Origin of the sequence: Calidifontibacillus erzurumensis (genome assembly GCF_013303125.1) — a bacterium.
Lineage (GTDB): Bacteria > Bacillota > Bacilli > Bacillales > Bacillaceae_J > Calidifontibacillus > Calidifontibacillus erzurumensis.
Window position 1 is genome coordinate 1 of the sequence record NZ_JABTTE010000003.1, and the last position, 115,343, is coordinate 115,343.

At 34.4% G+C, this 115,343-nt stretch carries 111 protein-coding genes, 1 other RNA gene and 2 riboswitches; of the genes, 37 read left to right on the forward strand and 75 right to left on the reverse strand.

What is annotated here, in order from left to right; translation table 11 throughout:
- The first annotated feature begins 200 nt into the window (after positions 1-200).
- A complete protein-coding gene (locus HR057_RS03310; protein WP_173730001.1) occupies positions 201-542 on the forward strand; it encodes a zinc ribbon domain-containing protein YjdM in 342 nt (113 codons plus the stop codon).
- A 118-nt stretch (positions 543-660) separates the two neighbouring features.
- On the opposite strand, the gene HR057_RS03315 is transcribed toward HR057_RS03310, so the two are convergent.
- Positions 661-846: a YbdD/YjiX family protein gene (locus HR057_RS03315; protein ID WP_173730002.1), complete on the reverse strand. Its 186-nt coding sequence runs from the start codon at positions 844-846 to the stop codon at positions 661-663.
- A gap of 10 nt (positions 847-856) precedes the next feature.
- Positions 857-2,929 (reverse strand): carbon starvation CstA family protein, encoded by a 2,073-nt coding sequence (locus HR057_RS03320; RefSeq protein ID WP_173730003.1) that lies wholly within the window; start codon positions 2,927-2,929, stop codon positions 857-859.
- A gap of 347 nt (positions 2,930-3,276) precedes the next feature.
- Here HR057_RS03320 and parE point away from each other — a divergent pair, with 347 nt between their 5' ends.
- From parE to HR057_RS03390, 14 genes are all read left to right on the forward strand, one after another.
- The gene (gene parE, locus HR057_RS03325; RefSeq protein WP_173730004.1) at positions 3,277-5,238 is read left to right on the forward strand and encodes a DNA topoisomerase IV subunit B; all 1,962 of its coding nucleotides are present in this window, start codon (positions 3,277-3,279) and stop codon (positions 5,236-5,238) included.
- A gap of 27 nt (positions 5,239-5,265) precedes the next feature.
- On the forward strand, positions 5,266-7,680 hold the full coding sequence (parC, locus tag HR057_RS03330; RefSeq protein WP_173730228.1) for a DNA topoisomerase IV subunit A: 2,415 nt from the start codon (positions 5,266-5,268) through the stop codon (positions 7,678-7,680).
- A gap of 191 nt (positions 7,681-7,871) precedes the next feature.
- Positions 7,872-8,492 (forward strand): TetR/AcrR family transcriptional regulator, encoded by a 621-nt coding sequence (locus HR057_RS03335; protein WP_173730005.1) that lies wholly within the window; start codon positions 7,872-7,874, stop codon positions 8,490-8,492.
- 158 nt (positions 8,493-8,650) lie between these two features.
- Positions 8,651-9,793, forward strand: coding sequence for an acyl-CoA dehydrogenase (locus HR057_RS03340; protein ID WP_173730006.1), 1,143 nt, complete (start codon positions 8,651-8,653; stop codon positions 9,791-9,793).
- A 44-nt stretch (positions 9,794-9,837) separates the two neighbouring features.
- Positions 9,838-11,805 carry an acetate--CoA ligase gene (locus HR057_RS03345; protein WP_173730007.1) on the forward strand — a complete coding sequence of 656 codons (1,968 nt, stop codon included), beginning with the start codon at positions 9,838-9,840 and terminating at the stop codon, positions 11,803-11,805.
- A gap of 44 nt (positions 11,806-11,849) precedes the next feature.
- Positions 11,850-13,211, forward strand: a complete 1,362-nt coding sequence (gene accC / locus HR057_RS03350) for an acetyl-CoA carboxylase biotin carboxylase subunit (RefSeq protein ID WP_173730008.1) — start codon at positions 11,850-11,852, stop codon at positions 13,209-13,211.
- Between the two features lie 95 nt (positions 13,212-13,306).
- On the forward strand, positions 13,307-13,519 hold the full coding sequence (locus HR057_RS03355; protein WP_173730009.1) for an acetyl-CoA carboxylase biotin carboxyl carrier protein subunit: 213 nt from the start codon (positions 13,307-13,309) through the stop codon (positions 13,517-13,519).
- Positions 13,520-13,590: 71 nt separating this feature from the next.
- The gene (locus HR057_RS03360) at positions 13,591-14,499 is read left to right on the forward strand and encodes a hydroxymethylglutaryl-CoA lyase (protein WP_173730010.1); all 909 of its coding nucleotides are present in this window, start codon (positions 13,591-13,593) and stop codon (positions 14,497-14,499) included.
- A gap of 166 nt (positions 14,500-14,665) precedes the next feature.
- The gene (locus HR057_RS03365; protein ID WP_173730011.1) at positions 14,666-15,445 is read left to right on the forward strand and encodes an enoyl-CoA hydratase; all 780 of its coding nucleotides are present in this window, start codon (positions 14,666-14,668) and stop codon (positions 15,443-15,445) included.
- Positions 15,446-15,484: 39 nt separating this feature from the next.
- Positions 15,485-17,014, forward strand: coding sequence for an acyl-CoA carboxylase subunit beta (locus HR057_RS03370; protein WP_374724346.1), 1,530 nt, complete (start codon positions 15,485-15,487; stop codon positions 17,012-17,014).
- A 194-nt stretch (positions 17,015-17,208) separates the two neighbouring features.
- Entirely contained in the window at positions 17,209-18,801 is a 1,593-nt protein-coding gene (locus HR057_RS03375; RefSeq protein WP_173730013.1) for a spore germination protein, read from the forward strand.
- Between the two features lie 11 nt (positions 18,802-18,812).
- Complete coding sequence (locus HR057_RS03380; protein ID WP_173730014.1) at positions 18,813-19,955, forward strand: GerAB/ArcD/ProY family transporter; 1,143 nt, start codon at positions 18,813-18,815, stop codon at positions 19,953-19,955.
- Complete coding sequence (locus tag HR057_RS03385) at positions 19,918-21,114, forward strand: Ger(x)C family spore germination protein (protein WP_407926110.1); 1,197 nt, start codon at positions 19,918-19,920, stop codon at positions 21,112-21,114. The genes HR057_RS03380 and HR057_RS03385 overlap by 38 nt, the downstream gene beginning before the upstream one ends.
- Positions 21,114-21,341 (forward strand): hypothetical protein, encoded by a 228-nt coding sequence (locus tag HR057_RS03390; protein ID WP_173730016.1) that lies wholly within the window; start codon positions 21,114-21,116, stop codon positions 21,339-21,341. Before HR057_RS03385 ends, HR057_RS03390 begins: the two co-directional genes overlap by 1 nt.
- 78 nt (positions 21,342-21,419) lie before the next feature.
- On the opposite strand, the gene HR057_RS03395 is transcribed toward HR057_RS03390, so the two are convergent.
- The 11 genes from HR057_RS03395 to HR057_RS17205 all read right to left on the reverse strand — a co-directional run bounded on the left by HR057_RS03395 (position 21,420) and on the right by HR057_RS17205 (position 32,867).
- The gene (locus HR057_RS03395; protein ID WP_173730017.1) at positions 21,420-23,399 is read right to left on the reverse strand and encodes an AMP-binding protein; all 1,980 of its coding nucleotides are present in this window, start codon (positions 23,397-23,399) and stop codon (positions 21,420-21,422) included.
- Between the two features lie 265 nt (positions 23,400-23,664).
- Positions 23,665-24,762 carry a tyrosine recombinase XerS gene (xerS, locus tag HR057_RS03400; protein WP_173730018.1) on the reverse strand — a complete coding sequence of 366 codons (1,098 nt, stop codon included), beginning with the start codon at positions 24,760-24,762 and terminating at the stop codon, positions 23,665-23,667.
- Positions 24,763-25,271: 509 nt separating this feature from the next.
- Positions 25,272-25,706 (reverse strand): GNAT family N-acetyltransferase, encoded by a 435-nt coding sequence (locus tag HR057_RS03405; protein WP_173730019.1) that lies wholly within the window; start codon positions 25,704-25,706, stop codon positions 25,272-25,274.
- A 327-nt stretch (positions 25,707-26,033) separates the two neighbouring features.
- Positions 26,034-26,834 (reverse strand): LysM peptidoglycan-binding domain-containing protein, encoded by an 801-nt coding sequence (locus HR057_RS03410; RefSeq protein WP_329955829.1) that lies wholly within the window; start codon positions 26,832-26,834, stop codon positions 26,034-26,036.
- 208 nt (positions 26,835-27,042) lie between these two features.
- Positions 27,043-27,690: an ABC-2 transporter permease gene (locus HR057_RS03415; protein ID WP_173730021.1), complete on the reverse strand. Its 648-nt coding sequence runs from the start codon at positions 27,688-27,690 to the stop codon at positions 27,043-27,045.
- Positions 27,674-28,552 carry a phenol-soluble modulin export ABC transporter ATP-binding protein PmtA gene (gene pmtA / locus HR057_RS03420; RefSeq protein WP_173730022.1) on the reverse strand — a complete coding sequence of 293 codons (879 nt, stop codon included), beginning with the start codon at positions 28,550-28,552 and terminating at the stop codon, positions 27,674-27,676. The genes HR057_RS03415 and pmtA overlap by 17 nt, the downstream gene beginning before the upstream one ends.
- A gap of 2 nt (positions 28,553-28,554) precedes the next feature.
- Entirely contained in the window at positions 28,555-28,929 is a 375-nt protein-coding gene (locus HR057_RS03425; RefSeq protein WP_173730023.1) for a GntR family transcriptional regulator, read from the reverse strand.
- A 322-nt stretch (positions 28,930-29,251) separates the two neighbouring features.
- Positions 29,252-30,244 (reverse strand): NADPH:quinone oxidoreductase family protein, encoded by a 993-nt coding sequence (locus HR057_RS03430; RefSeq protein WP_173730024.1) that lies wholly within the window; start codon positions 30,242-30,244, stop codon positions 29,252-29,254.
- A 413-nt stretch (positions 30,245-30,657) separates the two neighbouring features.
- The gene (cobT, locus tag HR057_RS03435; protein WP_173730025.1) at positions 30,658-31,704 is read right to left on the reverse strand and encodes a nicotinate-nucleotide--dimethylbenzimidazole phosphoribosyltransferase; all 1,047 of its coding nucleotides are present in this window, start codon (positions 31,702-31,704) and stop codon (positions 30,658-30,660) included.
- Between the two features lie 194 nt (positions 31,705-31,898).
- Positions 31,899-32,101: riboswitch (cobalamin riboswitch) on the reverse strand.
- Positions 32,102-32,236: 135 nt separating this feature from the next.
- Positions 32,237-32,506: a DUF1292 domain-containing protein gene (locus HR057_RS03440; RefSeq protein ID WP_173730026.1), complete on the reverse strand. Its 270-nt coding sequence runs from the start codon at positions 32,504-32,506 to the stop codon at positions 32,237-32,239.
- Positions 32,507-32,732: 226 nt separating this feature from the next.
- Positions 32,733-32,867, reverse strand: a complete 135-nt coding sequence (locus HR057_RS17205; RefSeq protein WP_268990190.1) for a hypothetical protein — start codon at positions 32,865-32,867, stop codon at positions 32,733-32,735.
- 225 nt (positions 32,868-33,092) lie between these two features.
- Here HR057_RS17205 and HR057_RS03445 point away from each other — a divergent pair, with 225 nt between their 5' ends.
- Positions 33,093-33,608 (forward strand): DUF3231 family protein, encoded by a 516-nt coding sequence (locus HR057_RS03445; protein ID WP_173730027.1) that lies wholly within the window; start codon positions 33,093-33,095, stop codon positions 33,606-33,608.
- A 63-nt stretch (positions 33,609-33,671) separates the two neighbouring features.
- On the opposite strand, the gene HR057_RS03450 is transcribed toward HR057_RS03445, so the two are convergent.
- Positions 33,672-34,901: a DUF438 domain-containing protein gene (locus tag HR057_RS03450; protein WP_173730028.1), complete on the reverse strand. Its 1,230-nt coding sequence runs from the start codon at positions 34,899-34,901 to the stop codon at positions 33,672-33,674.
- 129 nt (positions 34,902-35,030) lie between these two features.
- Positions 35,031-35,933, reverse strand: a complete 903-nt coding sequence (locus HR057_RS03455) for a DUF4392 domain-containing protein (protein ID WP_173730029.1) — start codon at positions 35,931-35,933, stop codon at positions 35,031-35,033.
- Positions 35,934-36,008: 75 nt separating this feature from the next.
- Between HR057_RS03455 and HR057_RS03460 the strand changes: the two genes are divergently transcribed.
- Positions 36,009-36,887 (forward strand): LysR family transcriptional regulator, encoded by an 879-nt coding sequence (locus HR057_RS03460; protein ID WP_173730030.1) that lies wholly within the window; start codon positions 36,009-36,011, stop codon positions 36,885-36,887.
- 310 nt (positions 36,888-37,197) lie between these two features.
- Here HR057_RS03460 and HR057_RS03465 read toward each other — a convergent pair whose 3' ends face one another.
- Complete coding sequence (locus HR057_RS03465; protein WP_173730031.1) at positions 37,198-37,617, reverse strand: DoxX family protein; 420 nt, start codon at positions 37,615-37,617, stop codon at positions 37,198-37,200.
- Positions 37,618-37,677: 60 nt separating this feature from the next.
- Positions 37,678-38,463 (reverse strand): dioxygenase family protein, encoded by a 786-nt coding sequence (locus tag HR057_RS03470; RefSeq protein ID WP_173730032.1) that lies wholly within the window; start codon positions 38,461-38,463, stop codon positions 37,678-37,680.
- 185 nt (positions 38,464-38,648) lie between these two features.
- Here HR057_RS03470 and HR057_RS03475 point away from each other — a divergent pair, with 185 nt between their 5' ends.
- A complete protein-coding gene (locus tag HR057_RS03475; protein WP_173730033.1) occupies positions 38,649-39,188 on the forward strand; it encodes a helix-turn-helix domain-containing protein in 540 nt (179 codons plus the stop codon).
- A gap of 113 nt (positions 39,189-39,301) precedes the next feature.
- On the opposite strand, the gene thiW is transcribed toward HR057_RS03475, so the two are convergent.
- The 3 genes from thiW to htpG form a co-directional block, all read right to left on the reverse strand.
- Complete coding sequence (gene thiW / locus HR057_RS03480; RefSeq protein ID WP_173730034.1) at positions 39,302-39,808, reverse strand: energy coupling factor transporter S component ThiW; 507 nt, start codon at positions 39,806-39,808, stop codon at positions 39,302-39,304.
- Complete coding sequence (gene thiM / locus HR057_RS03485; RefSeq protein WP_173730035.1) at positions 39,793-40,626, reverse strand: hydroxyethylthiazole kinase; 834 nt, start codon at positions 40,624-40,626, stop codon at positions 39,793-39,795. Before thiM ends, thiW begins: the two co-directional genes overlap by 16 nt.
- Before the next feature lie 349 nt (positions 40,627-40,975).
- Entirely contained in the window at positions 40,976-42,853 is a 1,878-nt protein-coding gene (gene htpG, locus HR057_RS03490; protein ID WP_173730036.1) for a molecular chaperone HtpG, read from the reverse strand.
- A 293-nt stretch (positions 42,854-43,146) separates the two neighbouring features.
- Here htpG and HR057_RS03495 point away from each other — a divergent pair, with 293 nt between their 5' ends.
- Together HR057_RS03495 and HR057_RS03500 are read left to right on the forward strand one after the other, a co-directional pair.
- Entirely contained in the window at positions 43,147-44,496 is a 1,350-nt protein-coding gene (locus tag HR057_RS03495; RefSeq protein ID WP_173730037.1) for a D-serine ammonia-lyase, read from the forward strand.
- A 114-nt stretch (positions 44,497-44,610) separates the two neighbouring features.
- Entirely contained in the window at positions 44,611-44,859 is a 249-nt protein-coding gene (locus HR057_RS03500; RefSeq protein WP_230474343.1) for a hypothetical protein, read from the forward strand.
- Positions 44,860-45,027: 168 nt separating this feature from the next.
- On the opposite strand, the gene HR057_RS03505 is transcribed toward HR057_RS03500, so the two are convergent.
- The 7 genes from HR057_RS03505 to HR057_RS03535 form a co-directional block, all read right to left on the reverse strand.
- Positions 45,028-45,819: a putative hydro-lyase gene (locus HR057_RS03505; protein ID WP_173730038.1), complete on the reverse strand. Its 792-nt coding sequence runs from the start codon at positions 45,817-45,819 to the stop codon at positions 45,028-45,030.
- 201 nt (positions 45,820-46,020) lie between these two features.
- Positions 46,021-46,788, reverse strand: a complete 768-nt coding sequence (locus HR057_RS03510) for a LamB/YcsF family protein (protein ID WP_173730039.1) — start codon at positions 46,786-46,788, stop codon at positions 46,021-46,023.
- A 1-nt stretch (position 46,789) separates the two neighbouring features.
- Positions 46,790-47,800: a 5-oxoprolinase subunit C family protein gene (locus HR057_RS03515; RefSeq protein ID WP_173730040.1), complete on the reverse strand. Its 1,011-nt coding sequence runs from the start codon at positions 47,798-47,800 to the stop codon at positions 46,790-46,792.
- Positions 47,797-48,507: a 5-oxoprolinase subunit PxpB gene (gene pxpB, locus HR057_RS03520; RefSeq protein WP_173730041.1), complete on the reverse strand. Its 711-nt coding sequence runs from the start codon at positions 48,505-48,507 to the stop codon at positions 47,797-47,799. The genes HR057_RS03515 and pxpB overlap by 4 nt, the downstream gene beginning before the upstream one ends.
- A 253-nt stretch (positions 48,508-48,760) precedes the next feature.
- Positions 48,761-50,344, reverse strand: a complete 1,584-nt coding sequence (locus HR057_RS03525) for a response regulator (RefSeq protein WP_173730042.1) — start codon at positions 50,342-50,344, stop codon at positions 48,761-48,763.
- Between the two features lie 39 nt (positions 50,345-50,383).
- Positions 50,384-51,253: a CheR family methyltransferase gene (locus HR057_RS03530; RefSeq protein WP_329955830.1), complete on the reverse strand. Its 870-nt coding sequence runs from the start codon at positions 51,251-51,253 to the stop codon at positions 50,384-50,386.
- A 2-nt stretch (positions 51,254-51,255) separates the two neighbouring features.
- Positions 51,256-54,021 (reverse strand): response regulator, encoded by a 2,766-nt coding sequence (locus HR057_RS03535; protein WP_173730044.1) that lies wholly within the window; start codon positions 54,019-54,021, stop codon positions 51,256-51,258.
- 343 nt (positions 54,022-54,364) lie between these two features.
- Here HR057_RS03535 and HR057_RS03540 point away from each other — a divergent pair, with 343 nt between their 5' ends.
- Positions 54,365-54,508, forward strand: coding sequence for a hypothetical protein (locus HR057_RS03540; RefSeq protein ID WP_173730045.1), 144 nt, complete (start codon positions 54,365-54,367; stop codon positions 54,506-54,508).
- An 875-nt stretch (positions 54,509-55,383) separates the two neighbouring features.
- Here HR057_RS03540 and HR057_RS03545 read toward each other — a convergent pair.
- The 9 genes from HR057_RS03545 to HR057_RS03585 all read right to left on the reverse strand — a co-directional run bounded on the left by HR057_RS03545 (position 55,384) and on the right by HR057_RS03585 (position 65,978).
- Complete coding sequence (locus HR057_RS03545) at positions 55,384-56,229, reverse strand: methyl-accepting chemotaxis protein (RefSeq protein ID WP_173730046.1); 846 nt, start codon at positions 56,227-56,229, stop codon at positions 55,384-55,386.
- 1,185 nt (positions 56,230-57,414) lie between these two features.
- The gene (locus tag HR057_RS03550; RefSeq protein WP_173730047.1) at positions 57,415-57,705 is read right to left on the reverse strand and encodes a DUF6509 family protein; all 291 of its coding nucleotides are present in this window, start codon (positions 57,703-57,705) and stop codon (positions 57,415-57,417) included.
- A gap of 262 nt (positions 57,706-57,967) precedes the next feature.
- Complete coding sequence (locus tag HR057_RS03555) at positions 57,968-58,894, reverse strand: ketopantoate reductase family protein (protein ID WP_173730048.1); 927 nt, start codon at positions 58,892-58,894, stop codon at positions 57,968-57,970.
- A 140-nt stretch (positions 58,895-59,034) separates the two neighbouring features.
- Positions 59,035-60,621 (reverse strand): copper amine oxidase N-terminal domain-containing protein, encoded by a 1,587-nt coding sequence (locus HR057_RS03560; RefSeq protein ID WP_173730049.1) that lies wholly within the window; start codon positions 60,619-60,621, stop codon positions 59,035-59,037.
- 590 nt (positions 60,622-61,211) lie between these two features.
- Positions 61,212-62,735, reverse strand: coding sequence for an acetyl-CoA hydrolase/transferase family protein (locus HR057_RS03565; RefSeq protein WP_173730050.1), 1,524 nt, complete (start codon positions 62,733-62,735; stop codon positions 61,212-61,214).
- A gap of 128 nt (positions 62,736-62,863) precedes the next feature.
- Positions 62,864-63,505, reverse strand: a complete 642-nt coding sequence (locus HR057_RS03570) for a LytTR family DNA-binding domain-containing protein (protein ID WP_173730051.1) — start codon at positions 63,503-63,505, stop codon at positions 62,864-62,866.
- A gap of 148 nt (positions 63,506-63,653) precedes the next feature.
- The gene (locus HR057_RS03575) at positions 63,654-64,352 is read right to left on the reverse strand and encodes a formate dehydrogenase subunit gamma (protein WP_173730052.1); all 699 of its coding nucleotides are present in this window, start codon (positions 64,350-64,352) and stop codon (positions 63,654-63,656) included.
- Entirely contained in the window at positions 64,345-65,361 is a 1,017-nt protein-coding gene (locus HR057_RS03580; protein ID WP_173730053.1) for a 4Fe-4S dicluster domain-containing protein, read from the reverse strand. Before HR057_RS03580 ends, HR057_RS03575 begins: the two co-directional genes overlap by 8 nt.
- 89 nt (positions 65,362-65,450) lie before the next feature.
- Entirely contained in the window at positions 65,451-65,978 is a 528-nt protein-coding gene (locus HR057_RS03585) for a hypothetical protein (protein WP_173730054.1), read from the reverse strand.
- A gap of 187 nt (positions 65,979-66,165) precedes the next feature.
- Here HR057_RS03585 and HR057_RS03590 point away from each other — a divergent pair, with 187 nt between their 5' ends.
- Positions 66,166-66,525, forward strand: coding sequence for a Lin0512 family protein (locus tag HR057_RS03590; protein ID WP_173730055.1), 360 nt, complete (start codon positions 66,166-66,168; stop codon positions 66,523-66,525).
- 102 nt (positions 66,526-66,627) lie between these two features.
- Here HR057_RS03590 and HR057_RS03595 read toward each other — a convergent pair whose 3' ends face one another.
- The 14 genes from HR057_RS03595 to ilvD form a co-directional block, all read right to left on the reverse strand.
- Positions 66,628-67,701: a branched-chain amino acid aminotransferase gene (locus HR057_RS03595; RefSeq protein WP_173730056.1), complete on the reverse strand. Its 1,074-nt coding sequence runs from the start codon at positions 67,699-67,701 to the stop codon at positions 66,628-66,630.
- Between the two features lie 120 nt (positions 67,702-67,821).
- Positions 67,822-68,628, reverse strand: coding sequence for an HAD family hydrolase (locus HR057_RS03600; RefSeq protein ID WP_173730057.1), 807 nt, complete (start codon positions 68,626-68,628; stop codon positions 67,822-67,824).
- Between the two features lie 96 nt (positions 68,629-68,724).
- Positions 68,725-69,798: a CaiB/BaiF CoA transferase family protein gene (locus tag HR057_RS03605; RefSeq protein WP_173730058.1), complete on the reverse strand. Its 1,074-nt coding sequence runs from the start codon at positions 69,796-69,798 to the stop codon at positions 68,725-68,727.
- A 49-nt stretch (positions 69,799-69,847) separates the two neighbouring features.
- The gene (locus tag HR057_RS03610; protein ID WP_173730059.1) at positions 69,848-71,065 is read right to left on the reverse strand and encodes an MFS transporter; all 1,218 of its coding nucleotides are present in this window, start codon (positions 71,063-71,065) and stop codon (positions 69,848-69,850) included.
- Between the two features lie 319 nt (positions 71,066-71,384).
- On the reverse strand, positions 71,385-71,579 hold the full coding sequence (locus HR057_RS03615) for a hypothetical protein (RefSeq protein WP_173730060.1): 195 nt from the start codon (positions 71,577-71,579) through the stop codon (positions 71,385-71,387).
- Positions 71,580-71,863: 284 nt separating this feature from the next.
- Positions 71,864-72,331, reverse strand: a complete 468-nt coding sequence (locus HR057_RS03620; RefSeq protein WP_173730061.1) for a hypothetical protein — start codon at positions 72,329-72,331, stop codon at positions 71,864-71,866.
- Positions 72,332-73,669: a sensor histidine kinase gene (locus HR057_RS03625; protein WP_173730062.1), complete on the reverse strand. Its 1,338-nt coding sequence runs from the start codon at positions 73,667-73,669 to the stop codon at positions 72,332-72,334.
- Positions 73,650-74,333 (reverse strand): response regulator transcription factor, encoded by a 684-nt coding sequence (locus HR057_RS03630; RefSeq protein ID WP_173730063.1) that lies wholly within the window; start codon positions 74,331-74,333, stop codon positions 73,650-73,652. Before HR057_RS03630 ends, HR057_RS03625 begins: the two co-directional genes overlap by 20 nt.
- A 31-nt stretch (positions 74,334-74,364) precedes the next feature.
- Positions 74,365-74,907 carry a ferric reductase-like transmembrane domain-containing protein gene (locus HR057_RS03635; protein WP_173730064.1) on the reverse strand — a complete coding sequence of 181 codons (543 nt, stop codon included), beginning with the start codon at positions 74,905-74,907 and terminating at the stop codon, positions 74,365-74,367.
- 1 nt (position 74,908) lies between these two features.
- The gene (locus HR057_RS03640; RefSeq protein ID WP_173730065.1) at positions 74,909-75,835 is read right to left on the reverse strand and encodes an FAD:protein FMN transferase; all 927 of its coding nucleotides are present in this window, start codon (positions 75,833-75,835) and stop codon (positions 74,909-74,911) included.
- A complete protein-coding gene (locus tag HR057_RS03645) occupies positions 75,835-76,113 on the reverse strand; it encodes a hypothetical protein (protein WP_230474344.1) in 279 nt (92 codons plus the stop codon). The genes HR057_RS03640 and HR057_RS03645 overlap by 1 nt, the downstream gene beginning before the upstream one ends.
- A 30-nt stretch (positions 76,114-76,143) precedes the next feature.
- Positions 76,144-76,776: a stalk domain-containing protein gene (locus HR057_RS03650; protein ID WP_173730067.1), complete on the reverse strand. Its 633-nt coding sequence runs from the start codon at positions 76,774-76,776 to the stop codon at positions 76,144-76,146.
- Between the two features lie 143 nt (positions 76,777-76,919).
- Positions 76,920-77,570 (reverse strand): VC0807 family protein, encoded by a 651-nt coding sequence (locus tag HR057_RS03655; protein WP_173730068.1) that lies wholly within the window; start codon positions 77,568-77,570, stop codon positions 76,920-76,922.
- A 327-nt stretch (positions 77,571-77,897) separates the two neighbouring features.
- Positions 77,898-79,574 carry a dihydroxy-acid dehydratase gene (gene ilvD / locus HR057_RS03660; RefSeq protein WP_173730069.1) on the reverse strand — a complete coding sequence of 559 codons (1,677 nt, stop codon included), beginning with the start codon at positions 79,572-79,574 and terminating at the stop codon, positions 77,898-77,900.
- A gap of 358 nt (positions 79,575-79,932) precedes the next feature.
- On the opposite strand from ilvD, the gene HR057_RS03665 reads away from it, so the two are divergent.
- On the forward strand, positions 79,933-81,552 hold the full coding sequence (locus HR057_RS03665; protein ID WP_173730070.1) for an ABC-F family ATP-binding cassette domain-containing protein: 1,620 nt from the start codon (positions 79,933-79,935) through the stop codon (positions 81,550-81,552).
- 70 nt (positions 81,553-81,622) lie between these two features.
- On the opposite strand, the gene HR057_RS03670 is transcribed toward HR057_RS03665, so the two are convergent.
- From HR057_RS03670 to HR057_RS03690, 5 genes are all read right to left on the reverse strand, one after another.
- Positions 81,623-81,829 (reverse strand): hypothetical protein, encoded by a 207-nt coding sequence (locus tag HR057_RS03670; RefSeq protein ID WP_173730071.1) that lies wholly within the window; start codon positions 81,827-81,829, stop codon positions 81,623-81,625.
- Positions 81,830-81,959: 130 nt separating this feature from the next.
- Positions 81,960-84,449, reverse strand: coding sequence for a DUF3656 domain-containing U32 family peptidase (locus HR057_RS03675; protein ID WP_173730072.1), 2,490 nt, complete (start codon positions 84,447-84,449; stop codon positions 81,960-81,962).
- Positions 84,450-84,832: 383 nt separating this feature from the next.
- Positions 84,833-85,036: a DUF6501 family protein gene (locus HR057_RS03680; protein WP_173730073.1), complete on the reverse strand. Its 204-nt coding sequence runs from the start codon at positions 85,034-85,036 to the stop codon at positions 84,833-84,835.
- Between the two features lie 78 nt (positions 85,037-85,114).
- Positions 85,115-86,299 (reverse strand): MFS transporter, encoded by a 1,185-nt coding sequence (locus HR057_RS03685; protein WP_173730230.1) that lies wholly within the window; start codon positions 86,297-86,299, stop codon positions 85,115-85,117.
- Positions 86,300-86,436: 137 nt separating this feature from the next.
- Entirely contained in the window at positions 86,437-86,751 is a 315-nt protein-coding gene (locus HR057_RS03690) for a hypothetical protein (RefSeq protein ID WP_173730074.1), read from the reverse strand.
- A 355-nt stretch (positions 86,752-87,106) separates the two neighbouring features.
- Between HR057_RS03690 and HR057_RS03695 the strand changes: the two genes are divergently transcribed.
- Positions 87,107-88,477 (forward strand): MATE family efflux transporter, encoded by a 1,371-nt coding sequence (locus HR057_RS03695; protein ID WP_173730075.1) that lies wholly within the window; start codon positions 87,107-87,109, stop codon positions 88,475-88,477.
- 63 nt (positions 88,478-88,540) lie between these two features.
- On the opposite strand, the gene HR057_RS03700 is transcribed toward HR057_RS03695, so the two are convergent.
- Complete coding sequence (locus HR057_RS03700) at positions 88,541-89,779, reverse strand: MFS transporter (protein WP_173730076.1); 1,239 nt, start codon at positions 89,777-89,779, stop codon at positions 88,541-88,543.
- Between the two features lie 248 nt (positions 89,780-90,027).
- Positions 90,028-90,207, forward strand: a riboswitch (Lysine riboswitch).
- Between the two features lie 96 nt (positions 90,208-90,303).
- Between HR057_RS03700 and dapA the strand changes: the two genes are divergently transcribed.
- Positions 90,304-91,212 (forward strand): 4-hydroxy-tetrahydrodipicolinate synthase, encoded by a 909-nt coding sequence (gene dapA, locus HR057_RS03705; RefSeq protein ID WP_173730231.1) that lies wholly within the window; start codon positions 90,304-90,306, stop codon positions 91,210-91,212.
- Positions 91,213-91,331: 119 nt separating this feature from the next.
- Positions 91,332-91,697 carry a hypothetical protein gene (locus HR057_RS03710; RefSeq protein ID WP_173730077.1) on the forward strand — a complete coding sequence of 122 codons (366 nt, stop codon included), beginning with the start codon at positions 91,332-91,334 and terminating at the stop codon, positions 91,695-91,697.
- Between the two features lie 32 nt (positions 91,698-91,729).
- Here the strand turns inward: HR057_RS03710 and HR057_RS03715 are convergent, their stop codons facing one another.
- From HR057_RS03715 to HR057_RS03730, 5 genes are all read right to left on the reverse strand, one after another.
- Complete coding sequence (locus tag HR057_RS03715; protein ID WP_173730078.1) at positions 91,730-92,209, reverse strand: GNAT family N-acetyltransferase; 480 nt, start codon at positions 92,207-92,209, stop codon at positions 91,730-91,732.
- Positions 92,210-92,327: 118 nt separating this feature from the next.
- The gene (locus tag HR057_RS16955; protein WP_230474345.1) at positions 92,328-92,450 is read right to left on the reverse strand and encodes a hypothetical protein; all 123 of its coding nucleotides are present in this window, start codon (positions 92,448-92,450) and stop codon (positions 92,328-92,330) included.
- 129 nt (positions 92,451-92,579) lie between these two features.
- A complete protein-coding gene (locus tag HR057_RS03720) occupies positions 92,580-93,350 on the reverse strand; it encodes a sporulation protein (protein ID WP_173730079.1) in 771 nt (256 codons plus the stop codon).
- Positions 93,351-93,681: 331 nt separating this feature from the next.
- Entirely contained in the window at positions 93,682-93,996 is a 315-nt protein-coding gene (locus HR057_RS03725; protein ID WP_173730080.1) for a YbjQ family protein, read from the reverse strand.
- Positions 93,997-94,025: 29 nt separating this feature from the next.
- Positions 94,026-95,480 carry a D-alanyl-D-alanine carboxypeptidase family protein gene (locus tag HR057_RS03730; RefSeq protein WP_173730081.1) on the reverse strand — a complete coding sequence of 485 codons (1,455 nt, stop codon included), beginning with the start codon at positions 95,478-95,480 and terminating at the stop codon, positions 94,026-94,028.
- 191 nt (positions 95,481-95,671) lie between these two features.
- Between HR057_RS03730 and HR057_RS03735 the strand changes: the two genes are divergently transcribed.
- From HR057_RS03735 to HR057_RS03745, 3 genes are all read left to right on the forward strand, one after another.
- On the forward strand, positions 95,672-96,103 hold the full coding sequence (locus tag HR057_RS03735; RefSeq protein ID WP_173730082.1) for a disulfide oxidoreductase: 432 nt from the start codon (positions 95,672-95,674) through the stop codon (positions 96,101-96,103).
- Complete coding sequence (locus HR057_RS03740; RefSeq protein WP_173730083.1) at positions 96,103-96,567, forward strand: thioredoxin family protein; 465 nt, start codon at positions 96,103-96,105, stop codon at positions 96,565-96,567. The genes HR057_RS03735 and HR057_RS03740 overlap by 1 nt, the downstream gene beginning before the upstream one ends.
- Before the next feature lie 156 nt (positions 96,568-96,723).
- Positions 96,724-97,023 carry a DUF3055 domain-containing protein gene (locus tag HR057_RS03745; RefSeq protein ID WP_173730084.1) on the forward strand — a complete coding sequence of 100 codons (300 nt, stop codon included), beginning with the start codon at positions 96,724-96,726 and terminating at the stop codon, positions 97,021-97,023.
- Between the two features lie 98 nt (positions 97,024-97,121).
- Here HR057_RS03745 and HR057_RS03750 read toward each other — a convergent pair whose 3' ends face one another.
- A complete protein-coding gene (locus HR057_RS03750) occupies positions 97,122-97,313 on the reverse strand; it encodes a uracil-DNA glycosylase (RefSeq protein WP_173730085.1) in 192 nt (63 codons plus the stop codon).
- Positions 97,314-97,446: 133 nt separating this feature from the next.
- Here HR057_RS03750 and HR057_RS03755 point away from each other — a divergent pair, with 133 nt between their 5' ends.
- Complete coding sequence (locus HR057_RS03755; protein ID WP_173730086.1) at positions 97,447-98,064, forward strand: YitT family protein; 618 nt, start codon at positions 97,447-97,449, stop codon at positions 98,062-98,064.
- A 6-nt stretch (positions 98,065-98,070) separates the two neighbouring features.
- Here the strand turns inward: HR057_RS03755 and HR057_RS03760 are convergent, their stop codons facing one another.
- Genes HR057_RS03760 through HR057_RS03770 form a run of 3 tightly spaced genes read right to left on the reverse strand, consistent with a single transcriptional unit; the run spans position 98,071 to position 100,161 of the window.
- Positions 98,071-98,769, reverse strand: a complete 699-nt coding sequence (locus HR057_RS03760; RefSeq protein WP_173730087.1) for a phosphoadenylyl-sulfate reductase — start codon at positions 98,767-98,769, stop codon at positions 98,071-98,073.
- A gap of 30 nt (positions 98,770-98,799) precedes the next feature.
- Positions 98,800-99,372: a histidine phosphatase family protein gene (locus HR057_RS03765; protein WP_173730088.1), complete on the reverse strand. Its 573-nt coding sequence runs from the start codon at positions 99,370-99,372 to the stop codon at positions 98,800-98,802.
- A 24-nt stretch (positions 99,373-99,396) separates the two neighbouring features.
- Positions 99,397-100,161, reverse strand: coding sequence for a phosphosulfolactate synthase (locus HR057_RS03770; protein ID WP_173730089.1), 765 nt, complete (start codon positions 100,159-100,161; stop codon positions 99,397-99,399).
- 241 nt (positions 100,162-100,402) lie between these two features.
- On the opposite strand from HR057_RS03770, the gene HR057_RS03775 reads away from it, so the two are divergent.
- Both HR057_RS03775 and HR057_RS03780 read left to right on the forward strand, forming a co-directional pair.
- Complete coding sequence (locus tag HR057_RS03775; protein WP_173730090.1) at positions 100,403-101,656, forward strand: MFS transporter; 1,254 nt, start codon at positions 100,403-100,405, stop codon at positions 101,654-101,656.
- Positions 101,657-101,743: 87 nt separating this feature from the next.
- Positions 101,744-102,028, forward strand: coding sequence for a hypothetical protein (locus HR057_RS03780; RefSeq protein ID WP_173730091.1), 285 nt, complete (start codon positions 101,744-101,746; stop codon positions 102,026-102,028).
- Between the two features lie 131 nt (positions 102,029-102,159).
- Here HR057_RS03780 and HR057_RS03785 read toward each other — a convergent pair whose 3' ends face one another.
- The 6 genes from HR057_RS03785 to phaR all read right to left on the reverse strand — a co-directional run bounded on the left by HR057_RS03785 (position 102,160) and on the right by phaR (position 107,697).
- Positions 102,160-102,939: an alpha/beta fold hydrolase gene (locus HR057_RS03785; RefSeq protein ID WP_173730092.1), complete on the reverse strand. Its 780-nt coding sequence runs from the start codon at positions 102,937-102,939 to the stop codon at positions 102,160-102,162.
- Positions 102,940-103,701: 762 nt separating this feature from the next.
- Complete coding sequence (locus tag HR057_RS03790) at positions 103,702-104,541, reverse strand: undecaprenyl-diphosphate phosphatase (protein ID WP_329955832.1); 840 nt, start codon at positions 104,539-104,541, stop codon at positions 103,702-103,704.
- A gap of 265 nt (positions 104,542-104,806) precedes the next feature.
- Positions 104,807-105,203, reverse strand: an RNA gene (gene rnpB / locus HR057_RS03795) — RNase P RNA component class B.
- 73 nt (positions 105,204-105,276) lie between these two features.
- Positions 105,277-106,368: a class III poly(R)-hydroxyalkanoic acid synthase subunit PhaC gene (gene phaC / locus HR057_RS03800; protein WP_173730094.1), complete on the reverse strand. Its 1,092-nt coding sequence runs from the start codon at positions 106,366-106,368 to the stop codon at positions 105,277-105,279.
- Between the two features lie 143 nt (positions 106,369-106,511).
- Positions 106,512-107,252 (reverse strand): acetoacetyl-CoA reductase, encoded by a 741-nt coding sequence (phbB, locus tag HR057_RS03805; protein WP_173730095.1) that lies wholly within the window; start codon positions 107,250-107,252, stop codon positions 106,512-106,514.
- Between the two features lie 31 nt (positions 107,253-107,283).
- On the reverse strand, positions 107,284-107,697 hold the full coding sequence (gene phaR, locus HR057_RS03810) for a polyhydroxyalkanoic acid synthase subunit PhaR (protein ID WP_173730096.1): 414 nt from the start codon (positions 107,695-107,697) through the stop codon (positions 107,284-107,286).
- A 179-nt stretch (positions 107,698-107,876) separates the two neighbouring features.
- Here phaR and phaQ point away from each other — a divergent pair, with 179 nt between their 5' ends.
- The 3 genes from phaQ to HR057_RS03825 all read left to right on the forward strand — a co-directional run bounded on the left by phaQ (position 107,877) and on the right by HR057_RS03825 (position 109,411).
- Complete coding sequence (phaQ, locus tag HR057_RS03815) at positions 107,877-108,284, forward strand: poly-beta-hydroxybutyrate-responsive repressor (protein WP_173730097.1); 408 nt, start codon at positions 107,877-107,879, stop codon at positions 108,282-108,284.
- 55 nt (positions 108,285-108,339) lie between these two features.
- Positions 108,340-108,870, forward strand: coding sequence for a hypothetical protein (locus tag HR057_RS03820; RefSeq protein ID WP_173730098.1), 531 nt, complete (start codon positions 108,340-108,342; stop codon positions 108,868-108,870).
- 154 nt (positions 108,871-109,024) lie between these two features.
- Positions 109,025-109,411 carry a PilZ domain-containing protein gene (locus HR057_RS03825; RefSeq protein ID WP_173730099.1) on the forward strand — a complete coding sequence of 129 codons (387 nt, stop codon included), beginning with the start codon at positions 109,025-109,027 and terminating at the stop codon, positions 109,409-109,411.
- A gap of 119 nt (positions 109,412-109,530) precedes the next feature.
- On the opposite strand, the gene HR057_RS03830 is transcribed toward HR057_RS03825, so the two are convergent.
- Positions 109,531-110,358, reverse strand: a complete 828-nt coding sequence (locus tag HR057_RS03830; protein WP_329955836.1) for an aldo/keto reductase — start codon at positions 110,356-110,358, stop codon at positions 109,531-109,533.
- Positions 110,359-110,498: 140 nt separating this feature from the next.
- On the opposite strand from HR057_RS03830, the gene HR057_RS03835 reads away from it, so the two are divergent.
- Both HR057_RS03835 and HR057_RS03840 read left to right on the forward strand, forming a co-directional pair.
- Entirely contained in the window at positions 110,499-110,834 is a 336-nt protein-coding gene (locus HR057_RS03835; protein ID WP_173730101.1) for a DUF3846 domain-containing protein, read from the forward strand.
- A 119-nt stretch (positions 110,835-110,953) separates the two neighbouring features.
- Positions 110,954-111,811, forward strand: coding sequence for an HAD family hydrolase (locus HR057_RS03840; protein ID WP_173730102.1), 858 nt, complete (start codon positions 110,954-110,956; stop codon positions 111,809-111,811).
- A gap of 65 nt (positions 111,812-111,876) precedes the next feature.
- Here HR057_RS03840 and HR057_RS03845 read toward each other — a convergent pair whose 3' ends face one another.
- The 3 genes from HR057_RS03845 to HR057_RS03855 form a co-directional block, all read right to left on the reverse strand.
- Entirely contained in the window at positions 111,877-112,056 is a 180-nt protein-coding gene (locus tag HR057_RS03845) for an H-type small acid-soluble spore protein (protein WP_173730103.1), read from the reverse strand.
- A gap of 56 nt (positions 112,057-112,112) precedes the next feature.
- Positions 112,113-114,278, reverse strand: coding sequence for a GDYXXLXY domain-containing protein (locus HR057_RS03850; RefSeq protein ID WP_173730104.1), 2,166 nt, complete (start codon positions 114,276-114,278; stop codon positions 112,113-112,115).
- Positions 114,279-114,371: 93 nt separating this feature from the next.
- Positions 114,372-115,283 (reverse strand): RluA family pseudouridine synthase, encoded by a 912-nt coding sequence (locus HR057_RS03855; RefSeq protein WP_173730105.1) that lies wholly within the window; start codon positions 115,281-115,283, stop codon positions 114,372-114,374.
- Positions 115,284-115,343 lie beyond the last annotated feature (60 nt).

A 115,343-nucleotide genomic window follows, 5' to 3' on the forward strand; every position in this document is an offset into this window, starting at 1 on the left:
CTATGGAAAAAGAATATTATTCAGGCTATAGTCTACTTGGCGTAGGGAAATCAAGTCATTTTCTTAATAGTATGGAAGTATTTTTAGTTTTGAATAATCAAATTAAAATTTGGAAACTGCTTTAATAATAATGAATATTGCCAAGTATGAAAAATTATGACAGTATAGAATGGATAATAGAAATGGAGGAATTAAGAATAATGGAAAAATTGCCAAACTGTCCTAAATGTAATTCAGAATATACTTATGAGGATGGGGCACTTTTTATTTGCCCAGAGTGTGCCCATGAATGGGCGATTGAAGGGGATTCCGAAAATAATGAAGACCAAAAAGTGATTAAAGATGCTAACGGTAATGTTTTACAAGATGGTGATACAGTTACAGTAATCAAAGACCTTAAAGTAAAAGGAACTTCTTTAGTTATCAAAATGGGCACTAAGGTAAAAAATATTCGCTTAGTCGAAGGTGACCATGATATTGATTGCAAAATTGAAGGCATCGGAGCAATGAAATTAAAATCAGAATTTGTTAAAAAAATATAAAATGGAAGTCGGTCTGTATTAAAATTTAACTCTTTTTTGTTCCCTACTTCTTTTAGAACGAAAAAATGGTAGCACAAACCTTGGCCTAAGTTTGTGCTACCAATGTTTGGATGCTTTTTTAGCAGCAACGATTTATTTTTCCACTTTCATAACGTTCTTTTAAAGCATGGAGATAAAATTCTTTTTCGGACATGACAGGTTCATTAGGATGTTTGCGTCGATGATGGTCCAAGTACCTTTCGTAATTTGGCAAACCGAAAATAGTTTTTATATTGCTTCGTAATTGTTTTAGCCATTTTTCCATTTTAAACACCTTATCCTTTGTTGATTGGCGCAAACTTTGATTGAATATATGGGGTTTCATGCAAAGCCATCTTTTTCTTTCTCACAATAATGTTATACCAAATCCTAAATGATTCGATAGCAATTAAAATTACGATTGCAGCAAATATAAAAGTTAATACAGCATCGAGCCAATCATTAAAAACAATTTGTTTCATAACTTCCATACTAGTGGCAGGAGCTAAAATTTCCCCTTTTTCAATTCCAGCTTGGAATACTTTTGCATGCGCAATAAATCCAATCGATGGAACACTTGAGAACAACTTCATGAAAGCTGCAGTTAAAGTCGTAAATGTTAAAAATAGAAAAGGAACGAACGTAACCCAAGCATAGCGGGCTCTGCCCATTTTTATTATTACAGTTGTGCCGACAGCAAGGGCGATTGCAGCTAACATTTGGTTTGAAATACCAAATAACGCCCATAAGGAGTTAATTCCACCAAATGGATCGATTGCACCTTGATAGGTGATGTAAGCCCACGCTAATGTAATGAGTGCAGATGCAACAACGTTAGCGGAAAAATTCTCTGTTTTTCCAAAAGGTTTGTAAAAATTACCTAAAAGATCTTGCAACATAAACCGTCCAATTCTTGTACCTGCATCGATTGTGGTTAATATAAATACAGCCTCAAACAATATTGCAAAATGATACCAAAATGCTTTTGCGCCGCTTAAGAAATTGCTAAAAATTTCTGCCATACCAACAGCAAGTGTAGGTGCTCCACCTGTCCTTGACATGACGGTTTCTTCCCCGATGCTTTTAGCTGCATTTGTAATATCTTCCTCAGTTACTTGGAATCCCCAAGAGGAGATCGTTGCAGCTGCAGTTTCTGGATCCGTTCCAATAACAGCAGCTGGTGAATTCATTGTAAAATAAATGCCTGGCTGTAGGGAGGCTGCTGCAATTAATGCCATAATAGCCACAGCAGATTCCATCAACATCGCACCATAACCGATTGAACGGGCATGTGATTCTTTTTCAATCATTTTTGGAGTAGTCCCAGATGCAACGAGGGAATGGAAACCTGATACCGCGCCACATGCAATTGTAATAAATAAAAATGGGTAGAGTGTTCCAGAAAAGACAGGTCCACTTCCGTCTAAAAATTTCGTAAATTTTGGAATTTGAAGGTCAGGTAAGACAATTAAAATACCGATAGCTAATAAGAATATTACACCAATTTTTAAAAATGAACTTAAATAATCACGTGGTGCTAATAATAACCAAACTGGCAGAATAGAAGCAATAAACCCATATATCCCAATCATAATGGCAATTTTATCTCCTGAATACGTAAACCATTTTGCTAATTCTGGATCTGCTGCCACATATTGTCCATACCAAAGGGCAACCATTAATAATACAAAACCGATTAATGATCCTTCGAGAACACGGCCAGGTCGAATAAACCGCATATAAATACCCATGAATAGAGCGATTGGAATTGTTGCTGCAATTGTAAATAATCCCCAAGGTGAATTTGCAAGCGCCTTCACGACAACAAGCGCCAAGACCGCAATTAAAATGATCATTATTCCAAGTATTCCAATTGATACTACGATTCCTCCAAAAGGCCCAATCTCTTCTTTTGCAATTTGACCAAGAGATTTTCCATTGCGGCGCATTGAACAAATTAAAATTACTAAATCTTGTACAGCACCTGCTAAAACGACACCAATTACAATCCATAAAGTTCCTGGAAGATAACCCATCTGTGCAGCTAACACCGGTCCGACAAGAGGACCTGCACCAGCGATTGCCGCAAAATGATGTCCAAATAATACCCAACGGTTTGTAGGCACATAATCTTTTCCATCATCATTTACTTCTGCTGGAGTTGCTCGGTTGTCATTTAATTTAAAAATCTTATAAGCTATAAATTTACTATAAAAACGATAGGCGATCATATAGGAACAAACCGCAGCAATTAACAACCAAGCAGCGGAAATCGGTTCTCCATTTGCGAGCGCCAAAAATGCGAATGAAGCAGCACCTAAGATGGAAATAGCAGTCCAAATAACAATTGATAAAAGTTTCTTACTCATTTTCCCAACTCCTTTCAAGTCCATTAATTTTTTATCATTACTAATTTATTAAACTCTTATCATAAAAAGTAGGAAAAATTTTATTTAAATGAAAAATAAAGGGTAAATAACTGTGAGAATTTAGAAGAATTAAAGTTAAATTGGCAGGGATTTTTCTTTTTGTCTCGAAACATTAGTTGCATAACGAATTTCAATCGTTACAATAAGTGTCAGAACAAAATTTATTCATTTTAAAATGTTTCCATCTTTTTTATGAGAAAATATGTTCCTTATGGTATGATAAATTGTGCCAAATAAAATGCACTACTGCGAAAGTTTTCTGAAAGGATTGAAAGGGGAATTTACGATTGGCAAATCTATTCGACTATAATGAAGATGCGATTCAAGTGCTGGAAGGACTTGAAGCAGTTCGTAAACGGCCAGGTATGTATATCGGTAGCACGGATGCACGCGGGCTTCATCACCTCGTTTATGAAATTGTAGATAATGCGGTTGATGAAGCGCTGGCCGGATTTGGAAATCATATAAAAGTAACGATACATAAAGATGAAAGCATCTCCGTTGAAGATGAAGGGCGCGGGATGCCAACAGGTATGCATAAAATGGGTAAACCTACACCTGAAGTAATCTTAACAGTTCTTCATGCTGGAGGTAAATTTGGCCAAGGTGGTTATAAAACTAGCGGCGGGTTGCATGGTGTAGGTGCCTCCGTTGTAAATGCATTATCCGAGTGGCTTGTTGTGACGATTAAACGTGATGGCTATATATATCGACAGCGTTTTGAAAATGGAGGAAAACCAGTAACAAGTTTAGAAAAAATTGGAACAACAAAACAAACGGGAACAACGATCCATTTTAAACCGGACTCAGAAATTTTTAGTACAACAGTATTTAATTATGAAATCTTAAGCGAGCGCTTGCGGGAATCGGCTTTTCTTTTAAAAGGAATGAAGATTACATTAATTGACAAACGAAATGGCGTTCAGGATGAATTCCATTTTGAAGCGGGAATTAAAGCATTTGTTGAATTTTTAAATGAAGAAAAAGATACACTTCATCCGGTAGTGTTTATTGAAGGTGAAGAGCAAGGGATTGAAGTGGAATTTGCTTTTCAATTTAATGATGGTTATTCAGAAAATATTTTCTCATTCGTCAACAATGTTCGTACAAAAGACGGTGGAACCCACGAAATTGGGGCCAAGGCTGCAATGACTCGAATTTTTAATGATTTTGCACGCAAAGTAAATCTATTAAAAGAAAAGGATAAAAATCTTGATGGTAGTGATATTCGCGAAGGATTGACCGCGATTATCTCAGTAAGGATTCCCGAAGAAAAATTACAATTTGAAGGACAAACGAAAAGCAAACTAGGAACGAGTGAAGCACGCTCAGCCGTCGACTCAGTTGTGTCAGAGCATTTGGCATATTTCCTTGAGGAAAATCCTGATATTAGTAACTTATTAATTAAAAAAGCAATTAAAGCGGCTGAAGCGCGTGAAGCGGCAAGAAAAGCGCGAGAAGAAGCGCGCAGTGACAAAAAGAAAAAGCGTAAAGATGCGATACTTAGCGGGAAATTAACTCCAGCCCAGTCACGCAACCCAGAAAGAAATGAATTGTACCTCGTAGAAGGTGATTCTGCAGGAGGATCTGCAAAGCAAGGGAGAGACCGCCGCTTTCAAGCAATTTTGCCTCTGCGAGGAAAAGTGATCAATACAGAAAAAGCGAAGCTTGCTGATATCTTTAAAAATGAAGAAATCAATACCATTATCCATGCAATAGGTGCTGGTGTTGGGGCTGATTTTGATATTAAAGATATCAATTATGATAAAATCATCATTATGACTGATGCCGATACAGATGGTGCACATATTCAAGTACTGTTATTAACTTTTTTTTACCGTTATATGAGACCTTTAATAGAAGAAGGAAAAATCTACATTGCATTGCCACCCCTTTACAAAGTAAGTAAAGGTTCAGGAAAAAAAGAAGTTGTCGAATATGCCTGGGATGAAAATGAATTAAAAGCAGCCATAAAAAAAGTAGGAAAAGGCTATACGATTCAGCGCTATAAAGGTTTAGGTGAAATGAATGCCGATCAACTTTGGGAAACAACCATGAATCCTGAAACAAGGACTCTGATTCGAGTGACAATTGAAGATTTCGCTCGTGCTGAACGTCGTGTAACCACATTAATGGGAGATAAAGTGGAACCACGCAGGCGCTGGATCGAGGCAAACGTTGCCTTTGGTCTCGAAGATGAAGTAAATCTTCTTGATAATGAAAATTTGACAAATGATCGGGAGGAATAATAGTTGTCATCATTGTTTGATAAAATTATGGAATTGCCATTGGAAGACGTGATCGGCGACCGCTTCGGCCGCTATAGTAAATATATTATTCAAGATCGAGCCCTTCCAGATGCAAGGGATGGGTTAAAACCTGTGCAAAGGCGAATTTTGTATGCAATGTACCAAGAAGGAAATACACATGACAAACCTTTTCGTAAATCCGCTAAAACGGTCGGGAATGTCATTGGCAACTACCATCCACATGGTGATTCTTCGGTTTATGAAGCAATGGTTCGAATGAGCCAGGATTGGAAGTTGCGCAATGTTTTAATTGAAATGCATGGGAATAACGGAAGCATTGATGGGGACCCGCCTGCGGCGATGCGTTATACTGAAGCCCGCTTGTCTGCTCTAAGTGCTGAATTATTGCGGGATATTGACAAGAAAACGGTTGACTTTACGCCAAACTTTGATGATACGATTTTGGAACCAACCGTGCTTCCAGCAAAGTACCCAAATTTATTGGTAAACGGTGCAACTGGAATTTCTGCGGGTTATGCGACTGAAATCCCGCCCCATCATCTTGGAGAAGTCATTGATGGGGTGATCTTGCGCATAGATAATCCTTCCTGTACAATTGATGATCTTATGAAGGTAATCAAAGGTCCGGATTTTCCAACCGGAGGTATCATTCAAGGAGTCGAAGGCATTCGTAAAGCATATGAGACCGGAAAAGGCCGCATTGTTTTGCGCGGTCGGGCCTTGATTGAAAATATTAAAGGCGGTAGGCAGCAAATTGTAATTGATGAAATTCCTTTTGAAGTTAATAAAGCAAATCTTGTAAAAAAAATTGATGAGTTCCGCATTGATCGAAAAATTGAAGGTATTTCTGAAGTTCGCGATGAAACCGACCGCACCGGTTTACGTATTGTAATTGAATTGAAAAAAGATGCCGATGCTGAAGGTATTTTAAACTATTTATACAAAAATACTGATTTGCAAATTTCCTATAATTTTAACATGGTTGCAATTCATAACCGGACGCCTAAGCAAATGGGTTTGCCGCAACTCTTAGATGCTTATATCGAACACCAAAAAGAAGTTGTCACCCGTCGATCTAAATATGAACTGCAAAAAGCAAAAGAACGGCAGCATATCGTTGATGGATTAATTAAAGCGATTTCCATCCTTGATGAAATAATTGCAGTGATCCGTTCTTCAAAAGATAAACGGGATGCGAAGCAAAATTTAATGGATAAATTTGCTTTTACTGAGCCTCAAGCAGAAGCAATTGTAACATTGCAGCTTTATCGTTTGACAAATACGGATATAACGGCACTCGAAAAAGAAGCTAATGAACTTTCGAAAAAAATTCAAGAACTTACAAGTATTTTGAACAGTGAGAAAAAGCTGTTTTCTGTGATCAAAAAAGAACTTTTGCAAGTTAAAAAAGCATTTGCGGATGAGCGCCGAACAAAAATTGAAGAAGAAATCGAAGAAATTGTCATAAATCTTGAGGTGATGGTTCCTTCCGAAGATGTGATCGTTACAGTTACGAAGGATGGATATATTAAAAGAACTTCGATCCGTTCATACACTGCATCTAATGGTAAAGAGTTGGCAATAAAAGAAAATGATTATTTGCTTGGACAATTTGAAATAAATACAACAGACAAGCTTTTACTATTTACTGATAAAGGGAATTATTTATACATGCCTGTACATGAATTGCCAGATATTCGTTGGAAAGACTTAGGTCAGCATGTTGCCAATATAATTCCAATCGATAAAGACGAAGAACTGATTCGGGCGATTCCTGTTCAGGACTTTACAGACGATCAATTTCTTTTGTTCTTTACGAAAAACGGCTTAGTTAAACGAACACAATTATCCTTATATCAAGCACAGCGATATTCAAAACCATTAATTGCCCTTAATCTTAAAGATGATGATGCGCTTGTTGATGTTTCTCTTACAAATGGTCAGAAAGATGTATTCATTGCTACCCATAATGGCTATGGACTGTGGTTTGCCGAAGATGAAATTAGCATTGTCGGCCAACGGGCTGCAGGGGTGAAAGGAATCAATTTAAAAGATGGGGATTTTGTCGTCAGCGGTTTTGCATTTGACGCAGATGACAAACCAGATCTTTTTCTTATAACCCAACGTGGTGCTGCTAAAAAGATGAAGTTAAGTGAATTTGAAAAGACCAGTAGGGCAAATCGTGGCGTTGTCATGCTAAGAGAATTAAAAACGAATCCGCATAAAGCTATTGCATTAATGCCTGTCCAAGAAGATACAATTATTTATTTCAAAACAGAAAAAGGTTCTATTGAAAGTATTAACTCAAATAGTATGCCAGAAAGTGACCGATATAAAAATGGATCGTATGTTATTGATATAGATGAAAAAGGCCAAGTGAAAGAAGTTTGGATGGAAAGCAAAGAAAAAGACAAGACATAATTTAAATAAAAGGTTTAAATAAGCTTCGTTTCTAGTCTTAATAAGACTATAGACGAAGCTTTTATAGTGTATTAGAATTAAAATTACTGAAGCAGTCGACAAAATTTTATAAAAAATCTATAAAAAATACACAGTTCTTGGTTGAATTTTCAGAATTGTCTTGTTAAACTTGAATCAAGGTGGTCATAAACATGTCACAACTAAAAGATAAAATCATTGCAACAGCAATTGAAATGTTTGAAACATATGGATACCATGGCGTCACAGTCAACCAAATTGTTGAAAAAAGTGGTACATCGAAAGGGGGATTTTATCACCATTTTAAATCAAAAGATGAACTACTTTACATGATTCATGACTATTTCATTACCTATGTTTTGGAAAAAGCCGATGAGGCAATTCAAACTTATACGACACCTACAGAGCGACTGCAAGCTATTATTCAATCTTGGGTTAAAGTATTTGATCTTTACAAACCGCACCTTTCTGTTTTTTACCAAGAAAGCAAATATTTGAAGCCTGAATATGATGAAATAATTCAAAAGAAAAGGGATGAATACAGGGACATTATTTTTAATATACTTGAAGAGGGGGTAAAAGCCGGTGAATTCCGCCCCAACATTTCCGTAAAAATTACAGGAATGGCCATTATTGGAATGGTCAACTGGATGTATAAATGGTATAAGAAGGACGGAGAAAAAACGATTGAAGAAATTGGCGAAATCTTCACAGATCTTATTCTTCACTCATTGTTAACGAAAGAAGCAAAAGAAAATCCAGCCTATATGTCATTTTTTATAGATGAATCATAGAATAGTAATGGATAAATATAATCACCGAAGTAAGTAAAGCGCTTACATTAGGAGATTATGCCTAAAACAGACCAACTAGTCGGTCTCTAAAGAATACTAAATATATAACAATAACAAAAATACAATTTTATTTTTTGAAAATAAGGAGGCTTCTCTTAATGAATTTTGAACTAACGAAAGAACAACAAATGATACGCGATATGGTTCGTGACTTTGCTGAAAAAGAAATTGCCCCAAATGCAGATCATGTTGACCGAACTGGAGAATTTCCAATCGAAACATTTAAGAAGATGGGAGAGTTAGGGATATTAGGGATACCGTTTCCGGAAGAATATGGTGGATCTGGAGGGGATACGATTTCTTATGCCATTGCTGTTGAAGAGATTGGAAAAGCATGCGGAGGTACTGGATTAAGTTATGCTGCCGCAGTTTCTTTAGGTGCAAGCCCGATTTATTATTTCGGAACAGAAGAGCAAAAACAAAAATTTCTTGTTCCTTTAGCAAGTGGTGATGCATTAGGTGCTTTCGGTTTAACAGAACCAAATGCTGGGTCTGATGCTGGCGGTACTAGGACGAAGGCAGTTCTCGATGGGGATGAATTTGTGATTAACGGTGAAAAATGTTTTATTACTAATGCTGGATATGCAAGAACGATAACGGTTACAGCAGTTACAGGCAAGGATGATCGTGGAAAAAATATCATTTCTGCAATTATTGTACCAACAGAAACACCAGGATTAACAATTAATAACAATTATGATAAATTGGGGGTTCGCGGATCTAATACATCTGAAGTAATTTTAGAAAATGTACGGGTACCAAAAGAAAATTTACTTGGAGATCCTAAAGCAGGCTTTAAGCAGTTTTTATATACATTAGACGGTGGACGAATTTCCATTGCAGCTTTATCTGTAGGTATTGCACAAGCAGCTTTTGAAAAAGCTCTGAACTATGCTAAAGAAAGAACACAATTTGGTCAATCCATTTCTAAGTTTCAAGCCATTCAATTTAAACTTGCAGATATGGCGATGGAAATTGAGCTTGCCCGCAATATGGTATACAAAGCCGCTTGGTTAAAAGACCAAGGTAAACCATTTACAAAAGAAGCTGCTTATGCAAAGTTATTCGCATCTGAAGCAGGTTTTCGTGCTTGTAATCAAGCAATCCAAATTCATGGCGGCTATGGTTACATGCGTGAATATGGAGTTGAACGTCATTTACGTGATATTAAGCTAATGGAAATTGGTGAAGGTACATCGGAAATTCAGCGGCTTGTCATTGCCCGTCAATTAGGTTGTTAATTTATTTAAAAATTTCCAATTTTCTTTTAAAAAGGAGGATCTCTATGGATGTAAGTGGAATTTTAAAAGTAATTGCTGAAAGCAAACTTGTATACCCAAGTGTTGAAAAACAAAAGAAAACAACCATTGGTTCTAGTACTGCATTCCAAGAACTTTTACAAAAGTCCCAACAAGATCCGGCTGCATTTTGGGATCAAGTCGCTAAAGAACTTGTTTGGTATGAACCATGGGAAAAAACAATGAGTGGTGGACTTCCGAATTTCAAGTTTTTTGAAGGTGGCATTAGTAATCCTTCTATTAATCTACTAGATCGTCATATTGAAAAAGGTGCTGGAAATCGAACAGCCTTGATCTGGGAAGGAGAAAATGGCGATACAAAATTTTATACGTACAACATGCTTTTAGCTGAAGTAAACCGTTTTGCAAATGTTCTTCGTTCCTTTGGTGTCAAAAAAGGTGACTGCGTAGCAATTTTTCTCCCAAATCTAGCTGAAGCAATTATTTCGGTACTTGCTTGCTTCCGAATTGGGGCCATTTATAATACTATTTTCTCCGGCTATTCTGAAAAATCTTTAAAAGATCGGTTAGTAAGCTTTGAACCTAAAATCATGATTACTACTGATGCAACAACAAGGCGCGGTAACATTATTCGATTAAAAGAAAAGGTAGATAAAGTTATCCCGGATATTCCATCAATTGAAGCAGTCATCGTTGTCAATCGGTTAAACACTGAAGTAGAAATGAAAGAAGGCCGAGATTATTGGTGGCATGAGCTCGTTCAGAAAGAATCAATTGTCTGCGAGCCAGAACGGTTAGAAGCAAATGAATATGGAATTGTATTCTATACAAGTGGAACAACGGGAAAACCAAAAGGCGTTGTTCATTCAGGTATGGCTTTTGTAGTTCAAAACTACATATATGCTAAATATCATATGGATCATCATGAAGATGATGTTTTCTGGTGCACAGCAGATATCGGTTGGCTCACAATGCATATTTGGGGAATAACAGGATCATTGGCCAATGGAGTAACAACGGTCATCTTTGAAGGCGCCATCGATCACCCAACAAAAGATCGTTTTTATCAGATCATTGAAAAATATCGTGTAAATAAATTGTTTACAGCTCCAACTGCATTAAGAATGTTGAAGAGCATGGGTGAAGAAGTATTAGAAAAATATGATTTATCGTGCCTCGATGTCATTTCTCTTGTAGGTGAACCTTTTGATCCTGAAACATGGCATTGGACATATGAAGTGCTTGGTAAAAAGAACATTTGTGTAAACAACACATGGGGACAAACGGAGACAGCAGGATGTCCAATCGCAGGTGCTGCTTGGCTAACACCTATGAAGCCAGGATCTGCAGGAATTCAATTTTTAGGTGCTGATATTGCTGTTGTTGATGAAGAAGGCAATCCAGTTCCGCCTAATACTTTAGGCAACTTGGTCATAAAGAAGCCTTTCCCGATGCTTTGCCGGACACTTTGGAAAGAACCTGAGCGATATTATGCTTCTTATTTTAGCCAAGTTGAAGGCTGCTATTTTGCAAGCGACCTTGCGCTTATAGATGAAGATGGATATGTTTGGGTAGTCGGACGCTCAGATGATGCATTCAATGTAGCTGGACACCGCTTAAGCACGATGGAAATCGAAAGCGCTGTATTGGAATGTGAAGGGGTTGCAGAAGCGGCTGTTATTGGCGTTCCAGATGAGATTAAAGGAGAAGTTCCATTAGTATTTGCGCGGTTAAATGATATTTCATTAGGAACAGATGAATTGAGAGAAAAAATCAATGAGCGCATTGTTCAGCAAATTGGTAAAATCGCACTTCCTAAAACGATAATTTTCACCGATACACTTCCTAAAACAGTGAGTGGAAAAATTATGCGTCGTTTGTTGAAGGAAATTATCGTGGCGGGAACCGTTTCTGGTGATATTACTGGTTTGGAAGATCCAGCCACAGTTGCGCAAATTAAAGAACTAACGGCAAAAGGAGTAGGCTTGAAATAATTGTTTTTAAAGATTGACAAGATGAGTATTAGGGGGGAGAACTTTTGTTTTCTAAAATTTTAATAGCAAATCGCGGGGAAATTGCAGCACGTGTTATACGTACTTGCAAAAAGTTAGGCATTTCAACAGTAGCGATTTATTCGGAGGCAGACCAAGATGCTCCCCATGTAAAAATGGCAGATGAAAGCTATTGCGTAGGAAAACCTCGCGTCCATGAAAGTTATTTGCAAATGGAAAAAATCATCGAAATTGCAAAACAAACAGGGGCGGAAGCCATTCATCCTGGCTATGGACTATTAAGTGAAAATCCAGAGTTTGCTAGAAAATGTATCGAAGCTGGTCTTATATTTATTGGTCCACCTCCAGAAGTAATTGAAAAAATGGGTAGTAAAGTTGCAGCTAGAAAATCAATGATTGAAGCTGGTGTCCCAGTTGTACCGGGAACCGAGCAAGCTGTAGCTGATGTGGAAGAAGCGATTTCTATCTCTGAAAACATCGGATTCCCTGTCATGTTAAAGGCAAGCGCAGGAGGCGGTGGCATCGGCATGCAGCTTGTCCATAACAAAGAGGAGTTAATAAAAGCATTCGAAGGAAACCAAAAACGTGCGCAAATGTTTTTTGGAAATGGTGACATGTATATTGAAAAATATATAGAAAATCCGCGCCACATTGAAATTCAACTTTTAGCAGATCAGTTTGGCAATTGCATTTATTTATGGGAAAGAGATTGTTCTGTACAACGGCGTCATCAAAAAGTAGTTGAAGAAGCCCCTTCACCATTTTTAGATGAAGAAACCCGCAGAAAAATGGGCGAAACAGCAGTAAGAGCAGGAAAGTCAATCGGTTATTCAAATGCAGGGACGATCGAATTTTTAGTGGATGACGACAAGAATTTCTATTTCTTAGAAATGAATACAAGATTGCAAGTTGAGCATCCAGTTACAGAGGAAATTACCGGACTTGATTTAGTAGAGGAACAGCTTCGAATTGCTGCTGGCGAAAAGCTCCGTTTTTCACAGGATGACATTAAGCGCCATGGACACGCGATCGAATTGAGAATTTATGCGGAAGATCCGAAAACATTTTATCCGTCACCGGGAACTATCACAAAATTGGAGTTGCCAACTGGCGAAGGACTGCGGCACGAATTGGCCATATCTGAATTATCCAAAGTAACACCTTTTTATGATCCAATGATCGCAAAATTAATTGTCTCTTCACCTACAAGGCAGGAGGCAATAGTAAATTTGATAGAAGCGTTAAATAAATACAAGATCGAAGGAATTAAGTCAAATATACCAATGTTGCTCGAAGTCATTTCCCATGAAGCTTTTCAAAATGGGGATGTTACAACCCAGTTTGTAGAAAAATATATTCTATCACAAACGGGAGCAGGATCCCGATAATAAAATCTTTTACCGGGTCTGACTGCCTTTCTTAAAGCGGATGTCAGACCCACTAAAATCAGACACAATTTATTAATTTAATAGGAGGAATTAACATGGCAATTATTCAATCAAATATGGCAGGAAACGTTTGGAAAATATTAGTTAACGTAGGGGATACTGTTTCAGAAGGACAAGATGTTGTCATTTTAGAGTCCATGAAAATGGAGATTCCAATTGCGGCAGAAATAAGCGGTACTGTTAAAGAAATAAAAATCAATGAAGGTGATTTTGTTAATGAAGATGACGCTTTAATCGTTTTAGAATAGAGTTTTTCTATTTTCTATTAAATATCCAATCAAATGATCGATCCAAATTGGAAATTGAAAGGATGGAAATGATGAACCTTCCAAATTCGGTGACGGTGAAGGAAGTAGGCCCAAGGGATGGATTGCAAAATGAAAAACAATTTATCCAAACAGAAGACAAAATTGATTGGATCAATATGTTGTCGGAAACAGGGTTATCTTATATAGAGATTACTTCATTTGTAAATCCTAAATGGATCCCTCAGTTAGCTGATGCAGTCCAAGTAGCAAAATCGATTAAACGAAAAAAAGACATTACTTATGCTGCCCTTGTACCAAATGAGCGAGGGCTTCAAGCTGCGTTAGAAGTAAATATTGATGAGGTTGCAGTGTTTATGTCTGCATCAGAAACACATAATCGAAAAAATATAAATAAATCTATTTCAGAAACCTATATTGTTTTGAAACCTGTTATAGAGCAAGCGCTTTCTGCTGGTAAATCGGTACGTGGCTATATTTCTACTGTTTTTGGGTGCCCTTATGAAGGTGAAATTTCAATAGATGCTGTTCTTTCAGTATCTGATCAATTATTTTCACTAGGTATTCAAGAACTTTCATTGGGAGATACAATTGGAGTTGCAAATCCGAAACAAGTTGAAGAAGTTTTAACAAAAGTACTGGACCGTTTCCCGAGAGAAAAAATAGCAATGCATTTTCATAACACAAGAGGAACAGCCTTAGCCAATGTGCTAGTTTCCTTGAATTTAGGTATCACGAAATTCGATAGTTCTTTAGGAGGCCTCGGAGGATGTCCATATGCGAAAGGTGCCTCCGGAAACCTTGCTACCGATGACCTTCATTACATGCTTGATCAAATGGGAATTCATACGGGTATTGATCAAGAAAAGCTCATCCAAGCAGCTATATTTATCGAAGAAAAGTTAGGAAAGCCGCTCCCAAGTCACACAATGCAAACGAAAAGAAGCTTGTGCAATAGCTAAAAATGCGAGACTTGGAACGAATATTTCATGAAAAGTAATTGGTGGGAATATAAGTAAAAGATGTTTGTTGCCACCTGCTCCTTCTCAATTTTTCTTCACGTAAATATTCTGCGACACAGAGATATTTGTTGCTGTCCCAATATTTTTTAGAAAGGAGAAACGGTCTTTGTCTCAAACGATATTACTTGAAGTACAAAATCATATTGCTACCATTACATTAAACCGACCAGAGGCAGCTAATGCTTTTTCTAAACAGATGCTGAATGAGTTTAAAACAGTTCTAACTGAAATTGCATGGAATCAAGACATTCGAACTGTAATTATTACTGGTGCCGGTAACAAAGTATTTTGTGCCGGTGCCGATTTAAAAGAAAGAGCTTCCATGACAAAGGAAGAGGTAAAGCAGACTGTTGCGCTGATCCGGCATGTGATTAATGAAGTGGAAGCGCTCCCGATGCCTGTTATTGCCGCGATCAATGGTGTTGCTTTTGGAGGGGGATTAGAGCTTGCACTTGCATGTGACATTCGAGTTGCTGTTGAAAGTGCTAAAGTCGGTCTTACTGAAACATCACTCGCCATCATACCAGGAGCGGGAGGCACACAACGCCTTCCACGGTTAATAGGAATCGGCCGTGCAAAGGAAATGATTTATACTGCACGTAGGGTGGAAGCAAAAGAAGCAAAAGAATTAGGAATCATTGAACATATTGTATCTGAAGAAGAACTATTGCATAAAGCAAATGAAATTGCAGCTGCCATAGTACAAAATGGTCCAATTGCTGTTAGACAAGCAAAGCTTGCTATCAATAAAGGAATTGAAGTTGATCTTAAAACAGGTCTTGATATAGAACAAATGGCATATGCGATTACAATACCAACAAAAGATCGGATCGAGGGTTTAACTGCTTTTAAAGAAAAAAGAAAACCGGTTTACAAAGGGGAATGATAAATGGAAAACAATGTAAATACAAAAGGGGAAGCATTAATGGAAAAGAAGCAGACATTAAAGGATCGAATTGATAAAATCAAAAAAGGTGGAGCACAAGTATACCATGAAAAAAATGCCGAAAAAGGCAAGCTTTTTGTAAGAAAACGTTTAGAACTATTATTTGATGAAGGTGTAATGGTTGAAGATGCATTATTTGCCAATTGTATGGACGATAGTCTTCCTGCTGACGGTGTAGTAACAGCTATTGGAAAAATTAATGGTAGAACGGTATGCGTGATGGCCAATGATTCAACTGTTAAAGCTGGTTCTTGGGGTGCGCGTACCGTTGAAAAAATCATTCGTATACAAGAAACGGCTGAAAAACTTCAAGTACCAATGCTATATTTAGTTGATTCTGCAGGGGCTAGAATTACAGACCAAATTGAGATGTTCCCAGGAAGAAGAGGAGCGGGTAGAATTTTTTATAACCAAGTAAAACTTTCCGGAAAAGTGCCTCAGATTTGTTTGCTTTTTGGCCCATCTGCAGCAGGAGGGGCTTATATTCCTGCATTTTGTGATATTGTTGTAATGGTGGAAGGAAATGCTTCAATGTATTTAGGTTCACCAAGAATGGCTGAAATGGTTATAGGTGAAAAAGTAACACTGGAAGAAATGGGCGGTGCTCGAATGCATTGTACTGTTTCAGGTTGTGGAGATGTATTAGTAAAGACAGAAGAAGAGGCACTCGCTTTTGCTCGTCGCTATTTAAGTTATTTTCCACAAAATTATAAGGAAAAACCTGCAGTTATTGATCCTGTATTGCCAAAACAATTTGAAAAATCACTTGCTGACATCATTCCTGAAAATCAAAACACACCATTCAATATGTATGATTTCATTGATCGGATCATCGATGAAAATTCATTTTGTGAAATTAAAAAACTGTTTGCGCCTGAAATTATTACCGGTCTAGCAAGATTAAATGGAAGGCCAATTGGAATTATCGCGAATCAGCCGAGGATAAAAGGTGGCGTTCTATTTCATGATTCTGCTGATAAAGCAGCAAAATTTATTACATTATGCGATGCTTTTCATATTCCGCTCCTTTTCTTAGCTGACGTTCCAGGGTTTATGATCGGTACAAAGGTTGAACGAGTAGGGATCATCCGTCACGGAGCAAAAATGATCTCTGCAATGAGTGAAGCTACAGTACCAAAAATTTCTGTGATTGTTAGGAAAGCTTATGGCGCTGGTCTTTACGCGATGGCGGGCCCTGCTTTTGAACCAGATTGTTGTTTGGCGTTGCCGTCTGCACAAATTGCTGTCATGGGACCGGAAGCAGCTGTCAATGCTGTTTATGCAAATAAAATTGCTTCACTTCCAGAAGAAGAGCGTCCAGCTTTCATCCAGCAAAAGCGCGAAGAATATCGCCAAGATATTGATATTTACCGTCTAGCATCAGAAATGATCATTGACGGAATAGTTGAACCTGATCATTTACGAGAAGAGTTAATCAACCGTTTTGAATTGTACTCATCCAAATACCAAGTTTTTACTGACCGCAAGCATGGTGTATATCCTGTATAAAATAAAAGGTTATCCAGACGAAACTAGGTTCTGGATAACCTTTTTTATTTATAAATCTCGATAATTTAAAGTATATGTCATAAAAAAACTGGCAAGGATAGTAAACAAGGTCGAATTAGAGGAATTTACATTTTTTTCTTAAATTACCCAAATTCTTCCTAAAATATTCGACCGATAAGAGAAAGGGATGGACCATGTTGGGCTTTATAAAAAATAAATTAAAAAAATTATTAATAGAAAAAAAGCAAACACAATTAGAAGATAAAAATAAAAAGAATTCAAACTCAATTTTAGAAAAAAATATTGTTCAAGATTTGCAAAAAAACTTACAGACGCTCAAATCAGTTTATGCTAATTGTACGGATGTTAATTTTCGTCTATTTTCTATTGGAGGAAAAATAAAAGCACTTCTCATATATATTGAAGGTCTTTCGAATATAGAGGAAATTGACAAAAGTGTTTTATATCCATTAATGCATGAAAAAAATGATATAAAGGAATCGCCTCATTTCCAAACCTTTATAGAACAAAAATTGCCTGTATCTAGTATAAAAGAGGTGCAAACAATAGCGGAAGTTGTTGAACAAATATCATCAGGAAACCCTGTTATTCTTATTCATGGACAATCAAGTGGAATTTCTGTTGGACTAGCAAAATGGGAAAAGAGAGCAATGGAAGAACCTACTGCAGAATCTGTAGTCCGCGGTCCACGGGATGGTTTCACTGAAACATTAATGACAAACACATCGTTATTGCGTAGAAAAATAAAAAGCACAGATTTAAAGATGATATCTTTAACCGTAGGTCGTCATAGTAAAACAAAAATCATGATCGCATATATGGAGGGGATTTGCGATCAAACATTAGTTGAAGAGGTAACAAATAGAATTGAACGGATTGATATCGATGCCATTTTGGAGAGCGGTTATATTGAAGATTTTATTGAGGACAATCCATACTCTCCTTTTCCACAAGTATTAAATACGGAAAGGCCGGATGTGGCAGTTGCAAGTTTACTTGAAGGCCGAGTAGTCATTTTAATTGACGGAACGCCTTTTGCCACTATCGTTCCAATTACATTATATTCATTGCTGCAATCCGCGGAAGATTATTACCAGCGTTTTTTAATTGGAACATTAATTCGTTGGTTGCGTTACGGTTTCTTTTTAATAGCTTTATTGCTTCCTTCCATTTACGTTGCAATTCTTACCTTTCATCAGGAAATGATTCCGAGCGCTTTGCTTTTAAGTATTGCTAAATCAAGGGAAGAACTACCATTCCCGGCCCTAGTAGAAGCAATCATGATGGAAATTACGTTTGAAGCGCTTCGAGAGGCTGGCATTCGGTTACCGAAACAAGTGGGTGCTGCTGTTAGCATTGTCGGTGCTCTTGTAATTGGACAAGCAGCCGTAGGTGCGGGGCTCGTATCTGCACCAATGGTAATGGTTGTCGCATTAACAGGAATCGCGTCATTTTCAATTCCACGCTATAGTGCAGCAATTGCAATCCGAATGTTGCGTTTTCCGATTATGCTCTTAGCAGGAACGCTTGGGCTACTTGGCATTATGCTCGGGCTCATTGCTATCATAGCTCATCTCTGTTCACTTCGTTCATTCGGAGTTCCATATCTAACACCGTTAGGACCTATGAAGATTCAAGATATCAAAGATGTATTATTAAGAGCTCCGTGGTGGAAGTTAAATACCCGTCCACATCTTACAGGTGAGTATAATAAATATCGACAGTCCAGCAATCAAAAACCAGGCCCTGAGAAAGGGAGGGATTAGGAGTTGAACTTATGATTGACAAAGGGAGAATATCTGCATTCCAATTAGCGATGATGATGATTCCGACGATTTTGGCAACAGGTATATTACTAGTGCCGGCAATTACGGTGAAGCATGCTAAACAAGATTTATGGATTTCACCTATTTGGGCATCGGTCATCGGTTATTTCTTAGTTTATATTTTGTACCGATTGCACGAAATGTATCCAAATAAAAGTTTAATTGAATATAGTGAAATTCTAGTTGGAAAAAAATTTAGCAAGCTTATCGGATTAATGTATGCTGTTTTCTATTTGCATGTCAATGGAATTATTATACGAGAATATGCAGAGTTTGTTGTTGGTACTTTTTTAGTTAAAACTCCAATTCTTGTAGTGATGGCAATGATGGTTCTTGTTTGTGCAATCTCGGTCTATGGTGGAATCGAAGTGCTTGGAAGGATGGCTGAAATCATTCTTCCAGTTGTTGCTTTTTTCTTTTTTTTCATTCTCATTACTCTTTTGAAAGATTTAGATTATCACCAAATTTTTCCTATATTAGGATATGGAATAAAACCTTCATTACTCGGATCATTTGTTCCACAAGGATGGTATTCTGAGTTTTTGCTCGTTTCTTTTTTATTTCCATTTGTTCACGACAGACAAAACGGATTAAAATTTGGGATGGTTTCTGTTGCAAGTGTTACCATTTTACTGGTAATAGCTAATGTTGTTACATATATGCTTTACGGAAAACTGACCGGTGCCTTTACTTATCCAATTATGGTTGCTGTTCGTTATGTTAGCATTGGTGACTTTCTTGAGCATCTAGAAGCAATTGTAATGGCTATTTGGGTTGCAGGAACTTTTATTAAAATATCTGTCTTTTTCTATATTAATGTTATTAGCATTTCTCAATTTCTGAAACTTTCAGATTACAAGCCGCTTGTTTTGCCGACTGCCTTTTTATTGGTGCTATTTGGATGGTGGTCTGGAACTAGTCTTGAAGAATTATCCGATTTCTTAGGGACAACTGGCACTTTTTATTTAATTTCATTTCAAACAATCATCCCTTTGTTCTTATTTTGTTTAGCAAAGTTCCGAAACAATCGCAAAAGAAAAAAGGGGGACAATGGTATTGAAAAAGAAAAAGTTTCAACTCAGTCTCCTTTATAGCATTTCTTTCATTTTGTTACTATTGTTGACAGGCTGTTGGGACCGTATAGAAGTGAATGATTTGGCGATTATTACAGCCATGGGAGTTGAAAAAAAAGAAGACGATTTGATTGAATTAACTGTCCTTGTATTTGTACCTAAGGAATCAACAGGGAAACAGGAAATGGAAGGTGGGACAAGTGGAAGTCCGTCTGTATTATTTCGGTCAGCTGAAGGAGTAACGATTGCTGATGCTATGTCTAAGCTTCAACAAAAGTTTCCACGCCGTTTATTTTGGGGACATGCAGAAGTCTTAATTATTGGAGAAAAATTTGCGCAAGAAGACATTCGCCCGCATTTAGATTTCATTTTACGACATCCACAGCTGCGTGAACGAGCGAATGTTTTTATTAGTAAGCAAAACATGGAAGAAATATTCCAACTGTCACCTCCAATCGAAAGAAATTTAGCAGATGTCCTTTATGAATTGTCAAAGATGAAGATCGGTATGGATGTAACCATAAAGACATTAGGACAAATGTTCGTTGGCGATTCTAAAGCAGCTGCAATTCCTTATATTGAAATATTACCACCGAAAAAAGGACAATCGAAAAAACAAACAATAACATATATTACAGGTACGGCTATTTTTAAAGAAGGAAAAATGATTGGTTTAATTGATGAAAAAATGACTAGAGGAGTTCTTTGGTTTCGAAATGAAATCGTGGATGCCGTTGTAACTGTAAAACCTGATAATGAAGAAGGATATGTATCAATGTCTTTGCTACGTGCTCGGTCAGTATTAATACCAAAAATTGAAGATAATAGATGGCATATTACTCTTAAAGCTGTGACTGAAGATGATATTATTCAAAATGGCACCCGTCTTAATTTGCAAAAAAGAGAAAATATTGAAATGTTAGAGAAGAAATTAGTGGAAGAAATAGAGGGACGTATACAGTCCGCTATTGAGACCGTTCAGAAAGAAATGAAAGCAGACATATTTGGTTTTGCAGAAGCTTTTGAACGGTCATATCCTGAAATTTGGGAGAAAAATAAAGACAATTGGGAAGAAATTTTTCCGAATGTAACAGTTACAATTGATGCCAAAGCTTATGTTCGTAGACCAGGAATGAATATAAAACCTGCACTGTTTCCAGAAGAAGAGGTGATAAATTAGTGAAATGGATTGGAATTTTAGGTGTAAGTTTCATAATTGTTTGTATTTTTTTTATACAGTGGCCAAAAATGAAAAAATATTCACTAAAAGAAAAAATAGTTTTTCTCTCAATGACTTTTCTTGGATGGATATTAGCTTTGTTGCTTATAATTTTTCCAGATCTTCCTGGACCAACTCAACTGATCGATACGATTTTTAAACCGTTAGGAAAAATATTAGAACTGTAAGTTATTAAAAATATTTCATCAGCTGCCCCTAAATTTAAAAAGCAGCTGATGAAGTTAATAAGGTTATGCTATATTTTATTATTTCAATTCAATTTGATTAAAATAATTTTTCCCTAATTCACGAATCATATCAACAGTATGAGGGTTCTCAAGGGAAGAAAGATCTCCTGTATCTTTGTTTAAAAAGGCAGCTTTAATGGCTCGGCGCATAACTTTTGCATTTCGTGTTTTTGGTAAATCTTGAACGAAGAAAATTTCTTTTGGTTTTAATGCTTTCCCTAATTTTTGCACTACAAGTTCCATTGCTTCCTTTTTAATAATGTCTGTATCAGGTTGTTTATCTTTTAATACAGCAAAGCAAACAGCCGCTTCACCTTTCACATCATCTGGAATCCCAATCGTCCCTGCTTCAACAATCGCTGGATGTTCCACTAAAATTGATTCGAGTTCAGCTGGACCAAGTCGTTTTCCAGCAACATTTAAAATATCATCAGAACGCCCTGTAATTGTATAAAAGCCATCTTCATCTTTAATAACCCAATCTCCGTGAACCCATGTATCCGGCCAACGGTTCCAATAAGAATTTTCATAACGGTCAGGTTCATTCCAAAAACCGTTCGTCATTCCAACCCATGGTTTTGTAATAACAAGCTCTCCAACTTCACCGACAACCGGTTTGCCATTCTCATCATAAACATGGACGTCCATACCTGGAACTGCAGAATTGAAAGTAATCGGACCGATAGGCCTAATTAAAACATTGCAGAGAATACCGCCGGATATTTCTGTACCTCCTGAATAGTTGATAATTGGAATGCTTTTTTGCCCAACTTTTTCAAACAACCATAACCATGGTTCTGGATTCCACGGTTCTCCTGTTGATCCAATCGCTTTTAATCTTGAAAGATCATGTTTCTGAACCCATGTTTCACCATGCTTCATGAGTGAACGAATTAAAGTTGGTGATATTCCTAAGTGTGTAACGCCATGTTTGCTTGCCACTTCCCAAATACGGTCAGGGTTTGGATAATCCGGGGTTCCCTCAAATAATAGAATACTAGCACCATTTAGCAAGCCACCGAAAATTAAGAAAGGTCCCATCATCCATCCCATGTCCGTATACCAAAAAAGCGTATCTCCTTGTTTGACATCCATGACCACTCCAGCATCAAACGCTGCTTTTATTGGAAACCCTGTATGTGTATGAACAGCTCCTTTAGGTTTTCCGGTCGTCCCGGATGTATACAAAAGCATGAGAGGTTCATTACTTTCCATTTCTACAGTTTTAGGGGAACATTGTAATTTTTGCCCGTTCTCTAGGAAAGAATCCCAAGAAATGTCGAGCTTGTCGTTCCACGGAATATCATGATTTAATCGACGGACAACAACAACTTTTTCAATTGTCGGCGACAGACCGACTGCTCGGTCTGCTTCGAGTTTCATCATAACTTGTTTTCCGCGGCGCAGGAAACCGTCTGCAGTTATTAACATTTTTGCTTTAGCAGCATTGATCCGTGTGGCAACTGCTTCTGCACCATAACCAGAAAAAGCAGGGGAGAAGATTGCACCTATTTTAGCTATTGCCAGCATTGCGATCACTGTTTCTGGAATCATTGGCATATAAATCGAAACAACATCACCTTTTTGAATCCCACTAGCAATCAACCCATTTGCTGCTCTTATTACTTCATCCTGAAGTTCTTGAAACGAATAACGGATTACTTGTCCATCGTCGCTTTCCCAAATCAAAGCAACTTTATCTTTCGTTTGCTCACATGAAGCCCATTTTTCAACAGCATTATGAACCACATTAGATTTGCTATCTACAAACCAATGAGGCCATTTCATTCCTTGATCTAAGTTTAAAGTTTTTTTATAAGGTTGATACCATTCAATTCCGAGTTCTTTTACAGCTTCATCCCAAAACCACTCAATATCTTGAATTGATTTTTTATAAAAAGAATCATAATTTTGAAATCCCAATTTTTTCATCCATCGATATAGTCTTGTAGATTCGATGTAAGCGTTATCAGGAAACCAAACAGCTTGATTTAACATATAAAACCTCCCACAGCGAAAATCGTTTCTATTATCAGAATATTCATTCATATACATTAATAATACTACAACTTTATATTTAATAGGAAGAAAAATTATATGAATTTTATTGTACGATGATGTAAATGATGATTACAAAAAGTAGGGAAGAGGAATAAAGAATTAGTGGATTTTACTGAAAAAAATAAAAAAGGTATTAGGAGAGAACCTTTTGTTCAATTTGCAATGGGTTCGATCTTCCAAATACCTTTCATATAATATTAAACTAGTTATCATTTTCTTTTAGCTTGTCTAACGTATTTAACCTGTTGATAGCTCTTTTTAAATCATCATTTTGTATATGCGTATAAATCATTGTTGTTTGAATGGAAGCATGACCAAGCTGCCGCCTTAATTTTGGCACATCGTTGATTTCCGCGTGATATCTTGTTGCAAAGGAATGGCGCAGTTTGTGAACTGACAGGGAAGGTTTACCAAATGCTATTGCATATTTTTCAACAAGTTTTTCAACCGCACGAGCCGTCAGCCGCCTAGATGTGCCTTTTGGACCCATTGGAGCAGATATAAAAAGCGCTTTATTTGTTTTGTCGACCTTATATCTGTCTGTTCGGATGTTAAGATATGCTTTTAAATCAGTCATCGCTTGTTCGCTGAAGTAAACATATTGTTCTTTATTTCCTTTACGAATTACCCTTGCGTTATATTTATTGAAATCAATATCTCCGATATCAAGCCAAACTAATTCGGAAAGGCGAAGGCCGGAACCTAAGAATAAAGAAATAATTGCTGTATCACGCTCGCGGTTAAAGTTATAAAAGTTTAATTTTTTCTTGTCGTCTTTTACTAATTCACCATATCCTTGAGCAACGAATGCTCGAAACTCTTCGTATTCATCACCTTTTAATATTTTTCCTTCCATTCGATTTGCAGTTGTCTCAGGATCTTCAGCCACTTTATTGAATTCAATTTTAGCCATAACATTTCTATTTATGTAAGGTTCAAGTTCATCAGTTTCAGCGATATTTTGCAAATAATGGAATAATGATTTTAGAGCAGACAATTTTCGATTGACTGTAATAGACTTATTGTTAAGTTGATAGTTAAGAAAGCCGAGAAAGGCTTCAATTTGTAACGTCGTAAGCTTTTCAAGAATAGATAAAGGAATTTCTTTAATTGGTCCTGGATGAAATCCTTCAGAAACAAGCCAATTAAAAAAGATTTTAAAATCATGGCAATAATTTAATAAAGATGCTGGTGATAAAGTCCGCCGTTTATGATCAATAAATTCTTCAACATACCAAGGCAATTCAGATAAAATTTGCTCAAGTTTTTTGTAAAAATGCTGCTGGCCAGATCTTGCCATAAAAATCACCTCAAATCCAATTATAATGGAGGGAGGCTTTTTTGTACATACATTATTACATCAAATTAATATTTTACGTAATAATATAAATTTTAAAGTCCAGCAGCAATGAACCTCTTCTATTATAAAAAATTAAATTTTTACCTTTAACTTTTCATGAGTAGCTTCTGAAATGAAATAATATGAATATTTATTTGCTAAAGAAAAAATTACATCAAATCCTGATTTTAATAAACAAAAACAATAGATTCTAAAATTTCAATCTACAAAGGTTAATGAATCAAATTATTAGTTAATATTGAGTTAACATAAAATGATTATGCTTTACTCTTATTGTTAAAAAAATAAGGACGAAAATTTTTTCGCCCACATTTATAAATTTGCAATCATCTAGGTTTATGTCTAATATCTTTATAATCCATTTCCTTAATTTTCGATATTAAAACTACTTTAACATACATTCATATAAATATTCAAAATTTCAGATATTTTCCATTAAATAAACAAATTTAAACAAATTCTTTGACCATTAGAACATGTGGGATTCCATCTTCCATAAATGTGTCAGATAAAGTTTGATAGCCAAGTTTTTTATAAAAGCCTTCTGCTTGCGTTTGTCCGTGAAGTTTTACTTTAGATAATCCCATTTCTTTTGCTATTTCTTCTAACGTATTGATTATCACTTTTCCAAGACCAAATTTACGGTATGGTTTTAAGACGCAAATCCTCTCTAACTTTCCAAATCCATCAAGGGATCTTATCCTTCCTGTACCGACTGGTCGTTGATCATAAAAAACGATGATGTGCTTGCATTGGCCATCCAGTGTATCAAATTCATCAAACTCATCTTCTAATGGTACCCCTTGTTCCTCTACAAAGACCTCTTTCCTAATTTGAAATGCTATTTGTAAATCCTCTTCAATTGAAATTCTTTTTGCTTTCACTTATTATCAATCCTTTCCGGACCAATTCTTTTAAGTTATATTTAGTTCAGCCATAAAATTAATATATATGTTTTTTGTTGTAAATACAAAATAATAGGGGCATTTGTACAGATTAGGTATATTGTTCATTATCTTTTTATTTTCATAATGAATCATTTTCAGTAAATATTTAATCCCCATTATACATTGTTGATGATTTCAATAACGAATACATGTCTTAAATATTTTTATTTAGTTTACATAATAATATTATAGTTTATTTATCATATTATTAATACAAAAATAAGGACGAAGTTTTTTCTTCGCCCCTCCGTTAATAATATTATATTACCAAAAAAAGATTGGAACACTTACTAAATCTTGAATACTGCCATCTTTTGCACTTCGCGAATATACCCAAAGTTCCCCTGTTCTTGTCGTTGGATTTCTATCAAAGGGCACAATACTACTAAAATTCCCATAGGCCGGAGCACCAATATCTGCCGTTGTAAATCGTTCATTCGATACAACAACACCGTTTGCATCCCTAACTTGGTGTAAAACATTAGCTTCAAATACCCTTGCCTGCCCTACTATTCTTTGTCTATTTACTAATCTTGTAGCGGGATAAGGACTCCAAACTACTATATTTCTGGACGTTGGCAATGGAACAATTAGATAATCACCTGGCCAAATAAAATCCGGTTGAAATGCAGGTCTGCCTTCATTTGCTCTAACGATGCTAGAAACTGTAGTCCCAAATCTTCTTGCAATGCGATTAAGAGTATCTCCCATTTGGATTTCATATATCATCACAGGAATTCTTAAGGTTTGGCCTGTAAAGATCATGTTTGGATTTTCAATGTTGTTTATCCCTGCCACTAAATCCATTGTTGTACTAAATCTATATGCGATGTCCCAGATTGTATCATTCATTTTTACAATATACGTTACTAAATTTATATTCCTTTGTCTTGGAACAATTAAAACATTTCCAGGGTAAATGAGACCTGGATCTGTTACTGGTGGGTATAAGTGGTTAACTCGTAAAATTGCATCCACGTTACTTTGTAATCTTTGTGCAATGGAATAAACTGTATCCCCTGGACGAACAGTATATATGGATGCTTCATTAAAAACGATCGGCACCCTAATCACTCCATTTTCCATATATATTATATAATGAACACATCCCTACAATTTAGATTATTGAACTCCTTTTAGTTTTGTTCCAGTATTTTTAAAAGGGTGTATCAATTACGAAAAATAGAGTAATTTTAGGGTGCTTATTTTTCTACATTAAAACAAATCATTTGTTTTCAATTATATTGACTGTTAATCCCAACAAATCCATCTTTTAATATTCTCTATTTTTATAAAATTCAAGGGAAATTAAATACGAAATGATGCTAATTACAATCGTTATGGCGACCAATATCCCAATAAGTTCAATCTTTGATTGTTGTATAAAAAATTCCATCAGCTTTGTTTTGGAATAATAATCCATGTTATTTACAACTGAAACAGAACCAATGATAAATATAAAAAAGATGATATAATTTGGAAATCTTGATTTGATATATCCCCATTTAAATATTAATGGTAAGGAAATCGAAGCAAATATTGTACTACCGATGATTGCTCCAATAATTCCTTCTGTTGTCAACCATTCGTATTTTAATGGGATTTGTAACAGTTTAACAAGAAAATAAACAAGGCAATTCATTACGATGGCAAAAAGAAGATATACGTAAACCGAAATATATTTTGACAAGACAATCGTTTGTTTTTTAATTGGTAAGCTAATCAAAACTATATCACTATTATTTTTCTCATCTATTTGACTGGCACAAAGGAGTAAGGAATAACTAATTGCTAATACACTTATTGTAAATCCTGCTGGACCGATATTAGAAAGTGTGGCAAGGAAAAAAATAATGAGCAAACAAACAATAAATAAATTTTTCTTCTGAATCAGTAAATCCTTTTTAATAAGATGATACAAATTGATCACCCCTTCTGATTGAAAATACTAAGATATCCTCAATTGTTGGTTTTTCTATTAGAACTGAATCTCCGAACATTTTTTTGATTTTATTTTTATTCATCGATAGTGCTTCAAAACCTAATTCATTAACCTTTAAACCGATTAATTGCTCTTCAAGATGTGCTGATAATTTGTCTTTTGTGCCCTTTACGATACAATACTCTTCGGTAAGTTCATCTTTTGTTTTGCTAAATACAATCTCTCCGTTGTTAATTAAAGTTATGAAATCAGCAATTTTGTCTAAATCAGAAGTGATATGGGTTGAGAAAAAGATCGATTTGTTTTCATCTAGCATTAAAGATTGAAGAATTTCTAACAGTTCTCTTCTTACAAGCGGATCTAAACCAGAAGTTGGTTCATCCATAATAAGCAGCTCTGCATGATGTGAAAGTGCAACCGCTAATGAAAATTTCATCTTCATTCCTTTTGATAAATTTTTTATTTTCTTTTTTAATGGCAGATCAAACTCCTTTGCAAATTTTTGAAATACTTCCTCATCCCAATGGAGATAAAAACGCTTAATAATATTTTTCATTTCCTGAATGGTAAGTTCTTCATAAAAATAATTTTCATCGTAAACAAATCCGATTTTTTCCTTTATTGCAATTTCATCTTTTACATGATCCAACCCAAAAACTTGAATCGTACCACTATCTTTTTTGATCAAATTCATAATAAGTTTTATTATTGAGGTTTTCCCCGCACCATTTGGTCCAATAAACCCCATAATGTAACCTCTCTCGAGTGAAAAATTAATATTTTTTAATTCAAAGTCTTTATATTTTTTTGAGACATTTCTTATTTCCAGTATGTTGCTCATTTTTATCCCCCTTCATAAATGATCTCCAAAATTTCTTTAAGATCCTCTAGCGATAAACCAATTAGCTTAGCAATTGTAACTGCTTCGGTCATTTTTTCCTCGACCATTTTGACCTTCGCTTCCTTTAACATTTCTTTGTTCATTTCAGCTACAAAGGAACCTTTTCCTCCAACGGTAACTATATATCCTTCCTTTTCAAGTTCGTCATAAGCCCTTTTTGTCGTTATGACACTAATATTTAATTCTTTTGCTAATTTTCTGATCGATGGAAGTGGTTGTGAAGCGGTCAACTCCCCTTTTACAATTTGTTCTTTAATTTGTTCTACAATCTGCATGTAAATTGGATCATTTGAAGAATTTGATATAACTATATTCACAGCTGACATCCCTTTTCTTATATTGTTATCACTGTATATAAACATTATATACAGTATATACAAAAGTGTCAAATAAATACGACCAAATCATAACGATTTGATCGATCTATTTTCAAACTGCCATATATTTAAAAACTTCATTAACATTTGCGAAATGTTTTAAAAATGATTGTTGATTATTTGTTTACGAAAAAAGGGGCTGTTCAAAAAATCGAATTTCCGACCTTGAACGCCCCTCCATTTTGTTTCAAAACAAATATATCGTTTTTAGGATCCTTTAATACATTGTTTTTTCAAATAATAAGAAGTTTTTTAGAGTATATTAAAGTTTTACAACATATCTACCTTTCGCTTTTCCAGCTAAAATAGACTGTAATGCATTTGGTAACTCATCTAAACTAATTTCATGTCCAATCGTTTCGAGTAATTGAGCAGGTTTTAAATCAGTAGCCATTTGTTGCCATAATTCTTTTCTAATTTCCATTGGGCAGTAGACCGAATCAACTCCTAGAATGCTTACACCTCGAAGAATGAAAGGAAAAACAGTTGTCGAAACATCGCTGCCACCAGTCAAACCACTGACAGCAACAGCCCCATTATATTTAAGTTGAGATACGATTGCTGCAAGCGTTTTTCCACCAACTGGGTCAACAGCAGCTGCCCAACGCTGTTTTCCAAGAGGCGGTATTTTCTCTCCAACGATTTCTTCTCTCGAAATAATTTCTTTTGCCCCGAGTTCTTGTAAATAACGATGTTCTGACTCTTTACCCGTACTAGCAACGACATTGTAACCTTTTTTAGCTAACATCGCCACGGCCATGCTCCCAACTCCACCTGTTGCACCAGTAACTAGAACTTCACCTGACTCAGGAGTGATTCCATGTTTTTCTAAGTGATAAATTGATAATGCAGCAGTAAATCCGGCAGTTCCGTAAACCATTGCTTCTTTCAGTGTCATCCCTTTAGGAAGTGGAACAATCCAATCACCCGGAACTCTTGCATATTCACTAAAACCCCCAAAATGGGAAACACCCAATTCATAGCTAGTGACTATAACTTCATCCCCTTCACGAAATCGTGCATCTTTTGAATCGACAACTATTCCTGCCAAATCTATCCCAGGAATGAATGGGTATGTTTTAACGATTTTTCCATTTGGAATGCTGGCTAATCCATCCTTATAATTTACGCTTGAATATTGAACACGGATTGTAACATCACTATCAGGCAAATCATTCAAATTTAATTGTTGAATACCTGATTGAAAATTATCTCCTACTTTGTTTACGACAAATGCCCGGAATTTTTTCTCCACAATTATACTCCCCTTATTATAAGATTCATATATTCTATTTTTTTGTAGTTTAAAAATATTCAGAGTATTCATGGGTATTATTGTAACATAATCATTCTATTAATTGTATATTTTATCCTGAAATCCAAGATGACTGTAAGATAAATGGAAAATCATTTAAATTTTAGAAAACAATAAAGTATTCAAGAATTTGAGGGATGTTAGCAAAATTTAATGAAGCGAAATTAACCCATTAAATAGTTTTAATGGAGAACTTGATACGTGTCATATCGATTTTTTTAATCTCCGCTTTTGATTTCCCTTTCCTATTTCATAATGCTTCACTAAAAAAATGCCCCTTTCTTTGGTATTATTAGTGACTTTGCCAAAGAAAGGAGCTTTATTTTTTTGTATTAATTTAGTTATTTCTAAATCTATTTTAATTCTTTAGAGATGTTTGCTGAAGAAAAGGTTGCCATTTCTTTTGTCATTAAAGTTGCAGATTGTAAAATTGGAAATGCAACAGCTGCCCCTGTTCCTTCACCTAATCTTAAACCGAGATCAAGGATTGGGGATTTACCTAGTAGTCGAATCGCTGTTTCATGACCAGGTTCAAGTGAACGATGTCCAACAAACATATAATCACTTGCAGTATTACAAATTTGTTTTGCAATTAAAGCAGCAGTGGTACAAATAAACCCGTCAACAAGAATAGGAATACGCTTAGATGCAGCTGCTAGCATTGCTCCAGCCATTGCAGAAATTTCCAAACCACCTACTTTAGCTAAAATATCAATCGGGTCTTGATGATTCGGTTTCCGCTCTAATAATGCCTTTTCAATGACACGTTGCTTATGCTTCAGTTTCTCATCAGTTATTCCAGTACCACGTCCAACAAGCCCATCAATGTTGCCTCCATTTAATACGGCTAATATAGCGCTGCTGGTTGTCGTATTGCCAATACCCATTTCCCCTAAAATTAAACATTTAATGCCTTTTTCAATCATTTTTTCTGCCTGTTCATAACCAACGGCTATTGCTTGTTCTGCCTCTTTTCTAGTCATTGCATCAGTCTCACAAAAATTAGCCGTTCCATAGCGAACTTTTCTGTTCACAAGTCCTTCAGCGTTAATATCTTCGGCTACTCCTACGTCAACAATTTCAAAGTGGGCTCCTATTTGCCTGCTAAAAACATTAATAGCAGCCCCACCATGAATAAAGTTCAAAACCATTTGTTTTGTGACCTCTTGAGGAAAAGCAGAAACCCCTTCTTTAACAACTCCATGATCGGCAGCAAAGACAATCACTCCCGGAGGTGTAACAACAGGAAAGGTTTCTCCGGTCATTTCCGCAAGTTCAACTGCTATTTCTTCGAGTCTTCCAAGGCTACCAATAGGTTTTGTTAACGTGTCAACATATGCCTTCACAGATTCTCCGACTTGTTTATTTTTCGGTTGAATTTTTATCATTGTATGAATCATAAAATTCTCCTTTACTATCTTTAAATTAGTAATATTGTAGAAATAAAAAATGAAAAAGCTATACTATGTATTCTCTAAAGATCTAAAAAATAAAAAAACCGCCCATTCTTTGGCGGAGGAAATGAACTTAAAGACAATTAACAATATCATCATTGTCAGCATTTCATTTCAATCCCTCACCTCCCGAAGAAACTGAAACTTTTGAATCTAAGACAGGTCTCCTGACTCGTGCATCTTCCTACTTTAAGTCCTTCCCATATAAAGATTTATAAAAAATGAACCTTTATACAGTGGTATCGTACTTATTTCGTTCGCACTCACAGTTGCGGGGACAGTTCTGGAATTTCACCAGATTCCCTATTAAGCCATTAATGGCATCTTAGTTCCTTATTGTATTCAATTGTTAACGGTATTATATTAAATGAAAATTCTTTATTTTTCAATAAAATTTTAAATTATTTTAAAATTACATTCAAATATATGTTAATTTTATTAGTTTTGTTTTAAAAAAAAGAGCCTAATCGAAATAGGCTCAATCTTCATCCTTAAAAAATTCATCGAAAACTTTTGAAACTTTATTAAATTCCTCTTGACTTCCAATGGGAGCTAATTCCCCGTTTTCTTCAACTTTTAAAAAATAAATATCTATATCATCTTCAGTTTCAGATTGAATATCATCGACTAATCCCACCGCAATATATTGTCTGTCATTAATTGTAGCTGTTGCTAGCACTTCAACTTCGTCTTCTTGATCTTTTTCATCTATTATTGTAAAAATTTCCCCAACTTCAAGTTTTTCCATTAGTCTATCTCCTTTTTTAAATGTATAATATCCTTCTATTTAATCACAAGTTTCTATAAATTGTCTATTCTTATTTTAACTCTCTAGGTGACCCTTAACTTCTGTTAGTAACACAATTTTGAGACCAATCCATATTTTTGCTTTTTCTGCTTAAGTTTTATTAAGGAGGAATTCTTTCTATTTCAAATATTACCTTTAAAAGCCCCCTTTACTTTTTATAACTTTTTTATTCCTTTTCATCATAAGCAATTAATACGATGTTTTCATTTTTTTCCTGGCTAAGTTCTTTTTCGAGCCTTTGAATTTTTTGGAGTTGACCCTCAGATAAATTTGCTATCGGATAATTTTTTTGTAGAGTCATCTTTACCCTACTCCTTTCATAACTTGTTTTTTAAAGTTTTTTCATTCCAATTTGTCTTTATGCGCTATTTATTTTTTTCGCATTTTCTGGATGCTATTACTGAAATTTGAATTGATAATCTCTATGTAAGATGAAAATACTATCTCATGTAATGCTTATGAATTTGTTTTATAAGCATATAGGAATTCCAAACAAAATTTAGCAAAAGAAGTAAGGAGTGTTTTTATGGGAATCTTAAGTGGAAATCCACATGAAGAACCAATGCATTATGGAGAAGTGTTCTCAACTTGGTCATTTTTGCTTACAACAAAACAAGCGAAGGCTGATTACCAAACAAAATTGAATCATGCTGGTGATGATGATTTAAGAAAATTATTAGAAGAATGTATTGAACAATGCGAAAATGAGGAAAAACAAATTGAAACCCTCTTAAAAGAAAACGGGATCGGTCTTCCACCAACACCGCCGGAAAGACCGAAAGCTTGTACTGAGGATATACCAGCTGGCGCAAGATATTCAGATCCTGAAATTGCGGCCTTTGTTTCCGCAACACTAGGAGCAGGTTTAGTTGCATGCAGTGGAATCATGGCCCAATGTATTCGTGAAGACATTGGGATGATGTTTGGGCAGTTCCATACACAAAAAGCAGCAATTGCACTGAAAGCCTTAAGGTTAAATAAAGAAAAAGGCTGGTTAATCCCACCCCCACTTCATAAAACTAAAGAGGCCGTTTGTGTATAGTAATATTAAGATGAAGAGCCCTTGAAATAAGGGCTCTGTTGTTTATTATAAGAAACACAACTATTATGACAAGATTCGCTTTTCACCTGTAATCGCTTGTATCGGTTCAATGTTTTGTGTGAATTCTAAGGTACCGACATATTCTCCGTTTTCATCACGTACTGCAAAATAACGGATATAGACATATTTATCACGGAATTTAATCCAAAAATCTTCTGAGTCTTTTTTGCCGGATTTGAAGTCTGCTAATAGTTCTTCTACAACATGCACACTTCTTGGAGGATGGCAATTTTGTACAGTGCGCCCAATAACAGCTTTTGTCCGCACAAAGATCCGTTCTTTTCCATGAGAGAAGTAGCGAACAACATCATCTTTATCAATAAAAGTAATATCAATAGGCAAGTGATTTAACATTAATTCAAGCTGTTTTAAAGATAAAATACCTGTTTCCATTTTAATATAACCATCAGAAATTGTTTTTTCATCAATCGTATTTCGTTCTGGCTTCCATTCAGCCGCTGGTTCTGTTAAACAAAAGCCTATTTCATCACTCTCATGGGCAATTTTCACCCACTCATCTTCTGTAAAATTCATTAAACACATTGGAAAGAGAATGTTTTCTTCCCGGTAAATCATATCATTGACTTCTTTAATACAATAATTGATTGCATGGATGACTGCACTTTTATCGCCATTGTATTCCATTAATTTTTTTCTAGTTTCTTTAATGGCGTCACGAATAAAATCATCAATGCGCCACATATTTGTACTCGGACCGTAAATACCGTACCTTTCTAAATATGGAAAAATTAAATTTTCTTTGCGACTGTAATGTTTATCAATATCCAACAATAGATTACAATCTTCCAATAGTTTATACACATTTTCTTCTGAGTCGTCTTCTGCAAAGTGAGCTAAATGTTTTGACATTTCTTCTAACAGCCTTTCAATTGCACGATTTTCAAGTTTGAATGTATGAACGGGATGTCCAGGTTCATCCTCAGGATTTTTCGGAAGTTCAATTTCTTCTACCGACCCTTTTAAAATTTCGGTATGGAGCGAATAAATACGTTTCACATCATCAAGAGACATTCCGTTTTTTTGTGAAAAGTCATGTTGAAGTTTTGACATTTCCTCCACAGTGACTTTACCAATTTCTTTCGAAAATTTTGCTTTTACATCTTCAATATTTTTTCCACTTTGCAAATCGTCAAAGATTTCTTTTAGTTTTTCCAAACGTTCATTATTATATTCAGTCGTCTTATGTTCACGGTTGTTGATCAATTCACTCATAGCCTGTCTCCTTTTCAGTTATTCACCTAATAACAGTGAGAACATTTCTCATAGTAGTAATGTAACATTTATATAAGTTTCTGGTTGTGATTGAGGTCACTATGGTGAATTGAATTAAGATATTTTTAATTAATTTATTGCACTGTCCTTGGCGTTAGTAGCATCATTGTAGTATTGACTCTTTATAACTTTATGAAGTTTTTCAACGATTTCAATATGCTTCTTAAGGGGCAGTCCATCGACAGACATTTCTCTTTTTTTAGTTTTCCCGTCAACAGCACCTGCCTTTAATATGACTTTTAAAAGCAGGTTTTCATCATTTGGATGATGAAGAACTAATTGTCCAGTAAGTAGTGACAAAGCAGCATTTAGCCCATATGCTCCCCAATTTGAAACACCTGCAGTAATAAGAAAGTCTACGGGAGTGATATTGGCAATCCATTTTTTTTCGATATTAGAAACTAGTTGAGCAAATAAGTTTCCCATGCCAAGTTCATTTCCACCATCCCCTATGCCAATCGTTTTGATTCCTTTCTCGCGGCCTTGAAGAAATAATGCATCAAAGCGGGCAATTGGATAAGATATTTTTTGGCCTGCCATGTTGTAATAGTTTCCATCAAGAGCCATACCCATTTGTTCAATGGCAATTAAATGAGTGAGTGCTTGGTTGGATAAAATTGCTGGGAAAATATTTATTTCGTCCCCGGCTTTTACAGTTAAAAGTTCTCCATTTAATTGTAAAGCATTGATTGCAGCTTTAAGAATCTTTTCATTAAAAGGACTAGTCATAAACGTAACTTTACATCCTAGGTTTTCGAGGGCTTTCCCTAAAAATGCAGCCCCTAATGGGCCATCCGTTTCTCCAGTTTTCATAGTTTCAATATAAAACCCGCTAACAATGACAACTTCTTTAGCTGTTAAAAGTGATTTTGCCGCATCTTGTAAGACATTTTGTTTTGCAAAAGGAAGAATGTTTCTATTTCCTGCATCTTCTTTTATTATTTTTTCTATATCACGAAAAATTTTCGTCAATTCAATCACCTTCTTTAATTTAGCACCTGTTTTTGAAATAATAGTGTTTGATATGTAATAAATTGGAGGTTTGGCATGAACATTAATAATATAGAAGCTTTTGTTTATGTTTTTCTCTTTGGCAGTGTTAATCGGGCAGCAGAAGCACTATATCTGACACAGCCGACGGTCACAGCTAGAATTCAAACATTAGAGCGAGAATTAGGCGCCCAATTATTTAACAGGGATGGTAAGCAACTGACTTTATCTGATAAAGGCAAGCAGTTTCTGCCCTATGCCCAAAAAATTTTACAAACATATCAGGAAGCAAAAATTCATTTACAAAAGACGCCAATTGTGAAAAGAGAACTTACTTTTGCATGCGTTCCATCTGTATCGACACATTTGCTTCCAAACATCCTTGTTCAGTTTCAAAAGCAGTTTTCAGATGTTTCTATGCGAATTTTTACTGGCCATTCTAGTGAAGTGCTTGAAAAAGTTCTTAATAAAGAAGTAGAATTCGGTATCGTTCGTACTGTTACCCATCCGAATATCGATTCATTTCTTTTTCATGCAGATCCTATTGAGCTTTTTGTTTATCCAGGACATCCATTAATAAAGCAAGAAAATGTGCGCCTTCATGATGTATATCGTGAACCGCTCATATTTTTCGAACACGGATCGCTCGACTATTTCATGATTTATAGTTTATTTGAAACAATGCATCTTAATCCAAATGTGATCTTGGAAGTTGATAGCATGGAGACCGCAAAAAAAATGGTCATGGCCGGCATCGGCATTAGCTTTCTTCCTAAATCTTGCGCTCAAAATGAAGTAAAGGAAAAACATCTGTTTCAGATTCCTATCAAAGATAAACCGCCACTCGCCCGTGATATCAGACTTATATATTTAAAAGGAGAAGATCGAAGTCCGTTCCTTTCCTTTTTTATGAATGGAGGTAATGCTTTTATTTAAAAAAAGAAGATGTATTAAATATAGCATCCTTATTTCAATCCAGCTAATTGGTATTTTTAATATACATATAAAAATTATTTATAATAAAAAGTCATGTGATTTAAACTAAATCAGATAGGAAAATAATAAATCTTATTTTCTGTTTAAAATTCGGTGAATCCTTGCAACAAGTAGATGCAGAAAAAATTTTTTCAAAGATAAAATGTTGATACAAATCAAAATAGATGAAAATTAAAAAGCAAGTGATGAATCAAAACCTTTTCCATCACTTGCTTTTTTTAGGGCTTTTATTTCATTATTCTATTTTCTGTTATGCAGCTTTACTATTTTGATTTTGGGATTTAAAGAAGATTTGATCAAGTGCATATAATTTACTTCCGTTTATTAAAATAAATATAGCCATTACCAAGAGAGCTAAATCTAATTCATAACCAGCTCCTTGACCATTACCTAAGAAACCGGCAGCAAGTTTCACTTTAAATGTTGCACCAATCATAATTAATGCAAGAAGTGCTGATACAATTCTCGTACCAAGTCCAAGAATTAAAGCAATTCCCCCTGCAAGTTCAATAAAACTAACAACATAAGCTAAAAAGCTTGGTAATCCAATACTAGTAAACCATCCAGCAATATTTTCAATTCCAACTTGAAATTTGGCTAGTCCATGCATAAAGAAAGTAAATCCTAAAAATACTCGTAACAACAATGTTCCAACTTCATATTTATTCATTTTTGCATACCTCCAAATCCATCTTTCTTCTAATAAGTATTTATTATTATCGTTTGGCAATTATGATCCAAATTGCCATACACTATGACTTAGGTTTCCATATTGATAGCTTCGATATAGTAGTGTTGCTTTTTTCTCTTGATCAGCTGCACCCATTGCATAAAAAATTGGGATAAAATGTTCGTTCCCGAATGGTGGGACTGCCATTTCAGCATAAGGTGCTAATGTTTCATATTGAAATAGAGAATCGAGATCCCAAATCTTTAAAGAGTCACCAATCCAATTGTCAAAATCAACAGCCCATTGGTCCTCTTTACCAAATGGATCATGCCATTTTAACTTTCTCAAATTGTGTACGGTACCGCCGCTTGCAATAATTAAAATATCTTTTTCTCTTAATGAGGATAAGGCTGCTCCGACTTTATATTGTTCTTCCGGTGTCAATTGAGGGTTTACAGACATTGATATAACTGGAATATCTGCCTTAGGGTAAAGTAGACGCAACACAACCCAAGCTCCATGGTCTAATCCGCGCGTTTCATCAGTTCGAAAAGCAATTCCATTCTCTTTAAGTAAGTCAACAATTTCGATAGTAAGTTTCCTATTACCAGTTGCAGGATAAACGATTTGGTACATTTCTTCAGGAAACCCGCCAAAATCATAAATGGTTTCAAACTTTTCGACATTGCTTACTTTTTGTATAGATGAAAGCCAATGTGCTGAAAATATTACAATTCCGTTTGGTTTTGGTAAGTTTTTACCAAGTTGATTCAAAAACTGTGTATACTCATTATTTTCAATTGCGAGTGTTGGTGATCCATGGGCAATAAATAATGATGGTATCATAATTGATCCCTCCTTTAATTAATAAAAAAATTCTGTACAAATTATATTGAATTTTATTTAGCTTGTATGTTTATAAATAAAAATATTTGTTTCCTATAAGATAACAAGATTGCAATAGATTGTCAACGAATTTTTTGTTAATATAGAATTAAGTTTTATATTAGAAAACATTTGGTGGTGTTTAGATGGATATTGGGTCAAAAATTCGTGCGATTAGAAACCGAAAAAAAATCACAATTGCAGAAATGTGTGAAGCCACTGGCCTTTCAAAAGGCTTTATAAGCAATGTTGAAAATAATAACACTTCCCCTTCTATCAGCACGTTAGAAACAATTGCTGAATTTTTAGGGGTTCCCTTACCTTATTTATTGTTAAAAAAAGAACAACACATGCGGGTAGTAAGGAAGGATGAGCGTACTTATTCCACCCATAACCAGTTAAAAATAGAACATATTGCCTCAAAAGATGGACTTCGATTGATGATAGCAGAATTACCTCCTGGGGCTTCAATCGGTGAGCCAAATGCACATGAAGGGATCGAATGCCATCTAGTGTTAGAAGGAAGAGTTCTGGCAGAACAAGGGGAAGACTCATATATTGTTGAAGAAGGTGACTCATTTAGCTGGAATGCATGTGTACCGCATTTTGTCAAAAACATAGGGGAAGAAAAAGCAGTTGTTTTGATTGCAGTTTATTCCGAGCAAGGTGAAAACAGTGGAATGTAAAAATACAAGAAAAAAAGGGACGGTTCATAGTTGTATTTCAACTATAAAACGTCCCTTTCTAAATTTAATTATTGCTTTGAAATAGGATAGGAAATTCCTAAACAGCTCCTCAACTATTTCGATGTATTATTTAGTACTGATTTAATCGCTGTATTTTTAAGAACAATACTTAAAATCATTAGTCCTGCTAAAGCGCCCCCTAAGGAACTTGCTAGGAAAGATGGGATAAAACCGAATAATGCAACTTGCTGTCCTAATAAAAGCGTTGCGATTGGATAACAAACAATTGCTCCTAAAATTCCTGTTCCAACAGTTTCACCTATAAAGGCAAACATTAGTTTTTTTGACTTTTTGTATAAATATGCTGCTAAAAAAGCGCCAATCATGCTCCCTGGAAAGGCAAACAATGACCCAGTACCCATCATATTTCTTATCAAAGAAACAGAAAATGCTTGCATAACGGCATAGGCAGGACCTAGTAATACTGCCGATAAGACATTTATAAAATGCTGCATTGGAAAAATTTTCGCAAAACCTAGTGGGATGTAAAATAAATGACTCGTCAATGTGCCGATGGCAATAAGCATAGCTGTAATCGTCATTTTCATTGTTTTACCCACGATAAATCCCCCTCTCGTCTTAAAACTAAACTATATTGGTCCATTTGTTCTCCCGTGAGATTTGCAAGTTGGTTAATTAATTCAATTTGAAAACTGCCCGGTCCTAGAGCAGCTGTTTTAACGGCAGCCATCTCTGCGGCAACCCCGTAAAAGACAAGAGCGGATACAGCAGCTTCAAGAGGTTCTTTCTCCACTGCTGCAAAAGCTCCTACAATGGCAGATAATAAACATCCTGCTCCAGTGACTTTTGTCAAAAGTGGATGGCCATTTTGAACTTGAAAAACAACGTTTCCATCAGTAATAATATCATTTTTACCTGTTATGATAACCGTCGTTTTAAGTTTCTGAGCTGCTAAAATAGCTAGGCTAACGATATCGCCATCAGTATTTCCTGTCTCTACTCCTTTGATTTCCCACTTATGTCCTATAAGATTTGCAACTTCAGCAGCATTTCCTCGAATAAATTGAATATGTAAATATTGTAAAAGCTCCTGGGCACTATTCGTGCGGAAGCAACTTGCTCCAACACCGACAGGATCTAGCACAATTGGAATCCCTTTGTTATTAGCAGCTTTACCTGCAATTTTCATCGATTCTAAATAAACTTTGTTAAATGTACCTAAATTTAAGACAAGTGCATCCGATATCTCAGTTATTTCATTTACTTCCTCTGGTGCTGATGCCATTACTGGTTTAGCGCCTAGTGCCAATAATCCATTTGCTGTAAAATTAGCGACAACGATGTTTGTTATATTATGAATTAATGGTTTAGTTTCTCTAATTTTATTAACTAATGAGATCATTTTCTTTTGATTCATATGTATCTCCCGTTAATAGTTTTTCAGTTTGCATCAAAAAATTAAACGCATCTAGTCTATATTAACGTATTTTTACTATTATGAACTTCATTGGAATAATTGCAACTATTAAAAACAAATGTTTTAAAGCAACTTTTAGTTCAAATACAGAAAGAATACTTTAAAATCAATTTGTTTAAAAATCTAAATTAAAAAGCTAGGCCTGACAAATTAGACCTAGCTAAACAGCCATAGAAAGTAAAAATTATTACTTTTCTACACCGGTATGTTCACCTTTTGTTTAGCAATCTTACTAGAAACATAAGCACTCTTTTTCATCATACTACAGAATCAAAATGGAATGCAACAGCTATACCATAAGCTTACAAATATCGTTTGTAAAGGCGACTGGATCTTGGATTGGCAAACCTTCGATTAAAAGGGCTTGATTATACAAAAGATTTGTAAATAAAGTTGCTTTATCTTTGTCTTGTTCAAATGCAGCTTTTAACGTCTTGAACACATCATGGTGGACGTTGATTTCTAAAATCTTATCAGCCTTAATCCCTTGATTGTTTGGCATCATGCTTAGTACTTTTTCCATTTCGATAGAAACTTGTCCTTCGCTAGACAAGCAAACCGGATGAGTTTTTAACCGTTTGGAAATTCTAACATCTTTTACTTTGTCCTTCAAAATATTTTTCATAAAATCAAACAACTCTTTATTTTCTTCTTCACTACGAATATCTTTTTCATTTTCATCAGCTTCAATTCCTAAATCTCCACTGGAAACTGACTTAAATTCTTTATCTTTATAAGACATCATCATTTTGATTGCAAATTCATCAATTTCATCAGTGAAATATAAAATTTCATAGCCTCTTTCAGCAACCAACTCTGTTTGAGGTAATTTTTCTAACCTTTCAATTGATTCTCCTGCTGCATAGTAAATATATTTTTGGTCTTCAGGCATTCTAGAAACATATTCATCTAATGTCACGAGCTTTTTCTCTTTTGAAGAATAGAATAGGAGTAAATCTTGTAATACTTCTTTATTCATCCCAAAATCGCTATACACACCGTATTTTAACTGTCTGCCAAAAGACTCGTAAAATTTTTCATATTTTTCACGATCATTTTTCAATAAATTAACTAATTCGCTCTTAATTTTCTTATTAATATTTTTTGCAATTAATTTTAACTGACGGTCATGCTGAAGCATTTCGCGAGAGATGTTAAGAGATAAGTCTTCGGAATCGACTAGACCTTTTACAAAGCTAAAATAATCTGGAAGCAAATCAGGGCATTTGCTCATAATTAAGACACCATTTGAATACAGCTCGAGTCCTTTTTCGAATTCTTTTGTATAGTAGTCAAATGGAATTTTCTCTGGAATGTATAAAATTGCATTATAACGGACAGCACCATCAATGCTTATATGAATATATTTGATTGGCTTATCAAAACCATAATGCTTTTCAGAGTAAAAATTCTCATAGTCTTCTTGAGTTAGCTCATTCTTGTTCTTACGCCATATAGGCACCATGCTGTTAATAACTTTTTCAACTGTATAAGTCTCGTATTCGTTATCGGTTCCTTCTTTCAATCTTCTTTCTGTTACGTCCATTTTGATTGGATAACGAATAAAATCAGAATATTTTTTGATAATAGTTTTTAAACGGTATTCGTCCAAATACTCATCAAAGTTTTCTTCTTCTGTGTTTTCCTTTATTTTCAAAATAATTTCTGTTCCGACTGTATCTTTTTCACAAGGTTCAATTGTGAAACCATCGGCACCTTCTGATTCCCACTTATATGCTTCATCGCTGCCCAACGCTTTACTTTTCACTGTCACAACATCGGCAACCATAAATGCAGAATAAAAACCAACACCAAATTGACCTATAATTTCAAATCCGTCTTTTAAATCAGTTTCATTTTTAAATGCCAAAGAACCACTTTTTGCAATAGTGCCAAGATTCTGCTCCAATTCTTCTTTTGTCATCCCAATACCGGTATCAATAATTTTCAACAAACGGTTTTGTTTGTCAGGAATTACTTTTATGTAATAATCGTCTTTATTAAATGTTAATGATTCATCTGTTAATGCTTTATAATATATTTTGTCAATCGCATCACTGGCATTGGAAATTAATTCTCTTAAAAAAACTTCACGGTGCGTATAAATGGAGTTGATCATCATTTCCAATAACCTTTTTGATTCCGCTTTAAATTCAATTTTAGACAAAATGATCTCTCCTCTCCTGAAATTTATAATTAAGCAATCATATTCAAAAACTAATTTGTTGTTAGCACTCCGGAAAGTCGAGTGCTAACATTATTTTTAATATCACACGGGATCCTACCATGTCAATAATAAACAAACATGTTCTTGAACTTACAATTATGAACAAAAATATTATTAGTGGTTTTTACTAGTTTCTTTACCAACATGATTGTTTTTGTATCAATCTCATTCACTGAAATATAGTAAATTATTAATTAAGAAACCAATACATAAAAAATTAGGGAGTTGAACAAATGAAAACGTTTAATGATAGCTTAATCCAATTATGGAAAAATCGATACCCTTTGTTTAACAAGGTTGTAGCTATGGAAGAAGTATTTTGGGTTAATCCTGCTATTCAACCGTTTCAAACTGCAATTAAGAAAACAAGCCTGTCTGAACTGGATGTAAAAGATGCAGAAGAAAGGTTGCAGCGCTTTGCACCGTACATCGCGAAAGCCTTCCCGGAAACTATAAAAACGAATGGAATCATTGAATCTCCGTTAGTGAAAATTCCTGCTATGAAGCAATCTTTAGAAAATGACTATAGGCAAACGATTTTGGGTGAAGTGTTATTAAAATGTGATAGTCACTTGCCAATCTCGGGATCAATAAAAGCTAGAGGAGGAATTTATGAAGTTCTTAAATTTGCCGAAAAATTAGCCCTCGAGCACAATTTGTTGTCTTTTGAAGATGACTATTCGATTTTTAATAGCGAGCAATTCCAATCATTTTTCTCAAAATATTCAATTGCTGTTGGTTCGACCGGAAATTTAGGACTTAGTATTGGCATCATTGCAGCAAAGTTAGGTTTTCATGTAACTGTACACATGTCACATGACGCTAAACAATGGAAAAAAGACTTGCTTCGAAGCAAAGGAGTCCATGTTATTGAGTATGAAGCTGATTATAGTAAAGCTGTTGAGAGCGGGCGAATTCAGGCTGAACAAGATCCTTACTGCTACTTCATTGACGATGAGAACTCCCGCGACCTATTTTTAGGATATGCTGTTGCAGCCTCCCGCTTAAAAAAGCAATTAGAAAAGTTGCAAATACCGGTTGATGAAGAGCATCCTTTATTTGTATACCTTCCATGCGGTGTCGGCGGAGGGCCGGGAGGGGTTGCCTTTGGTTTAAAATTAATCTTTAAAGATCAGGTTCATTGTTTTTTCGCTGAACCAACACACTCTCCTTGCATGTTGCTCGGTTTAATGACTGGACTCTATGAAAACATTTCAGTCCAAGATGTGGGGCTCGACAATTTAACTGATGCAGATGGCCTTGCTGTTGGACGCCCATCGGGGGTTGTGGCTAGAACAATGGAACCATTCATCAGTGGTATCTTTACAGTAAGCGATAATCAATTATATAAGCTTTTAAAGAGACTAGCTGATACAGAAGGGATTTTTCTAGAACCCTCTGCACTAGCAGGAATGATCGGTCCAGTTCTTTTGTGCAGAAATGATTCCGGTTATTTACTGAAGGATCAATTGATGGAAAAAATAAAGAAAGGAACACATATCATATGGGCCACAGGTGGAAGCATGGTTCCTGAAGCAGTAATGAAAGAATATTATCAAAAAGGACTCTCAGCAAAAGAATAAAAATATTCTTTTTTTCAATTTCAAAATCGGGCTGTCGTCCACTCATTTCAAATTTTTAACCATATGATGCATATAGACAGGTTTCCTACCTTAGTCTAGAAGGGAGAAAACAAAATGTATTATGGTTATTATGGAACGATGGTACCGGCTTATCGAACATATCATGATGAGCGGTTTGTACCTGCATTGATACCATTAACTGCAGGTCTCCTTGGATTAGGAATCGGATATTTAGGTGCACAAATAGCAAACCGCCCTTACTGCTGTTTCCCATTCTACGGTCCATATCCTCCTTTTTATCCTGGATTTAAGCCTTGGATCGGTCCTTATGGGTATCCTGGTATAAAACCATATGTTTGGTAAACTATAGTTAAAAAATATTTGCTAATGCGGGTGATTATTTATTGCCATCCAGACAGTCGTAGGTTGACTTCTGAATGGCACTCTTTTTTATTGTATTGGTTAGTATAATTTAACAAATAAATTTTTTGTATATTTCAGAAAGGTAAAATTTCCTTAACAAAATGTCCCTTACATGGTAGAAAAATGTTCAATTTTTAAATCAGTAATGAACATATGTCCAGGCGCATGAGTAATCATGATTTCAGGTTTTACTTCCATTGCTACCGCTTGTGGAGTTACGCCGCATGCCCAGAACACAGGAATCTCTCCATCATGGATTGTAACAGGGTCACCGAAATCAGGTTGATTGATATCTTTAATACCAATCGTACCGGGATTTCCTAAATGAACAGGCGCTCCATGAACGGATGGAAAGCGGCTTGTAACTTGTACTGCTCGAATGGCATCTTTTTCTGTCATCGGACGCATACTTACAACCATAGGACCTTCAAAAACGCCAGCTTTCACACATGGAATATTTGTTTTATACATCGGCACATTACAATTTTCTTCTATATGGCGAATTGGGATTCCATTTTTTATTAGAGCTTCTTCAAATGTAAAGCTGCACCCGATCAAAAACCCGACCATGTTATCGTCCCAAATATCAACCACATCTGTCGTTTCTTCAACGAGTTTACCATGACGGTAAATCCGGTACTTTGGTATATCAGTTTTTATATTAGCTTCAGGTGCTGCAAGTTTAGGAACAGATGATCCTGCTTCGATAACATCAATAAGCGGACAAGGTTTCGGATTTCGTTGACAAAAAAGTAAAAAGTCAAATGCAAGTTCTTTCGGTAAAACGGCTAAATTTGCCTGGACAAAGCCATTGGAAACCCCAGATGTAGGTTTTAACCATTCATTTTTTCGAATTCTTTGTCGAGCCTCGGCTGGACTCCAATGTGCAGCAGAAGTCATATTTTATTTACCTCCAATATTATTCATCTTGGAACTTCAAATAAACAGGACTACCTTAACATTTCTAACTGAAAAAAAATCGATTTTCTTTTTGTATCAACTTGTTTTTCACCGCTTCCAATTTACTTTTATTAAAGCATACTGCATTCTCAATTAAGCAATCCATAAAAAATGCCAAGTCCTTTTTTCCTTTTTAATCAATCAAGATAAAAAATCGCCTATTTTCTTTACTGTAATACCAGCTTCATTCAATGCCGTTTTAATATATTTTGCAAATTCTAGCGCTTGATCTCCGTCGCCATGAATACAAACTGTGTCTGCTTGAATTGAGACGTCCACACCTTGAAGAGATCGGACTTTTCCCTCTTTCACCATACGTATCACTTGTTTGACTGCCATTTCATGATCTTTAATGAGGGCATTGGTTTCTCTTCTTGATGTTAAAGAACCATCTTGATGGTAAGTACGGTCAGAAAAAACTTCGCTCGCTGTTCGTAATCCGATTTTTTTCCCTGCCTTTACTAATTCTGAGCCAGCTAATCCAAACAAAATCATTTCTGGATCAACTTTGTATATCGCTTCTGCTATAGCATCAGCTAAAGAAGCATCTTTTGCTGCCATATTATAGAGGGCACCATGAGGTTTTACATGTTGAATGTTCCCTCCTTCAGATTTAACGAAAGCCGATAATGCACCAATTTGATAAATGACGATATCATAAGCTTCTTGTGCAGAAATTTTCATTTCCCTTCTGCCAAATCCCGCTAAATCTTGTAAACCGGGATGAACGCCTATTCCTACATTTTTCTCAAGTGCAAGTTTTACAGTTTTTCGCATTGTAGAAGGATCGCCTGCATGGAACCCGCATGCAATATTGGCACTAGTTACAAAATCTAAAATTTTTTCATCATTACCAAGTCTATATGTACCAAAACTTTCCCCCATGTCACAGTTTAAATCAACATACATGTTAATCCCCACCTTCATTAAATTTAAAAGCAATTCCTTGTTTCATAATCCTCACTTTTCTTTCTCTATTCAAATACAATACATGGGCTTCTTCAAGGGAAATTTCTTCAAAATGCAAGCAATCTCCTGGTTTTGCTTGTGCTAATAAAGGTAGATCTACTGTAATAACTTGACCAATTATCGGATAGCCACCTGTTGTTTGCCGATCAGCCATCAAAATGATTGGATTACCATCAGCTGGTACTTGAATAGTTCCAAAAGTAACAGCTTCTGAAATTATTTCTGTATAGTTGGACAGAACCAATTTTGGGCCATTGAGGCGATAACCCATTCGATCTGATTGTGGTGTTACTTCAAAGCATTCCTTAAAAAAAATTTCTTTGCTTTCTTCCGTGAATAAATCACAGTGCCTTCCACGTAGAATACGAATCTTTTTACTATTATTTTGATAAGATATTAAATCTAAGCTAATCGTCCATTTGTTTTCAATAAAATCATCTGTTATCCGTTCCATTAAAAAAGTGATCATTTTTTGAGATCGTTTACTTGGACTGCCAAATGGTATTTTATCGCCAGCTTGAAAAGCTCGTCCAAAAAATCCACCAATTTTTGATCGTAAATAGGTAGACTTACTATTCATAACGGTTGGGACTAAAAATCCACCCGCAACAGAAAGATAAGCTCTACATCCTTTAACTGCTCTTCCAAACTTCAACATACTGCCGCTTTTGACAAAAACGGTTCTCCATAAGCGAATCGGCTTTCCGTTAATCGTTGGAGAAAGATCAGCGCCACAAATGGCAATAAGAGCATCTTTATGAAATAATAATGTTGGTCCAAGCAAAGTGATTTCCATCGTTGCTGCGTTTTCATCATTTCCTACTAATAAATTTGCAATACGATGGGCAAGTGGATCCATAACTCCGCTGGCAACCACACCAAACTTTTGATAGCCAGAACGACCTAAATCCTGAATCGTCGTTAGTAAACCGGGTTTTATAACTGATATCATTGCTGCTCCTCCAATTCAGCATATTGTTTCGGGCTAATGGGTATAAATCGAATTTTATCCCCAGCTTTTAGTAAGCTCGGTTCCTCCATTTCCGGTCTAAATAACCTTAATGGCGTTCTACCAATCAGTTGCCAACCGCCAGGGGTTTTGATCGGATAAATGCCCGTTTGCTTGCCAGCAATACCAACACTGCGTTCAGGAATTGCCAAGCGGGGAGATTTTCTCCTGGGGGCAGCAATTTTTTCAGACATTCCACCAATATAAGGAAATCCCGGGGCAAACCCAATCATATAGACTAAATAATCACCAGAGGAATGAATTTGAATCACTTCATCAGGTGTTAGCCCATTTAATTCAGCGACTAGTTCAAGGTCTGGTCCATATTCTCCCCCGTAACATACAGGAATTTCAACAATGCGGGATTCAATTGGTTTTGATTGAGTGAGTTTCGATAAAATACTTTTAAGTTCATGACAAATATATTCAAAAGGTAAAAGTTTATAATTGCTTTTTTGATAAACTTCGTAGGGATCATAAAAGATTGTCACTGTAGTAAAAGCTGGAATATATTCGATCATCCATTTTGGTGGATGGTCATCTAAATATGAGGTAATCATTTTTATTTTGTAGTGAGTTTCCGGTGCAATCTCCTTCCCCAACTCAATTGTTATTGCTTGATCTCCCATTGGATATAAATGATAGTTCATTCGGTTCACCCTTTTATCAATTAAAACGTAAACTTATATTATTTGTTATTATAATATAATTTTTCCAATATTGAAAAGATTAAAATAGATTTTAAGAGATTTGCTGATTAATGGTATAAAATCCGGCTTTAACCATAATCCGAGGATTTTCGAAGGAGTCAAAGAGGCCGGATCATTTGGGTTACGTTTAAAAAATTAAACAAAAAAGTAAAAGGCGATCTAATATATAGACTCGCCTAAGGTAAATTATTAATTAATTCACTTGAAATCGAATTGAAAAAGTTGTTCCATTTTTGCCAGTATCAATCGAAATTTCAGCGTTGTGACGTGCTGCAACACTATAACATACTGCAAGGCCTAAACCAGTGCCAGTATCTTTCGTTGTAAAAAATGGTGTACCAATTTTTTCTAGTGTTTCTCGATCGATTCCACAACCTTCATCCTGAATGTCGAGATAAACGTAGTCCTTTTTATCATATGTTTTAATCGTTAAACGACCGCCCGATGTCATAGCTTCAAGACCATTTAAAGCAATGTTTAATATTAATTGTCTGATTTCTTTTTCGTCCAAGTATAATGGCTGACATTCGTTTAATTCTAGTATTACGTTTTTATTCGTTAAGACGGCTTCTGCTTGGATTAAAGGATATAAAGCTTCAATAATTTTATTTAAATCTTGGAGTTTACGGTCTGCTTTTTTATTTTTTGCCAATGTCAAAAACTCTTTAATAATTTCATTAGCGCGATTTAATTCTGTTAACATTAAATCAATATATTCAAGATGAATGTCTTTTTTCGATTTTGCCAATTGCAAAAATCCGCTTACTGTAGTCATTGGATTTCTTACTTCATGAGCGATACCCGCTGCCATTTCTCCGATTAAATTTAACCGATCTAATCGCGTAATTTCTCTTTCAAGCTGTTCTCTTTCCGTAATATCTGTGATGACTGCAATGATGCATTGTTCCCCTTGAATTTCTGCTTTTTCCGTTGATAATAGACCGATCCGTTCCTCCCCGGTCCGCGTAAAATAGCGAACCCGTTCATTACGAAGCGATTTTTGTAAATCTAAATCAGAACTTTTATTTGCATTAGGATTTTCAGCCGTTAAATTTAATACTTCATCTTGACGGCCAATTATTTCTTCATATTGATAACCTGTATTTTCCAACCAACTTTCGTTGACATCAATATAACGTCCATCAACAAGAGAGCGAATGGCTATTAAACTTGGACTAGCTGCAAAAATTTTCTTAAACCGTTCTTGTGACTGGCGTAAATCCTTGTTTGCCAAAAGAAGCTCTTCAGTTTTTTCTCTAACAAGCTTTTCTAAATTAATATTGTGCTGCAATAATTTTTTTTCCATCTTCTCTAACTTTGCATTAACACTTTCTAGCTCCATTGAACGTTTTTTCAATAATTGTTTTTGTTCAATGATTTGTTGTTGATATTCATAAAGCTTTACAAATGCCGCTACTTTGCTTTTTAGGATTTCTGGATTAAATGGTTTAAAAATATAATCGATCGCCCCTGCAGCATAGCCCTGATGGACATTTTCCGTTCTTTGGCTTATCGCTGTAATAAATATGATAGGAATATGACTAGAATTTTTCCGCTGATGAATAAGCTTTGCTGTATCAAAACCATTTAATCCAGGCATTTGTACATCTAATAATATGACAGCAAAGTCATTAATTAACACGTGTTTCAGTGCTTCCTCACCGCTATTTGCCTTCACCAAATTGTAATTTGGTGATGCTAGAACAGCTTCCAACGTTAATAGGTTTTCAGGGCGATCATCAACTAGTAAAATATTAACCTTCTTTTTCTTGTCCATCAAAAAAACCCCTATTTCCATCAAGAGTAATATTATCCACTACTTGATTTTTTTATATATTTTTTCAACTGGATTAACCTCCAAATACTTGTCCCAAAGGGTCGAATCGGTAATAACCTCTTTGTTTCCTAAGGCTAGATAACCATCTATACAAAGACTATCATAAAAAAGCCTTTGAACACGATTTTGCAATGTTTGATTAAAATATATTAATACATTTCTGCAAACAATAATATGAAATTCGTTAAAAGAATGGTCAGTTGCCAAATTATGATGAGCAAAAACTATATTTTCTTTTAGAAATGGATGAAATGTAACAATATCGTTATTTGCAACATAATACTCGGAAAATTCTTTTGTTCCACCTGCTTGATGGTAATTTCTCGTATACACTTGCATCCGGTTAATATGGAATTGTCCTTTTTGGGCTTTTTCTAGAATGTTTTCATTCATATCTGTTGCATATATTTTTGTCTTGTTATATAAGCCCGTTTCATAAAGTAAGATAGCCATTGAATAGACTTCTTCACCTGATGAACAACCGGCATGCCAAATGCGGATTAACGGCGCATTTATAAATTTAGGCAAAATATCGGTCCGAATAAATTTAAAAAAACTTGGATCTCTAAACATTTCTGTAACATTAATAGAAAAATCGCTTAATAGCTTTCCTAAAAGATGTCGATCTCTTAACACTTTCTCTTGAAGGGCAGAAATTGTCGGTATTTTTTCAATACCCATTCTATGTTGAATTCTCCGTTTAATTGATGAATATGCATAATCTCTAAAATCAAAACCGTAATAGCGATAAATGCCTTCAAGCAATAACATTACTTCTATTTTTTCTAACTCATTGCTTTCATCATTTAATAAATGAAAGTTTTCGAAATGACGCTCTATTTTAACCACCTCTACCGATACAACCATACTCGTATTAATGAAAGCAACTGATCTAAATTAACTGGTTTACTAATATAATCTGAAGCTCCAGCTTCCAAACATTTTTCACGATCATGTTTCATAGCTTTCGCAGTTAGTGCAATAATCGGTAATGATTGATACTCTTCCATATTGCGAATGGCTTTTATTGCATCATACCCGTTCATGACCGGCATCATAATATCCATTAATACAAGATCAATGTCACGTTGGTTTTGTAAAATTTCAATTGCTTCTTTTCCATTTTCCGCAAATACAACGACCATTTTATTCATTTCTAAAGCAGTTGTTAATGAAAAAATGTTCCGCATATCATCATCAACAAGAAGAACTTTCTTTCCAGCAATCAGTTCTTTCATATTTTTAAGCTCTATTGATTGTTCGCCATTTGACTCTATAAATGATTCAGAAAGATTTTCACATTCATCATGTTCTACGATTTCTTCGATTAAGTTCGTATCTTCGAGTATTGCTGCTGCAGCTTCTTGGGTGGACAGGTGGGATTGGTCTAGGCTTATATCATATTCCGGCAAAAATAATGTAAATGTACTTCCTTTACCAAGCGTACTCTCCACTTCGATAAATCCACCTAAAAGTTGCGCTAATTCTTTACAAATGGAAAGGCCAAGGCCTGTACCACCATATTTGCGGCTTGTTGTACCATCTGCTTGATGAAATGCTTCAAAAATCAATTGCAACTTATCTTTAGCAATACCAATCCCTGTGTCGGTAACAGAAATAGCAACTACATGTTTATGAGCAAGGCTTTTATTTATTTTATTGTTATTACATAATTTAAATTCAATCGTAACTTTTCCTTGATGTGTAAATTTAAATGCGTTAGATAATAAGTTTTTAAGGATTTGTTTTAACCGTTGATTATCTGTCATAAACACATATGGAAGATTATCATCGACAACAATTTCGAACTCGAGATTTTTTTGTCTAGCAACTGGTGAAAAATGATGTTCTACGAAACGTTTAATATCAGTAAACAACACTTCTTCCGGGAAAATCTCCATTTTACCCGATTCAATTTTTGATAAGTCAAGTATATCATTGATTAAATCTAACAAATCTTTTCCAGCTGAATGAATCGTATTCGCATATTCTACTTGTTTTTCAGTTAGATTGTTTTCATTATTTTCAGCAAGAAGTTGAGACAATATTAGCATGCTGTTAAGCGGTGTTCTTAGTTCATGAGACATATTGGCCAAAAATTCGGATTTATATTTCGAACTTAGTTCTACATGGCGATTTTTTTCTTCAAGATCAAGTTTAATTTTTTCTAATTCTTTCGTCTTTTCTTCAGATTTTTTATATTGCTCCTCGAGCTGTTCATTAATCATACGAAGTTCTTCTTGTTGTTGTTGCAACTCTTCGGATTGACTTTGTAATTCCTCTGTCATCGTTTGTGCTTCAGCAAGAAGCTTTTCTATTTTCATATGTCCTAGAATGCTGTTTAAGCTTACGCCTACAGTTCTGTAAATAATTTCAAGAAGCCGTTCGTGTTGTTCATTAAATGGATAAAACGATGCTAATTCAAAAACGGCGATGACTTTCCCTTCATAGGAAATAGGAATTATTTTCACATATCTAGGAGTACTTTCACCTAAACCAGACCTGATTTTAATGTAATTTTCAGGAACTTGATCTAAACTGATCATTCGGTTTTCAAGGACAGCTTGTCCCAATAAACCTTCTCCTTTATAAAATACTTTCTTGGCATTATCATGGTCATCAGCATAAGCAGCTAATTTAGAGAACATACTTGCGTTTTCGCTTTTCAAATAAAAGGCACCATAGCTTGCTCCTGTTATAGGTGTTATTTTTGAAATAAATAAGTTGGCAAATGATTGAATATCTTGGATCCCTTGATACATTGATAAAATATCGATGAAATTAGATTTAACCCAATTTTCAACTTGCATTTTTTCTTTTAAAAGATTTTCTTGATCCATATGTTTTTCAAGTGATTCAGCCATCCTATTATAAGCAAGAGCAATTTCGCCAATTTCATCTTTTGATATTTCCTCAATGCGCGGCAATTTATTGGATTCTAAATTAGAAGCATTTGAAATAACTGTGTTTACTTTTGTTATTCTGCTCATAATACTTTTTATGACCCATGAAGTAATAGCAATAGCAATCAAAAAGCCGATCGCCAAAAGATATAAAAATCCAGAGAGCGTCCGTTCAAACATTTTTTTAGATGCTGCCACTGCATCATTCATTGCAGTTTCTTCTATTTCTATTAACTTCTCAACTGTTGATACAAGACCAAGGCGAACATCTCGATAGTCTTCAATAAGCACTTTTGTGGCTTCCTCTTTCTTTCCTTCATGGAGGAGAGCACTAATTTTTTGGAAGCCAATTTCATAACTTTGATTTAGTTCATCTAATGTTGTTATTAGCTCAGCAACATTTTCGGATGTTTCAAACTGTTTCAATTTTTCAACAGCATATGCGGTATTTCTCCTCGAAACTGATATGAGTTTTTCCTCTTCTTGCGTAAATTCATTTTCTTTTTTCAAAATTACATCTCTAACCATTCGAGCAGTATTATTAATTTCAAATTGAAAAGTATTTACTAGTCGCATACGTTCATAATTTTCATTCACAAGTATCTGCATACTCTGTTTTTGTTCTTGGATAATGACGAGACCGATAACCGCAATCGTGATCATCGTTGCAATCACTGACCCAAAACCGAGATAAAGCTTTCTTTTGAAACTCATTGTCAACTATCATCCTATCCTTTTTTATTGAAATAAGTAAACCGTTTTATCAATTTTAAACATTTTAACAATTCCGTCAATATACTACTACATTTTTCTAACTAATTCCACCAAATTGTTCATTACCTTCTAAAAATAGTTATATTTTACAATATTCTTCTATTAAAAGGGACTTGCAACAATTATTTTGATTTTTTATGTTTTTGCGTTTTTTGACTGTTATAGATTTACAAAACCCTAAATTTTCCAAAACTTCCTTTTGTCCGACAAAACTAGTCAAAGGAATCGACAAAGGAATGCGAGAATATATTGATTAACAAATGATGAAAAAGGGGTAGTGAAAATGAGATCAACTAGAAGAACTTTATGGAAGATTCATTGGAAAAAGTATAAACATTTATATAAAGGAAATCGGATGGAACGGAGAAATAAATGGCGTTGTAAATGGGAAGATCAATACAGTATGCTTGTTACAGAAAAAAGTTAATACTTCATTTACAATTTCCATGTACAGTAAAACATCACTTATATATAGGTTAGTTATACCAAATTGGGGGCAACTAGGTGAAACCGCCTTAGAATAGTAATTCAGATAAAATCTAAAAAATAAGGTGTAATCAACATCATATCCATTATCCATGGTAGAAAAATTCATACCAAATAGCTTTTTCTGACAAGTGTTCAAAATAGGGATTAATAATTTTTTAATAACCTCATACAAAATCGGTGCGGACCACCTAGATACTAAGTCATATCTGTGAGGAAAGCCCTACTCGCACAGGCTGAGATATCTGTCGTGACTGTGCTATGCGAACTGTAAGCTATACATCTCATGAAAATGAAGGTGACGGCAGGGAAAAATACCTAAGTCCTAATAGAAATAGTAAAAATACCTTGAAAATACCATTGTGTTGAATGATCTCTAATGTAAACATTAAGATCCACATATAAGAAACACAAATTTGGTAAGTGAAATTTCTAAAAATAACAATACGACCAGAAACTATATCCATTTTCAATGTCTTATACTAAGAACATTGGGGAAATGTCAAATCTATTATTTCTGGTAGTGTATTACTATGTTTAAGTCACCATGCTGCGGATGAATTTACTTACTATTAATGCACTTCTATTTATATTCAGAGCTACTTTCTTGTACTTAAAAAATTTGGAATCCTTTAGCTTCGATGTAATGCCTTGCTGATATTTTAAGTCGCTTTGTATTTGCTATAATAACAACAAGATTTTTCCTTAAATAAAAATAGAATAAAATTAGTTCGATTTGCTTCATTATATATTGTTTAAAAAAAATAATAGCAAACTTGCTTTTAGAGACAGGTTTGCTATTATTTATGTACGATCTTATTGTTTCATTTTATTTACAATATTTTCCAACCCTTCTTCAATTGCGATAATACTATTTGATATTCCTTGTATAGCATTAGCTTGCTCTTGTTGAACAGTGCTGTTCTCTTTTACACGGGTTAGAAGAGTCCTAACATTAATATCTATATCCTTCAGAATTTCGCTAATTGTTTCTGTTGATTGTTTACTAGAATTTGCTAAGTTTTGGACTTCCTTTGCAACAACTGAGAAGCCTCGCCCAGCAGCTCCGACTCTTGCTGCTTCTATAGCTGCATTTATTCCTATGATATTGCTTCTCCTAGCGATACTTTTAATTATTTCTAGGATTTCAACCATTTTTGCTAGTTTTTCTACAGATTCTATAGCTTTACTTACAGTTACTTCACTTTCAGTAGCAATCTCCTGTGCAACACCAGAAATTTGTTGAATAAACTCTGAAATGCGATTTAATTCCTTATTAACGATAGCAACTTTTTCATTCAAAAATTCAATTTTTTCTTCACTTTGAATATGCATGATAATATTCTGCCTCGTAATTCCAATAATAGGGCGAACAACTTCTGGTTCTCCAGTCATCCCAAGTGCAAGAACTTTTTTATTTTTATAAATTACTGGCAAAGTGATTCCAGGTTTTAATGCAGCCTTCTCATTAGCTTCCTTTGCAGTAACAATGCCCTCATTTAATTCACCATCTAAAACTTTCTTTGCAATTAGATGAAATGCTCCAATCCGCTTTCGGTCGGATGCCGCAAAGATTTTGCCATCTTTCCCTACCATAATAACTTGATGTGTGGTTTCCCGTGTAATCATGTCACACATTTGTTGAGCTAAAGTTGCGTTCATGTTTCCCCTCCAGTTATTATCATCTATTTAAACGTTTTCAAATTATTTATTAATCTATTATAATGTTTTTATATTTTTTATTAATATTTTAAAAATAGATTATAAAAAATATTTTAATCATTTTATCAGTTTTAGCTATGAATTTAAAGTAATTTTACAATAAATCACTTATGTATGAAAAAAGAGGTACTTTACTGACATTAATTATATTTGCATTTGCTCATAGGAGAAAGAGTAGGAATAATTGCTAAAAACAAAAGCTTAAAAATAACAGAATTTAATTGTCAACTTGAAGGTTTAGCAACAACTCATGAGGAGGCTTCTGATACTTATACGAAAGGTACAAATGGGTGGCAAAATTGATAATGTAAATGCTAAGCGGATAAACCCCAAATTTTATATGAATAGATACTACATCTCTCATTTTCTCATATTCTACGGATAATTTGTTTAAGGCCTGAGATCGGCTTAAAATTGATCTTCAGCGGAAATGATTTTCATGCCAAGAAGCCAAGGAACGCACAACGGCAACACCAGCTAAGACTCTCATGGCCGCCAATCCAAGTCAAGCTAATGTTTCATTCCTATGAAACACTTCTTAAATCCAACCTTCCTAACTCCTGTTCGCTTGTTATTGTTGCATTTATAAAAAATCTTTTGGAGAAAAATATTGAATACTTGGATGCATGGATCTTTCCTTATAATATATCAAAACCAAACAAAAGCGGTAAGCTTCTGTATACGTCCTAAATTGTGTTCAGCTAGATTGAATCCTCAAAACTACTATGTTATGATTCATCGTTGGTTAGATTCTTTTGTGTTTTAATTTGGAATTTTCACAAAACTTATGGAAGGTATAGGAAAATATCTGTGGTTCATTAATCATGCGAACCACAGTTTTTTCCATTTGTTTTAATAATGTTTGTTTGATTGCTAACACAGCGTTTGCACTTTTATAGCTAAATCTAATATGGAAAGCTTCAATACTCGATCGTTGATGTCAATGATGAACTCCACGTATAAAATCCAATCACCCATAGTTGATTGGAACTTGTAATCATATGATTTTACTCCCTAATGTCCGGTTCATTTTATGCTAATTAGTGAGGGTATTGAGATACTAAGAAAATACTAGAATGCTCTCGTCGTATCACTGCTCTTTTTGTTCCAATTTTTATTTGTGTGTCAGTCAGTTAAATGCTGTTTACAATAGTTTTTAATCAAATCGAGTTCATCTTCTTCCAACTCTAAGCCAATATAAGTATTTGTACCTTTTTCAAACAATTGGTATTGAGCAATTCTTACATTCTTTTCTTCCCCTTCAACTGCTATTATGGCTTTTACATAAATCCCGTTTTCTGAAAATAATTCATCATCTTCAGGTACTTCAATAGATAAATGAAATTCATACCGATCCCCAACTAAAATTCCTGTTGGATCTTCTATTTTTTCTATGGTGTGCCCAATGATTTCCATCTTCTTCATCGTCCTTTCGTCTTACTATGATTCCATTCCGTACCAATCGATGGTTGTATCAAAACTTTGCTGATGAGATGTTTACATCATTCATATTATTTCTTTGTCTTTAAGTTTTTTATGGCCTTTCTATTTATTAAAGATACACCTTATTATATTTACCATTTAGGTTTTCCTCAACTTAGAAAAATTCTTTTGAGATTCAAATAATTATCACGGAACTTGTGTTGGCCAAGGGAATATTTTTATGGTTTTGTAAGATTTATTGAGTAATTCTCCCATTTTTGTAAGGATGTAATAAAGCATATACAGATTGCAGACAAGGTGTTTCAAGCTGGTACTCTTTAGCAACGGTCAAAGCATAGCCTTGAAGATCATCTAATTCCAATGGTAATCCCTTTTCTAAATCTCGATGCATAGATGCAGTCATTTTTGGTGACAAACTTTTAATTCTTGTTAATGTAAGTTCTTCTATATTTTCTGGTAAACGAATTCCTTTTACTTTCGCGATTTGACAAACTTCAGAAATTAAACTTTTTACAAAGTCTAATGTTACTTGATCGGCTAATGCAACACCAATCGGCTGTCTTAGAGTTGCTGTAATACCACTCAATGTAGTAATAAAAATAAATTTCTTCCACATTTCACCTATAATATAGTCTGATAAAGTGTGAGGAATAGAAGATGATTCAAGAATTTGCTTGAATTCAAATAATAACGCTTCTTCACCAATTGATGCAATTGGCCCAAAGACAATATCTTGCAAGCGGCTTGTTTGTACGATTTCACCGTGACTGTTCAATGTAGTTTCTATCGAACATAAACCGCCTATTACATTTTTCTCTCCAAATTCATCGATGAATTTTTCTAGATGCTTGATGCCATTTAATAAAGGCAGAATTTTTGCTCCTTTATCCACCAATGCCTTTAATTGTGGGAACGCTTCATCAAGATGATAATTTTTAATTGCTACTATAACAAGATCTGGATTTTCAATTTCATTTACATCAAGGGCGAGAGTAGGTTTAAGCGAAAAATCACCATGAACGCTTTTTATAATTAAACCTTTTTCTTGAAGTTCTTCATAGCGCTTTTGCCTTACTAAAAATGTCACAGGAAATCCATGCTTTGCAATCTTTCCTCCAAAATAACCGCCTACAGCGCCTGCACCAACTACAATAATATTCATAACGGTCATTCCTTTCAAAATTTTCTATTACATAATCATTATTCAAAAAAAATAACCAACTGTAAAGCAAGGAAACAGTTGGTTATTAAAATATATTAATTTATAAATTTTGTGTGAATCAAGCAAACACTTTGAGATTCCTATTCTACTTTTCTTCCTTCATAATAGGTTCCCAATACGTATACCATAATCCCTTTACCATCAGACCAATCATATTCTTTTACATTCCAATCCCATCCATACTTAGCATTGTGTAAAACGATTTCATTGCCTGATTTTGACCATTTCCCATCTATAACTTTGCCATCGACACTTATCCATGAATAAATTCCATAATCGCTGATAATAAGGTAATCACCACCTTCTCCTTGTGTGTATGGAGTAACAGTGTCTATTTTTGAATATCCGCCTGGAACCCATAAATCCCAAGTACCGGCAAATGAAGAGAAATTCTGATTTGTTCCTGGGACTTGCACAGTTGTTGAGTTATTGGAAGAACTGTTTGATAAACTCTTTGTTTTAATTATGATCCCAAGTGTTTTATTGTCAAAGCTTATTTCTTGTTCTAAATTTTCACTAATAAAGCGAATTGGAACCATTGTTCTTCCAGATATTGATTGAGCTGGTACATCTAAAAAGACTTTTTTTCCATTAATAATTGCTTCAGATTTATTTAGCCATAGTTTAATTGTTTTTCCATTATAAGTAATCGTAATGCTGCTATCAGAACCATTCCATTTTACATCTGCACCTAATGATTCACTTATAAATCGAAGCGGAACCAATGTACGCCCGTCAACGACAATTGGGGGAACATCTAGTGTTTTCTTTGTTCCATTAACCGTTGAATTTTTATTGTTGACTTGTAATTGAATGATGATTTCCCCTGTTCCTGTTGTTGGTTTTGTAGGAGTTGTATTAGTTGATTTAGGTTTTATAACGGTGACATGTACATTAACAGAGGAGGCAATTTTTCGATCATATTCATCATAAATATCAAAATAATAAACATATTTATGGCCAGCTAAAGCATATTTATCTACAAAATAAGGTTCGTATATCGGAAAATCTGTTAGCTTAATAAATGGTCCACCATTATCGGATCGATATAAAATATAATAAGCATCATTCGGATCCGATTCAACACTGACCATCACGTTTCCTTCCTCTAATTCATAATAAACATCTCCAGGCTCATCATAAATGTAATCATCAGATGGATTCCCATTTCCATAATCAATGTCGCTTGAATCATCTACTATTTCACTTGCAAGAACATAGGAAAAATTAACTTTTGTTGGCAGAATAGAGTCAATTCTGATTTTCGCAAAGTCATCATCACTTGTAACAATTAAATAAACTCCTCCAGATTTAATCGTTATAGAATTTTGAAATGAATAATATTGGCTTAAATCTGTTGCCTCTTCCAATTTTTCATTCACTTGTACAATTCCATTTGCTGCCATTTCTCCATATTGATTGATCACGAAATCAATATTGTCTGGATCGTCTGTAATCTCAAAAGCTTTTAAATTTACCCCATTGATTTTAGGATCATCATAAGGGTGGCTGCTCCACAAAAACGTATAAGGATATAGATTACTATACGATCCTTTTTCTACATCACTCCAATAAATAACTGTACTTTCAGCTCTTGTCAATTGTAGGCCAATGAACAATTGAAGCAGTATTAAAAAGCTTACTGCTTTCATTAGAGCTTTTTTCATGCTGAAACACTCTCCTTTAAATTGCTAAATTTTGTTTCAGCCATTACTATACCAGTACAATCTTACAGAAAACTTACAAAAAAAAACGTCCTATGCGAACGTTCATCCCTCATTTATTATTAATATCTTCAAGGGCCGCCCCTAGTCATGGATAAGAAATTAAATAATTCATAAGACCAACAATAGTAAACATTTTTTCATAATGATATTCAAGACCGCAGATGTGAATTGAATTTCCTTTATCGTTTAATAAGCGATAAAGAGTAAATCTTACATTGGATTACACCTGTAAAATAGATAGAAATTTTTCTTCTATTTTCTTTTGTAAAAATTTCAATCTATCGATACAATAGTGAATTTCCTCTTTATTGTTGATCCAAGTCCGAAATACTCAATTTTTTCTTGAAGTTCATTTATAATCCCAACCCAATTTTTATTTATGTATAATTCAATCTGTTTTTTCATATCCGTGGACCTCTTTATCTACAAAACAAAGGATTTTATGTCAATTATATTCGCTTTATTAACCATTTTGAAGACTATAAATAAAAACAGATTCCAAGCAATTGCTCGGAATCTGTTCTCCGTCGTTAATTTTTTGTCGGTTCAAGTTCTTTCTCTGTTTCAAGCATAGTTCCTGTTTTTTCAAAATTTGTATGCCATGAGAAAGCCTTTTCTAAATTATGTGGTGTTTGTCCACCTTTTGCTAAAGCTTCATAATAATAATCTCTCAATTGAGCGCGATATGATGGGTGGGCACAATTTTCAATAATTAATTCAACACGCTCTCTCGGTGCTAACCCACGTAAATCTGCATATCCTTGTTCTGTTACAATTACATCAACATCATGCTCTGTATGATCGACATGAGAGACGAACGGTACGATACTCGAAATAGTGCCTCCTTTAGCAACAGATTTTGTCACAAAAATCGCAAGGCGCGCATTACGTGCAAAATCTCCAGAACCACCTATTCCGTTCATCATATGTGTCCCTCTAACATGGGTTGAATTTACATTTCCATAAATATCAACTTCTAAAGCTGTATTAATAGAAATTAAACCCAATCGTCGAATTAATTCCGGATGGTTTGAAATTTCCTGTGGTCTTAACATTAAACGATCTTTGTATTTTTCAAAGTTTCCGAAAACTTTCTTCATTTTTTCTTCAGAGATTGTAATTGAACAGCAAGATGCAAATTTTACTTTTCCAGCATCAAGGAGATCAAATACTGCATCCTGCAGCACTTCAGAATACACTTCTAAGTCTTCAAACTCTGATACGAGCAAACCGTGGAGAACAGCGTTTGCAACAGATCCAATTCCAGATTGCAACGGTGCAAGGCTGTTTGTTAACCGTCCCTCAGCAATTTCTTTACGTAAAAACTCTATTAAATGGTTAGCCATGATTTGTGTTTCTTCATCTGGCGGTACAATTGTAGATGGAGAATCCATTTCATTGTTAATAACGATTCCTTTGATTTTATTGATGTCAACAGGAATACCAATTGTACCAATGCGATCTGATGCCTTTATTAATGGTATTGGCATACGTTCTCCCTGTTTGCCAGGATCATAAATATCATGAACTCCTTCAAAAGAAAGCGGATGTGCCAAATTTATTTCAACAATGATATTTTTTGCATGTTCAGCAAAAATTGCAGAATTTCCTACTTGTGTTGTTGGAATAATCATTCCATCCTCAGTAATGGAAACCGCTTCCAAAATGGCATAATCAATTGAAATAATTCCTGAACGAACAAGTTCTGCCACATGTGATAAATGAATATCAACGAAATAAAAATCGCCTTCATTAATTTTTTTTCTCATTGCCGGGTCAGCTTGGAATGGCGAACGCTTATGGAGGATCCCGGATTCTGCAAGTAATTTATCTGTATCAGCACCTAAAGATGCACCTGTGTACACACTAACTTTTAATGGTTCTTTTTCAGCTCTTTTTACTAACGCCCTTGGAACAACCTTTACGTCACCAGCTCTTGTAAATCCGCTTAAACCTAAAGACATCCCATCTTCAATCCAGCTAGCGGCTTCTTCAGCAGAAACTACACGATCAAGCAACTCTTCAATGCGAATGCGATTTTTAATATCTTCCACTTCTACTCCCCCTGTAGATGTTTTTTTATTGCTATTTTACTGGAATTTTGTCAAAACAAGGGGAATTATGGATAGAATTGCAAAAAATTCGGATAAAACAGAAAATCTTAGGATGAAACAGAATTTTTTTACAACCCTAAAAGCTTTCGAAAATAGCTTGAATAAGATTGGCTCACTGGAATTTCAGTACCATCTTTCATTTCCAATAAAAATGTTGAATGCGTATCAGGATGAATCATTTTGATTTTCGTAACATTAACGATAAACGATCGGTGGCAGCGTATGAATATTTCTTTTGGCAAATAATAATCAAATTCATTCAAAGAATCTTTATGTGTCCCTGTACATTCTTCCGTAATAACATACGTCTTACGGTTTTTTGCTTCTATGTACAAAACTTTTTCAAATGGAACTGGGATCCAACCATCATCAATTTTCACCGTCACCACAGAAGTCGCGCTTGACAAAGTTGGAAAAATCGCAGTCACACAGCAACGGTCTCCATTCATATTAAATGGTACTGCCATCCCATAATACGGCACACCTAATACATCCCTGCTAATAAATTCAGAAACTTTATGACCATCTTGTAAAGCTTTAAAGGTTATTGTTCCTTCTTTAATTGGGTCTCCAGGTTTTATTTTTAAATTGATCCGTTTACTTGGGCGATAATAAATGTATTTTTCGGTATTCGAAACGGCAATCGATGTTTCATCTGAAAATAACTCTGCTATGACATCAATTAAAGTCGAGAGGGAAAATTCGCCCATTGTCTCCAAACCTCACAATCTTATTTTCCTTTTTAAATTTTAATGCAAAATGCAAAATAAGCAAGACTATTATACCTCAATTAAAATTTGCTAACAGGTATATTTTTAAGAAAAAATAAATAGGAGCGACCAATACATAACCGCTCCTTTATAGTGCCCTTCCTTGACTTCGATCTTTCAACTTTTCATCTTTTTCCTTCAGTTTTTTGTACCAAAGACTATGGCGGTGTTTTACATAACTTTCCTTAACATAACCAGAAAACATGCCCGGTAAAAGAGCTCTGTTTTCTTTAAAAAGAAATGCTGCCAAATGTCCTATGATTCCGAATATTAAAAGAAACGTTGCAAAATTATGAATATGTGCAGTCCAAAAAATTACTATATTTGGCATTGTAAAACCAGGAATATTTTTCACTATTTTTATTATTCCGGTAATAATTAATAACATAATGTTTGCACCAATAAATAAATATGCCAACCGCTGTTCTGCTAGATATTTGTCACTTTCCGGTTCTTTACCTTTGGTGATCATCGCTTTAATTATAAGAAAGGATTGTATTAGGTCTCCTCTCTTTGGCCAAATATCAAATTCTTTACGAATGACATGGAGAACAATATGGTAAAAAACAATAAATAGCAACATAATGGCAGCTATATAATGTAACACTAATGTATCAAAATAATTCCCAAGCCATTCAGCTCCCGGCAGCTTTGTTATATTATAACGTTTATATAACGGCATTTGTCCAAGACCGGAAATGATTAATAAAAAGATTGAAATAGCTGTTAGCCAATGAACGATACGATTTGAAAGACTCTGTCTTAAAATCTTTTTTTCATCATTCATCCTCTTTCACCTTCCCTTTCATTGTCCGGTAAGCTACAACCCCAGCAGCAAACGCACCTGCAAGTGGAGCAATCAATGCGCTTTTCATCATACCATTAAAGGATTCAAGTTCATTATCGATTGCTACTTCCATTGTAGGCCGGCCTGGCTTTTCATCCCCTTTTGCAAGTTTATCTTTTTTTATAGCTTCATTAATTTTTTCAAAAGGTACTTTAGACACGTAAAAAGTGGAAGTTCCTCCATTTTCTTTATCCCCATAAACATATCCATTCATTTCGCTTGCTAAGTTATAGGCTAAGTTTCTCATTTCCTCCTTCGTACCAAAATGAATCGCATTTTTCGGACAGGCAGTTTTGCAAACTGGTTCTTCTCCTTTTGCTAATAAGTCAGCACAGAAATCACATTTATACATAACGCCACCGCCCGCTAATTCTGGCACAAGTTTCAAATACAAGCCAACACCTGCTTGACGCTGGGGAATATCCCATGGACAAACATCCCTGCATTTAGCACCTCCCATACAATAACCATCATCAATCGTTACTGCACCTTCTTTACTTTTCTTAATTGCACCAAAAGGACATAAATTTAAACATGTCGGATGATCACAATGCATGCATCTTCTTGGTAAAAATACTTCCTCAATTTTCCCCTCATGTTCCACTTGGACATGATCGACAAATGTCCAGTTGTACGGCGTTAAGCGGTTAGTTACCTCTTGCTTATCAGACCAGTCTTCAAATTTTTTTTGGGGCCAATAAGGTTTAATATCCTCTCTTTTTGGTTGCGGAAACCGATTTTCATTTTTCTCACGACAAGCAAGTACACATAATGGTATTTCTTTGCCCTTACATCCATCACATTTCGTCAAATCAATGACAGTCCCTTTTTCTATTCCAATCGGAATTTGTGCAACTACTTTGTCGATTCCCGATAACATAATCGTTGAAACAGCTCCTGCTTGGGCTGTCCGTTTTATAAAAGTTCTTCTTGTAATTTGCCCAGACATAAAATTACCCCCTATCGTATTTTATTATATGATATACGATAGGGGGTTTTTTTGTAAATATTGTATCTAAATATTTTGGCTAAATGTTTTTATTCTTTAATGAGTCCAGAAATTAAGAATTGCTTCGTTTTTTCTTTTCCAAGCAATTCATAATCAATCTGCATGGCTGTGATATTATTACTGTAATTTTCATTTTTAATGATAAGTTTGGCTACAATATTTAAGTTTTTTGTAGTGACTTCGTAATTTTCAACTGGTGTATAATGATCAAGTAATTTTAATTGCCTAGCTTCTTCTTCTAAGATAACTCCATCCGCACTAGCACTCGTTGCAGCTTTTTCATCGATATAAAATGTTATTGATAATTGATCATCATCTTCATCTAAAAAAGAACCATCTTTTTTAATAAAACGTATATCTTTTAAAATTGGTTTCCCATTTCCATAGTAAGCTAAATCATAGCTCAAATAAATTGGTTGGTTGATGACAACATCATCTTTCTTTAATAACATATAACGATTTAAATTAAATTCATCATTATTAGTTAAACTCAAATAAAAAAGCCAGCCAACTAAAATAACAAATAACGAAATGATAATTAAAACGATTTTCTTCATACTAATACCACTCCTTGATCAACAATGTAAATTATTTTATAAATAAGTTTTTTAAAATACAATAGGTTTTCAAAAATTGCAAACTTTTTTCACAATCTTAAATGAAACAGAAAATTAATAAATTGGACAGCTAATTGAAAAAAAGATAATCTAATTAATGGAATGAATGATAGGAGGATTGATTACAATGGAAAAAATAATGTTCATCGAAACGGGTATGGGTATTGATGTACATGGCCAAGACATAACGCGTGCAGCCGTTCGAGCCGTGCAAAATGCAATTCACTACAATTCAATGCCGGGAATTCGTTCTGTTTTACCTAATAACAGTCTAGACAACATGCGCGTCAATGTCAGACTTGCTGTTCCTTGCGACAAGGATAAACTTGATATTGACACAGTTAAAAATGTAATTCCCTTTGGACAAGTTACAGTTGAAATCGTTGACGGTGGAATGACAACGACAAGCGGGATTGTGCTCAAAGATAAAGGTGATAAAAACGATCAAATGTATATCGTAATCGCAGCAGTCGAAGTCGGCTATTAACATGTTCTCATCTTTCCCCTATTACTTTGACAAAAGTAAATTTTATACCATAGAAAAAAGAGGTTAACCCAAATACTTGGTCAACCTCTTAATCTTTATGTGTTATTCTACTGTTACAATCCAGCCAAATGGATCTTCTACAGTACCATATTGTATTCCTGTTAAAGTATCATAAAGCTTCTTCGATAACGGACCGGTTTCACCGTTGTTTAAAACAATTTTTCGATCCTTCCATAAAAGCTCACCAACTGGCGATATAACAGCAGCTGTTCCAGTACCGAATGCTTCCTCCAATAATCCTTTATCGTAAGCCTCATATATTTCTTCAATAGATATTTTTCGTTCTTCAACCGGAATGTTCCAATATTTTAGCAACTGAATAATAGAATCTCTAGTAATACCAGGTAAAATGCTTCCGCTTAATTCAGGAGTGACAACTTTTCCGTCAATTTTAAAGAAAATATTCATGCTGCCAACTTCTTCAACATATTTATGTTCGATACCATCCAACCACAATACTTGTGAGTAACCTTTTTGGGAGGAAATTTCCTGCGCTTTTAAACTAGCAGCATAGTTTCCTCCAGTTTTTGCTGTCCCGGTTCCGCCTTTGACAGTGCGAACATACTCGTTTTCCACAAGAATTTTAACAGGATTTAAACCTTCTTTATAATAAGCTCCTACTGGAGACATGATGATCATAAATTTATATTGTGATGATGGAGCAACACCTAAGAATGGTTGTGTTGCAATAATAAACGGACGGATATAAAGAGAAGTTCCTTCCGCAGTAGGAATCCAGTCTTTGTCAATCGATACTAATTGCTTTAAAGCTTTTAATGCAAATTGTTCGTCAATTTTTGGAATTACCATTCGGTCATTAGACTGGTTTAGACGTTCCATATTTTTTTCAGGTCTAAACAATTGGACTTTACCTTCTTTTGTAACATAGGCTTTTAACCCTTCAAAAACCGTTTGCCCGTAGTGGAAAACAACAGATGAAGGATCTAAAGTGATTGGTTGATATGGAACGATCCTTGGATCATGCCATCCTTTTCCTTCCGTATAATCCATAATGAACATGTGATCTGTAAAAATTTTACCAAATTGCAATTGGTCTGCATTTGGTTTCTGTTTTTTAGTGGTGCTTAATTCAACTTTAATGGTTTGATCAAGCATCTAAGTCATCTCCTTGTACGATAAAAAAATCAAATTATTAAAGTATTTTCCACTTACTATTGTAAAACTAAAGCAGGAAGTATAACAGACTTTTATGAAAATTTTTTATCAAAATAAAAATTAGTTTTTTTGGAATTGCAAAACTTGTTCGATTGCCTCTGCAACTGTTTCGACAATATAATTAGCATTTCTTTTTACTTGGTCATGAGCTGTTGCCATTGCAAAACTGTTATGAGTTATTTGGAACATTGGTATATCGTTAAAAGAATCGCCAATGCAGGCGATTTGATTGGAATTAATACCAATATGTTTTATTAAAATATCTACTGCATTTCCTTTACTAATATTTTTTGGCATCACATCAAGAATTTGAGCTTCTGAAATATAAGTATCAAGCTCATTCGGGAATGCCTCTTGTAACTCTTCTTGAATCATCCGAATCCTTTTTTCAGGACCATTAATAATAATTTTAGATGCTTGGATCGTTTTACCGATTTTCATTGGCAGATTCTTTTCTTCTTCAATTGGACTGAACAATCTTTTTTCGATTCTTAAAATTGTCTCGTCTTTTATTTCTACATATTCTTTATCAATCGTTGATACAATCGTTATCACATCTTTTTCAATTACTCTATTATAGACTTCTCTAGCAATCTCGGGATCAAACGCTGTTTTATGCAGTGCTTCATTGTTTTTTGAAAAGATAAATGCACCGTTTTGGCTGATCCGATAAAATTCAGGTTCGTTCCATTTTGGACAAATCATCGTTGCAACTGCCCGAATATCAATGTCTTTTCTACCTGATGCCAAACAAATATCGATACCGGCTTCTAAAGCTTTGTTAATAGCTTCAATGTCATCATCACGTACTTTATTGTCAATTGTTAGTAAAGTTCCATCTAGATCGCTTACAAACATTTTTATCATAAAAACTACTCCTACTACTATTTCGTTAATTTCCTCTCCTTATCTTACCCTATCAGCCGGCAAAAAACAAAAGAATCATACACTTTAATCTGTTTCTTAATTTTCAATTTTGTTCAAAATTTCAGTCGTATGTTCACCGACTGCTGGTGGTTTCCGCAATTCATCTTGTAAAAATAGAGGGTTTGTTTTTACTTGACGAATGCCATCCAGTTCAAAAATAAGCTCTTTTTCTTTTATGTAATGAAATTCTGTAAGCTCTCCTGCCTCGAGAACAGGTGTTAAGCAACAATCAACCTCTTGGCTAAAAGCAATCCACTCTTGAAATGTTTTGCTTTTAAAAAGACTTTTTACATCCTCATAAATTGGATTATTAGAATCTGTTTTTGTTAAATACCCATCTACCCATGATGGTCTTCCTACTCCATTGCAGAAATTTCTCCAAAACTTCTGTTCTAAAGCTGCTAAACTAACAAAACGATGGTCGCTCGTCTCATATATAGCATAGTTAATAATCATGCCAGCCAATAAATCCACACCATGCTGAAATCCAGTTTCATTTTCAATTAAGACGTGGTTCCCCATTAATGAAATCATTACATCTGCAAGGGATATGTCTATATACTGACCCTCTCCATTTTTCTCACGGCTAAATAGAGCTGCTAAAATTGCTTCATTTGCAGCAATCCCACCAATCATATCAGCAAATGTATGAGTTGGATGAACCGGCTTACCGTTTTCATCTTTTAATTGCGCTAGAACACCGCTTATAGACATATAATTAAGATCATGACTGCCTAGTTGGCTCAGTGAACTTTGCTGGCCGAAACCTGTTATTGAGCAATAAATGATGTTTCGATTTATTTTTTTTACCGTTTCATAGTCAAGACCAAGCCTTGCCATCACACCTGGACGGAAGCTTTCGATTACAACATCTGCTTCCCTAATTAAATCAAGTACTGCTTGCTGTCCAGATTCTTCTTTTAAATTTATACATATGCTCTTTTTATTACGATTATTGGCTAAGAATAAGAAATTGTTCATTGATCGGGCTGGTTCACCGCCTACTGGTTCAACTTTAATTACTTCAGCCCCCAAATCTGCTAGACGCATACTCGCAAATGGACCAGGCAAATATACTGTGAAATCAATAACCCGTACGTTTTTTAGCATCCCAAATCCCCCTCATAATATCCTCGTGTAAATGCCCCTTGATCTTAATTTATTTTATATTAATACGTACAGGTTCATTATAAGCTTCTTCCACATTTTTCTGGTAGCTTTTATTTAAAAACTTGTATAGAACCATTATTAATGCAACACTTACACCAGTAACGAAGTATAATGTTTGAAAACTAAATTGTGAAGCAATAATTCCTAAAATATAGGCACCTAAAGCAACTCCCGTATCAAAAAATGTAAAAAACGTTGCTGTTGCATGGCCACTCCGGTTTTTACCAGCAAATTGAATTGCCAATGTTTGTAAACAAGGGATCAGACTGCCATAACCAATCCCTATTAGTATCGCCGAAAGTAATAATAACCAAGCTGAATTCGTAATAGTTAGAGTAAACAACCCTAAAGAAAATAGTAGTAGTGTAGGATAGACAACGATTTCAGGTCCTTTTGTGTCAAATAGTCGGCCGACAAACGGGCGAGCAAGTATCATAGATGCCGCATAAAATAGAAAGAAATAACTGGCTGATTCCAAAAGACCAATCGAGTGGGCAAAAATCGATATGAAAGAAAGAATACTAGAATATGCAAAAGCTACAAGACCGCCCATCAATGAAATTGGAATAGACCTTTTTTCAAATAAATCATCAAATCCTAATTTTTTCTTTACTGAAGCCAAATTAATTTCAATTTTCGGAACATTAACACCGGACGTTATCAAAATTGCTACTACCATCAAAATACCAAATAAAAGAAATATTGTTTGAAAGTTTGCGATTTGTAATAGAGTAAGGGCTGTAAAGGGTCCGATAATGACAGCAAGGTTCATGGACATCGTAAAGTAACCAACCCCTTCTCCACGTCTTTTTACAGGGACAATATCCGCAGCAATTGAGCCTGTGGCTGTAGTAATAATACTAAACCAAATCCCGTGGAAAAAACGAAGGGCAATTAGTGCAAAATAATTATTTGTCCAAAAATACATAAAGGTCGCAATCATAAAAAAAGCAAGGCTTATAAGAAGCGTTTTTTTCCTGCCAAACACCTCTAAAACTTTACCCGAAAAGGGACGAACAATAATTGCAGAAGCCAACAGTATCGTTACAACTAAACCTGCTTGTGCTTCGTTTCCTTTTAATTCATCCAATACGTAAATTGGTAAAGCTGTAATTAACCCATAATAAGTTAGAAATAGAAGGAAATTACTGATAAATAATAAAATAAAGCTCTTCGACCATATCCGTTCATTGGTGTCAACATTCATGACAGCCGCACCCTTCCTTAAAAAATAATTTTTTCCTTCAGAGATGTTATTAAAATTTGAAAAACCGATCCATGGAGGTTCTTAATAAAATAACTATAGTTTTAATGCCACTTTTTTGTAAACTTTTTTGCTTAATATGTTTAATATATAAAAATAAATGGTGCTTAGAAATCATGTATTTGATTTCTAAACACCAGTTTCATTTTGTACTATTCATAATGTTTTCTGTTTTATAATTTACATTTTAGGAGCTTCCACTTTACAGACAATCTTCAAAATTTATGTCTTTATTTCCTTCCATTCAAAAATAGGGGATGGGTCAATATTGTTTATTGAAGCGACTTTGTTTTAACATCGAAGCATGTGCTTTATCGATAATATCGACGAGAACATCACCTTTATAAACTCTGCCAAATTTCGTATTTTTTTGATAATACTCTACGATTTCATCCAACTTTTGGATCGTTTCCTTTGTTACCCGCAAATTTAATTGCACCCGCTGTTGCTCAGGCATTATTTCTCCTCACCCCATTTTATGATATCTATTTGCTATCAAATAATACCAATTTAATATCATATTGATAGCATACCCTATTTTTCCTTTATTTTCAAGCCTAATAATAATCTATCAGCATTTAAAGTTAACATAATATAATTATTGATTCCTTAATAAAAAATAAAAAAGCCGACAAACACCTTGTCAGCTTGTTATGAGAGGAACACATGAATCATGCCTATTAGGATTGCTGGTAGAAGGAAGCCTAAATGAAAGGAGAGTAATTGCTGTTTTCCCTTGTTTCATGAAAGGAATAATCCGAAAATAGCTGCGATTGACATTAATCCAATTGATGTTGTTCCTGCCACCTCGCGAAAACCAAATTCTTCTTCATGAACAAACATGATCAATCCATGAACAACACTTAATGTAATAGCTAGTGCTCCAATAAAAATATGTGTTTTACCAAACAATTTTAAAGCTGATTGAAGCAGCTTTTTTGTATTTGGAAACTTTGTCATCAAACTTCGTGAACTTCTCCGTAACGGCAATATGATTCCGGCACCTGCTACAGCTATAACAGCACCCCAACCTAATAACTCTCCCCCTTCTTCAATTGCATCTTCCTTTTTGTGTTCATATACATGTTCAGTTAAGTGTTCATCATATCTATACTTGTCTGCTATTATAGGTTGTGCAATAAAAGATAAACCTATAAATATGGTGATTGATATTAAGGTTGTAAAAATAAAGCTTTTCCATTTTTTCATTTATGATTGCTCCTTTTCATTTTGTTTAGGAAGTGGTAATAAAACTGAAAACATACTTCCTTTTCCTTCTTCACTAGTCACTTCCAATTTTCCGTTATGAGATTGTACAATCCATTTGGCAATTGATAAACCTAATCCGTTTCCGCCGCTTTCTCTAGATCTTGATTGATCTACACGATAAAACCTGTCAAAAATCCTATTTATGTGTTCAGATGGGATGCCAATTCCTGTATCTGATATATTTATTCTTAATTGATTATTTTCTTTATAAACCGATATTTCGATCGTTCCATTGGGAACATTGTACTTGATAGCATTTTCAACTATTATATATAAAAGTTGAGTAATTTTTTCTTTATCCCCAAAAGCTTTTATACTTTTAGGACTTTTCACATTCAAATTGATTTGATTTTTCTCGGCCTCATACTGAAAATTCCGTCGTAATTTCTCAAGAACATCTGTCAACGAAAACCAAGTTTTATTAATTTGTTGTTGCTCGTTATCGGATCGGGCAATAAATAAAAGATTGTTTACTAAATTTGACATGCGTTTTACTTCATCTTTCAAATCTTCCAAAACAGTTAAAGAAAAAGATGATAATTTATTACGGTCTTCAGCCTCAATGACTTCCAATGAAGATTGCATTATACTGAGCGGTGTTCTTAATTCATGGGAGGCATCAGCAGTGAATTCCTTTAGTCTATTGAAAGCATTTGAGATCGGCACCATCGCCCTACCTGCCATCAAATAGCCAAGCAAAACTGAAGCAACGATAAAAACAGCAGCCAAAATGATTAAAATTAGCAAGAGTGTTTTGATAACCTTCGTTTCTTCCGAAATATTTGTACCTGTATAAATGCCCCCTAGAAATTGACCATTGTCATAAATCGTTCGCCCTGAAAGAAGAATATTAACTTTTGAACCATTATCTAATTGAATGTCCAATTTCTTAACTTCATGTTCCTTAGGTTCCCAGCCTTTAATCGCGTTAAGTATTTCATTACGGATTTCTGGGTAATTTTCATCCCCTTCGATGATTGTTCCATCACTTGAAACAACATAATAAAAAGTGCGGGCATTGGGTTTATATTCGATCTCATCCCTATCAAAATGTCTATCTCTTTTTTTTCGTTCGGAATGCCACTCAAATATATCTTTTCGATGTTCTTTTAATTCTTCATGAGCTAAAGCAATTGCATTTTCTTTTTGCTCATTCGCAACAATTGAAAGAAGTGAAAAATAAGTAATAACAATAAATGATATTAAAAAAATAATAAGAAAGCTTGTGAACAATAGTGTTAGGCGCCACTGGGTTTGATTAAACAATTTGTTTTTCAATTTTATAACCTACTCCCCGAATATTTTGTATAAGATGATGTTCACCTGTATCTCCAATTTTTTTACGAAGCAAACGGACTAAAACGTCAAGATTATTGCTAGTCACTTCAGAAGAGTAACCCCATATACGATCAATCAACAAATCCCTTGGTAATGTTTGATTAGGGTGTCGTAATAATAATTCAAGCAACTGGTACTCCTTAGGAGTTAGCTGAATTTCGACACCATTTTTTTCTACGACATGTGTAACAACATTTAGCTTAATTGGACCTGCTGTCAATATTTCCTCCTTGACTAATGGTTTGTTCATTCTTCTTTGCAACGCTCGGATTCTCGCAAACAATTCTGCAAACTCAAATGGTTTGACGATATAATCATCAGCACCTATATCAAGTCCTTTAACACGATCTTCCAAACTGTCTTTAGCAGTTAGCATTAAAATCGCACCATCAAACCCACTTCGACGCAACTCGTTACAAACTGTAATTCCGTCTTTTTTCGGAATCATCCAATCTAAAATAATCAAATCATAATCCGTTGCTTTTGCATAAGAAAGAGCATCTTCTCCATTTAGAACCCAATCGACCTGATGTTTTTCCTTTCTCAACATGTGGACAATAAGATTCCCTAACCGTTTATCATCTTCAACTAACAGGAGTAACATTTGCACCAACACCTTGTCCTTTTTACTTTCATTATATAGAAAATTTTTCCTTTTGGGTTGATTTCAATTTGAGTAGTTTAACGATAAGTAAAGAAAAGATTACTGCCAATGAACTTGTATAAAGGATCATTACCCATTCCTCTTTAGTGTCTGTACCTATAAAAATGCCGTGGATACTAATGAGGATATACGACGGCAGTGCTAAACGGTGTATTTTTTTCCAAACTTTTGCTCCAATATTCGTTATTAAATCACCTGATAAAAATAGAATGACCATAACATAAAGTGATATGGTTCCTATGCCATTTAATATAGCGTGTTCTTTCGCTGTAAACGGAATTAAAATTTCTGTTAATGTATATGGGTGATGAGTATTAATATTTAATAACAAGATATGAAATAAACCAATTAGTAAACTATACCACCCTGCTGATTGATGAATAACTTGCAAATGTTTATTCAGCTTAAGATTTATTTTCATAGATAAAATGAGCCCTGCAGCCACTGATAGAAATAATAAAAAATAAGAAGTTAAACCTGCTGAACGGGTAAGTTCCCAAATTGGCACCACCATTTTACATCACGATCCTTGTAATATAATTTTTTACTTTATTATTGATAGCTACCTTTCCATTTTGATGAATAACGATACAACCCGCGAGAGGAAAATGTTCGGATAACCATTGAACTGAAGTATCGAAGCTATGCATACACAAAATCTTTGCCAAAACATCAGCTTCTGCTGTACTTGATGAAAAAACAGTTGCTTGAACAACATCAGTATCCGTTGATAATCCATTTTTTCCATTTAAAATGTGATTAACAGGTTCTCCGTTTAAATACCAGCTACGATACAATCGATTAGATGTCGCAACAGCACCATTCCTCATATTAAATTGAATGATGTCTTTATCGAAATATTTTGGGTTTGGGTGTTGGATTCCAATTGTTCTTTCCTTTCCCCATACGTATAGGTCACCACCAGCATTTACAATTCCATTGTTTTGGCCTGATTTTTTTAAAATAGTTGCAAGTTTATCAACGCTAAAGCCTTTAGCTATTCCTCCTAAATCAATCTCGTGTTTGACCTTTTTTATAACACCATTCATCCTAGACAAAAAAACAATTGGCTCATGAACGTCCCATGCGAATTTCATAGGTTCAGAATCGAAATTGACAATATTTTTTCCTTGAATATCACGAAACGTTTTGTTGTATCCATAATCTTTTAAAACTGACCCAAGGAAAGGGTTAAATAAAAATTCAGTCTTATAAGCATAATCTAAGGCCAATTTTAATACTTCGTATAAAGTTGACTCAATTTGAATGACAGTATTTATAGGTTGTTTGTTTAAATATGACAGCTCACTATCAGGGAGAAAACGTGAACAAATTTTTTCAAATTGTTCAAACCAAGCTCTTATTTTATTGATATCTATTGGGTCCGAACCTTCCATTTCAACTTCTGTATCCATTGCATGAATACGAATATAATTACTCATTATGATCTCCTCGTCCGCTGTTCGGCATGATCCATATACGGCCACCCACTTTTTGGATTAGCAATGATAACATCATTTCTATATTCGATATCCCAGTTTGTTTCATCCCAGTCAAGCGCCATTAACTGTTTTTCACGTTCTTCTTTATCTATTGCTAAATCTTTTTGGGAAAAATTGTTGTTTTCTTTTAAAATATATTTTTCAGTTTCTTTTTCTCCATCTGTATTAATAGATTGAAGAAATAGAGTAAACGTCGTAATGCTCCCTATTCCAATCATCCATTTTAACCACCTGTCTCTCATTACTAATCATCCTTTCAATTGGATTTCATTATTTTCTACTGTTTCCTTAATCTCAAAGCCTAAGCCGTTAGCAAGAACAGAAATGGCAATGTAATAATCATTATTTTGCTTAATTATTGGACGTTGCATTGGTGTTTTCCTCATATTTTCATAAACAACTCTTGAGTTATTGCGTACAATCAAATGTTTTTCTCCCTTAGTTATTTCAATGATTTCAGAATTTGGATATATGGTTGAAGTCGCACCCAAGTATTTTGCTACAGTTTCAAGTGGGACTAATAATTGGCTTCCACTAGGAATAGCGTTTATTTTTATTGGTTCTGCATTTTCTATTTTTAATAAAACTTCTCCCTCCTCATTTATAGGTAATTTTTCAAACTCTTTTGGCTGTTCTGCAATTCTTGACCATTTAAACCAATATTCTTTTGAATTTTTAGTTTTAAAAATATGTTGTCCTTTGTAATCGTCTTCCTCATCATCGTAGTCATCATGATCATCATAAAAATCATGGTCCCTATACTCATATTTATAGTGGTTCGACCTATGATGATGATCATCATCCGCTTCAACAATCACAGAAAAAACAAATAAACTAAAAACCATGGCAACAGCGATCCATAACATTTTATTTTGTTTCATTTCCATCCCTCCACAGTTACAATCCTACCCATGTAAAATGAAAAAAAAATGAAAATTAAAGATTTTTTTGTTTGTAATATCAATAGGAAATAAAAACCCACCTATTCCGCCAAATAAGCAAAATAAGTGGGTTTTAGATATTGTTAAATTACATTTTCTTGCTCTTCTTCAAACTCTTTTTCTTTTTCATTAAATTGCATAATCTTATTCAATACATACATTACTGCACCAACAAATACAGCTGACATGATCCATCCGAATGTTCGCATTGCAATAAGTATTTTATCGTATCCATCTACCCCATATTTATGAATCAACCAAATTTTCACTACGCTTTCGAGTACATCACGGAGGATTAAAAATGCCGTTAACCACTGAAAATATTTAAATACCTCTTTTGATTTATATTTTTTCAAGCTTTCTTCCCGCGGCGTCCCTTGAATATACGCTGCATCTACTAAAAAGTATAGTACAATCGGTTTTTTAATTATAATTGTAAATAGTAAAAATGCAATCATACCAAAATTAAAATAAATGCCATTCCAAAGCATCCATTCTGCTGAATCACTGATTAAGTCTAAAATTGTATTAATCATAAGTGATGACATAATGTATAAACCAGAAACATTAAATTGCCGTTCGCTAAAAAAGTTCCAAACAGTATAGACGAACGCAGGAGCTGTTGATAAAAGCATGGCATAATAATCCCCTAACGGATCTCGTCCATACTTCCAAATTACGATTGGCAAAACGATATAACAAATAATCTCAATAATCGGCTTTAATTTTTTCATAGAGTCTCCTTAAAGATATATAATTCTTAATCCATTATAATACCATTAATAGAAAAGTTAAATGTATAAATTGTTTATAAAAATATAATCCAAAAGTTCTATATAAAATAATGTGATAAATCATTATCGGCTTCCCTAACAAAAATTCGCTTGAAAAAATCCATACACAAGATGATTTCCTTAGGCACAATAAACTAATATTATAATACTAATATAATCAAACGATTGATCAGTAATAGATTTTATATTGCAAGAAAAAACACAGCCCTCTTTCATAAGAGCTGTGTTTCTAATCTTTTTAAAAAAACATTTCTCCTAAAAGGATACCTAAATTTTTAATATACCACCCTTGCTCGCATTTGTAACTAGTTTTGAATAACGAGCAAGATAACCTGTTTTAACTTTTGGTTCGAAGCCCTTCCAGTTTTCTTTTCTCTTGTTCCACTCTTCTTCCGGAACATCGACATCAATTGTACGTTTTTCAATATCGATAATGATACGGTCACCGTTTTGGACGAATGCAAGCGGACCACCTTCTGCAGCTTCAGGTGAAACGTGGCCGATTGATAAGCCACGGGATGCGCCTGAAAAACGTCCATCTGTTACTAGAGCAACTTTTGTTCCAAGACCCATACCAACGATTTGCGAAGTTGGCGCAAGCATTTCAGGCATACCTGGACCACCTTTTGGACCTTCATAACGGATAATAACAACATGACCTGGCTTAACTTCACCTTTAGCAATACCTTCTAGCGCTTCATCTTGAGAATCAAATACGATCGCTGGCCCATCATGGCGAGTAATGCCGCCTTCTACAGCACCAGATTTAATGACAGCACCCTCTGGCGCTAAGTTTCCAAATAATACGGCTAGTCCACCTTTTTCAGAATGAGGATTGTCGATAGGTCGAATGACATCATAATTTTTCACTTCATGGCCAGCAATATTTTCACCCAATGTTTTTCCAGTTACAGTTAATGTATCTAAATGGAGGGTTCCTTCTTTTTTCGCTAATTCATTTAATAAGGCATGAACTCCTCCAGCTTCATGTAAATCTTCAATAAAAACATCAGAAGCTGGTGCTAGTTTTGCCAAATGCGGAACACGCTCAGCTATACCATTGATTCGATCTAATGAATAATTAATTCCAGCTTCATTTGCCAATGCAAGTGTATGCAAAACAGTATTTGTAGAGCCACCCATTGCCATATCTAAAGCAAAGGCATTATCGATCGCTTTTTCTGTGACAATATCACGTGGTTTAATATCATTTTCAATTAAATACATTAATTGCTTTGCAGACTGTTTTACAAATTCACGTCGTTCCGGAGAAACAGCTAAAATTGTACCGTTACCTGGCAATGCCAAGCCTAGAACTTCTGCTAAACAGTTCATTGAATTGGCAGTAAACATACCAGAACATGAACCACAGGTCGGACAGCCATATTGTTCAAGTTCTGTTAATGAACCTTCATCGATAAGGCCAGATTGGTAAGCTCCTACACCTTCGAAAACAGATGATAAGGAAAGTCTTTTCCCGCTGCTAGTTACACCGGCTTTCATCGGACCGCCACTCACAAAAATCGTTGGGATATTTAAACGCATAGCAGCCATCATCATTCCTGGTGTAATTTTGTCACAGTTTGGTATGCAGACCATACCATCAAACCAGTGAGCGGCAACAACTGTTTCAACAGAATCAGCAATTATATCACGGCTTGGAAGCGAATAACGCATACCAATATGCCCCATCGCTATGCCATCATCAACACCAATCGTATTAAATTCAAATGGTACACCGCCTGCTTCACGAATGGCTTCTTTTACAATTTTTCCAAACTCTTGTAGATGAACATGTCCAGGAACTATATCAATATATGAATTAACCACTGCGATAAATGGTTTATCAAAATCTTCTTCTTTTACTCCTGCGGCACGGAGCAGGCTGCGATGAGGTGCCCTATCAAAGCCTTTTTTAATCATATTACTACGTAGTTCTGCCACGAAAATCCCTCCAACTATTGTCTAAAAAGTTTAATAAATTGAAATTATAAAATATTGTACCACTAATTCTATTATCAGGACAGTAAAAATTTAATTTTAGACATATGACAGTTCCCTATTAGTTAATAATTATTACCTTTTATTATTTGATCTTTATTCCCTTTCAATGTATTTCCTTCACTTCATGACTTAATATTCAAATTGAACATCTCAAAGGAATTTATTTCATATTTCCAAAAACTACTAATCATTCTTTAAATAAGGCAGAAAACATTCGTTTGTTTCTTTCGTTTCGCACTTTTGTATTTTATTTGATATAATTTGATAGATTAAATAAAAATTGGAGGATTTATTATTAATGATAACTGTTAGTAATGTGAGTTTACGATACGGTGGCCGAAAGCTGTTTGAAGATGTAAATATTAAGTTTACACCAGGGAACTGTTACGGTTTGATCGGGGCAAATGGAGCCGGGAAATCTACTTTCTTGAAAATATTATCTGGCGAAATTGAACCTCAAACCGGAGAAGTTTATATGGAACCTGGCCAAAGGCTCGCCGTTTTAAAACAAAACCATTTTGAATATGAAGATTTCGATGTATTAACAACTGTAATTATGGGACATTCCCGTCTATATGAAGTCATGCGGGAAAAAGATGCGATCTATATGAAACCTGACTTTAGTGATGAAGATGGAATTAGAGCAGCTGAACTTGAAGCGGAGTTTGCTGAAATGAACGGCTGGGAAGCTGAATCTGAAGCTGCGATTCTATTGTCAGGTCTTGGAATTCCAGAGGAATTGCATACAAAAAAAATGGCCGAATTAACTGGCGGTGAAAAAGTAAAAGTCTTGTTGGCTCAAGCATTGTTCGGGAAACCTGATGTACTACTTCTCGATGAGCCAACGAACCATTTAGATTTGAAAGCAATTTCTTGGCTTGAAGAATTTCTTATTAACTTTGAAAATACAGTCATCGTTGTATCCCATGACCGTCATTTTCTAAATAAAGTTTGCACGCACATTGCTGATTTAGATTTTGGGAAAATTCAAATCTATGTCGGAAACTACGATTTTTGGTATGAATCTAGCCAGCTTGCTTTAAAGATGGCTCAAGAAGCTAATAAGAAGAAAGAAGAAAAAATTAAGGAACTGCAAACGTTCATTGCACGTTTTAGTGCCAATGCTTCAAAATCTAGGCAGGCAACATCGAGAAAAAAACTGTTGGAAAAAATTACGCTTGATGATATTAAACCTTCATCACGCCGCTATCCATATATTAACTTTACACCAGATAGGGAAATTGGCAACGACTTGCTTCGTGTTGAAGGGTTAACAAAAACTATTGATGGCGTAAAAGTATTAGACAACATAAGTTTTATCATGAACAAAGGTGATAAAATAGCGCTTGTTGGAACAAATGATATCGCAAAAACTACTTTATTTAAAATTTTAATGGGAGAAATGGAGCCTGACAGTGGTACTTTCAAATGGGGAGTAACAACCTCTCAAGCTTATTTCCCTAAAGACAACTCGAAGTATTTTGAGGATTGTGATTTAAATCTAGTCGATTGGTTGCGGCAATTTTCTCCAAAAGATGAAAGTGAAAGCTTTTTGCGCAGCTTTTTAGGAAGAATGCTGTTTTCCGGTGAAGAAGTATTGAAAAAAGCAAGTGTTCTCTCTGGAGGAGAAAAAGTTCGTTGCATGTTGGCAAAAATGATGCTTAGCGGTGCGAACGTACTTTTATTGGATGAACCGACAAACCATTTGGATCTTGAATCTATCCAAGCACTAAACAACGGATTAATTGCATTCAAAGGTTCAATGCTGTTTGCTTCCCACGACTATCAGTTTGTTCAAACGATTGCTAACCGCATCTTTGAGATCACCCCAAAAGGTTTGATCGATAAACAAATGACGTATGAAGAATATTTAGAAAACCAAGCTATTCAAGAAAAAGTTGCTGAAATGTATCGATAAAAAAATGAGCTGCTACAAGTTCGAAACTTGAAGCAGCTCATTTTTATTCTTTGTTATTCTAGCTTTAAAACTATATGGCAGCATATTCTTTTTCTTTTATTTCATTTTCCGCAGGAAATTCTTCACCGTATTTTTTTATGCCAAAAGCAGTGCGAATGAATGGAAATTCAAGTCCCCAACGGCTAAACCATTCTCTTTTAATTTGCTCATTATATAAATTTTTTTCAGCCATTTCAATTAGTTCATGCTCATAAAGTTCACTGATTCTTTTCGTCATATTTTGCACATCCTTTAAAAAAATAAATTACCAAATTTCGTAAAAAATCATTAATTGTAGTTTAAACTCTATTAACTAGCTTAATACAAATCCAAAAAATTTGTTTGACGAATTAAAGAATTTTTATCGTTTATTTTTTTATTAGTTGACCGCGCGTAACACCTAATTGATTTGTAGCTTTTAATGTTTTCCATACACTTGTTCCAGTTCTTTTTCCTTCAAGCGCTTCACGATATAACTGAATCACTTCTTGAACTTTTTTAGCATCTTCTTCTAAAAATTCTATTCGATAATGACTTATGCCTGCATTCAAGAAATTGGCAATATACTCTGCTCCAGACTGTTCGATAGCATTATAAACTGTATTTCGACAGCCGATATCGACACGGACTGGATGTATCATACCAATGCGGTCTTGCAACGAAATTCTATGCTTTTCACACGGACGGCCACAATTTGTAAAATCAGTTCCTTCACTTAGAAAAGTGCAATAGACACAATGTTCTGTATGGAACATAGGTAAGTGCTGATGGATGACTATCTCAATTTTTTCTTCAGGTACATGTTCCAATAAATCAAACATTTGTTGAATATTTAAATCATAAGATGGTGTTATTCTCGACAAGCCGCGTTCTAAAAATAAATCTACTGCTTTTGAATTGGCTATGTTTAATGAGAAATCACCAATTAATGGCAAAGTCACATTTTGTTGTTGATAGTAATAAATGGCACCAAGATTCCTCACTAAAATAGCGTCAGGAGATGCTTTAATAATTCCATGTAAGATTCCATTTTCGCCAGGCATATGAATTCTTGGTGTTGCCAATGCAATTGGTTTTTGGTAGGCCCTTGCGATTTGTACAGCTTTTGGATAGTCGGTAGTAAACTCAAAATCGGCATAAATAAAATCAACATCTGTTTGGCAGCTTGCTTCAATTTGTTCTAACGAACGACAAAGTGAAATTAATGATGGATAAAGACTTTGCTCTTTTTTTGATTGTTTCCTAGTACTATTAATTGTCTCAACTTGGTTTTTTTGATAACGATATGGGGTTTGGCGCAGTAACAAAAGCTTATCCACTGCTTCTCTTCTAATACGATTCAATTCTTTAACAGGAATAATCACATCTTCTTTCAAATCTACTTCGATTTGAGACAATTCAAAAATCGTACCTCCAAGCCGCCCTAGTTGCTCTTCTAAATATTCTTTTGTTAAAGGACGTTTAATGGCCTTTTCCAAATTAACCGTTGATTCAATTGTTACATAATTGTTTGTAACTTCATCGTGCCAAACGGTTTTTAGAGGTTCACCGACTGATCCTGTGACTGAAACACCAAGCGGAAAGAGTCGAAAAGCTTTTTCGGTTTCAAATGTTTTCCGTAAACGTTTTTCCAACTCTTGATCGCTTGTTTTCCATATTTTGTCGCCAACATGAACCTTCGTAAGATTAATATCATGGCGACCAGGGACAATTTCTACGAGCCCTTGTTTTACTTCTCCATCTATTTTTTTACCCTTCTTTCGAAGATCATAAACACGTCCGCCTTCTTCTTTTTCTTCAGGTCTACCTGCATCGAATACAATCCCATCCCCGCGTTTAAGGGGTGCTTCAATCTCGCAGAGAACTGCATCTTTTAACACTTTTTTCACTGTCCCAAGATACACGCCTCTGCTTTTAGGAAAAGTCCCGTCAAGCAACTGTTTATGGTTTGTCCCTTTTAAAAAGCCAAAGGTAAAACCGCGGCTAAAGCTTTGTTGAAGCTCTCTTATTTCTTCTTTTGATGGTTTATAATTCCTTCCAGCCAAATACTCATCAATTGCTTTACGATATTTGCTAACAACATTAGCTACATATTCAGGCGATTTCAACCTTCCTTCAATTTTAAAAGTAGTAACGCCCGATTCTATGAGCTCGGGAATAAGCTCCAAGGCTGCTAAATCCTTTGGTGAAAGTACGTAAGCAAGATTGCCCATTTCTTTTACTTCACCATCAACGATTAAATCATATGGTAGGCGACAAGCTTGAGCGCATTCTCCACGGTTAGCTGAACGACCGCCTAACATTTCCGATGTTAAACATTGTCCAGAATATGAAACACACAAAGCACCATGAACAAATACTTCAAGTGGTACATCTGTTTGATCTGCAATCATACGAATTTGCTTAAGATTGTTTTCACGGCCTAATACAATAACCTCAAGATTATAGGGTTTTAAAAATTCAACTGCTTCCGAAGAGGTGACAGTCATCTGAGTAGAGCCATGAATTGGGAAATCAGGTGATATATCCCTGATCATTTTCACTAGACCCATATCTTGAACAATTAGACCGTCTACACCAGCATCAATGCATGCTTCCACGATTTTACTGGCTTCATTCATCTCTTTTTCAAAAATAAGAATGTTTAGGGTAACATACCCTTGAACATGATATTTGTGTAAATAAGCCATAATTTCAGGAAGCTCATCTATATGAAAATTTTCCGCGCGTACTCTAGCATTATAATTTTCAATTCCAAAATAAACTGCATCCGCTCCATTAGCTACTGCCGCTCTAATGCAATCCCAATTACCAGCAGGTGCCAATAATTCAATCGTATTTCTCTTGATGCGATTCAAGCTCTCAATCCTCTCTCTTTCGTTCACTCAAAGAATAATTTTACTTGATTCGTTAAAAAAAATCTATAGACAATCCTCCTTCCCAGGCAGCCTGATAGGGGATTTAGGCACGCTAATGATATCTAACCAAAGCTTTTCCAACATAATGAAATAATTATATCTAGTGTTAACATAGTTCTTTTAAAATACTTCAGCAAAAAAGGCTGTCCAGAAAAATGATATTTAGGCCTCTGACTTTTAGATGCTGCATTCTTAAAATTTTTTGCAAGTCATTTTCAGAGGCTTTTCCTTTTCTGACAACCCACTTTTTGTCACATCATTATTTTTTGTTTCTCAAAACACAATGTTCTATTTTTTATCCTAATCCATGTTTAATGAGCTTTTTAGACTTCTTCAAAATAATCTTTATAATAGCCGCCCACTTTGCCTGTGTTATCAATGATAAAGAGAAATTCGTCGGTTTCATTTTTAACTTCATATGTTTTCCCTACAGTTAAAACACGATTAACCATATATTTTTCAGCATTTGTATGTACACACTTTACTTTTTTAATTGTTTCTTTATTTTGCCATGATTGGTTGATCATTTTATTGAACCCCTTTTCTTTTTATTTCATGTACTTAATTATAATCATGACAGCTTTTTTTTCCAACATTAATAACATTTAGTTTGCAAGATCTTTCCCAATTTTTTCAACTTTTTTATTTTTTGTTCCCAACAATAAACAACCGCCAAAAATAAATAGTCCACTAGTAATAATAAAAACAGAAGATATGCCATATATCCCGGCTAAAAATCCTCCTATAACAGGACCAATAACATTGCCGAGAAAACGAAAACTCGTATTGTATCCTAATACTTCACCTTGAATCGAATAAGGGACAATATGGCGGATATAGGCAGTTATACAAGGAATAACGCCACCAATAATCATTCCAAAAAATACTCTTAATAAGATTAACTGCCAAATTGAAGTGACAAAAGCTTGTGGAAAAAATGCTAAAGCACCTAAAAATGACAATAAAAGCAAAACTTTTTCATAGCCGATTCTGTCTCCTAGCTTTCCCCATTCTCTAGCCATTAGTAAATTACCAAACCCAACGGCTGAAAAAGTAGCACCTGATAAAAATGCTAAATTTTGTTCACCGTGCAACTCACTTACGTAAATCGCGAGTAATGGTTGAATACTTAAATTAGCAATCTGCACGATCATGCCTACGAGCATTACAACTAGAAGCGGCTGATATGTAAAAATTAAACGAAAGACTTGTTTACCGGAATAAGATAATAATGTTTCTTTATCATGTATTGGACGTATTTCTTGAACGAAAAAAAGAATAATGAGAGAAGTGCAAAAAATAATTGTTGAAGTTAATAGAAACGTATATTTAAAACCGAAAGAATCTGCAAGTATTCCTCCGAGCAAAGGACCTAATAAACCTCCAGATACAGCACCGGTTTGGAGAGTACCCATTACTTTTCCGGCTATTTCTTTTGGAGTTTGGGTGGCAATAAAAGCTTGAGCCATTGAGATAAAACCAGCAAAAAAACCGATGATTAATCTTAACAGAAATAATTCATAAACAGATCGGGCAAAACTCATTAAAAATATACAGATTGAAGCCCCAACTGATAAAAATAATAAAACTTTTTTTCTTCCATAGCGGTCACCAAAGCGGCCCCACATCGGTGAAACAATAAAAGCAATAACAAAAGTTATCCCGAATACGAATCCAGACCATCGAAGTACGAAAGCGGTTGAATAGTTCCCCATTGAATTGATTAATAGTGATAAAAAAGGCAAGATCATCGTAAAACTACCGCTAATCAGGAAACTACCCACCCACATGATCCCTAAATTTCGTTTAAGTACTTGAATAATCAGCACCTCTTCTATCATACTAAAAACAAAAGGTCCAGTTCCCGTCTTAAAATTTTGGGGACTAGACACATTGTTTCAAACATATTTTAAGCATTTTTTCTTTACTAAGATTCTTGGCGACATTCTTCAAACCAGTGGTCCAAAACTTTTGCATCTAATATCTTCTTTTCAATAAATGAGATTTGAGTATGAGTAAAGAATGATTTCCAATCTATGCCAAGTTCACTTGCTAATTTCGTAACAGTTAATAATTCTTGCCATGCAACATAACGCTTATACCAAAAAAATGTAGGTTGTTCACTCATATATGGATATAAATCATCGAACTCTGTATGCTTACATTCTACCGTTCTTTCAAACTGGATTTTTGCTGCTTTAACTTTTTCTTCAAAGAAGGCATTCAATTTCTTTTGGTCCATCCTTCTACCCTCCATTTCTATTTCGTTTTTTATTTATATGCATTATAACATGAAAACATGTTTCTGTTTCATTTATATTCTAACAGTTTTTCAAAGATTTGGACAGAAAGCTGCTCATGATCCATTATATCTTCCTAGGCCATTTTTATTCTTTTAAACTAAAAAAATTCATATTTTTTTGAGATTACTCTAAATGATTTAATCTTTTAATAGCCTTTCTTAATTTTTTGTAAATTGAATGGTTTAATATTATACTTTTATTTTTTAAGAATTGGTATGAAAAGAGATTGTGGTATAATAATCATCAGCTTTTTGTCAAAAATCTATAACAAATTCAAAAATATGAGGGAACGACATGGAACAAACATTCAATAATAAACAAAAACTAATATTGCTATTAAAAATTTTTATCCCTATATTAATTACCCAGCTAGGCCTTTATTCGATGAATTTTTTTGATACAACAATGTCTGGAAAAGCAGGAGCAAATGACCTAGCGGGAGTTGCAATTGGGGCAAGCCTATGGGTTCCAATTTTTACAGGAATAAACGGTATATTAATGGCGGTAACCCCAACGGTTGCTCAATTATCAGGATCTGGAAAAATAAAGGATATCCCATTATCCGTCATCCAAGCTATTTATTTATCACTCCTAATTTCAATAATAATCTTAGTTATTGGTATGATTGCTATCGATCCAATTTTAAATCAAATGAAATTGACCAAGGAAGTTCGCACAATTTCTAAGCATTATTTAATAGGACTTGGATTTGGAATTATTCCTTTATTTATCTATACTGTACTTCGTTGTTTTATCGATGCTTTAGGGCATACGAGAGTGACGATGATGATCACCCTTCTTTCTCTGCCCATTAATATATTTTTTAATTATGTTCTAATTTTTGGAAAATGGGGGTTTCCTAGACTGGGAGGGATAGGTACAGGTTATGCAACAACAATTACCTATTGGGTCATATTAATCGTTACTCTCCTTATCGTAATCAAAGCAAAACCCTTCAATTCTTATCAGCTATTTCGAAATTATTATTCTATACAAATAAAATATTGGAAGGATCTATTAAAAATTGGAGTTCCGATTGGATTTGCTGTCTTTTTTGAAACAAGTATTTTTTCAGCTGTAACACTATTGATGAGCGAATATAATACTATTACCATCGCTTCCCATCAAGCTGCGATGAATTTTGCTTCATTTCTATATATGATTCCATTAAGTATCTCAATGGCTTTAACAATTGTAATTGGCTTTGAAGTGGGTGCACAAAGATATTTAGATGCAAAAGCCTACAGCTTTCTTGGCATTTCGTTTGCCATTTTGCTTGCTTTTTGTACATCAATTTTTTTGTATAATTTTAAAATAGAAGTAGCTTCCTTTTATACAAATGACCCACGTGTTTTAGAATTAACTGCACAATTTCTTCTTTATGCAATATTATTTCAAATGTCAGATGCAATTGGTGCACCTATTCAAGGTGCACTCCGAGGTTATAAAGATGTTAATGCAACTTTTATAATGGCTTTTATTTCTTATTGGCTTATCGGTTTGCCTACAGGTATCTTATTAGCTAAATTTACTGTATTAGAGGCTTTCGGTTATTGGGTTGGTTTGATCATAGGTTTAGCTGTTGGGGCGGTTACTTTGTTTTGGAGATTACGTTATATTCAGACAAAAAAATTTAAGCAGGATGCAGAAATATCAATTGCCTAAAAATATTGTGAAAAAGGCTGCCAAAAAAATTTGGCAGCCTAATTTTTACCACATGTATACCACTTACTTATTTTCTTGATGTAATTCCTTTATCTTTTTTTCGTTTGGAAGCCATGCTGTCAAAACTCCTATTAGTGGTAGAAAACTTGCATATAATAACGTCGTTGAAATACCAATTTGATCACCTAACCATCCGAGAGCAATAGAACCAATAGCACCAAGTCCAAATGAAAGACCAATAATCATGCCTGAGACCATACCTACTTTACCAGGCAAAAGTTGGTGGGCATAAACGACCGAAACAGAGAAACTACAAAGGAGAATAAAACCAATAGCTGTTAGTAAGACCATTGAAAAAACCTTTCCTGCATAAGGAAGCATAATACATAAAGGAGCAGCGAGTGCCATTGAATAAAAAAGAACATTTTTCATCCCGATTTTATCTGCAATCGGTCCTCCAAGAAATGTACCAACTGCTCCAGCAGCTAAAAATAAAAAGATATAAAATTGGGCTTCGTCAATTCCTAATCCAAACTTATCTATTAAATGGAAAGCAAAATAATTTGTAATTGCAGCGTGATAAAACTGTCTAACAAACACTAAAAATACCAATAGTAAAAAGGCAATTTTTATAGCTTTTCCGACTGGCACAGCTTTTTTAGAATCGTGTTTTTTCAAAGTTTGCTCGACTAAAAGCTGCTTTCCATACCATTTTGAAATATAGATTAAAATCAAAACAGCTAAAAAAGCTACAAAAGTAAACCAAATCGCACCTTTTTGTCCTAGAGGAACTAATACTAATGCTGTGATTAGTGGTGCTAATGATTGACCAGCATTTCCGCCAACTTGAAATACAGATTGGCCGAATCCTTTACGATTCCCAGAAGCCATATGAGCAACTTTGGAGGCCTCAGGATGAAAAGTTGCTGATCCAATTCCAAGTAACATTACCGATAATAAAATGACTCCGTAAGATGGTGCTAATGCTAGTCCAAGCATGCCAACTAGCGAAAACGATAATCCTATCGGCAATAATTTCGGCATCGGATGTTTATCTGAAAATACACCAACGACCGGCTGCATAAGTGATGCTGTCATATTAACAGCAAAAGCAATCATTCCAAGTTGAGTAAAATTAAATCCTAAAGATTTAGCAAGAATTGGAAACATTGCTGGAACAACAGCTTGAATTGTATCATTCAACAAATGGACGAGTCCTATAATGAATAAAATATGATAAACGGTTCTTGACTTCTCTATAGGGCTCTGCTGTACAGAAGCATTTTGCAATTGGGCATTCATGTCGGTCTCCTTTCTTTCAAAATCTTCAGCGATTAATTACAAATTATTTATATTGTACATTTAAAGATATTAATTAGAGAAAAATGAATCGAAAATTATTTATCTAATTTTATCATGATTTTTTTGTTTATCCACTTGTATTTGCTCAGAAAAATTCCTAATAAATTTCAAAATATATATTGAAATTTTCGTGAATTTTTGTTATTGTACAAGAAACTTCATAAAATATTACTTCAACTTTTTATTGAAGTGAGCATAGAGGTGCGAAAACCATGAGTACACAATGGGAGGATAATGAGGTCTAATGATCATTGTCGAAAGGGGAATTCGCCGAAGTGCTGGGAATCTCATTGTCTCAGACACTGGTTTTGTATCGAATAGGTGCAAAACTGTCATATAGCTAAGCTATATGGAGAGCTATCTCACGCATTGGAACAAATGAACATACATTTTCCATGCAACAACGGTAGCTTTCGTTGTTGCTTTTATTTTGCTTATGAAAAATTTTTTGAAATGAGGGTGTAATCATGAATTTCGGAAGAATTTTAACAGCGATGGTGACACCATTTAACGAACGAGGAGAAGTTGATTTTACAAAAGTAGAAGAATTGGTTCATTATTTAATTGAAAATGGAACAGAAGGACTAGTCGTTGCTGGTACAACTGGTGAGTCACCAACATTAACAACAGATGAAAAAGTTGCATTATTTAAGCAAGTAGTCAAAATTGTCAATGGTCGTATTCCCGTTATTGCGGGTACAGGCTCCAATAATACTTATGCGTCCATTGAATTGACAAAAAAAGCTGAACAAGTAGGTGTGGACGGTGTAATGCTCGTTGTACCTTACTATAACAAACCATCACAAGAAGGGCTTTACCAACATTTTAAAGCAATTGCTCAATCCACATCTTTGCCTGTTATGCTTTATAACATTCCAGGGCGCAGTTCAGTAAATATGGCACCGGAAACAGTAATTAGATTATCAAAAATCGAAAATATTGTCTCTGTTAAAGAAGCTAGTGGAAACTTAGATGCAATGGCCAAAATTATTGAAGAAACAGATGACCGTTTCAGCTTATACAGTGGTGATGACAGTTTGACGTTGCCTGTTCTTGCAATTGGCGGTGTTGGAGTTGTTTCTGTGGCATCCCATGTAATTGGTAATGAAATGCAAACGATGGTCCAAGCATTTTTAAATGGGGATTTAAAAGAAGCTGGTGCAATTCATCGAAAATTATTACCAATCATGAAAGCTCTCTTTGCTGCACCAAGCCCTGCACCAGTAAAAGCAGCATTGCAACTTAAAGGAATCAACGTTGGATCTTTACGCCTGCCACTTGTTCCATTAACGAATGAGGAGAAAAGTGAATTAGAAAAAGCAATGGAACCAATATTGCAAAAACAAAAATATCTTTCTACAAATTTCACTTAATTACGCCTATTGCCAGACAATATTAAGAAAGCCTATAATAAAAATATAGGCATCATCCTAATTGTATTATTGGGAAATTGTTTATAATTAATCTCCTCTATGGACAGGTGATTCTTTTTATGATGGATGAAAGCGGCAGGGCAAAACATTTGAATTTAATTGATTTTACAGATGCACGCACAAAACGGGGTTTGTTATTTTTACAAAAACACAAAAATGTACCCAAGTATAGAAACAAAAATGAAAGTTTTCCAAACGAGCTTATGTTTACACAAGCCTATAAACAAGGGTTGCCGATTGAACTAAAAATTTACAAGTTTCCATTTGATCAAACTGCTATCGTGCAAGGACGTATTTTTCACATTGATAAAAGGAATCAAAAAATCTTAATTATCAATGGTAAAAACGGTAATACAAAAATTTGCACACCGGTTTCATTTTCTCAAATTATTACTGCAAAAATTATACATTCTAAACTTCAATAAAGCAATAAAGAAAAGCCTCGGCTTTTCTTTTTTTATTCTTCATGACATGTTAGGTACGTTTTAAACACTTTCGTTTTTTTGAATTCATCCCACTCATGGAATAAATCCAGACCATCCCCGGAATACCCTAATATTTCAAAATTATATTTATCCGTATATACATGTTTAAAGCCGTGTTTTTTCCAAAACGGCTGAGATTCATTCCAAGCATCCAAATATACAAAAAAATGATGTTGATCAGCATATTCTAATATTTTTTTCAATATTTTACTTCCCAATCCCGATCGCCTTTTTGATTTTGGAAGACGAAGTAAGCCTATAAAAAGGACTTTTTCATCTTCATCGAAAAAAACATCTAACACTACATTGTCACAACCAAAACCTGCATCACACATCAATTCATCTATCCGAAATAAAAATCTCCCTTCACATTCCATGTATCTCGCTTCAAGTCCATGTTCGGCGAAAAGAGATAAAATGGAATCTAATGTACTTTTAAACCCTTTTAACATAATTAATTTACACCTCCTCCCATATCATACCATGTATTTGATTGTCTTATCTGCCAGTAAAGTACGCTAGAACTGAAGATTTTGTGAAAAATAAAAAGACTGCCAAAGAGCAGTCTTCTTAGCGCTTTCTAGCAGTAGGAGAGTATTCTTTACTGTGAGCGATTTCTTTAGCTTCAAGAACATCAGCGGATGTATGGTTATTTTTCTTTTCCCGTGTGCTGTTACGATCTTTTTTACCCATCGTAATCCTCCTTTTGTTTTCAATGACCTATTTGATTAGGAACGATTATAGTTTGGATTACTGGGTAATTTTTAATTCTTCAATGATTTATATTTTATTATCTTTACTTTCAATTATCAAATTTTTATTTTATGAATATTTCTTAATTACTTGATATAACATATCTTTAATGTTATGTGCGTTATCATTTGTGATTGTTAAACGTAAGTTTGTTTCATCTAGATTAAGCATTTCAGATAATAGACCACCGATACTTCTCGCTTTCCGATCTACTTGTATTAACAGCTCGAGATAATTGCGATTCGTTTCTAGGAAAATGATTTCAAGTTCGTCTAAACGGCCTCTAAATTCACCTTTTGTTGGTACGAATTCAAATTCTTGTACAAATGGCAAACGTCTTCTTGCATGAAATGGTGCTGCTTCACATTCGACTTCACGTAAACGGAAACCGAGATCGGTTACTGCATTAAATACTTTGCTCATTAATGGTGATGGATGAACTTCAATATAATCCCTGTCTGAAGGATCGATGGCATTTTTAATATCGAGACCGGTTTCTACCCAAACTCTCGTTTTTCCGTAAGAAATAGGGGTATCAATCGGTAATTCAAATGAAAAAGGCACCTCACGCTTTTCTTTAGCTTTGATCGTAAACCGTTCAGTTAAACGGAATTTCCCAACGACACACTCTTTATGCACTTTTTTATCGTCTATTTCTTGTTCATAACTTGTCATGACTTTTAAATAAATATCATCTACGTCCTGATCAATTTTTCCTCCTTGTATAACAATACGCCCATTTACTTCATCGCCGGCTACTAATCGGTCGTTAGCTAAAATTGTATCAACTTTAGCCGCTCCAATTCCAATACTTGCAAACATTTTATCTAAAAATGACATGGTGGTTTCCTCCCTTCATTTCCCTATCCATATCATACCAGTTCCCCCTCAAAGATGAAAAGTTGAAACTTTATATAAATCTTCATAAATAATTTTGTCAACTGAACAGTTTTAACAAGTTAGCTCGCTTGAAAATCACCGATATTTACATTACGCGAATTTTTCAATAATAATATTAAAAATTAATAAAGTAAACATGGAATTAAATTGAATTTCAAAATTCTAGTAAGATTCACCATACAAATCGCTTCAAAATTGATAAAAATTCCAAGAAAAAAGGACCAAAAACGTCGTTATTACGACTTTTCCTAGTCCATTGCTCTATAAAAAATTATTCCACATATACAGCTGTTCCGTAAGCAATGATTTCGGAGGCATTTTGCATGATGGCTGAAGATTGCAAACGGACAGCAATAATGGCGTTCGCCCCCCTATTCTTTGCTTCTTCAACCATTCGACTGATGGCAACTTGTCTTGCTTGATCCATCATTTCCGAATATTGTTTAATCTCACCGCCAACAATTGTCTTTAAGCCAGCCAGAATATCTTTGCCAATATGTTTGGAATGGACAGTATGCCCTTTCACAAGCCCTTTTAATTCTTTAATTTCCTTTCCCGGTACAAAATCGGTCGTAACGATAATCATCTTTCATCTTCCTTTTGCTTTTTTAAATATTAGCTTTTCCTAATTGTTTTAAAATAAGTGTAACTTAACAATGGCATTTTTGTATAGATGGCTTCATTATTAACAAGAAATTTGCCCCTGTTTTGTTTTTTGGCTTGTATAGTCATTAAATAAGAAAGTTGATCAAGTGAAAATTTTGGTTTAAGAACCATTTTTATTTTTTGATCATCCATGGAATGTAGTCGAATATCAGCAAAAATTTGATTTATTAAACCTTGAGAGACATAAGTACGGCCTTTATAAATAAAAGATTTTCCAGTTGACGGAATTAGTCGGTCTCCGATTGCCAATGAATGATTGGCAAAAGAAACTGTAATATTTTTTATTAATTTTTTTTCATATTCATCTCTTTTCTTATATGCACGAAGCAACAGTTTTCTCGTATCAATATATCTACCTTGAGCATCCCCTTTTAAAACTACAACAAAATAACGGTGGCCTTTATGTTCAGCAATTGTTACCAAATTCCGCCTGGCTGGATTTGTGTAACCAGTTTTTCCTCCAATAATTCCATCGACAAATAAATTTGTATCTTTCAAAAAGCTATTTGTCGTCTCCCAAGTCCTAACAATTTTCTTCCCGTTTTTATTACGATATTCCGCTTTAAATTTGGAAGTATTGATCATTTTCAAGAAGTGCTCATTTTTGCTGGCAGCTTTCAAAATTAATGCTAAATCATAAGGAGTCGTATAGTGATCAGGATGGTGATAGCCGTGAGAATTTACAAAATTGGAGTTCTTGGCGCCAATTTCGTTCGCTTTTTCATTCATTAGCTGGGCAAAAGCGGATTCAGAACCAGCAATATGTTCGGCAATGGCTAAAGCACAATCATTTCCGGAATAAAGGAGCATACCGTAAAGAAGTTGCTCCAAGGTTAAGACATCACCTGGTTGTATAAATACTCTGCGGCTGTCACTTGGCAGCTGATTAACACTTTTTGAAACGGTAATTTTATCTGATAAATTACCACGTTCTAGAGTGATTAAGGCAGTTAATACTTTCGTTGTACTAGCAGGGTAAAAAGTTGAAAAGCCATTTTTTTCGAACATAATCTTATTTTCATTATCCTCCATAATTAGAACACCTGAAGAGGAAACATTTTCTACGAAAGTTAAACTTGAAGGAGATTTTGGTTCTTCTTGAGTAAGTGTCGGTATTTCAAAAATCTTTTGATGGGAATGTCCAATGATAAGGTGTTCTTGTCTTTCATCATATGTGACCGATTTTTGAACAAAGTTTGCAACCGCTTTTAACGGTAAAAAGTTTTGCCCTTCAAATATGATGATCGGCTCTTGAACAGGGAATTCTTTTCCATCACTATTTATCAATAAACGTTTAAAAACAGCATCTCCCGTTTCCTTTTCTGCAAATACGGCAAGTGGTCCTAACAATAATATTACTAAAAAAAATAAAAAATGGCACAGTACAGACAGCAATTTTACCATTTCGCTCACACACCTTAACAATTTACTATTGCTAGAATTGTATGAGCATGTCCATCTACATATGAATAAAACTTTAAAATATTCCATGAATTTGATATATTTAATTAGGAATTGAATATTGGTGGCGTTTTTTAATATAAAAATAAGATATGTTTATTATTTAATAAACAATAAACATTGGAGTGTACTTTATGAAAATAAAACATTTGGAGAATGTTCTTTTTATTTCATGGGCCGTTTCGTTAATAGCAACAGCGGGAAGTTTATATTTTTCAGAGGTTTTAAAATTTATACCATGTGAATTATGTTGGTTTCAAAGAATTTTTATGTATCCACTTGTATTTATCCAAGGAATTGCTGTCGTAAAAAAAGATTTTTATATTTATCGATACGTTCTCCCTTTGTCTATCATAGGAGGTTTAATATCTACTTATCATTATTTGCTTCAAAAAGTTCCATTACTATCTGCGAACATGGATACTTGCGGTATCGTTCCTTGTTCAAGTGCCTATATTAATTGGCTGGGATTTATTACAATTCCTTTCCTTGCATTAATTGCATTTATTATCATAACTGTAGTAAACATATACATATTTAAAAAAATGAAAAAAGGTGAATTTTAATGAAAAAAATCATTATTTTTGGAGTCATAATTTTTGCGATTTTTGTATCACTTGGGATTTTAACCAATATGAAAAATAAGGAGTTAGCTGAAGGTAACCCATATAATAAAGAAACGCTTCATCCAGCCACCATTGACCAATTGGATGATCCTCTTTATCAAAATTTAATCATGCCGGATGAATTAAGTGATCAATTAAAAAACAATGGCACAGCTTTTATTTACTTTTATAGCCCAACTTGTGAACATTGTAGGAAAGCGACGCCAATTGTTGTCCCTATGGCGAAAGAACTTGGGATAAATCTTCAACTTTTCAATTTACTCGAGTTCGAATTTGGTTGGGATGACTATAAAATAAATGGTACACCAACGATCATTTATTTTGAAAATGGAAAAGAATCTGCAAGAATTGAAGGCAGTGTTGAAGCGGAACAATTTAAGCAATGGTTTCTTGAAAATAAATAATCCCAAAAAACAATGAAAAATGAAGAAAGCCTATAAAAAATTGCGATTTTGCAAGATTTATAGGCTTTTTCTTTTCAAAATTTACTTTTCTGAATATTTGCAAATTACAGAACATTATAGTATTATAAAGCTTATATACGGAAAGGAGTGGATTTAATGATCAATGGAATTGAGAAAATCTATGAAAACAGTGAAAATGTAAAAGTGCATTATGTTGGATTTATTACCAATAATGCAAGATATGATTTTGCAATAACGTATTCAACTATGTTTTTTGGCAAATCATTATTGACCTGTTTACAAACCGGCCGCACGATGCTCGTTGACGGTGAAGATATTCAAGATCCAGAACATTTTTGCCGCCTCTTTAATCATTGTGATGACCAAGAGTTTCAGACCCTCTCAAATTTCTTTTCAACGAAAATCCCATCAAGTTTCCATTCTGAACAATATTAATAATTGAATGCCCATTCTTTTGAATGGGTTTTCTTATTTTCAGGAATTGTATGGAAGAATTCATTCATTGTACAAGTATAAGCTTGATCACTTTAATCCTATTCTTTTGATTTTTTTAAAATGACCTTTTCCACAAATTTCATACATGGTTGACCTGATATGCGGAATACATAGTCAGCTGGAATTTGCTGTGTTTTAAATCCAAAAGCCTTACAGCCCCTTGGAAAACGTTGATCCCATGTCGTATAAAAATATTGGCATCTCAAACAATTAATTCGTTCCTTATTCATGAATCTCAACCTTTCTGAAAGAAATTCTACTTTATTTTCTATAAAAAATCTACGTATCTTATCTATACATAATTTAAATTAAATAGACATATTTATGGACAAGGAACGAGTATATAAAGAAAGTGGAATCATTATGACAAAAAAATTAGAAACATATTGTCTTATTTTTATTGGAGCTGTTTTTCAAGGGATCGGCATGTCGTTATTTTTATTTCCACATGATATCCCATCAGGTGGAGCAGCGGGTATTGCAATTTTGTTACATTATTTTTTTTCTATTCCTTTAGGGACTGGTCTTTGGGTTGTAAACTTTATTTTTTTATCAGTTGCCTTAAAGTATTTCGGTTTTTCTTGGACAATTCGGACGATGTTTGCTGTTACAATAACTTCCATTACTGTTAGTTTATTGACATCGTCTTTTACGATCCCACAATCCCATGTGATTATCGATTTGTTTTTCGGAAGCATTTTTTTTGGATTTGGTGTTGGTCTTTTAATTCGAAACGGCGCTTCTAGTGGTGGGATGGTCATTCCTGCATTGATGATTTCCAGTGCCTATCAATTTCGTCCAGGAAGAGTGATGTTTTTTATTAATTTATCAATCTTTTTATTTACATCATTTATAATCTATTGGAAAATTATTATTTTTGCAGTTTTATGTCAATGGGTGTCTACAAAAATTATTGATTTTATTTACGATTTTGAGTTTCCTGTTATTTCAAGACAATTAACAAGTTGGCGCAAAAAATAAATTGAATTAATTAAGATGTAGTCCGCATTCTGTTTTTTTGTGGTTGGCCCATCGTCCTGCACGTGATTCGCAGTTACCTTCAACAGGTTTTGTACAAACTTCACACCCGATGCTAGGATACCCTTGATCATGAAGAACATGATATGGCAATTGATAGAGCTTTATATACAACCATATTTCTTCCCATTTCCAGTTAATAAGAGGACAAATTTTGATGAGTTTAAATTTATGATCAAGGTTTATATATTCGAGATTGGCCCTAGTTTCTGATTGACTTCTCCTAAGTCCGGAAATCCAAGCTTTATAGTTTTGAAGCATTTTTTTCATTGGTTCAACTTTTCTTATATGACAACATTGGTTGGGATTTGTTTCCCATAAATTTTGTCCGAATTCATTTGCTTGTTCCTCAACAGTTAAATTAGGCTTTAGAAATGTTATTTGAAAATCCGGGTATTTTTCTCGAACTTTTTCAATAATGTCATATGTTTCTTTAAAATGCAGGCCAGTATCTATAAAGGCTATGTGGGCATTCTTTTTTATTTTGCTAATTAAATGGAGCAGCACTGCACTTTCAGCTCCAAAACTACAAGCATAAACGATTTCATCGCCATAATGATTGTATGCCCATTTTAAACACTCGGTTGCCTCTTTAAATTGAGGCACTTTCAAATTTTTATTTACAGACCACCTTTCATAAGTAAGCAAATCAAATCCCCTCTTTATATTTTGGTCCAGTTAATTTGATACATCAAAAGAAGCTTCTTCCCTACCTAGTTGAGCAATTTCGATTTTTGGGAGGTGGATGAGCTCATTATTTTCAACAATGACTTGATTCATTTTTTCTATTGTTCCAACTTGAACGAGTGACATACATGCACGCATCCAAGAGCCATGTCCAAATGCCAAAACACGGGAATAATGACAGTATTTATTTAAAAAATTTACAATTCTCTGTTCAAAATGTATTAGGTGTTCCCCAAACCGAAGCAAACGCGGATTGACAAACCATTGTTTATTTTTTTCCAGTTCTTTTTTTAAAGTTCCTTCATATAGACCAAAGTGTAATTCATTTAAAAGTGGTTCAATGACCGGATGATCAAAACCATATTCAAGTGCAGTTTGTTTAGTTCTGATTAATTCGCTGACTAATACTATTTCTGGATTAAAACGTTCGATAACTTTCCTATTTTCTTTAATTTTTTTTTTATCTTTTGCCAATACTGGTAAAATTGGTATATCTTTTAAACCTTGCAAGATCCCCATTTTATTCCATTCTGTCGGCAAATGTCTGACCATTAGCAATTCCATATTTAAACTCCTTTTAAACATTTGTTATATTTTCGATGGTTCGGGAATCATAAAAAATGTATCGCTACGAAGTCCAACTCTTTCAGTTTCCAATAATAATACATCTTGAATTTTAACATTCCCTAAGTTGACATTCGGTCCAAAAGTATTGATGAAAAACATTTGCTGTTTACTTGTCGGGGCTTCAAAAATAATTCTATTTATATCGATTTTCTTAGCCAATTCCATTAAGATCAATTTCTTAACTTCACCATTTTGATTATATATGCCGGCGGTTCCAGAATCACGTCCTTCTGTGATTACATATTTGCAGCCAGCATCCAATAATGCATTCATTTCTAATACCCATTTATTGGGAGACATCTCATAATTTTGCTTTTTAGAACCAACTTCCCCTAATACGTAAAATTCTTGCTTGATCTCCCTTATAATTTTGATTCTTTCTTCCAAGGGGATATCAAGCGTACCATTGGAAACTTCTATCCATTCTATACCAAGTTTTTGGAGAAATATTTTATATTCTTTTAGTTTTCCTTGGTAGTAGCTTTTTTCAAATAATGTACCGCCACAATAAACTTTAATGCCATAGTCTTTATATAATTTTACTTTATCTGCTATATTCGGAGTAATATAAGCAGACCCAACTCCTAGTTTAGCTATATCTATATAATGACAATAATCTTCAAGGAAATCACGTAATTGGCCAATTGGAATTCCAAAATCAGCAATTGAAGTTAAGCCAAAGACGCGGTCTCCCCTCGTTCGTTTTGGTATATCTAGAAAGTTCATGCAGGACCTTTGCCTCCTTTTTTCTTTCTTGAATATGTTATTCAACTTTTACCTAAAGGGTGAGGAGGAATCAATAAATCAAATAAACGTATTTCTATAAAGCGATGATTTTACAAATTTTTAATAAGATGTTTACCGAAATCTTTTAAATGCTTTGCCTGATGAGCGCTTTTGAATAAAAGGTTGGTCTATTTCGAACAATATAAAAGTCATGAACTTGGTAAAGGAGATGTACAGTCATTTGGCCAAGCAAAAAATCACATGGTTGACAATTGCAGCTATCGGTTCAATTCCACTTATTTTAGTATTAGGAAATTCAATGCTAATTCCTATTTTGCCTACAATGAAAAAGGAACTGGAGATTTCGCAATTTCAAGTTAGTTTAATAATTACTTTTTTTTCTATATCGGCAGCATTTTCAATACCTATATTAGGCTATTTATCAGACCGTTTTACGAGAAAAGCGGTCATTATACCAGCTCTTACTTCATATGGTGCCGGAGGGTTGCTTGCCGGCGCTGCTGCAGCATGGTTTGAAAATCCATATTTATGGATATTAATTGGACGAGTCTTGCAAGGAATTGGAGCAGCGGGTACAGCTCCAATTGCAATGGCATTGACAGGTGATTTATTTAAAGGAAATGAACAAAGCCGCGTCCTTGGACTAGTCGAAGCATCAAACGGCTTTGGAAAAGTAATTTCGCCAATCATTGGATCATTATTAGCATTATTGGTTTGGTTTGCGGCTTTTTTTGCTTTTCCAGCATTTTGCCTATTATCGATTTTATTGACGATTTTTTTCGTACATGAAAAAAAAGAAAAAAAAGAAGCTCCCGCTTTCCACGAATATGTGCATGGTTTGTTTTCAGTATTTAAACAAGAAGGACGTTGGCTATTTACAGCTTATTTAGCAGGTGCAACTTGTTTATTTACACTTTTTGGAATTTTATTTTATATTTCTGATGTACTTGAAAAAACTTACGATACCGATGGAGTTCTTAAAGGCAGTATTCTTGCCATTCCTCTTTTATTTATGACTGTAACTTCCTATATTACCGGAAGTAAAATTGGGAAAAAGATGCCGCTCATGAAAAAATTAATTGTAATTGGCTTTTTATTAATGACAGCATCTTTTGCAACTCTCGTGTTTTTTGATAAACTAGTGACCTTTATTGCTATTTTAATCTTTTCAAGTATCGGTACAGGTCTCGTTTTGCCCTGTGTCAATAGTTTTATTACTGGTTCTGTTGAAACATCTCGTCGAGGTTTTGTTACTTCCCTATATGGATCAGTAAGATTCTTAGGTGTTGCTATTGGTCCACCCATTTATGGTTGGCTAATGGAATGGTCAAGAACGGGAATGTTTTTATCCACTGCTAGTTTAACGTTTGCCGTTGGTCTTTTATGTATTTTTCTCATCCATGTTAAACAGGAAGATCCAACTAAGAATTATGGGGGCTCTGTTTTTAAACAGTTAGAATTTAAAACAGAATAATTTGTAATAATATCTACTTTAAAACAGTAATATTATTAAAAGGAACAAATAACACTTTTTATTTAAACAAAAAGAGGTGGGTCCTACTTGCAAATTTATTTATCTCCTGAAATGATAAAAAACGATTACCAGTTATTGAATATTGTTGATCAAAATAATAAACCCGTCGGTTTTCTATCATTTTTATTTGCTGAGAAGAGATTATACGTTTTCGGACAAGCTGAGATTGGGGTTAAAGAAGATTTTAAAGATTTAGTTAAACCGTATATTCAAGGAATGAAAAAGTCAATTCCGGAAGTTGATATATTTTGTTATTTGATTTCTGGGGGAGAGAAAATTGATCTTTATACAGAAGAGAAGGAAGAACCGTAAAAAGAGGTACCGAGAATATTGGTACCTCTTCGCGTTTTTCAGATGCAATATTATAGATTATTTCTTGGGAAAGCGCAAGAAGCGACAAGACTGGCACTTTCTCCCGAAGTTTGTAGCATAATTAAAATTTATCACGAAAAAGAGGGTATATTTTGTAAAAATTGATCGATTATTTTATTAAATTCACGGAAATGTTTCGTTGGTACCTGATGTTTGGATTGATTTATCAAAACCGTCTCAGTATATTTCAATTTTTTCTCAAAGATTTTGCAATATTTATGCAGATAATGATCTTGTTGACCATATATCAATAATACAGGCTTATTGATTTCCGATAAACGTTCCGTACAATTATAAGTAAAACCAACTTTGTACATTTCATAAAGAATTTGCGGATTAACCTTTAAAACATATTCATATATTTCTCTTTGAAATGCTTTTTCTCCTGTATGACTCAATGCAAAAATTTTTGCCAAAAATTTGATTCCATTTAATCGAGCAGTCATCATTCCAACACGAAATTGTTGTGCAAGTAAAAAACTACTTACTTCGGAAAATCCACTTGCTAAAATCAAAGCTTTTGTTTTTTTAGGATATGATAAGGCAAACTCAAGGGCAATGGATGCTCCATTTGAATAGCTGCAAAAAACCGCTTCTTCAATTTGCAGTTCCTCTAACAGTCTATTTAAATCCTTCGCCAATAAAGGAATAGTAATTTTTTCATTCAAATAACCGCTTCTCCCATTCCCTCTTATATCATATGTGATAAGTTGGTATTTTTCAGCTAAAGGTTTTTGCTTATGAAATGTAACGAGACCTAATGCCGGAGGGTGGATAAAAACAATTGGAAGCCCTTCTCCATTTGTTTCATAATACATTTGAAATGCTTTGTCAATTAAAACATATGGCAAACTAATCTCCTCCCAATCGGAAACTAGTTTAGCAATGAAAGAAAGAGGCTTTTTGTATCAGCCCCTTTAAAATTTCCATTCCCATATCTTGAAATATCTTTGTGCAAATTGGGTTCTATGTTAAATATAGTTTTTGCAATCGCCAGAAAAGAATACATTGAATTGTTTAAAATCAAAAAAACTATACTTGAATAGATCCCTCAAAGTCTGAAAATCAGTTTTCAATTGCTTAAATTTATTTGCACAGAATATTAATAAGCTATTTCTTTCATCATATTTTTTAGCTCTGCTTTTTTCACAACAATTGAATAAACGATTTAATAACAAACAATAAACAACCTCAATATTCCATAGTTGACATGGAAGCTTGTAAAAGATGCAAGAATACCTAGAACCGTCGTCCCTATGGTATCCCAATATCCATAAATTACCGAATCCTGTCCAAAACTCACCATAGTCGTTAAGGGTAAAAACAAAAACGTAATGATACTAATCGTTTTCATATTGAATTTTTTGATTAAATAACCGATCACTGGTCTCGTAAATATTACAGCAATGAAAAAACAATTTGTCATCAAGCCGCTTTGTGCCGGATTTTGTTTGTTTTGGGTATATACGAAGGTTGGAAGTTTTAAATAAAGGGAATTGTTACAATTGCCAAAAAGCGTCCTGTCTATAACCTAGATATTTCATTTAAAATGAATTATTTAAAATGAATTCCTTCTTTTTAAATTATTCATTATATTTATCTGTCCATATCCATTAAAAGTAAACAACATAAATAGCGATCGCCAATACAATTCGGTAAATAGCAAAAGGAACCAGTTTAATTTTGTTAATGAGTTTTAAGAAAAATCGAATCGTAATAAGTGCAAAAATAAATGCACTAATAAACCCTGCGATAAAAAATGGCATTGCATCCATAGAAAAATATTGCCAATTTTTTAACAACGACAAAAAACTAGCTCCAAACATGATTGGTACAGCCATTATAAAAGTAAAATCTGCCGCTGCACGGTGGCTTAATCCTAAAAGTACGCCTCCAGAAATTGTAGAACCTGAACGAGAAAAACCAGGCCATAAGGATAAACATTGGAACAAACCAACCAAAAATGCTTGTTTGTATGTAATTTGGTCAACAGTAATTGTCTTCGGATTTTTTGCGTTTCGTACGCCAAAGTAGTCTGCTAAAATCATTAATAAAGCACCCAACACAAGCCCAATTAATACTGTTTCAGCCCTAAATAAATTTTCATCAATATAATCTTCAAATAAAACACCAAGTATTCCTGCAGGAATTAAACCTACGATCACTTGAGATAGCTTCAGCCGATTTTGCTGGCTTATTGTTTGATTTCCAAGTTTTCCAAAGCTCAACAAATTCAGAAAACGTTCTTTAAACACAACTACTACCGCTAATATCGAACCAAGTTGAATGACAACTTTAAACGTATTCGCTACATATTCTTGTAAAAATTCTTTTGATTTTAGCCACATGTCATCAACTATTATCATATGGCCTGTTGAGGAAACTGGCGCAAATTCTGTCAATCCTTCCACCATTCCAAGAATGATTGCTTTTAAAATCATCAGAAAATCCATCATGATTAACTCCTTTTTATGTGTAATATAATTTTCAAATCGGAATTTTTTTTAATAATAAACCTTTTCAATTATAGCGTATTTTTCATAATTTTGTATGGAAGATTTACTATTGTTATTATATTTGTCCATTTTAACAATAGAATCTTACTTTTCAAACGACTATCATATTCTCGTTCCTTATCCGATACAAAGCAAAACGGATCTGCCATAATATATGACAGATCCGTTATTTAAAAAATTAAAAATCATGTTTCATACAAAACTTTGTAAGCCGTGTTCTGTTCATTCAGTGCTGCGAACGAATGCATGACACATTCTCGCACTAGAATGGAGAATCATCTATCTCACAGCCCATAAGGCTATGGTGTCTGTTCGGTTCATTTCCCTCCAGACACTTCCCCTACCAAATTTGGGTTTCTCGCTCGTGGGGTTTACCTCGTTCCACCTCCAATGTTTCCATTGGAGCTACGTCACTGTGGCACTTTCAAGGTAATCATACCATATCCCAAAAGGACGTAGGTATTTTCCCTGCCGTCAGCCCAAAACTTTGAGCTGCCCTAGCTTACGGTTTCGCTAGGCACGAACACTACAGGCATCGCAGCCTGTGCGAGCACGGACTTTCCTCACAGATTTTTCATCTGCGCGATTCTCACCAGTTTTGTATGAATCTCCTTTTAATTATATCTTACAAATGCTATTTTAACAACAAATTTCACAGAAGTCAACTTTATATTAATTAGAACGTTTTGCTAGCCAATCACCAATAGTTGGATATGTGATACTGTTTGCTTTCGGACCAAAGGTCACAGAAACATGGCCAGTTGGAACACATATATATTGTTTATCTTTACTGGAAACTACATTCATCAAAGCTTCCACTTGATGTGGCATTGCAATTAAATCTTTTTCCGCAGAAATATTTAATATGTTTGCCTTAATATTCGCCAAGTCAACTTTTCGTCCCCGGATCATTAATTCTCCTTTAATCAACTTATTTTGCTGATAAAAATCGCGAATCCATTGACGATAGGCTTCACCAGGGAATGGTATTCCATCTGTCAACCATTTTTGCATTAATTTCCATGACTTTACAAAATTTTGATTTTGTGAACGATCTAATAAACTTACATAAGGCCCGTAAAAGTTTGTCAAAGGCTTTAACATTTTATTTCCAAAATCAATCATTTCCGGTGGCACATTGCCGAAAATTTCGACTACCTTGTCTAGGTTAAAATGCCGTTCATCTAATAAACGTGCATATAGTCCAGTTTTTTCGAAGTCAAACGGACTTGTCATAAAAACTATATTTTTTATTGGCAACTCAGGATGAAGTGCAGCGAAAATGGCTGTCATCGTTCCACCCATGCAATAGCCTAACAGAGAAATTTCTGATGCTCCTGATTTACGCAAAACTTTCTTAACTGCTTTTGGGATATAGTCAAGAATATAATCATCGAGCTTCATGTGTTTATCTTCTTCGCCTGGAGTACCCCAATCCAGCAAATACACATCAAAACCGCGATTAACTAAATATTCCACCATGCTTCCGCCTGGAGTTAAATCTAAAATATACGGCTTATTAATTAATGCATATACCATCAATAACGGTGTTTTATATTTTTTTGGCTGGCTGGAAATATATCGATACAGCTTCGTTTTATTTTTTGTCCAAATAACTTCTTTTGGAGTTAAACCAACTTCCGGCTCAGCTTCTATTGTTAAAATTTCAGCTGCGCGCTTTATGCGAAGATATGAATCTTTAATTTCTTTTGGGACTGTTTCTTCAAACACATCTTCCCAATCTTTTACTAATGAGGTTGCCATGTATTCCCTCCCCATCCCTTCTATAAAACTTCATTAAAATTAATTGCCTTATATGTTTTATCTAATTTATAGTATTACTTTGTTTTTTATGATTGCTATTACAGCTCTCTTCATTTTTAAGCAATTAATGGAAGTATTATTTCCTACATATAAAGGCCGCCGTTAACGTTTATTTGCTGTCCTGTAATATACTCTCCATCTTGGCATAAATAGATGACGGCACGAGCGATTTCACCAGCGTGACCTAAGCGGCGCATTGGGATTCTCGCAATGACTTGTTCTAATACATTTTGCGGCATTTCTGCTACCATATCTGTCTCAATGAATCCTGGGCAAATGGCATTAACTGTGACACCTGTACGAGCCAACTCTAAAGCCAAGGATTTTGTAAATCCGATCAAGCCAGCCTTTGCTGCTGAATAATTTGTTTGCCCAAAGCCACCAGATTGGCCAATGATTGATGAAATGTTAATGATACGTCCATTTCCTGATTCAATTAAATAAGGTAAAGCTGCAGAGGTAGTATTAAAAGCGCTATTTAAATTTACATCAATCACTTTTCTCCAATTCGTTTCATCCAACTTTTTAAAAGTGCGGTCCCTTGTAATTCCAGCATTATTAATAAGGATGTCTAATTTTCCATACTTATTGATGGCAGCTTGTACTAATTCCGCTGCTTCTTGTGAAATGGAAACATCTCCTTTTACAGCAATAGCTTCTCCACCATTTAATTGAATATCATCTACAACACGTTCAGCACTTTCCTTGCTTGAATTATAATTCACGATAACTTTTACTCCATTATTAGCTAATTCCTTTGCAATTGCTGCTCCAATTCCTTTTGATCCACCTGTTACAATTGCTACTTTCCCCTTTAATTCCATTTTTTCCACCCCTATTTTTTTAATATGTTTTTTATGCTTGTTTTTGTAATAATTCCAAAATTTGATCCATTTTTTTACTGATTTTTTTCATTTCATTTTGTATAGTTTTAATTTCTTCATTTTGTTTTAGCTGACTAGCTTGTACAAAACTTGCTTCCTCAACAACTTCTTCAATTTGATCTACTTTCGCTTCAACATTAATTATTAATGAAGCTAACTTGGCAAGATCATCTTTAGAAGGCATATTCATCTGTTCCAGATAGGCTTTTGTTGAATCATTGACTAGTTTCTTATATTGGAGGTTCATATCAAGAATTTTTCCTAAACCCCTTGAAAACTCTTCAGTTGCCATGTTTTCATCAAGTACTTTACTCCAATAAGCCTCGGTCTGATCATAGACATTTTTCCAAACTTCAAATGGATCAATCATTTTTGATTGGCTCACAAACGTTCTCCTTTCTTAACCATCTTTTTTCCATCCCTTTAAAGCCTATGTACAAATTTTTCATTTAGAACTAATTTGATTAAAATTTTAGTTTGTTATTTTTTTAGACATTAGTTCTAAACCGAATCAGCTATGTGTAAATTACATGTAGGGAGAACATTTTAAAGCAGGTGAAAAAGATGACAAATCGTTCCAGCAGCTCTTCTAATAAATCAGAACAAACTTTTCAGGCTCCTAAAAATTTGATCGTTCCATTCATACTTTTAAGTCTCCGCAATTTTAATTGCCATGGTTACAAAATATTGCAGCAATTAATCGACTTTGGCTTTTCAACTATTGACCAAGGCAATTTATATCGCATTTTAAGGCAACTGGAAAAGGAAGAGATGGTGAAGTCTGAATGGGACACTTCTGAAGCAGGACCAGCGAAAAGAATTTATTCTTTAACAGAGGCAGGTGAAAATTATTTAAAAACATGCGTTTATTCACTTGAACAATATCAATTGATGCTTAATCAATTTTTCTCCATTTACACTAAAATGTTTACTTTGCCTAACAGCAAGGAAGAGAAAAAAAGCAAGGAGTAACAAAAACACACGTTTAATAAACATCTATAAAATCTATAAAAGAGAGGGAATTGTTATGACAACATTTGATTCAAAATATTTTCTTAATGTTATTTGGGATCGTTGGGATGAGGGGCTAAATCAGCTTTATAACAGTCAAAAACAAATGGAAAACTTATTTTTACAGACATTTAACCAACAAAAAAACGCTTGGGAATTATATTTTAAATTGATAGAATCTTTTTCAAAAGAACTTAAATCGGTGATTGAAAATTACCAATCAAAAGTTTTTGCAGTTTTGGAAAATTATCAGCAAGAGGACAAGAAAAATGAATCATTGCAAAATATTCAAAAGCAACTTGAAAATGTAATAGAACGTATATCAGAATTATCATTGACTCCTCAAAATGCAATAAAACAAATTATGGCACAAAACTTAACACAAATTGAAAAAAATATCGAAGAATTAATCGAGCAGCAACAAAAGAACCGTGCTGAAATGAAAGCTATGATCTCAGAAGTTTCTCAAGAAATGAAAAAGGTAGTTGAAAAAATAACTGAGGAATTGACAAAATTTCAAAATGAAAACCTTTCATTATTAAAATAAAAAATTAATATAATAATTTTCCCCCTTAATTATCAAGTGCTTGGCATTACGTTTTAAAGAGTGGTGTCAGGCACTTTTATATTTTTTCATAGCCAACCCATAGCAAGTTTTGTATAATTTATACAATTAAAATATTTTTTAAATGGAGGTTGCTATGTTCTTTCGGCGCAACGAAGGTTTTCGGTATTCCTTTCAACAACCAATTCCATGCATTTTTAATATTAGAAAAATAGACCAAATGCCCTATAATTCCGATTTATGCCATGGGCAAATCATCGATATAAGTCCTAATGGTTTAAAATTAATGACTATGATAAATTTAATGATACTAGATAAAAAAATTGAAATTGAAATACAATTTTCAATTGAAGATCAAGCCTTTGAAATACCAGCCCGAGTTGTTTGGCAACAAAAATCAATCCAAAAGAATTACTTTAATTACGGCATCCAGTTTATTAATGCTCAACATATAAGTAAAAAAATCATTGAAGCTCTTAAAATCCATACCCGGAAAGTTGCTTCCCGGGAAAAAAGTAAGTAAAGAAAAAATATTCCATCAGTTGTTTATAGGTTCCTAAAATGTTTTGTCTATTATCTTAATCGATTAAAAAAGGACCTTTGGACAACTGATGGAACGTATATTTTATTTATTTGTTGGTTTTAAAACGAAAAATTATCCGGATCTGGGCCTGTTCGCTCATTTCTATTCAAAGCATCAATCGCTTGAACATCAAGTTCTTCTAATTGGAAGTCAAAAATATCTGCGTTTTCTTTTATCCTTTCTTCGTGTATAGATTTAGGAATAGTAACAACACGATGTTCTAAATCCCAGCGCAATAAAATTTGAGATGGTTTTTTACCATATTTTTTAGCTATATTAACAATTGTTGGATCATCCATCAACCTACCGCGCATTAACGGTGCCCAAGCTTCCAATTGGATTCCGTTTTCTTTACAAAATGATCGTACTTCTTTTTGGATTAAACACGGATGAAACTCAACTTGGTTGACCATCGGCTTAATTTCAGCATGTTTCATTAAGTCCTGAAGATGATGAACTTGAAAATTACATACACCAATCGCTTTCACATAACCATCTTGATATAATTTTTCAAGGGCACGCCATGTATCAATATATTTTTCCTTTACGGGCCAATGAATTAAATAAAGATCTATATAGTCCAATCCTAATTTTTGTCTGCTTTCTTCAAAAGCTTTTAAAGTTTCTTCATATCCTTGACAGTCATTCCAAACTTTCGTCGTAATAAATAATTGTTCCCGTGGAATCCCAGCTTCTTTAACCGCCTGCCCTACCCCTTTCTCATTTTGGTAAAAAGCTGCTGTATCAACACTTCGATATCCAACTTCAAAGGCTGTATGAATTGCTTTTATTACCTCTGCCCCATCTTGGACTTTATAAACACCCAATCCAAGCCAAGGCATTTTGACGCCATTATGTAAAATTGCACAATCATTGATAGAGTTGATTACCAAAGGAAAAACCTCCTTACTTGAAATTTTTTCTTTATTAGTCAATGATAGCATATATTTTTACCAAACATTAATAGGTTTGCTTATAACAATCTCATGGTACAATGGTAAGAGAGTTTAAACTGAGGAGTATTCAAATGAAAATTATTATTTGTAGTCCAAATATACCGCCATACTTGATATCTATAACAGGAAAGTATAAAGAACTGCAAGAAATTATTGGGCAAAATATTAAAGTTCTTTCATTAAATCATCCAACTATTCTAATTTTGTGTGATGAAGATTACTACAATAACTTTACAGGTAATCGCGAGAAATGTAGACTTGGCATTCCTGGAACTTTCGTATTTGTTGCAAGGGAAAAAAACCGACTGCGTAGCCTTACTGACGAAGAAATTAATATTATAATCGATACGATCCGCAAACAAGATTTAACTCTCGTACATTGTAAAATTCAAGTATCAGGTACATAACTCATAAATAGGAACATGGCGGTTAAAGCTGACAGCAAATGCTGTCAGCTTTTTACTATTCGCTTTTTTTGGTATGATTTACTATTGTAATGTAATCACAGTTATAAGGGGGCTTGCATGTGACAAATACACCATCCGTTAAAGCGATTGTTTTTGATTTAGATGGAACCCTTTATGAGGAAACGGCTCATTTTGATTATTATGCCAACCGAATAAAAGATAAACTGCCTGATGAAAAGCAAAATTTGTTTATGAGAGATTATCAATTAGCTGTAAATTTTGAACATCCACTTCAAATTGGAAGAATTTACGATGTAGAAAATGATTTAATTTTAGTTGAGCAAAACGGGCGCATAATAGAAGCTTACAAATGGAACGGCGAACCTGTTGTTAAAGAAAAATTAAGCCAGTTGTATCCGAACAAAATCACAATTGACTATAAGCGCATGCTGAACATTGGCGATCTCTGGTGGGTACCGATTAGTATCGGGGCCCATTATGGAGCTTTAAAGGAACAAAGCCAACAAGCATTTCTCGAAACAAGAGATTACATGATGAGCGACCAGTTTAAGATGAAACCGATCCCCGGCCTAAAAGATTTACTTGAATTTTTGTATAAAGACATTCATTTAACACTTCTTACGAACAGCCCAGAACCAGACAGTGAAGTAATATTAAAAAAACTAGGGATTGATCATTTATTTCATAAAAAAATATTTAACGGAAAAAAACCAGTTAAGACAAAAAAATGGTTCGAACAACTTAGAAACGAAGTGGATGTTAAATTTTCGGAAATTTTAAGTGTTGGGGATAATGAAGTGAACGATATCAAACCTGTCAGTGAACTTGGTTGTCAAACCATTTATATTGATACCTACCAACTTGGAAAAAAGACTACCGCCTCTTATGTTGTTAACAAGATGAGCGAAGCAATACCTATTATCGATTTTCTAACAATAAGTAAAATAAAAAGATAAGATAAAAAAGGTTTGACTCCGAAAATTGTTTTTGATAGCGACATGAGCGGAGTCAAACCTACCATTTATCTTTCTTCAAGCTCTGAAACAGGTACAACAAAAACTTCATTAGGATTGCCTTTTTCAAAAACACTTACAGATTGATTTGTATCATTGGTATTTTTCAACCAAACTGGAATGCCATGATAAGTGACCGTAATTTCTTTTGGAGATGAAATAATTTGTTTTGCCCTTTGAAGATCCATGCTTAATCGCCCCTTTTTTCTTAATTCATTACTATATTTTGTCCTTCTTACCTTCTTTATTCTTCTGTAACATCAACAAGCATTGAATCTCCATTTGCTGCAACTTTAACATGGGCAAATTTGATTTTTTCTTGAAGTTCTAAACCGGTACCTTCAGGAACAAAATAATTTTCAATCCCATATTCGATATTGTCATAACCTTTAAATCGGCCCGTCATCCAAACATCAGCTTTTTGGCGTATTTCTTCTGGAACTTCTTTTCCAACAACATAATGACCACTATAATCATAAATTCCATCACCTTTTTCAACAAGACCAACGATCACTAATTGATTCCATTCAGCATCTTTGACAGGAATTGATGATACGTTGTACCTTAGTGTTAAATAGTCACCTTGTAATAAAGAACGAGGGTCCACTGGGGCAAGCTCAAGCTTTATTAAAGTACCTTTTGCTAACAATGTTTCACTTTTACCTACTTGTACTCCTAAAATGGCGAATTGCAAAACAATAATTACAACTATAGGAATTAGGTTTCTTTTTGTAATAATACTTGATTTGTCTATTTCAGCAAAACGATCAAAGTAGTTCGCTATTAGCAATATTAGCAATCCGGCAATAAAGAACGTAACCGATTTATGAACTAAACTCCAAATAAGGTCATAATATTTGTAAACGATGTAAGCAAACCAAAATAGTAAAAATATTTGATAACGAATTCTATATTGTTTCTTCAGTGCCCAAACAACAAGAGCTGATGTTATTAGAAAATAAAGGCCATTGGTCAAGTAATAAAGGAATTTATGATCTTCAAACAAAAAAGTTAAAATAAAAAACGAAAGTAAACTATAGAACAAACTGTTATGGGCAAGGATTTGTTGAACCTCTGATTTTGAAATACGATATGATATGAAATGAATGAGCAAATTTAGAAACAACAGTGTACTTATTAATCCTTCCGTTGAAAAGCCATTTATTTCAGATAGCGAGTTACCAATGACTATATTTAAGCTTAAATAGGTTATATAGCGAATCATTCTGTTTTCAAAAGACGAAAAAACATAAACCAAACCGGCTCCAAAAAGAAGATCAATTCCGAAGTTAGAAGCAATTGTTGCAGGAATTCCAATTACAAAAGCTGTGAATAATAACGTATACGTTACGATCCGATCCCAATTTTTCCTATTTTTAGCGAGCAAAATGAGAGCGATAGCAAAAAAGGCAAAAAATTCGTAAGGAATGTCGTTTACAAAAACGAGCGAAATACCGAAAAGAGAACTACCTGCAATAATTGAAGCTATTGCGGTCGTAGTGGCAATAATGATTTTCCTTAAAAAAGAGTTTTCTTCTCCCTTTCTGTTTTGCATCCATCTTTTTAATCCATAAACAACAAAGCCAACGAGCAAAAAAGGCAAAAATATTGTAAAGAAAAAGATATATTCTGTTTCTGTATAAATAACAAATTCTACAAATTTTATAATGACAAACGCAATTAATGATGCACCCATTAGCACAACGAAAATTTTAGGAAGCTTATTTTTTGTTACAAAATAATTTAAAAAAACGAATAGTGCAATATAGATAAAGCTGACAAAAATATTAAAAGGATCAAAAAACTCATCAATCGTTAGGAAAAGCAATAGGAGATGATACATTAAAAAACTGAACACTCCTAGAGGCATTGAATGGATGATCTTCCTCTCCGTTACAAAAAATAACAGTAAATTTATTAAAGCGGTTGCCAAAAACACCCATTGAACAACTTCTTCAGGTACATAGTGAAACCGTGATGACGGAAATAAGAAAAAAAACAAGGCAAGATGAAATAATGTGAAAGTTAAGATATAAAACGGCTGAAATTTAGTGAAAATGCTGAATAGTATTGCAGGAATTGCCCAAATTATAAACAACATGTAACTATCAGCATGTGAATTATATATTTGTCCCAATAATGCAATTGAGATACCAAAAATAAGGCAACCGAAAAATAAAAAAATTGAACTAAGTAAAGGATGCCGACGGAGCAAAAACTTTAATAAAAATGAAACTCCATAAAATAAAGCAAGTAAACTAATGCTTAATGTAATTTTCATCCATTTGTCCATGCCGGGCCAATTAGACGCAAAAAAATAAATAATTGCTGCAAGCCATAGAGAAAGACCGAGCAAATAGCCTAACTCAACCGCTTTTTCTTTCCAATTTTGTTTACCAATCAACTCCATTTTGCTCACCTACCTATCCATTTTTTTCTCTCAAAGGATGAAAAAATCCCTTCTTTTTTCTATTATAACTTTTATAGCACTCAATGGAAATTATTAGTATAATATGTCTTTATATTGACAAAGATCTTTGCTCCATGGAATAAAAATATCGATAAATTCATCAGTAAATGGGTGAACAAACTGAATTCGTTCAGCATGCAAAGCCTGTCTCTCAATCCCCTCTTGCTTTCCTCCATAAAGAATGTCACCAATTAGCGGATGACCAAGATAACTCATATGAACCCGGATTTGATGAGTACGGCCTGTATCAAGCTTCAATTTTACCAGTGTTACATTGCTTTTTTCAAACCGTTGGAGTACTTCAAAATGGGTGACAGCATAATCACCACTTTTTGAGACTCTTCTTCGTGTTGGATGGTGTCGGTCTCGACCAATGTTAGCGATAATAGTCCCTTTATTTTGTTTTATTAGTCCATGTACAAAACCAATATATGTTCTCGTTATAAGTCTTTTCTCCAACATTTGATCAAGGGAAGCTCCAGCTAAAGCATGTTTCGCAAAAAGTATACCTCCTGATGTATCTCGATCTAGTCGATGAATATGACGAACTTTTGTAACAAGACCATTCATTTGAAAATGAAAAGCAACTGCATTGGCAAGAGTACCCATTTCCCCATGATTAGGATGAGTGTCCATTGCAGCAGGTTTATTGGCAATCAAAAGATGATCATCTTCGTAAACAATTGAAATCGGCAAATACTCAGGCTCCACTCCGTAATCCTCTTCTTTAAATAAACGAACTTGCAAACGATCACCGCTCGTCATTAGTTCTTTCCAATTTGATAATAATTTTCCATTCATTTGAACGGATTTTTCCATTCGAAATTGATGAAGTAATTTTTTAGGTGCTTTCCACTTTTCTTTTAATAACGACTCAATTGACAAACCGTTCCATTCTTTTGGAACTACAATTTCGAACCATTCCCCTTTTTTTAATCCTTTCATTGATTAAATCTCCTCTTTTGTTTTCGATAAAAAAGACATATGTCAACATTGTAACCGATC

What these genes read in the sequence shown, in the direction of transcription:
- HR057_RS03310 (WP_173730001.1), top strand. Translation starts at nt 201, where the DNA reads ATGGAAAAATTGCCAAACTGTCCTAAATGTAATTCAGAATATACTTAT.
- HR057_RS03315 (WP_173730002.1), bottom strand. Translation starts at nt 846, where the DNA reads ATGGAAAAATGGCTAAAACAATTACGAAGCAATATAAAAACTATTTTC.
- HR057_RS03320 (WP_173730003.1), bottom strand. Translation starts at nt 2,929, where the DNA reads ATGAGTAAGAAACTTTTATCAATTGTTATTTGGACTGCTATTTCCATC.
- parC (WP_173730228.1), top strand. Translation starts at nt 5,266, where the DNA reads ATGGAATTGCCATTGGAAGACGTGATCGGCGACCGCTTCGGCCGCTAT.
- HR057_RS03335 (WP_173730005.1), top strand. Translation starts at nt 7,872, where the DNA reads ATGTCACAACTAAAAGATAAAATCATTGCAACAGCAATTGAAATGTTT.
- HR057_RS03340 (WP_173730006.1), top strand. Translation starts at nt 8,651, where the DNA reads ATGAATTTTGAACTAACGAAAGAACAACAAATGATACGCGATATGGTT.
- HR057_RS03345 (WP_173730007.1), top strand. Translation starts at nt 9,838, where the DNA reads ATGGATGTAAGTGGAATTTTAAAAGTAATTGCTGAAAGCAAACTTGTA.
- HR057_RS03355 (WP_173730009.1), top strand. Translation starts at nt 13,307, where the DNA reads ATGGCAATTATTCAATCAAATATGGCAGGAAACGTTTGGAAAATATTA.
- HR057_RS03360 (WP_173730010.1), top strand. Translation starts at nt 13,591, where the DNA reads ATGAACCTTCCAAATTCGGTGACGGTGAAGGAAGTAGGCCCAAGGGAT.
- HR057_RS03370 (WP_374724346.1), top strand. Translation starts at nt 15,485, where the DNA reads ATGGAAAAGAAGCAGACATTAAAGGATCGAATTGATAAAATCAAAAAA.
- HR057_RS03375 (WP_173730013.1), top strand. Translation starts at nt 17,209, where the DNA reads ATGTTGGGCTTTATAAAAAATAAATTAAAAAAATTATTAATAGAAAAA.
- HR057_RS03380 (WP_173730014.1), top strand. Translation starts at nt 18,813, where the DNA reads ATGATTGACAAAGGGAGAATATCTGCATTCCAATTAGCGATGATGATG.
- HR057_RS03395 (WP_173730017.1), bottom strand. Translation starts at nt 23,399, where the DNA reads ATGTTAAATCAAGCTGTTTGGTTTCCTGATAACGCTTACATCGAATCT.
- xerS (WP_173730018.1), bottom strand. Translation starts at nt 24,762, where the DNA reads ATGGCAAGATCTGGCCAGCAGCATTTTTACAAAAAACTTGAGCAAATT.
- pmtA (WP_173730022.1), bottom strand. Translation starts at nt 28,552, where the DNA reads ATGAGCAACATACTGGAAATAAGAAATGTCTCAAAAAAATATAAAGAC.
- cobT (WP_173730025.1), bottom strand. Translation starts at nt 31,704, where the DNA reads ATGATTCATACAATGATAAAAATTCAACCGAAAAATAAACAAGTCGGA.
- HR057_RS03440 (WP_173730026.1), bottom strand. Translation starts at nt 32,506, where the DNA reads ATGGAAAAACTTGAAGTTGGGGAAATTTTTACAATAATAGATGAAAAA.
- HR057_RS17205 (WP_268990190.1), bottom strand. Translation starts at nt 32,867, where the DNA reads ATGACTCTACAAAAAAATTATCCGATAGCAAATTTATCTGAGGGTCAA.
- HR057_RS03445 (WP_173730027.1), top strand. Translation starts at nt 33,093, where the DNA reads ATGGGAATCTTAAGTGGAAATCCACATGAAGAACCAATGCATTATGGA.
- HR057_RS03450 (WP_173730028.1), bottom strand. Translation starts at nt 34,901, where the DNA reads ATGAGTGAATTGATCAACAACCGTGAACATAAGACGACTGAATATAAT.
- HR057_RS03460 (WP_173730030.1), top strand. Translation starts at nt 36,009, where the DNA reads ATGAACATTAATAATATAGAAGCTTTTGTTTATGTTTTTCTCTTTGGC.
- HR057_RS03465 (WP_173730031.1), bottom strand. Translation starts at nt 37,617, where the DNA reads ATGAATAAATATGAAGTTGGAACATTGTTGTTACGAGTATTTTTAGGA.
- HR057_RS03470 (WP_173730032.1), bottom strand. Translation starts at nt 38,463, where the DNA reads ATGATACCATCATTATTTATTGCCCATGGATCACCAACACTCGCAATT.
- HR057_RS03475 (WP_173730033.1), top strand. Translation starts at nt 38,649, where the DNA reads ATGGATATTGGGTCAAAAATTCGTGCGATTAGAAACCGAAAAAAAATC.
- thiM (WP_173730035.1), bottom strand. Translation starts at nt 40,626, where the DNA reads ATGAATCAAAAGAAAATGATCTCATTAGTTAATAAAATTAGAGAAACT.
- HR057_RS03495 (WP_173730037.1), top strand. Translation starts at nt 43,147, where the DNA reads ATGAAAACGTTTAATGATAGCTTAATCCAATTATGGAAAAATCGATAC.
- HR057_RS03500 (WP_230474343.1), top strand. Translation starts at nt 44,611, where the DNA reads ATGTATTATGGTTATTATGGAACGATGGTACCGGCTTATCGAACATAT.
- HR057_RS03505 (WP_173730038.1), bottom strand. Translation starts at nt 45,819, where the DNA reads ATGACTTCTGCTGCACATTGGAGTCCAGCCGAGGCTCGACAAAGAATT.
- HR057_RS03510 (WP_173730039.1), bottom strand. Translation starts at nt 46,788, where the DNA reads ATGTATGTTGATTTAAACTGTGACATGGGGGAAAGTTTTGGTACATAT.
- HR057_RS03515 (WP_173730040.1), bottom strand. Translation starts at nt 47,800, where the DNA reads ATGATATCAGTTATAAAACCCGGTTTACTAACGACGATTCAGGATTTA.
- pxpB (WP_173730041.1), bottom strand. Translation starts at nt 48,507, where the DNA reads ATGAACTATCATTTATATCCAATGGGAGATCAAGCAATAACAATTGAG.
- HR057_RS03525 (WP_173730042.1), bottom strand. Translation starts at nt 50,344, where the DNA reads ATGGACAAGAAAAAGAAGGTTAATATTTTACTAGTTGATGATCGCCCT.
- HR057_RS03535 (WP_173730044.1), bottom strand. Translation starts at nt 54,021, where the DNA reads ATGAGTTTCAAAAGAAAGCTTTATCTCGGTTTTGGGTCAGTGATTGCA.
- HR057_RS03540 (WP_173730045.1), top strand. Translation starts at nt 54,365, where the DNA reads ATGAGATCAACTAGAAGAACTTTATGGAAGATTCATTGGAAAAAGTAT.
- HR057_RS03545 (WP_173730046.1), bottom strand. Translation starts at nt 56,229, where the DNA reads ATGAACGCAACTTTAGCTCAACAAATGTGTGACATGATTACACGGGAA.
- HR057_RS03550 (WP_173730047.1), bottom strand. Translation starts at nt 57,705, where the DNA reads ATGGAAATCATTGGGCACACCATAGAAAAAATAGAAGATCCAACAGGA.
- HR057_RS03555 (WP_173730048.1), bottom strand. Translation starts at nt 58,894, where the DNA reads ATGAATATTATTGTAGTTGGTGCAGGCGCTGTAGGCGGTTATTTTGGA.
- HR057_RS03560 (WP_173730049.1), bottom strand. Translation starts at nt 60,621, where the DNA reads ATGAAAAAAGCTCTAATGAAAGCAGTAAGCTTTTTAATACTGCTTCAA.
- HR057_RS03570 (WP_173730051.1), bottom strand. Translation starts at nt 63,505, where the DNA reads ATGGGCGAATTTTCCCTCTCGACTTTAATTGATGTCATAGCAGAGTTA.
- HR057_RS03575 (WP_173730052.1), bottom strand. Translation starts at nt 64,352, where the DNA reads ATGAATGATGAAAAAAAGATTTTAAGACAGAGTCTTTCAAATCGTATC.
- HR057_RS03580 (WP_173730053.1), bottom strand. Translation starts at nt 65,361, where the DNA reads ATGTCTGGGCAAATTACAAGAAGAACTTTTATAAAACGGACAGCCCAA.
- HR057_RS03585 (WP_173730054.1), bottom strand. Translation starts at nt 65,978, where the DNA reads ATGAAGAAAATCGTTTTAATTATCATTTCGTTATTTGTTATTTTAGTT.
- HR057_RS03590 (WP_173730055.1), top strand. Translation starts at nt 66,166, where the DNA reads ATGGAAAAAATAATGTTCATCGAAACGGGTATGGGTATTGATGTACAT.
- HR057_RS03595 (WP_173730056.1), bottom strand. Translation starts at nt 67,701, where the DNA reads ATGCTTGATCAAACCATTAAAGTTGAATTAAGCACCACTAAAAAACAG.
- HR057_RS03600 (WP_173730057.1), bottom strand. Translation starts at nt 68,628, where the DNA reads ATGATAAAAATGTTTGTAAGCGATCTAGATGGAACTTTACTAACAATT.
- HR057_RS03605 (WP_173730058.1), bottom strand. Translation starts at nt 69,798, where the DNA reads ATGCTAAAAAACGTACGGGTTATTGATTTCACAGTATATTTGCCTGGT.
- HR057_RS03610 (WP_173730059.1), bottom strand. Translation starts at nt 71,065, where the DNA reads ATGAATGTTGACACCAATGAACGGATATGGTCGAAGAGCTTTATTTTA.
- HR057_RS03615 (WP_173730060.1), bottom strand. Translation starts at nt 71,579, where the DNA reads ATGCCTGAGCAACAGCGGGTGCAATTAAATTTGCGGGTAACAAAGGAA.
- HR057_RS03620 (WP_173730061.1), bottom strand. Translation starts at nt 72,331, where the DNA reads ATGAAAAAATGGAAAAGCTTTATTTTTACAACCTTAATATCAATCACC.
- HR057_RS03630 (WP_173730063.1), bottom strand. Translation starts at nt 74,333, where the DNA reads ATGTTACTCCTGTTAGTTGAAGATGATAAACGGTTAGGGAATCTTATT.
- HR057_RS03635 (WP_173730064.1), bottom strand. Translation starts at nt 74,907, where the DNA reads ATGGTGGTGCCAATTTGGGAACTTACCCGTTCAGCAGGTTTAACTTCT.
- HR057_RS03640 (WP_173730065.1), bottom strand. Translation starts at nt 75,835, where the DNA reads ATGAGTAATTATATTCGTATTCATGCAATGGATACAGAAGTTGAAATG.
- HR057_RS03645 (WP_230474344.1), bottom strand. Translation starts at nt 76,113, where the DNA reads ATGATTGGAATAGGGAGCATTACGACGTTTACTCTATTTCTTCAATCT.
- HR057_RS03650 (WP_173730067.1), bottom strand. Translation starts at nt 76,776, where the DNA reads ATGAAACAAAATAAAATGTTATGGATCGCTGTTGCCATGGTTTTTAGT.
- HR057_RS03655 (WP_173730068.1), bottom strand. Translation starts at nt 77,570, where the DNA reads ATGAAAAAATTAAAGCCGATTATTGAGATTATTTGTTATATCGTTTTG.
- HR057_RS03665 (WP_173730070.1), top strand. Translation starts at nt 79,933, where the DNA reads ATGATAACTGTTAGTAATGTGAGTTTACGATACGGTGGCCGAAAGCTG.
- HR057_RS03670 (WP_173730071.1), bottom strand. Translation starts at nt 81,829, where the DNA reads ATGACGAAAAGAATCAGTGAACTTTATGAGCATGAACTAATTGAAATG.
- HR057_RS03680 (WP_173730073.1), bottom strand. Translation starts at nt 85,036, where the DNA reads ATGATCAACCAATCATGGCAAAATAAAGAAACAATTAAAAAAGTAAAG.
- HR057_RS03685 (WP_173730230.1), bottom strand. Translation starts at nt 86,299, where the DNA reads ATGTGGGTGGGTAGTTTCCTGATTAGCGGTAGTTTTACGATGATCTTG.
- HR057_RS03690 (WP_173730074.1), bottom strand. Translation starts at nt 86,751, where the DNA reads ATGGACCAAAAGAAATTGAATGCCTTCTTTGAAGAAAAAGTTAAAGCA.
- HR057_RS03695 (WP_173730075.1), top strand. Translation starts at nt 87,107, where the DNA reads ATGGAACAAACATTCAATAATAAACAAAAACTAATATTGCTATTAAAA.
- HR057_RS03700 (WP_173730076.1), bottom strand. Translation starts at nt 89,779, where the DNA reads ATGAATGCCCAATTGCAAAATGCTTCTGTACAGCAGAGCCCTATAGAG.
- HR057_RS03710 (WP_173730077.1), top strand. Translation starts at nt 91,332, where the DNA reads ATGATGGATGAAAGCGGCAGGGCAAAACATTTGAATTTAATTGATTTT.
- HR057_RS03715 (WP_173730078.1), bottom strand. Translation starts at nt 92,209, where the DNA reads ATGTTAAAAGGGTTTAAAAGTACATTAGATTCCATTTTATCTCTTTTC.
- HR057_RS16955 (WP_230474345.1), bottom strand. Translation starts at nt 92,450, where the DNA reads ATGGGTAAAAAAGATCGTAACAGCACACGGGAAAAGAAAAATAACCAT.
- HR057_RS03720 (WP_173730079.1), bottom strand. Translation starts at nt 93,350, where the DNA reads ATGTCATTTTTAGATAAAATGTTTGCAAGTATTGGAATTGGAGCGGCT.
- HR057_RS03725 (WP_173730080.1), bottom strand. Translation starts at nt 93,996, where the DNA reads ATGATTATCGTTACGACCGATTTTGTACCGGGAAAGGAAATTAAAGAA.
- HR057_RS03730 (WP_173730081.1), bottom strand. Translation starts at nt 95,480, where the DNA reads ATGGTAAAATTGCTGTCTGTACTGTGCCATTTTTTATTTTTTTTAGTA.
- HR057_RS03735 (WP_173730082.1), top strand. Translation starts at nt 95,672, where the DNA reads ATGAAAATAAAACATTTGGAGAATGTTCTTTTTATTTCATGGGCCGTT.
- HR057_RS03740 (WP_173730083.1), top strand. Translation starts at nt 96,103, where the DNA reads ATGAAAAAAATCATTATTTTTGGAGTCATAATTTTTGCGATTTTTGTA.
- HR057_RS03745 (WP_173730084.1), top strand. Translation starts at nt 96,724, where the DNA reads ATGATCAATGGAATTGAGAAAATCTATGAAAACAGTGAAAATGTAAAA.
- HR057_RS03750 (WP_173730085.1), bottom strand. Translation starts at nt 97,313, where the DNA reads ATGAATAAGGAACGAATTAATTGTTTGAGATGCCAATATTTTTATACG.
- HR057_RS03755 (WP_173730086.1), top strand. Translation starts at nt 97,447, where the DNA reads ATGACAAAAAAATTAGAAACATATTGTCTTATTTTTATTGGAGCTGTT.
- HR057_RS03765 (WP_173730088.1), bottom strand. Translation starts at nt 99,372, where the DNA reads ATGGAATTGCTAATGGTCAGACATTTGCCGACAGAATGGAATAAAATG.
- HR057_RS03770 (WP_173730089.1), bottom strand. Translation starts at nt 100,161, where the DNA reads ATGAACTTTCTAGATATACCAAAACGAACGAGGGGAGACCGCGTCTTT.
- HR057_RS03790 (WP_329955832.1), bottom strand. Translation starts at nt 104,541, where the DNA reads ATGGATTTTCTGATGATTTTAAAAGCAATCATTCTTGGAATGGTGGAA.
- phaC (WP_173730094.1), bottom strand. Translation starts at nt 106,368, where the DNA reads ATGGCAACCTCATTAGTAAAAGATTGGGAAGATGTGTTTGAAGAAACA.
- phbB (WP_173730095.1), bottom strand. Translation starts at nt 107,252, where the DNA reads ATGGAATTAAAGGGGAAAGTAGCAATTGTAACAGGTGGATCAAAAGGA.
- phaQ (WP_173730097.1), top strand. Translation starts at nt 107,877, where the DNA reads ATGACAAATCGTTCCAGCAGCTCTTCTAATAAATCAGAACAAACTTTT.
- HR057_RS03820 (WP_173730098.1), top strand. Translation starts at nt 108,340, where the DNA reads ATGACAACATTTGATTCAAAATATTTTCTTAATGTTATTTGGGATCGT.
- HR057_RS03825 (WP_173730099.1), top strand. Translation starts at nt 109,025, where the DNA reads ATGTTCTTTCGGCGCAACGAAGGTTTTCGGTATTCCTTTCAACAACCA.
- HR057_RS03835 (WP_173730101.1), top strand. Translation starts at nt 110,499, where the DNA reads ATGAAAATTATTATTTGTAGTCCAAATATACCGCCATACTTGATATCT.
- HR057_RS03845 (WP_173730103.1), bottom strand. Translation starts at nt 112,056, where the DNA reads ATGGATCTTCAAAGGGCAAAACAAATTATTTCATCTCCAAAAGAAATT.
- HR057_RS03850 (WP_173730104.1), bottom strand. Translation starts at nt 114,278, where the DNA reads ATGGAGTTGATTGGTAAACAAAATTGGAAAGAAAAAGCGGTTGAGTTA.
- HR057_RS03855 (WP_173730105.1), bottom strand. Translation starts at nt 115,283, where the DNA reads ATGAAAGGATTAAAAAAAGGGGAATGGTTCGAAATTGTAGTTCCAAAA.